Consider the following 113,233-nt stretch of genomic DNA (forward strand, 5'->3'; position numbering starts at 1 on the left):
TTGAAGGGCGCGCACGCCTGCACCACGGCCTCGGCGATCTCCACGGCCAGCGCCTCGTTCTGCATCAGGGCGGAGCCCGCCCACTTGTTGCAGACCTTCTTGGCCGGGCAACCCATGTTGATGTCGATGATCTGCGCGCCGCGCTCCACGTTGTAGACCGCGGCCTCGGCCATCATCGGCGCATCGGTGCCTGCGATCTGCACGGCGATGGGCCCGGGCTCCCCTTCATGGTTGGCCCGGCGCGAGGTCTTGAGGCTGTTCCACAAGTCCTTGCGCGAGGTCACCATCTCGCTCACCGCGTAGCCCGCGCCCAGCGCCTTGCACAGCTGGCGAAACGGCCGGTCCGTGACGCCCGCCATCGGGGCGACGAACAAGCGGTTCGCCAGAGGAATGTGGCCGATGTGCATGAAGGGGCGCGGTAGGTGCAGCAGCGAATGCTGAAAAAGGAGGCAGGATTGTACCTGCTCAAAATTTCAGCAAATGAAATGTTCCGCCCACTGAAATGACGCCCCTGTCCACCCCGATGCTCTCCGGCGCGGCGACGCACGGCCGCCACGGTCAGCGCGCGGCGAGGTCGGTTTCCGCCGTCGGTGCAGGAACCCGGGCACGTTGCGCAAAGCGCCACCAGGCATCGGCGGCATTGTCGAATTCATGGCGCGCCATCAGCGTGCGCAGCCACTGGCGGTTGTGCAGCACATCCGGCGAGAAGCCCCGCGCGGCCAGCTCCGCGCCCCCCTGCCTCACGCCGGCGGGCGTGCCCATGTCCACATCGTGACCATCGGCCAGGGGGCCGCGCACGACCTTGCTGGCCTTCATGCCGTCCACCACCCGAACCCGCACCACCCATTCGCCGGCGGCGACGGGGCAGGTGGCTTCAAGTGCCATGCCTTGCGCCTGCAGCTCCCGGGCCACGCCATCCAGCGCGGCGCGCCCACCGGGCATCTCGCTGCAGCCGCTACCGCTGCCGGCATGTGCGTGCGAAGCCGGCGGCAGTGAAGAAGACACAGGGGGCACCGCCGCCTGCGGGCTGTGCACGCAGGCGGCCAGCAGCAGCGCCAGGGCCGCTGACGACCAGCGGGTGCCCACCGGCACGGCGGCAGGTGCCGGGCGGGCGATGGCAGGGATTGCGAAACAATGCATGAAGCCTCCCGGGGTAAATTCATTCAGGGACGGTGTTGCTTCACGATACAAATAGGCGCCGCCCACGGCCATGCGCGGATGGCGCACCCCTGCGTAGGACAGCGCCCCCTGGCATGAAAGCGATGCCGCCGCCGCCCTACACTTCCTCCCATGGAAATCTGGATGCACCAGCTGCTGGAATGGCTTGCGCTGCCGCAGTTCGGCCTTAGCACGGTCTTTGTCGTTTCGTTCATCTCGGCCACGCTGCTACCCCTGGGCTCGGAGCCGGCGGTGTTCGGGCTGATCAAGATCAACCCCGAACTGTTCTGGCCCGCGATCCTGGTCGCCACGGTCGGCAACACGCTGGGCGGTGGGGTGAGCTGGTGGATGGGCCTGGGGGCTCACAAGGTCGTGGACAAGGCCCGTGGCAATGCCACCGACGTGCGCGCGCTGCACTGGCTCCAGCGCTTTGGCGCACGCGCCTGCCTGATGAGCTGGCTGCCCGTGGTGGGCGACCCGCTGTGCGCCGTGGCCGGATGGCTGAAACTGCCGTTCTGGCCCTGCCTGGCCTATATGGCCGTGGGCAAGTTCTTCCGCTATCTGCTGATGACGAGCGTGCTGCTGCACTTCATGCCGGGGCACCTGGCGCTGTGACTTCTCACCCGGTGTTTCGTTGAGGCCGCTTGGCGCCAGCAATGACAAGGGTGTGCAACTGCCGTCCCCAGGCGCCCCTCTCCCGCATGCCCACGTCTCACGACAGCGGTGCGTGTGCGCCGATGTCGGACAACAGCGAATCGCCACGGGCCACCGGCTCCTCGACCACCACCTGGTTGCGCCCGCCTTCCTTGGCCATGTACATCGCGGTGTCGGCCCGCGAGAAAAACTCCAGCACCGACTCTCCCAGCACGTACTGGGTCACGCCGATCGACACCGTCACCCGCCCCTTGAGAAGCCCGGCCCATGCATGGATCTCGACCTGGGCGCGGATGCGCTCGCAGGTATTGAGCGCAGGCAGCAGGGATGTGGCGGGAAAGATGAGCAGGAACTCCTCGCCCCCATAGCGCCCGAACACATCGCCTGCGCGCACCCCCTGCTGTGCCACGCGGGCGAACGTGCGCAGCACCTCGTCACCCCCCAGATGCCCCAATTCATCATTGATGCGCTTGAAATGGTCGATATCCACCACGGCGAGGCACAGGGGAATGCCGCTTTCATCCGCCAGCTGCTTTTGCTCCTCCAGCGCGGCCAGCACGTATCGGCGGTTGAAACATCCGACCAGGGGGTCGCGCTGGGCGTCTTCCTGGATGTTCTTGATCTTCCGGCTGGCGTGGTACAGGCTGCGGTAGAGGCGCTGGACCCTGCCCATCAGGAGGATGTAGGTGGGCAACGATAGCGCCAGGGCCAGCCAGTGCAGCGCTTCCAGGCGCAGCAGCGCGTCATTTTTCTGCTCCACGTAATGGAGCCCCACCACCACGGCGTACAGGCACAGCATGCAGGCCGCCAGCGCCAGCAGCGCGGGCCGCGGCACGGTGAAGATCCCGTAGGCCACCGCCACGAAGGTGAACGGAACCAGCAGGATCTGCGTGACCGGCGCCAGATAGAACACCCCGACCATGCAGGCCAATGCCGTGGCCACAATGGCCAGCTTCAGGTGCCTGTGCCGCACCTTCTTGTGCAGGCCCGAACTGAAAATCCCCCAGAAGGCCCCGCATCCCAGCACCGCCAGCACCACCAGGACGGCGAGCACCTGCACATCCACCATGCCCAGCGCATAGAACCCGGCCATCGCCAATACATACAGGCCGATCAGCCCCCCGGCCAGCCGCCATTTCTGCCCCGCGCTGCGCCCGCTTCGCGGCCCCAGGCCATCCATGGCCCTGCGCGCGGGACGCGCCATGGCCGACGATGAGTCATCGAATTCCATGACGGCGTCGGACAGCGGAAAGGCGTCCGTCGCCGAAAACGGATTCTTGCGGCCAAAGAACATGCGGAGGCAGGCGTGGGCCCGGGTTCGTTCGGGTGACAGGTTCACCGAAATACACAGTCCGCCAGCGCTGACGCCCGGCAGACGGGCCCGCGCATCTTACGCAGAACTGACACGGAAGCGCTCCGTGTTTTCCAGTAGCTCGCGCGCTGCAGCGCACCCTGCGGGCGGCGTTTGGCGCCGCGCACCCCGCCTTGCGGCCACTGTTTGCGCCCGGGAAAGATGCCTCCTCAGGCCGCCGCAACCTGCCGGCGTGTCCACCAGCCTTCCAGGCTGTAGACCAGCAGCGCAGTCCAGATCAACACAAACCCCACGAGGCGCGCAGGCTGGAAGGGTTCATGGAACAGCCACACGCCCAGCGCAAACTGCAGGCTCGGGGAGATGTACTGCAGGATGCCCAAGGTGGACATCGGGATCAGGCGGGCACCGGCGGCAAACAGCAGCAGCGGAACGGCCGTCATGGGGCCCGCGAGCAACAGCCATCCCACGGCAGCGGGCGGCCCCTGGACCAGTGCGCCCTCGCCCTGCCAGGCCCACCAGCCCAGCATGATGGCGGCCACCGGCGCGAGCACCAGGGTTTCCAGCGCCAGCCCCTCCAGCGCGCCCAGCACGGCAAGCTTGCGCAGCAACCCGTAGAAGCCAAAGCTCAGGGCCAGCACCAGCGCAATCCAGGGTAGGCGGCCCGCCTGCACCGCAAGCCACAGCACTCCCGCGGCAGCCACGGCCACCGCAAGCCACTGGCCCGGGCGAGGCCGCTCTTTCAGGAACACGAAGCCCAGCGCCACGTTCACCAGCGGCAAAATGAAATAGCCCAGGCTGGCATCCAGCACATGCTGGTTCTGCACCGCCCACACATAGGTGAGCCAGTTGCCCGACAGCAGCATCGCCGACAGCGCGAACGCGCCCAGCACACGGGGCTGGCGCAGCACGGCGCCCAGCCAGGACCATTGCCTGCGCACCATCAGCACGCCAAAGACAAACACCAGCGACCACACCGTGCGGTGCATCACCACCTCCAGCGAGGGCACATCCGCCACCTGCTTGAAATACAGCGGGAACAGGCCCCAGGCGGCATAAGCCAGCGCGGCGTAGAGGATTCCAGTGTTCATAGAAATCGGTGGTGCCAGGGGCGCGAAGGCCCCTTCGAACGGTCGAAAAAAATCCCTGCATGCCAGGGGCCGTGCAGGGATGCGATGCCATCGGGCCCATGGCCCGGCGGAGCTTTCAGCCTCCCAACCCCTAGACGTTGAACAGGAAGTTCAGCACGTCGCCATCCTTGACCACGTACTCCTTGCCTTCGGCGCGCATCTTGCCTGCGTCCTTGGCGCCCTGCTCGCCCTTGAGCGCGATGAAGTCCTCAAACGCAATGGTCTGTGCACGGATGAACCCGCGCTCGAAGTCGCCGTGGATCACGCCGGCCGCCTGGGGCGCCGTGTCGCCGATGTGGATGGTCCAGGCGCGCACTTCCTTCACGCCCGCGGTGAAGTAGGTCTGCAGGCCCAGCAGCTTGAAGGCGCCGCGGATCAGCCGGGCCAGGCCGGGCTCCGTCTGGCCCATCTCGGCCAGGAACATGTCGCGGTCCTCGTCGCTCATCTCGGCCATCTCGGCTTCCATCTTGGCGCAGATGGCCACCACGGGCGCGTTCTGGCTGGCGGCGTATTCCTTCAACCGGTCCAGGAAAGGGTTGTTCTCGAAGCCGTCCTCGCTCACGTTGCCCACGAACATCGCGGGCTTGGCGGTGATCAGGCACAGGGACTTGAGCAGGGGCTGCTCTTCCTTGGTGATCTCCACCGAGCGGGCGGGCTTGCCCTCGTTGAGCGCGGCCTGGATGCGCGTGAGCAGCGCCACCAGCTTGGCGGCATCCTTGTCGTTGCCCGACTTGGCGGCCTTGGTGTAGCGGTTGAGCGCCTTCTCGACGGTGCCCATGTCGGCCAGGCACAGCTCGGTCTGGATGACTTCGATGTCGGAGATCGGGTCCACGCGGCCGGCCACGTGGATCACGTTGTCATCCTCGAAGCAGCGCACCACGTTGACGATGGCGTCCGTCTCGCGGATGTGGGCCAGGAACTGGTTGCCCAGGCCTTCGCCCTGGCTGGCGCCCGCCACCAGGCCGGCGATGTCCACGAACTCGACGATCGCAGGCACGATGCGCTCGGGCGAGATGATGCTGGCCAGCTGCTGCAGGCGGGGGTCCGGCACCTCCACCACGCCCACATTGGGCTCAATGGTGCAGAAGGGATAGTTTTCGGCGGCGATGCCGGCCTTGGTCAGCGCGTTGAAAAGGGTGGACTTGCCGACGTTGGGCAGGCCCACGATGCCGCATTGGAGGCTCATGGCAGGGCTTTCTGGAATTCGGAGACAAACCGCCGATTTTACGGGCCCGCCGGCAACCGCCGTTCGGGGGCCGGTTCACGCCTCAATCGAAGCGCAGATCCGCCCCCACCCGCTGCCCCACGCGCAGCATCTGGCCCGCGCCCCGGGCCACGATGGCATTCATGCCGAAGGTGATCGCACCATCGAGGCGCTTGTCCTGGCGGTAGGTCCGCAGCATGTCGCCCACCGCGGGGGTGCTTTCGGCCGTGGCGGGGTCGATGTCGGGGATGGGGCATCGTGAACACGGCTTCACGGGCTGCAGGTGGATCCCGCCTTCCGGGGCCTCCACCCGAATCATGTCCACACGGTCTTCGTCATGGGCATCCACGCCGGCCAGCACCACATTGGGCCGGAACCGCTCCATCCCCACGGGGGCATGGCCTGCCGCCTGCAGCCGCGCATTCAGCTCCTGCATGGAAGCCTCGCTGGCCACCAGCACGGGAAACCCGTCGGCGAACTGATTGGGCGCCTCGATCCCACCCGTCCACTCCATGCTGGACAGGCGGCGGTGCTCAGGGTCGAAACGGACAAGCCGGCACGGCTGACCCAGGAAATCCGTGACCCACTGGGCGGCCACCGCGCCCATGTCCCAGGCGGGCACCGTATCCCGCCAGACGGTCACGGTGGCAGGCGCCTCGACCGCATCGATGGACACGTGCAGGGCCAGCATGCCGGGCGCGCGCAAAACCATTTCGTCGCTCTTGAGCTGCGGCCGGATGAGCGCCATGCGGGGCAGGACGCGCTGGGTCAGGAACATGCCCTTGGCATCCACCACCATCCAGGCGCGGTCCAGGTCCAGCCCGGTCTCCGTGAGCAGCGCCTCCTGCACTTCAATGCCGGCGCACGACTTGACGGGATAGACGAACAGCCGTGCGATGGTGCCCGACAGATCGGAATCAGGGTTGAAGCTCACGCCGGGGTACTCCTTGAAAAACGGGCGGGGATGCGGGCCCCGATTCTGCACTGCGCGCGCGGGCACAAGCCCCCTCCTACAATGCCGCCATGGCCCAAACCTTTGATATCTGTATTCGCGGCACCGGCATCGTGGGCAAGACCCTGGCGCTGCTGCTGGCCCGCGAACGGCTGAAAGTGGCCCTGCTGGCGGCCCCCGGCCCCAGAGGCGCCGCAGCCGCCGATGTGCGGGCCTACGCGCTGAATGCGGCCTCGCGCCATCTGCTCGAATCGCTGCGCAGCTGGCCGGACGAGGAACACGCCACGCCGGTGCGGACCATGCAGGTGCAGGGTGACCACGACGGCGCCGTCCATTTCGACGCGGCCACCCAGGGGGTGGATGCCCTGGCCTGGATCGTCGACGTGCCCGCCCTGGAAGCACGCCTCACGGAAGCCGTGCGCTACCAGCCGCAGATGGAATGGGTGGAGTCGCCCGTGCCCGCGGCGCTGACGGTGGTGTGCGAGGGCCGCGCCAGCAGCACGCGGCAAGAATTTGGCGTGGATTTTCAGGTGACGCCCTATCCCCAGCACGCCATCGCCACCCGCTTGGAGTGCGAACGTGCGCATGGACAGGTGGCGCGCCAGTGGTTCTTGCCCGACGGCATCCTGGCTTTTTTGCCCTTGGGCGGCCCCCAGGGGAACTCCGTGGCGGTTGTATGGTCCGTCTTGCAGGACCAGGTGGCGCCGCTGATGGCCTTGCCGCCTGAAGAATTCGCGAAAAAGCTCCAGGCGGCCAGCCAGGAGGTGCTGGGAAAGTTGGTGCTGAGTGCGGAGCGCGCAGCCTGGCCCCTTCAGCTTGCCAAGGCGGACCGCTGGTGCGGGGCCCTGCCCGCCAGCGGCAAGAACCCGCGCAGCTGGGTGCTGGCCGGCGATGCGGCGCACAACGTGCACCCGCTGGCGGGCCAGGGGCTGAACCTGGGCCTGGCCGATGCGCAGGCCCTGGCAGGCATGCTGCAGGGACGCGACTACTGGCGCAGCGTGGCGGATGTGCGGCTGCTTCGGCGCTATGAAAGGGAGCGCAAGGCCGCGCTCCTGCCGATGGGTTTGGCGACGGACGGGCTGCAGCAACTTTTCTCCCGCCACGAGGGCGCCCTGCAGGCATTGCGCAACTGGGGAATGAAGGGCTTTGAACTGAGCGGCCCCTTGAAGAACTTCGTGGCCCGCCAGGCCATGGGAATACATTGACCACATTGCGGCCTCCACCGGGAGGCCGACAGATCTCCGGAACAAGAACACCATGAAACTGATTCCCACCCTGCTCGCCGCAGCCGCCCTGGCTTCAGGCATTGCCGCCTCCGCGCAGGAGGCAGATATCCGCAAGGCCCTCGCCGAGCGCATTCCGCAAATGGACAAGATCGACGAAGTGCGCCCCACGCCCATGAAGGGCCTGTACGAAGTGCGCATCGGGACGGATCTGTTCTACACCGATGCCAAGGGCAACTATGTGATCCAGGGCGAGCTGATCGATGCGAAGGCGCGCCGCAACCTGACGGAAGACCGCATCGCCAAACTCACCGCGGTCGAGTTCTCCGCCCTGCCCCTCAAGGATGCCTTCACCATCGTGCGGGGCGACGGGAAACGCAAGGTGGCCGTTTTTGAAGACCCCAATTGCGGGTACTGCAAGCGCTTCGAACGCGACCTGCAGAACGTGGACAACGTGACGGTGTACCTGTTCCTGTACCCCATCCTCAGCCCAGACTCCGCCGAAAAATCGCGCAACATCTGGTGCGCCAAGGACCCTGTGACCGCCTGGCAGGACCTGATGGTGCGGGACAAGCCCGCGGCTGCGGCAAGCTGCGACACCAGTGCCTTGCAGCGCAATCTGGCCTTTGGGCGCAAGCACAAGATCACGGGCACCCCCACGCTGATCTTTGCCAACGGGGCCCGCGTGCCGGGCGCGATCGGTGCGAAGGAAGTGGAAAAGCGCCTGGCCGAGGCCAGCAGCGAACCCTCCGCAGCGAACTGACCCGCGTTTCGCCGCCGTTGACGCCCTCTCCCACGGGCTGTGCCATCTGCCCGCAAGCCTGAACCTGCAGCTGCCCATGCCCTCTTCCCGCACGCCAGAACCCGCCGCCATCCACTACCGCGTCGAGCCCTCGGACCTGTACGCCCATCTCTTTCGCGTGGCACTGACGATCACCCGTCCCCAGGCCCTGCAGGAGGTCTCGCTGCCGGTCTGGATTCCGGGGAGCTATCTGGTGCGCGAATTCTCCAAGAACCTGCAGGAGCTCAAGGCCCACCAGGGCAAGCGCGAGGTGGCGCTGATCCAGTTGGACAAGCACCGGTGGCAGGCGGACTGCAGCGTGGACAAACCCCTGGTGCTGACCTATTGCGTCTGCGCCTACGACACCTCCGTGCGCACGGCCTGGCTCGACACATCCCGGGGCTTTTTCAATGGCACCAGCCTGTGCCTGCGCGTGCATGGACAGGAAAAGCAACGCCACACCCTCGACATCGCCAGCACGCCCGCCACGGCCGGATGGTCGGTCGCCACCGGGCTTGCCGCGCTCAAGGCCGACAAAAAGGGCTTTGGCCTGTATGCCGCCCAAGAATACGACGAGCTGGTCGATTGCCCGGTGGAGATGGGCATGTTCTGGATCGGCCGGTTCACGGCCGGCGGCATTGCGCACCGCTTTGTGGTGGCCGGGGCGGCGCCATCGTTTGATGGCAAGCGCCTGCTGGCGGACACCCAGAAGATCTGCGAAACCGCGATCCGCTTCTGGCATGGCGATGGCAAGGCTCCCTTCAGGAGCTACCTGTTCATGCTCAATGCCGTGGGGGACGGCTACGGGGGACTGGAGCACCGCAACTCGACCGCGCTCATCTGCGGGCGCCGCGACCTGCCGCGGCTCGGGGAAACACGCGCCGCGGAAGGCTACACCACCCTGCTGGGCCTCATCAGCCATGAGTACTTCCACACCTGGAACGTCAAGCGGCTGCGCCCGTCCGAGTTCACCGAGCACGACTACTCGCGGGAGAACTACACGCAGCTGCTCTGGTTCTTCGAGGGCTTCACCAGCTACTACGATGACCTGCTGCTGCGCCGCGCGGGGCTGATCGATGAGTCCACATACCTGAAGCTCGTCACCAAGACCATCAACCAGGTACTGCAGACCCCCGGCAGGGCCGTACAGACGGTGGCACAGGCCAGCTTCGATGCCTGGGTCAAGTACTACCGCCAGGACGAGAATACGCCCAACGCGACCGTCAGCTACTACACAAAGGGCTCGCTGGTGGCCCTTTGCCTGGACCTCGCCCTGCGCCGCGAAAGCAAGACCAGCCTGGACGAGGTCATGCGCGCGCTCTGGACACGCTGCCATGGCGGCCCCATGGCCGAGGACGATCTGCGCACGGTATTGGAAGAGCTGGCCGGCCGATCCTTTGATGCCGAACTGGCGCAGTGGGTGCACGGCACCACGGAGCTTCCGCTGACGGAACTGCTAGCGGCCCACGGCGTGCACCTCAAGGCCGAAACACCCCAATGGGCCCAGCGGCTCGGGCTGCGGGTGGGAGAAAGCCACAGCGTGCACATCAAGACCGTATTGCGCGGCGGTGCCGCGGAAAAGGCGGGCATGACGCCAGGCGACGAATGGCTGGGCATCGAGGTGAACCAGCAGGGATGGCGCATCAGCAAGCTGGAGGACGTGGCGTTCTATGCAGGCACCGAGACGGCATTGACGGCCCTGGTGGCGCGCGATGGCCGCCTGCTGCGCCTGGCGCTGGAACTCCCGTCCCGGGGCCCGTCCTCCGCGCTCAGAAAAACCGCCCGCGGCCCCGTGCCAGCCCCTGCCGTTCCTGACACGATCAGCCTGTCGGTTGCCAACGCGGCCGCGGTGGGGCGCTGGCTGAACTGATTCCCGCTGCGCGGTACGGTGTTCTACCTACCTCCGCGCGCTGCAGCCTCGCTTGGGTATATTCGTTCACGCCGTCATAACCACCTATAAATCCAGGAGATTTCCATGTCCTACGAAACCATCGAGGTCCGCACCGAGGCGGACAAGGTTGGCATCATCACGCTCAACCGCCCCAAGCAGCTCAACGCGCTGAATGACCAGCTCATGAACGAACTGGGCACCGCGCTGAAGGCCTTCGACGCGGACGAGAAGATCGGCTGCATCATCGTCACGGGAAGCGAAAAGGCGTTCGCGGCGGGCGCGGACATTGGAGCGATGGCGAAGTACAGCTTTGCGGACACCTACAAGGGCGACTACATCACCCGCAACTGGGAGGCCATCCGGTCCATCCGCAAGCCCGTGATCGCCGCCGTCAGCGGCTTTGCATTGGGGGGCGGCTGCGAGCTGGCCATGATGTGCGACTTCATCATCGCCGCCGACAACGCCCGGTTCGGCCAGCCTGAAATCAAGCTGGGTGTGATCCCTGGCGCGGGTGGCACGCAGCGGCTGCCGCGCGCCGTCGGCAAGGCCAAGGCGATGGACATGGCCCTGACGGGCCGCATGATGGACGCCGCGGAAGCCGAGCGCGCCGGGCTGGTCAGCCGCGTGGTGTCCTACGACAAGCTCATGGACGAGGCGCTGGGCGCCGCGATCATCATTGCAGGCTTCTCGCAAATCGCCGTGATGGCGGCCAAGGAGTCCGTCAACCGCGCCTTCGAAGGCAGCCTGTCGGACGGCGTCATGTTCGAGCGCCGCCTCTTCCACGCCCTGTTCTCGACCCAGGACCAGAAGGAAGGCATGGACGCTTTCATGAACAAACGCACAGCGAACTTCACACACCAATAATTTTTGTTCTATAATCTGGGGCTACGGTCGTATAGCTCAGTTGGTTAGAGCGCAGCATTCATAATGCTGATGTCGGTGGTTCAAGTCCACCTACGACCACCACATCCAACCCACAGTGCGGCAACCCACTGTGGGTTTTTCTTTGGTGCCGGGCTTTCGTGTTGCCTGGGCTGGCCCTGACAATGCGCAGGCCCCTCCACAGCCGATGGGGTTATTTCCCGCCTCGGACGGTTTGCTGGCTCACGCACCCCCAACGGCAGGTCCGCCCTAGAATTCTCCCTTCAGCCCCTGGATGTAAACCATGAATCGCTGCACTGTTCCCCACCGCGTTCCCGCACGGAACCTACGCCACCACATCGTCGCCGGGCTCGCTTGCGCCCTCGTGTACGCCGCTCTGCCCGCCACCGCCCAGGTACAGCCTGGCCTCGGAGGCATGCGCACGTTCCCTGATGCGGCCCTGCGCGGCACCTTGACCCTCAATACGGTGTCGGAAGCCACGCTCAACGGCCGCACCATCCGCATGGCACCCGGCATGCGCCTGCTGAGCCCGCAGAACACGCTGGTGATGGCGCACACGGTGCTGGGCCAGAGCTACAAGGTGAACTACGTCATCGAAAACAGCACCGGCATGCTGATCACCGCCTGGATCCTGACCCAGGGTGAAGCCGAACAACCCCGCAAGGGCAGTGACACGGTCGAGCGCAACTACCGCGCGGAATCCGACCCCATCAAGAAGTAACACGGCGGCTGCGCCCTGCGCAACGGCGCAACGGCGCAGCCGAATGCATGCTTGCGGAGCGCCGGGCGCCCCGCCTTATCCCTTTCCCGATCGCGAGCCCGCCATGGCCAAAAAAGTCTTTATCAAAACCTTCGGCTGCCAGATGAACGAGTACGACTCGGACAAGATGGCCGACGTGCTCAATGCCGCCCAGGGCTACGAGCCCACGCAGAACGTGGACGAAGCCGACCTCATTCTGTTCAACACCTGCTCGGTGCGCGAGAAGGCGCAGGAGAAGGTGTTCAGCGACCTGGGCCGCATCAAGCACCTGAAGGCGCGCGGCGTGAAGATCGGCGTGGGCGGCTGCGTGGCCAGCCAGGAAGGCGCCGAGATCATCAAGCGCGCGCCCTATGTGGACGTGGTGTTCGGCCCGCAGACCCTGCACCGCCTGCCCGAGATGCTGAACCAGCGCGAACGCCTGGACAAGCCCCAGGTGGACATCAGCTTCCCCGAGATCGAGAAGTTCGACCACCTGCCCCCGGCGCGGGTCGAGGGCGCGAGCGCCTTTGTCTCCATCATGGAAGGCTGCAGCAAATACTGCAGCTACTGCGTGGTGCCCTACACGCGCGGCGAAGAGGTGAGCCGCCCGTTCGACGATGTGCTGGTGGAAGTGGCGGGCCTGGCCGACCAGGGCGTGAAGGAAATCACCCTGCTGGGCCAGAACGTGAACGCCTACCTGGGCAAGATGGGGGGCACGGCAGAGATCGCCGACTTCGCGCTGCTGCTCGAATACGTGTCCGACATCCCGGGCATCGAGCGCATCCGCTACACCACGAGCCACCCCAACGAATTCACGCCCCGCCTGATCGAGGCCTACGCCAGGCTGCCCAAGCTGGCCAGCCACCTGCACCTGCCCGTGCAGCATGGCAGCGACCGCATCCTGATGGCCATGAAGCGCGGCTACACCGCCATGGAATACAAGAGCACGGTGCGCAAGCTGCGCGCCATCCGCCCCGACCTGGCCATGAGCAGCGACTTCATCGTGGGCTTTCCCGGCGAGACGGAGGACGATTTCAACAAGATGATGAAGCTCATCGACGACATCCACTTCGACAACAGCTTCAGTTTCATCTTCAGCCCGCGCCCCGGCACGCCCGCCGCCGGCCTGCACGACGACACGCCGCACGACGTGAAACTGCGCCGCCTGCAACACCTGCAAGGCGTCATCAACGCCAACATCAAATCCATCAGCGAAAGCCGCGTGGGCTCGGTGCAGCGCATCCTGGTGGAAGGCGCCTCCAAGCGCGACGCCACCGAGCTCATGGGCCGCACCGAATGCAACCGCGTGGTCAACTTTGTGGGCCAGCCCCGCCTGGTGGGGCAGATGGTGGATGTAACGATCACCGAGGCCAAGGCCTATACGCTGCGCGGCGAAGTGCGCACCCACGAGGCGGCATACGCCGCCTGAGACGCAGCAGACACCCGTGGCAATGCCTGAACACCTGCCACACGCGGATTCGCAGAAGGTCGACGGCCCTCTGCACGGCCTCTCGTTTCAGCAACTGCTGCTCCTGGCGTTCCTGCTCATAGCGGGCCTGCTGGGCGTGAGCTCCCTGCGGGCGCTCTATACGCTGGAACAGCTCATGGTGCAAAGCCGCCACGGCGGCGCGGAGGCAACAGCCCTGAGCACGGCCGCCCAGGCGCTGAACCAGCGTGGGCAGGCGCTGGAGCGCGCGGCCCGCCAGTCCCTGGTGCTGCGGGATGCGCCACTGCGCCGCAGCTTCAACGAGATGTCCGTGGAGGCGCTGGCCGTTCTCGACCAACTGCACAAGGGTGGACTCCCCGAAGAGCAGTCCGCGCAATGGCTCAGGCATCTGGACGCCGTCAAGGATCTGCTCGATGCCCCGCCAGAGCGGGCGCTGGAGAACGAGCGGCTGGTGGCGGAAGAATTCGTCACGCTGGAGGCGCTGCACACCACCATTGCGCAATCGGTGCAGGACATCAATGCCCAGCGCAACCGTGAACTGCAGGACCGGGTCGAGGCGAGCCGCCGCAGCGTGACCCACCAGGTGGTGGGGGTGATCGTCCTGGCCCTGGTGCTGGCCCTGGCGCTGGGCATCTGGCTCGCCCGCCCCTTCAAGCGGCTCGAAGGCACGATCCGGCGACTGGGAGAGAACCAGCTCGAAGCGCCCGTGGTGATCTCGGGCCCCGACGACGTGCGCCGGGTCGGTCAGCAACTGGAATGGCTGCGGCTACGGCTGCTGGAGCTGGACGCCGACAAGGCCCGCTTTCTTCGCCATGTCTCGCACGAGCTCAAGACCCCCCTGGCCGCGCTGCGGGAAGGCGTGGCGCTGCTGCAGGACGGCGTGACCGGCGAGCTCAACGCCGGCCAGCGCGAAGTGACGCAGATCCTGCACCACAACACGCTGGTGCTGCAGGGGGAGATCGAAGCCTTGCTGCGCTTCAATGCCGCGGCGTTCGAGGCACGCCAGCTGCAGCGGCGCGACACCGATCTGCTTGCGCTGCTGGAGGCCCAGGTGGAGGCCCAGCGCCTGCAATGGCAGGCCCGTGGCCTGCGCGTGCTGGTGGAGGGACCGGCTGTGTCCCTGCAGATCGATGCCGACAAAATCGCCTCGGCCGTCAGCAACCTGCTGTCCAACGCCATCCGTTTCTCCCCCAAGGGCGGAACGGTGCGGCTGTCCCTCTCGCGCCACGCCGACCACGTGCGCGTGGATGTCTCCGACCAGGGGCCCGGGGTGGCCAGCGCCGACCGCGACCGCGTGTTTGAACCCTTTTACCGGGGCATACGCCAGCCCGACGATGCAGTGCGAGGCACCGGCATCGGGCTTTCCATCGTCCACGAGTACGTTGTTGCCCACGGTGGCCGCGTGCGGCTGGTGGAAGACGGCGTCCACTCCTTTTTTCGCATGGAACTACCACATGCCGCCTAGTTATGTCCCTTGCCGCCCTGCCGGCCAGCAAGCGCTGAATTCCCCTGCATGGATCTTGCCGCTGGCCGCAGCGCTCGTGCTGACGGGCTGCAATGCCACCTCGCCCAAGGCGGCAGCAGCGGCGGCAGGAGCGCCCGCCCCCGTCGTGGCGGTTGCCGCCCCGGCCCCGGACGCACCGGAGTCCCTCCCGGCGGGCGAGGCCGCGGCCGCTGGCACAACCCAGGCCGCCGAACCGGTGCTGCAGGTGCTGGCCCAGGCCGACCGGACGCTGCGCATGCCCGCAGCAGAACTGGCCAGGGAAATCGCCCGCCTCGGCGAGGCGGAAGACGCGACGGCGGAAACCCCGCTTCTCCTGGCTGTTGCGCTTGCGCAGACACGCCAGCCCGTCGATACGGCACGTGCCCTCGGGCTGGTGCAGCGCGTGATGGGCAACACCGCTGCCGCGGCGCAGCCCCTGCATCCCCTGGCGCGCCTCATGGAGGCACGGCTGCTGCAGCAACGCCGGCTTGAAGACCAGTTGGAGCGGCAGGCACAACAACTGCGCGATGCACAGCGCCGCAACGACCAGCTCAACGAACGGCTGGAGGCCGTGCGCGCCATCGAACGCAGCCTGACCACGCGCCCCGCCCCGCTTCCTGCCACACCGGCATCAACCCCGGGCAGCAGCCCGCAGCGCCCGGCCCCCTGAGCTTGCGAGACAACGACCATGGCAGCCACTCCCCGCCCCTCCCGCGCAACGCCCGCCGCCCGCATTCTTGTGGTGGACGATGACGCCGACATGCTGCGGCTGTTGTCCCTGCGGCTCCATGCCGCCGGATACGACGTGGTGGCCGTGGGCTCGGCCGAGGCCGCGCTGGCCCAGCTCGACATGGCGCGCCCCCAGCTCGTGCTGAGCGACGTGCGCCTGCCAGGGCGCGACGGACTCGCGCTGTTCGACGAAGTGCGTGCACGCCACCCCTCGCTGCCGGTCATCCTGCTCACCGCCCACGGCACCATTCCCGATGCGGTGGAAGCCACGTCGCGCGGGGTGTTCACCTACCTCACCAAGCCCTACGACGGCAAGGAGCTGCTCGAGAAAATCGCCCAGGCCCTGGCGCTCAGCGCCCCTGCGGTGGCACATGCCCATGCCAACGAGGCATGGCGCGCCGAGATCGTGAGCCGCTCCAACCGCATGACCGACCTGCTGGCCGAAGCCTACATGGTGGCCCAGTCGGATGCGAGCGTGCTGTTGCTGGGCGACAGCGGCTCGGGCAAGGAACTGCTGGCCCAGGCCATCCACCGCGCCAGCCCCCGTGCGAGCCATCCCTTTGTGGCGGTCAACTGCGGCGCCATCCCCGAGGCCCTGCTGGAGTCCGAACTGTTTGGCCACGTCAAGGGCGCCTTCACCGACGCGGTGAGCAACCACAAGGGGTTGTTCCAGGCCGCCGAAGGCGGCACCTTGCTGCTGGACGAGATCGGCGACATGCCCCCCGCACTGCAGGTCAAGCTGCTGCGGGTGCTGCAGGAGCGCGCGGTGCGCCCCGTGGGGGCCAGCCAGGCGATCCCGATCAACGTGCGCATCATCTCGGCCACGCACCGCGACCTGGAGGCAGCGATGGCCACGGCCCAGTTCCGTGAAGACCTGTACTACCGCCTGAACGTGGTCACGCTGATGCTGCCCACCCTCGCAGACCGGCGCGAGGACATCGCGCTGCTGGCCAACCACTTTCTGGACAAGCTGGCGCGCAAGTACGACAAGCGCCTGTCAGGCTTTGCGCCCGAGGCGCTCAAGGCCCTGACCCTGGCCGCCTGGCCCGGCAATGTGCGCCAGCTCTACAACGTTGTCGAGCAGGTGTGCGCGCTGTCCACCACCCCTCTGGTGCCCCTGACGCTGGTGCAGCGCGCGCTGCGCACGCCGTCCACCCAGGTGCTGAGCTTTGCCGAAGCCCGGCAACGCTTCGAGCGCGAGTATCTGGTGGGCCTGCTCAAGATGACGGACGGCAACGTGGCCGATGCGGCGCGCCTGGCGCAGCGCAACCGCACGGAGTTCTACCGGCTGCTGCAAAAACACGCGCTGACCCCCGGAAACTTCAAGAATGACGCCCCGGACAACGACGACGTCGCCGATGGGCGACACGACTAAGTATTTGATTTATCTGGGTTTTTTAGCAGCGATCCCATTCGCTGTCGCCAGATGGCGACAAAAAGACGGCATTTCGGCTCCCATGGCGGGGTTGCACATCTGCTTACATGCAGTTGATGGCCTAAGCATTTGATTTAGAACAGTTTTTTCAAGCTGGCACAGGGTTTGCCCTAGTTCCGGCATGCAAGCTGTTTTTTCTCTCCGTTCACGCGCCATCGGCCGCCTCCCGCGGGCCGTGATGGCGCTGGCCGCCGCCCTGCTCGCAGGCACTGCGCAGGCGCAAGGCTTCGATTTCGACAGCGTCACCCGCCTCGCCCGGGAGCGGGCACAGAAGCCGTATCGCGCATCCAGCGACAAGCTGCCCGCCGACCTCGCAAAACTCAACTACGACCAGGTGCGCGACATCCGCTGGCGCCCCGACCGCGCCCTGTGGCGCACCGAGAAGCTGCCGTTCGAGGCCATGTTCTTCCACCTGGGCCTGTACCAGAAAGAGCCGGTGCTGATCAACGAAGTCACGCCGCAGGGCGCGCGCCACATCGGCTACAGCCGTGCGGACTTCGACTATGGCAAGAACCAGGTGCGGCCTGAGGCCTGGGGAGACCTGGGCTTTGCAGGCTTTCGCCTGCACAACCACCTCAACTCCAGCGCCTACAAGGATGAGCTGGTGGTCTTCCAGGGCGCGAGCTACTTCCGCGCGCTGGGAAAGGGCCAGCAGTACGGCCTGTCGGCCCGGGGGCTGGCCATCGACACCGTGGGCGGCAGTGGCGAGGAGTTCTCGCGCTTCACCGAGTTCTGGCTGGTACGGCCCGACCCCTTGTCCACACAGGTCACGGTGTACGCGCTGCTGGATTCGCCCCGCGCCACCGGCGCCTACCGCTTCGACATCCAGCCCGGCGCGCAGACCACCACCACCGTGCGCAGCCGCATTTTTGTGCGGCCCGGCTCCGGCAAGCCCATCGCCACGCTCGGGGTCGCGCCGCTGACCAGCATGTTCTTCTTTGGCGAGAACCAGCCCCGCAAGGACGACTTCCGGCCCGAAGTGCATGACTCCGACGGCCTGATGATCGCCACCGGCGAGGGCGAATGGCTGTGGCGGCCGCTGCAGAACCCCAGGCAGACACTGGTCACATCGTTTGCCACCCAAAACCCCAAGGGCTTTGGCCTGATGCAGCGCGACCGCCAGTGGTCGAACTATGAGGACGTGGAAGCCCGGTATGAGCGCCGCCCCAGCGCCTGGGTGCGCCCCCTGCACGACTGGGGCGCTGGCCGCGTGGAACTGGTGCAGCTCCACACCCCCGACGAAACGCACGACAACATCGTGGCGTATTGGGTTCCGGCCCAGATGCCGGCCCCCGGCCAGCCCCTGGAATTTGCCTATGAGCTGAGCTGGCAGGGCGACGAGCAGCAGCGCCCCCCCGGGGCCTGGGCCACGCAATCGCGCCGGGGCATGGGCTACACCAAACAAACCGCCGAGGCCCTGCGCCAGCAGGCCCAGTACGTGGTCGATTTCGACGGCCCCGCCCTCAAGGCCCTGCCCGCCGACGCCACCGTGAAGGCCGTGGTGACCAGCGATGCCAACGGCAAGGTGCTTGAAAACATCGTCTACCGCAATCCCGCCACCGAGCAGTGGCGCATGACCGTTCGCGTACAGCGCCAAAAGGCCGATCGCCCGATCGAGCTGCGCGCTTTTCTTCAACACGACAACCACGCTGTGAGTGAAACATGGACGCACATCATTCTTCCCGAGTAAGCCCCCTACAGCAGCACCGGACTGTCGGCATCCCGCGCAGCACGCTGCGCGAGGAACGGCACCCCAATGCCGTGACCGCGCCCCCGGTCAACCGGGGCTCCATGGCACCGCTGCCCTGGCGCGGCTTCTGGAACAGCATGGGCACCGCCCTCCTGCTGCGCCTGACAGGCCGCAGCGCAGCGCCCCACCCGGCCCTGCCCGCGGCCCCCGCCGTGGCCCAGGCCTGGGAGGGCGCCGCGCAGCGCCGCCGCTGGACCTTTGCCGTGCTGACCGCGTTGACCACGGCCCTGGCCAGCTTTCTGTTTGCGGGCGTGCAGCCCGACTATGAAAACGCCTGGCTGGGGTACGGCCAGATCGCGCTGTTTGCGCTGCTCTCCGCCTGGGTGGTCACCGGTTTCCTGACCGGCCTGATGGGTTTCTGGGTGATGCTGCGCGGTGACCGGCACGCGCTGTCCGTGCGCAGCGTGCTGGAGCACGAACTGGCGCCCGACGCGCGCACGGCCATCATCATGCCGATCTGCAACGAAGATGTGGCCACGGTGTTTGCCGGGCTGCGGGCCACGTGCGAGTCGGTCGCATCCACCGGCCACGGTGCCACCTTCGACGTGTTCGTGCTGTCCGACAGCTACGACCCCGCCATCGCCCAGGCCGAGCGTGCCGCATGGGAGGCGCTGCGCGATGCCCTCGCCCAGCACGGCCAGCAGCCGCAAGTGCAGGTGTACTACCGCCTGCGCACCCGCCGCACGCACCGCAAGGCCGGCAATGTGGCCGACTTCTGCCGCCGCTGGGGCAAGGACTACCGCTACATGGTGGTGCTGGACGCCGACAGCGTGATGAGCGGCGACTGCATCGTCTCGATGGCCAAGCTGATGGAAGCCAACCCCAGCGCCGGCATCATCCAGACAGCCACGCAGGCCATCGGCCACGTCACGCTGCACGCCCGCGCACAGCAGTTCGCCTCGCGCGTCACAGGCCGCCTCTTCACCCTGGGCATGCAGTACTGGCAACTGGGCGAATCCCACTACTGGGGCCACAACGCCATCATCCGCGTAGCTCCTTTCATGGAGCATTGCGCACTCGCACCCATCAAGGGCAAGGGCGGTCTGGCGGGCGGCATCATGTCGCACGATTTCGTGGAAGCAGCCCTGATGCGCCGCGCGGGCTACCACGTGTGGCTGGTGGCCGACCTGGTCGGCAGCTACGAGCAACAGCCTCCCGACCTGCTGGCCGAACTGCAACGCGACCGCCGCTGGTGCCAGGGCAACCTGCAGAACGCTCGCCTCATGGCCGAGCCCGGCCTCCACGCCGTGCACCGCTCGATGTTCATCACGGGCGCCATGGCCTACCTCTCGGCCCCATTGTGGCTGGCCTTCCTCACCCTGGGCACGGCGCTGTGGCTCTCGGGCGCCAAGCTCGTGGCCGACTGGCACATCCTGCCGGCCGAACTGCTCTCGCTGTGGGCATGGACGCTGTGCATGCTATTCCTGCCTCGCATCCTGGGCCTGGCCGCGGTGTTCATGCGCCGCGAGCAAAAGGAGTACGGCGGCGCCTTCAGCCTGCTCAAGAGCGCCGCGCTCGAAAGCGTGCTGGCCATCCTGCAGGCCCCCATCCGCATGCTGGCGCATTCGCTGTTCGTACTGATAGCGCTCACGGGCCTGAAGCTGGAATGGAAATCGCCTCCGCGCGAGGCCCACGCCGTGCCCTGGCTCCATGCCGTGCGCCAGCTGGCCCCCATGAGCGTGGTGATCGGCCTGCTGGCGCTGGGTGTTGCGCTGATCGACAGCAGCGCCCTCCTGTGGCTGATGCCCGTGGGCCTGCCGCTGGCGCTGGCGATTCCGCTGGCCGTGCTCACCAGCCAGATCGCGCTGGGCAAGGCGATGCGCGCACAGCGCCTGCTGCTGATTCCCGAGGAGTCCTGGTCGCCCCCCGTGCTGCGCCGCGCATGGCTGCATGCCAGCCGCCTGGCACAGCCGATGCTGAAGGCAGCCTAGTCCGTCGCCTCCTCGCGATCACATCGCCCACAAAAAAAGCCGGCATGCATGCCGGCTTTTTATTTTGCTATATTTTTTATAGCTTTTCGCGCTTTATCCATCAGCGCCAGAGGCCGAAATGCCTCTATCTCAGAAGGGCATCTTGGGCATGCCGCCCCCGCCCAGGCCCTTCATGCCGCCCATCTTCTTCATCATCTTCATCAGGCCGCCGCCCTTCATCTTCTTCATCATGCCCTGCATCTGCTCGAACTCCTTGAGCAGGCGGTTGACTTCCTGCACATGCACGCCCGCGCCGTTGGCGATGCGTTTCTTGCGCGTGGCCTTGATGAGGTCGGGCTTGCGCCGCTCCAGCGGCGTCATGCTCTGGATGATGCCCTCCTTGCGCTTGATGTCCTTCTCGGCCTTGTCCATGTCCATGGCGCCGGCCTTGGCGGTGAGCTGGGACGGGAGCTTGTCCATGAGGCTGGAAAGCCCGCCCATCTGCTTCATCTGCTGGATCTGGGAAAGAAAGTCGTTCAGGTCGAAGCCGTCACCGCTCTTGACCTTGGCCGCCAGCTTTTGCGCCGCCTCCATGTCCACGCCCGCCGTGACCTGCTCCACCAGCGCCACGATGTCGCCCATGCCCAGGATGCGGCCCGCGTGGCGCTCGGCATCGAACACCTCCAGGCCGTCGAGCTTCTCGGACACGCCCGCGAACTTGATCGGCGCGCCCGTGATCTGCCGCACCGACAGCGCCGCACCGCCGCGCGAATCGCCATCGAGCTTGGTGAGCACGATGCCGGTGAGCGGCAGCGCCTCCTTGAAGGCCTTGGCCGTGTTGATCGCATCCTGGCCCTGCATGGCATCGACCACGAACAGGGTCTCGACCGGGTTCAGCGCCGCGTGCAGGTCCTTGATTTCCTTCATCAGGGCTTCATCGATGGCCAGGCGACCAGCGGTATCGACCAGCAGCACATCGAAGTAGTGCTTCTTGGCGTAGTCGAGCGCGGCGTGCGCGATATCGAGCGGCTTCTGGTCCGGCGTGCTCGGGAACCACTCGGCACCGGCCTGCTTCGTCACCGTCTTGAGCTGTTCGATGGCCGCCGGGCGGTACACGTCGCCCGAGACGGTGAGCACCTTCTTCTTGCGTTTTTCGATCAGGTGCTTGGCCAGCTTGGCCGTGGTGGTGGTCTTGCCCGCCCCCTGCAGGCCGGCCATCAGGATCACGGCCGGCGGCTGCGCAGCCAGGTTGATGTCGGCCACGCCTTCGCCCATGGTGGCGGCGAGTTCGCGGTTGACGATGCTCACCAGCGTCTGGCCCGGCTTGAGCGAGCCCAGCACCTCCTGGCCCAGTGCCTTTTCCTTGACGCGCGCGATGAAGTCGCGCACCACGGGCAGGGCCACGTCGGCCTCGAGCAGGGCCATGCGCACCTCGCGCAGCATGTCCGTGACGTTGGACTCGGTGATGCGGGCCTGGCCACGCATCTCCTTGACGAGGCGCGTGAGTTTGTCGGTAAGGGCGGAGGCCATAGGAGAAGTTCCGGTATTGCCTGCGCGCCATCAACGCTGTCGTTGTGCACGCGGGCCCGCCAGGGCGCTGGCGGTGGGGCGAAAGGCTAAACTGTACCCATGATTTTACCCAGTGCTTCCCCCGTCAGCTGGCTGCTGGCCCTGGCCGCGGCCCTGGCATACGCCGTGCCCGCCGCAGCCGCCTCGCGGCTGGGGGCCGCGGCAGCACGCAATGCGCTGCTGGTCGCCTGGATACTGCATGGCGCGGTGCTGGTGTGGGGGCTTTGGGGCGAGGCGCCCCGCTTTGGCTTTGCCCCGGCCCTGTCGATGACGGCCTGGCTCGTGCTCACGGTGTATGCGGTAGAACGGCAGCTGTTTCCGCAGATGCAGGCCCGGTGGATCCTGGCCGCGCTCGGCGCCATCGCCGTGGTGCTGGCCTTGGTTTTCCCTGGCCAGCCCCTGCATGTCGCGGCCTCCGCCTGGCTGCCACTGCACCTGGCGCTGGGCATCGCCTGCTACGGCCTCTTTGGCGCCGCCGTGGTGCATGCATGGCTCATGACCCGCGCCGAGCGCCATATCCGGCAGGCCGAAGACCCGCACAGCGGCATTCCGTTGCTGACCCTCGAACGCCTGACCTTTCGCTTCGTGACCGCGGGCTTCATCCTGCTGACCGCGACCCTGCTGGCGGGCTGGCTGTTTGGCGACACGCTGTATGGAAGGGCCTGGCGGTGGGACCACAAGGCCGTGTTCTCCCTGCTGTCCTGGCTCACGTTCGCCACCCTTCTGGTGGGGCGTGCGCGCTTTGGGTGGCGGGGCCGCAATGCGGTGCGCGTGCTGTACGCAGGCTCGGCGTTGCTGCTGCTGGCCTACGTGGGATCCCGCTTTGTCATGGAAGTCGTTCTGGGCCGCAACGCATGAAATACCTGGTCTTGCTGGTGGTGCTGGTCGTTGCCATCGGTATCTGGCGCGGACGCCGCGCGACCGGCGCGGAGTCTTCCAGCCCCCCGCCCCTGGCGCTTCCGCAAGACATGCTTGCCTGTGCCCACTGCGGCGTTCACGTTCCCCAGGCCGAAGCGCTGATGGTCGGCCCCCAGGCCTACTGCTGCGCCGAGCACCGGCGCTTGGGCCCGGCCTGAGACCGGCCATGCCAGCGCTGTCCGCCAGCACCTTCACATCCGTGGTCGAGGCGCCGTTCGTGCGGCTGTGGCGGGGATTCCTGACCGGCCGCGTCATGGTGGCACTGGCTCTCCTCGTGCTGCAAGGTGCGGGTCAGGCCATCAACCAGGCCACGGAGCCGACCGTGCTGGTGGTGTGTGCGCTGTATCTCGCGGCCACCACCTTGCTGCGCATCCTGGCAAGGCACCGCCCCCCGTCGTCGGGGGCCGGCCCGCAATGGCTGCCCTCCATCGGGGTGGACCTCGCCGCCATCGCCGCGCTGCAATTGCTGCATGCGGGCACCATGAACTACACCCCCCTGTTTGGCCTGCCCATCCTGATGGCGGCCGTGCTGGGGACCCTGACCCTGGCACTGGGCACCACGGCGGGCGTGACGCTGCTGCTGCTGGGCTGGGCCTGGTGGATGGGCTCCGGCACCGCGGGCGACGATGCGCCGCGCTACCTGCAAAGCGCGCTGACTGGCACGGGCTACTTCATCGTGAGCTACCTCGTGCACCAGCTCGCGACCCGCCTGGCCCGCGAGCAGGAAGTGGCGCAGCAAAGCCAGGTCGCCGCCCGGGTGCAGACCCAGGTCAGCGCGCTGGTCATCCAGAACCTCACCGACGGGGTCCTGGTGGTGGACGAAAGCGATGTGGTGCGCATTGCCAATCCCGCCGGGCTCCAGCTTCTCGGCGGCCCTGCCCTGCCCGAACTGCCCTTCATCCTGTCGTCCGAGACGCCCTGGAACCCGCTGGTCACCCTGGCACGGAGGACTTTCCGCCAGGAACACTCCCAGACCGCGGACGTGGACCTGCTCCATCCGGGACAGAGCCCCACCGGACTGCATGTGCGCACCTGGCTGACCTCGACGCGCGAAGCCGCGCGCCAGGCGCAGACCGAGCGCCTGTGCGTGATGTTCCTGCACGACCTGCGGGAGATGGAAGCCCGGCTGCGCACGGAAAAGCTCGCCGCCATGGGCCGCATGTCCGCCGCCGTGGCGCATGAGATCCGCAACCCGCTGGCCGCCATCGTGCAGGCCAACGCCCTGCTCGAGGAAGACCTGCACGACCCCGCCCAGAAACGGCTGGCGCGCATGGTGCAGCAGAATGCGGACCGCCTGGCCCGCATCGCCGAAGAGGTTCTGGACATCGCCCGCGTGCAGCACCAGATCAGCCACGCGCCGGCATCCACCTTACCGCTGGACGAAACCGTGGCGCTGGTCTGGAATGACTGGCAGGCGCAGGACCCCCTGCAGCGCCGCGCGGTGGTGATGCTCGAAGCGGGCAATACCCAGGTGGAGTTCGACACGGAGCATCTGCGCCGCGTGCTCGTGAACCTGCTGGACAATGCGCTGCGCTACATGGGCCAGGAGCCCGATTCGCTCACGGTGACCACCCGGGCCCTGCCGTCGGGACAGATCAGCCTGCAAGTCTGGAGCGACGGCGCCCCCATGGACAAATCGGTGGAGCGCCACCTGTTCGAGCCCTTCTTTTCATCCGAAAGCCGCTCCAGCGGCCTGGGCCTGTATATTTGCCGCGAGCTGTGCCAGCGCCATGGGGCGTCCATCAGCTACCAGCGGCTTACCCGCACCACCCTGCGGGGCGAGGTGGGAGGCAACGCCTTCACCGTGGGCTTTCGCCGCACCACACGCCCCACCGAAGCCGCCACGCTGTTTGACACCATCGTGGTCTGAAACGCATTGCCATGAACGCCCCTGCCGCCTCCATCCTCGTCGTGGACGACGAACCCGACCTGCGCACCTTGTACGAGCTGACGCTGCTGCGCGAAGGCTATCGTGTGGAGACTGCGTCCAGCGTGCAGGAGGCACGCGAGCAGCTCAAGGCCCACCGGTTCGATGCCGTCATCACCGACATGCGCCTGCCCGACGGGTTCGGCATGGAACTGCTGCAGGACCTGCGTGACCAGCAGCGCCGCGAACGCTGCGTGGTCATGACGGCCTACGGGTCGGCCGAGAACGCCGTGGAGGCCCTGCGCTCCGGCGCGTTCGACTACATGACCAAGCCGGTGGACCTCAAGCAGTTCCGGTCGGTTGTCGCCTCCGCGGTGCAGGGCACGGGTGGTGTCCCCGCGCCCCGGGCCGCGCGCAGCGGTGGAGTGCAAGGCCGGCCGGCGCCGGCCGGCGCGGATCCCCTGGCGGCGGGCACCGCCCTGGACCGGCTGGTGGGCACCTCCGAGGCGATCCGCAACGTCAAGCAGCGGGTGGCCAAGGTCGCGCGCGGCATGGCGCCCGTGCTGATTCACGGTGAATCAGGCACGGGCAAGGAACTGGTGGCGCAGGCCCTGCATGCCAGCAGCCAGCGCGCGGATGGCCCGCTGGTGGCCGTGAACTGTGGTGCCATTCCCGAGAACCTGCTCGAGGCGGAGTTCTTCGGCGCCCGCAAGGGCTCCTACACCGGCGCCGCCCAGGATCGCGACGGCTACTTTCAGGCGGCCCGTGGCGGCACGCTGTTTCTCGACGAGATCGGCGACCTGCCCCTGGCCATGCAGTCCAAATTGCTGCGTGCGATCCAGGAGCGCAGCGTGCGGCCCCTGGGCTCGACGCAGGAGGAGACGGTGGATGTGCGCATCGTCAGCGCCACGCACCGCGACCTGGCCGCCGATGTGCAATCGGGCCGCTTCCGGCAGGATCTGTACTACCGGCTCAACGTGATCGAGATCCTGATCCCCCCTCTGCGCGAGCGGCGCGAGGACCTGCCGGTGCTGTGCGCCGCGCTGCTCTCGCGCATCGCGCAGGAATCGGGCATGCCGGTCCCCCCGCTGACCGACAGCGCGCTCCACGCCATCGCCGCGCACCCGCTGACCGGCAACGTCCGGGAACTTGAAAACCTGCTGCACCGGGCCGTGGCGCTCAGCGATGGGGAAGAGCTGCATGTGGACGGGCCCTCGGGGGGGACCGCCGAGTCCCCGAGGACACGGGCGGCGCCAGCGCCCGCGATGCCGTCCCCCGCCGACCCGCAGAGCGCCTACCCGGCCGCGCCGCCGCCCGGCGCGGGCAGCCTGGTGACGCTGCCCAGCGATCTTCAGGCATGGCTTGACCAGCAGGAGCGCGACATCCTGATCCGCGCCCTGCGCGAGGCGGGCTTCAACCGGACCGCCACCGCCGCCCGGCTGGGCATCAGCCTGCGCCAGATACGCTACAGGATCGCCCGGCTGAACATCGCCGTGCCCAACGACCAGGACCCGCATGACGACGTGGGCTGAGGAGGCAGCGCCGGCGGACCCACCGCCGTGGGACGGCGGATGGCACCGCGCGGCCACGAGGCTCCCATCCCCCAACCATGGCACGCGCCCGGCACCGGCCAGGTCCGCCATCGACCTGATCGTGGTGCATTCCATCAGCCTGCCGCCGGGCGAGTACGGGGGGGGTGCAGTGCAACAGCTGTTCACCAACACCCTGGACTGGGATGCCCATCCCTACTACCAGAGCATCCGCGGACTGGCGGTGTCGTCGCATTTCTTCATCGAGCGCACCGGTGCGCTCTGGCAGTTCGTGGATTGCGATCTGCGGGCCTGGCACGCAGGCCAGTCGGCCTACCGCGGGCGCAGCCAGTGCAATGACGACTCGATCGGCATCGAGCTGGAGGGCCTGGAGGGCCTGGCGTTCGAACCCGCCCAGTACCGGACGCTGGCCACGCTCTGCCAGGACATCGCGCGGCGCTATCCCATCGCGCACATTGCGGGACATGAGCACATAGCGCCCGGGCGCAAGCAGGATCCCGGCCTCGGCTTCGACTGGGTAAAGGTACAAAAGGCGTTGCGCTGGCCGCCGCACCGTTTTCCCGCGGCGACCCGGCCCGCCATCCTGGCCGCCAGCTGAACGCGCTGTCGCAGCGCCGCGTCACAGCAACTTTTTCTTTGTGCAACCGCACAAAGCCGCATCGCCAAGCTCCACGCGGCCTCGCGAAGAAAAACCGCCCGAATCGCCCGCCGCGGCGCGGATTCGCTGCTGCTTTTTCGGTGGGACAAGGGATTCCAGCGGGGTCATCGCAAGAACTCGCAGCATTGAAAACATGCTGTTTCCCTTTTCCCAGGGGTTTGGGGCGGTACACTACCGGTAGTGTCTTGAATGCACCTGACACACCATATATAGTGTGCGGCAGACAGAAGTCCGGCCCATCACTCACACCTTGCGGCGGCTTCACGCCCCGCGCCACACATCCCAGACAGCCCACAGAAGAGGACACCCATGCAAGCTGCTTTGACTACGCCTTCCACCACCCACGCCAACCCAGCGCAAGCTCCGGCTTCGCAGCCCGCGCCAACGTCGGCGGCCAACTCGCTGGCGCATTACCAGATCATCCGCCGCAACGGGGCGGTGGTGCCGTTTGAGCCGCAAAAGATCGCGGTGGCGATGATGAAGGCCTTCCTGGCGGTGCATGGCACACAAGGCGCCGCGTCCGCCAGCGTGCGCGAAGTCGTGGACACCCTGACCCAGAATGTCACCCGCGCCCTGGTGCGGTCGCGCCCCGGAGGCGGCACCTTTCATATTGAAGATGTGCAGGACCAGGTGGAACTCGGACTGATGCGTGGCGGCCACCATGAGATTGCCCGCGCCTACGTGCTGTACCGCGAGCGCCGCACCCAGGAGCGTGCACGCCAGGTCGAGCAGCAGGCTCCGTCCGCCCCCGCTCCGCTGCTCCACGTGCTGGACGGCGGAGAACGCGTTGCCCTCGACCTCCACCGGCTGCAGGCATTGATCGAGTCGGCCTGCGTGAATCTTGGCGCGGACGTCAGCGCAGACCCCATCGTTGCCGAAACCATGCGCAACCTGTACGACGGCGTTCCCATGGACGAGGTCTACAAGGCCTCCATCCTGGCGGCCCGCACGCTCATCGAAAAAGACCCCGACTACACCTACGCCACCGCCCGCCTGCTGCTGCACACTATCGTGCGCGAAGTCCTGGGCCGCGAGGTGACCCAGAGCGCGATGGGACAAGCCTATATCGACTACTTCCCCGAATTCATCAAGAAGGGCGTGGAAAACGAGCTGCTGGACGAGCGCCTGTTGCAATATGACCTGCAGCGCCTGGGCGCCGCCCTGCAGGCGGACCGCGACCTGAAGTTCGACTACCTCGGACTGCAGACCCTGTACGACCGTTACTTCCTGCACGTCAAAAAGACGCGCATCGAGTTGCCCCAGGCTTTCTTCATGCGCGTGGCCATGGGCCTGGCCCTCAACGAAGTCGACCGCGAAGCCCGCGCCATCGAGTTCTATGAAGTGCTCTCGTCGTTCGACTTCATGTCCAGCACGCCCACGCTGTTCAACAGCGGCACGCTGCGCTCGCAGCTGTCTTCGTGCTACCTGACCACGGTGCCCGACGACCTGGACGGCATCTACGAGTCGATCAAGGAAAACGCCCTGCTGTCCAAGTTCGCGGGCGGCCTGGGCAACGACTGGACCCGGGTGCGCGCGCTGGGCAGCCACATCAAGGGCACCAACGGCGAATCGCAAGGCGTGGTGCCTTTCCTCAAGGTCGTCAACGACACGGCCGTGGCCGTGAACCAGGGCGGCAAGCGCAAGGGCGCTGTCTGCACCTACCTGGAATCCTGGCACCTCGACATCGAAGAATTCCTGGAGCTGCGCAAGAACACGGGCGACGACCGCCGCCGCACGCACGACATGAACACGGCGAACTGGATTCCCGACCTGTTCATGCGCCGCGTGATGGAAAAGGGCACCTGGACCCTGTTCTCCCCTTCCAACGTGCCCGACCTGCACGACCTCTTCGGCGCCGACTTCGAGAAAGCCTACGTGGCCTACGAGGAAAAGGCCGCGCGCGGCGAGATCAAGCCTTCCAAGACGGTGCAGGCCACCGACATGTGGCGCAAGATGCTGACCATGCTGTTCGAGACCGGCCACCCCTGGATCACGTTCAAGGACGCCTGCAACGTGCGCTCGCCCCAGCAGCACGCCGGCGTGGTGCACTCGTCCAACCTGTGCACCGAGATCACGCTGAACACCAGCGACACCGAGACCGCCGTGTGCAACCTCGGCTCGGTCAACCTGCTGCAGCATCTGAAGGACGGCCAGATCGACCACGACAAGCTCAAGAGGACCATCAAGGTCGCCATGCGCATGCTCGACAACGTGATCGACATCAACTACTACGCCGTCAAGAAGGCGCGCGACTCCAACCTGCGCCATCGCCCGGTGGGCCTGGGGGTGATGGCGTTCCAGGACAGCCTGTATGAGCTGCGCATTCCCTACGCGTCGCAAGAGGCCGTGGAGTTCGCCGACAAGTCGATGGAAGCCATCTGCTACTACGCCTACTGGGCCTCCACCGAACTGGCACGGGAACGCGGCCAGTACTCCAGCTACAAGGGCTCGCTGTGGGACCGCGGCATCCTCCCGTTCGACACGCTGGACATGCTGTCGGATGCCCGGGGCGGGTATGTGGAAGTGGACCGCTCTTCCACCCTGGACTGGGACGCCCTGCGCAAGAAGATCGCGCAGGACGGCATGCGCAACTCGAATTGCGTGGCCATCGCGCCCACCGCGACCATCTCCAACATCATCGGCGTGGATGCATCGATCGAGCCCTCGTTCGGCAACCTGTCCGTGAAGTCCAACCTGTCGGGCGAATTCACCGTCATCAACGGCGGCCTGGTGCGCGACCTCAAGCGCCTGGGACTGTGGGATGACGTGATGATCATGGATCTCAAGCATTTCAAGGGCTCCCTGCACCCCATCGATCGCGTGCCGCCAGACATCAAGGCGCTGTATTCGACCGCCTTCGAGGTGGAGCCCCACTGGCTGGTGGAGGCCGCATCGCGCCGCCAGAAATGGATCGACCAGGCGCAGAGCCTGAACATCTACATGGCTGGCGCATCGGGCAAGAAGCTTGACGACACCTACAAGCTGGCCTGGGTGCGCGGTCTGAAGACCACCTACTACCTGCGCACGCAGAGCGCCACGCACGTCGAGATGAGCACCGTGAACACGCGCCAGCTCAACGCGGTTTCGTCCGGCAACGACGGCGGTGCGCCACAGGCCTCCGCGTCCCCGCAGGCCAAGCCCAGCGCGCTGGAAGCCGCTGCGGCAGCGGCCGCCGCGCAGGCCGCCGCGCTGCCCGCCACGGACATCAAGTTCTGCGCAATCGACGATCCAACCTGCGAAGCCTGCCAATAAGGACTTCGCGCGCAACGCCTCGACACATCCGAGGCGTTGCGCATGTGCTGTGAAGCAACAAATCGTTGCCACACAACGCTTCAGTGCTTTTCTTTTCGCAGCACTGCTTTCATAATCCGAACACTGGAAAATCTATGTTGACCTGGGACGAAGAAGTCAAGCCCTCATCGCAAAATCAACTGGACGGCGGTCTGCAAAACAACCGCCCGGCGGGGCAACCGCCTCTGTCTTTTCAGTCCCCCTCGCTGCAACCCGTTGCTGCGACCGCAACGGCCGCAGCAGGCCCACAAGTGGCGGAGTCCACTGCAGTGCATCGGCGCGTCAATGCCGCCGACAAGCGCATCATCAACGGCCAGACCGACGTCAACCAGCTGGTCCCGTTCAAGTACAAGTGGGCGTGGGAAAAGTACCTCGCCACCTGCGCCAACCACTGGATGCCGCAGGAAGTGAACATGACGCGCGACATCGCGTTGTGGAAGGACCCGAACGGCCTGACCGATGACGAGCGCCGCATCATCAAGCGCAATCTCGGCTTCTTCGTGACCGCCGACTCGCTGGCCGCCAACAACATCGTGCTGGGCACCTACCGCCACATCACGGCGCCCGAGTGCCGCCAGTTCCTGCTGCGCCAGGCCTTTGAAGAAGCCATCCACACGCACGCCTACCAGTACATCGTGGAGTCGCTCGGACTGGACGAGTCCGAGATCTTCAACGCCTACAACGAAGTCCAGTCGATCCGTGACAAGGACCAGTTCCTGATCCCTTTCATCGAAGCGATCATGGACCCCAACTTCCACACCGGCACCCCCGAAAACGACCAGACGCTGCTCAAGTCGCTGATCGTTTTCGCCTGCCTGATGGAAGGCCTGTTCTTCTATGTCGGCTTCACGCAGATCCTGGCGCTGGGCCGGCAAAACAAGATGACCGGCGCTGCCGAGCAATACCAGTACATCCTGCGCGACGAGTCGATGCACTGCAACTTCGGCATCGACCTGATCAACCAGCTCAAGCTCGAGAACCCGCACCTCTGGACCGCCGAATTCAAGGCCGAGATCAAGGCGCTGTTCCTCAAGGCGGTCGAGCTGGAATACCGCTACGCCGAAGACACCATGCCCCGCGGCGTGCTGGGCATGAACGCGTCCATGTTCAAGGGCTACCTGCGCTACATCGCCAATCGCCGTGCCACGCAGATCGGACTGGAAACGCTGTTCCCCAACGAAGAGAACCCGTTCCCGTGGATGAGCGAGATGATTGACCTCAAGAAGGAACGCAACTTCTTCGAGACCCGGGTTATTGAATACCAGTCCGGTGGTGCGCTGTCCTGGGACTAGCGCCTTTCGCATCACACCACCATGGATTTTTACACCACGCCCCACACAGACAGCGCCGCAGAGCGTTGCAGTGCGGGGCGTTCCCGTGTTCATGGCGATGGGGGTTTTCTCCATCGCCATGGATCGCTTCGTGTCCACTGCAGACACGAAGTGCTCTTTGCAAATTGACCCAAGGAGAACATGATGGCAACTGCGAAAAAAACGGCCGCCAAGAAGGCAGCCCCAGCGAAAAAGGCCGCATCGGCAAAGCCCGTAGCGGCAAAGAAGGCTGCACCGGCCAAGAAGGCCGCTCCCGCCAAGAAGGCAGTAGCAGCGAAGAAGGCTGCACCTGCCAAGAAGGCAGCAGCGCCAGCCAAGAAGGCCGCTCCCGCCAAGAAGGCAGTAGCAGCGAAGAAGGCTGCGCCCGCCAAGAAGGCAGCAGCACCAGCCAAGAAGGCCGCTCCCGCCAAGAAGGCAGTAGCAGCGAAGAAGGCTGCACCTGCCAAGAAGGCAGCAGCACCAGCCAAGAAGGCCGCTCCCGCCAAGAAGGCAGTAGCAGCAAAGAAGGCTGCGCCTGCCAAGAAGGCAGCAGCACCAGCCAAGAAGGCCGCTCCCGCCAAGAAGGCAGCAGCAGCAAAGAAGGCTGCACCCGCCAAGGCCGCCCCCGCGAAGAAAGCTGCACCGGCCAAGAAGGCCCCCAAGGCGCCTGCCCCTGCGGCCGCTCCTGCAGCACAGACTACCCTGAACCCTCAGGCAGCCTGGCCCTTCCCTACGGGCAACAAGCCGTAATCAGCACGTATTACGCGCTCAACCCGGTGCCGTTGCACCGGGTTTTTTTATGCCCGCCGAGACACGCGCTTCGGGCAAAGCGGCACCTCGAACCGAAGCCGCCCCCACCCGCCTGCCCCGCAGGCACCGCACCCTCAACCCTCACGCGGGAGTGAAATCCAGCGTGTAGTTCTGCGGGCCGCGCTGCGCAATCTTGAGGGCCCCGACCCGGTTGCCCAATTCGGCGCAGCGGGCCAACGGCCAGCCCTTTTCCAGGCCGAACAACAGCGCGCCACGCCAGGCATCGCCACAACCCGTGGGCTCGACCACGGCGGCCGGCTTCGCGGCCGGCACATGCTCGCGCTCGCCGTCAATCCAGACTTCGCAGCCTTCCGCAGCCAGGGTCACGACCAGCCCGCGCACGCGCCGGGAGATGTCGGCCAGGCTCCAGCCCGTGCGCTGCGAGAGCATTTTCCCCTCGTAGTCGTTGACCACCACCCAGCTGGCAAGATCCACGAAATGCGCAAGCTCCTTGCCGTCGAACATGGGCAGGCCCTGGCCAGGATCGAACACAAAGGGAATATCCGCCGCCTTGAATTGCTCTGCATGCTGCAGCATCGCCTCACGCCCGTCGGGTGCGACGATGCCAAGGCGGATGTCTCCGCGCGCGGCAACGCGCGTGATGTGCGCCTGCTGCATCGCCCCGGGATGGAAAGCCGTGATCTGGTTGTTGTCACGGTCGTTCATGATCATGGCCTGGGCCGTGAAGCTGTCGTCCACTTGCCGCACAAATTCGGTGCTGATGCCCAGCGTTCGCAGCCGCTGCAAGTAGTCCGCTCCGTCGCTTCCCAATGTCGCCATGGGCAATGGTTCGCCGCCCAGCAGCTTGAGGCTGTACGCGATGTTGCCCGCGCACCCCCCGAAATCACGGCGCAACGAAGGCACCAGGAAAGAGACATTCAGGATGTGCAGCTGGTCCGGCAGTATCTGCTCGGCGAAGCGGCCCTCGAAGGTCATGATGGTGTCGAATGCCAGGGAACCGCAAATAAGGGCAGCCATATCAGAAAAGTAGGTTGGTAGAAATCAGTATCAGGGATAGAACGCCAGCAGCCGATAGCCGGCCACACGCGCCCCGCCAGTGGTCACGATCACCGACACCGAGGCGCTCCATTCACCGCGCGCCGGCAACTCCATCGGAGCTCCCAGATCGGCCGGCAGCAGGACACGCCGGAGAACGGGCTGGTCCTGCGCGTCCGTCAGGGTCAGCTCCACGGCGGGCATGGCCAGGGGTATCGAGGCCTTGCTCTTCATGGCCAGGGCCAGCTGATAGCTGTCACCCCGGGCCTTGTTGAAGGAGGAGCTGTCGATGACCACATCCGCAATCTGGCGCTGCGGTGCAATCTGGCATTGCAACGGAACGCACAACGCCATCAACCATGGTCTTGTGCGCGGATCCATCGCCGCCACGCGGTCACGCTCCTGAATGGCGACCTGCAGCGCGAGCGCCGCGACCGACAACAACAGCACGAGGGCAAGCCCCACGCGCACCATCGGCTTGCGCCAGAACGCCTTTCGCCGCGCCGCGACGACAAAGCTGACCTCCTGCCCGGCATCCACTCCCTCGTCCTCGTCGTCATCCAGGTCTGGCGCGTCCCGGGGCGAATTGCGCGAGGGCGCCAGCAAGACGGCTGCGGGAGAACGGTCCTCCACGAGCGCCAAGGCCTCCGGCCCGAGCACCACGGACTCCCGCACAAACTCCACTGGCGGCAGGGGCTCTGCGGCGCCGTCCGGCGCGGCGGGTGCCACCTCGACGCCACCGTCCTCCTCCGGCGCGGAGGCGGCCGCCGGTTTCACAGGCAACTCGAGCGCTGGATAGCCCATGTCGGTCAGGGCCGCTGGCGAAACCGGTTCAGGCTCCTCCTCGGGGTCTCGCAACGCGGCGTACGGCAATTCATACCCGCCCGGCACGGACTCAACGGCCACATCCGGCCGTGCGGCGGGCAAGGGATCCGAGACCACGGGGGAGGAAGGCGGCACCGGAGCCGGTGCCGCGCCATCGGGACTGCCAGGCGACGAAGAATCTTCCGGACGCCACGCAAATCGCGTCAGGCGCGCCATGCGGGCGTCCTCGCCGTCAGCCACGTCCCCGCTTGCCGCCGCAAGAAAGGCAGGCACCGCCGGCTGAGGGACATCCAGGACAGGGGTTGCGGGCAATTGCGGAAGCGCGGCCGGCGCGGGCCCGCTTGCCGGCGACACCGCCGGAGACGGTGAAGCAGGCGGTGGAGAGAAAGGCTCGCCCCATGCGCGCTCGGCATCCGCCCTGCGCGCCACGGGCACCGGCGGCGGACGCACGTCGGTCAAGGACACATCCGGCAAAAGCGCGGGAGGGGCCGCTGGCAGCAGATGCGCCGACGCATCGAAAACCTCTTTGCATTGGCCGCAGCGCACCCATCCTTCGGAGATGCGCAATTGGTCTGCCACCACCTTGAAGGAGGTAAGACAGGACGGGCAGCGAGTGATCTGGCTCATCAGCGATGGATTGTAGATAGCGGCGCACGCAACCCCGCCGGGCGTGTGGCTCTGCCTACGCCGCCTCGTCGCGCCGTGCGGTCATCAGGATCCAGCCGTCCTCCAGGTCGGCCACCTCGAGCCGAATCCAGGGTGCATAGGCTTCTTTCAGCTCATCGGCCTGGCGCTCCAGGATGCCCGCCAGCACCAGGTGCCCGCCCGGCATCACATGCCCGCATAGGAGGGGCGCGAGCACCCGCAAGGGGGTGGCAAGTATGTTCGCCAGCACGGTCTGGTATGCGCCCCGGGCCTTGTCGGGCAGGCCGGCATGCAGCTGCACCTCATTGGCTTGCGCATTCAGCGCCGTGGATTCCACGGCGGCAGGATCGATATCCACCGCATCAATGTCCGTGGCGCCAAACTTCGCCGCGCCAATCGCCAGGATGCCGGAGCCGCAGCCATAGTCCAGAACCCGGCCCAGCGGATTGCCCATGGACGACTCGGTGGCACCGTTGCGGGCAATCCAGCGCAGGCACATGCGTGTCGTGGGATGGGTGCCGGTGCCGAAGGCCAGGCCCGGGTCCAGCCGGATGCTGCGCTTCGCCTGCGCCGGCAGTTCATGCCAGGTGGGAACGATCCAGAAGTCCGGGGTGATGTCCACGGGTGCGAACTGCGATTGCGTCAGGCGCACCCAGTCCTGGTCGGCCACCTGGGACACACCCAGGACCTGGCAGCCGGCAAAGAAGTCCTGCACGGCCAGCAGCTGCTGCGCATCGCGCGCAGCCCCTTCGGAGGGGAAGAGCGCCGTCACCCGGCTGCGCTGCCAGCCATCCTTGGGCGGCGGCATGCCAGGCTCGCCGAACAGGGCCTGTTCGGCATCGGTCTGCGCATCGGCATCCTCCACCGACACGCTCAGTGCATCCAGTGCATCCAGGGCATCGCTGACCGCTTCGATCCGGTCCTCGGGGCACATCAGGCTCAGCTCAAACATAGGCGCCTCTCAGAAAAAATGAAATGCTGGCACCCGTCGCCAGGAGCCAGCATGCGAATGACCGTGCGCAGCCGCAATCTCAGCGCTTGTGCTGCGACAGCCACTCTTCCAGATAGTGGATGTTGGTGCCGCCGGCCATGAACTTGGCGTCCACCATCAGCTCGCGGTGCAGCGGCACGTTGGTGTTGATGCCTTCGATCACGGTCTCGTTCAGCGCCGTGCGCATGCGGGCCAGGGCCTGCTCGCGCGTGTCGCCGTGCACGATGATCTTGCCGATCATCGAGTCGTAGTTGGGCGGCACGAAGTAGTTGGTGTACGCATGTGAATCCACGCGCACGCCGGGGCCGCCCGGTGGGTGCCAGGTGGTGATGCGCCCGGGCGAGGGGATGAACTTGTAGGGGTCTTCCGCATTGATCCGGCACTCGATGGCATGGCCCCGGATCTCGATCTGGCGCTGGGTGAACGGCAGCTTCTCGCCCGCGGCGACCATGATCTGCGTCTTCACGATGTCCACGCCGGTGATCCACTCGGTCACGGGGTGCTCGACCTGCACGCGCGTGTTCATCTCGATGAAGTAGAACTCGCCGTTCTCGTACAGGAACTCGAACGTGCCCGCGCCGCGGTAGCCGATCTTCTTACAGGCCGCCACGCAGCGCTCGCCGATCTTTTCGATCAGCTTGCGGGGGATGCCGGGTGCCGGCGCCTCTTCGATGACCTTCTGGTGGCGGCGCTGCATGGAGCAATCGCGCTCGCCCAGGTAGACCGCGTTGCGGTGCTTGTCGGCCAGGATCTGGATCTCGATGTGGCGCGGGTTCTGGAGGAACTTCTCCATGTACACCGCAGGATTGCCGAAGGCGGCGCCCGCTTCGGCCTTGGTCATCTGCACGGCATTGACCAGGGCGGCCTCGGTGTGCACCACGCGCATGCCGCGGCCACCGCCGCCGCCGGCGGCCTTGATGATCACGGGGTAGCCCACGGCCTTGGCAATGCGGCGGATCTGCACCGGGTCATCGGGCAGCTCGCCCTCGGAGCCGGGCACGCAGGGCACGCCCGCGCGGATCATGGCCTGCTTGGCCGAGACCTTGTCGCCCATGATGCGGATGGACTCGGGCGTGGGGCCGATGAACTGGAACCCGCTCTTTTCCACGCGCTCGGCGAAGTCCGCGTTCTCGGACAGGAAGCCGTAGCCGGGGTGGATGGCCTCGGCATCGGTCACCTCGGCGGCGGAGATGATGGCGGGCATGTTGAGGTAGGACAGCGGGGACGGGGCGGGGCCGATGCACACCGCTTCTTCCGCCAGCTTGACGTACTTGGCGTCGCGGTCGGCCTCGGAGTAGACCATCACCGCCTTCACGCCCAGCTCATGGCAGGCGCGCTGGATGCGCAGCGCGATTTCGCCGCGATTGGCAACAAGAATCTTCTTGAACATGAGCGCCTTATTCGATCACGAACAGCGGCTGTCCGTATTCCACGGCCTGGCCGTTTTCGCCCAGGATGCGGGTGACCGTGCCCGATTTGTCGGCCTCGATCTCGTTGAGGATCTTCATCGCCTCGATGATGCAGATGGTCTCGCCTTCCTTGACCTGGCTGCCCACTTCGACAAAAGCCTTCGCGCCGGGGCTGGAGGAGCGGTAGAACGTACCGACCATGGGCGACTTGACGATGTGGCCCGCAGGGGCTGCGGGTGCGGAAGGCGCAGGCAGCTCGGCCACCTGCGCGGCGGCGGGTGCGGGGGCGGCAGGCGCCTGCACCGGGGCGGGCACATACTGCTGAACCACGCCCCCCACGCTCTTGACGATGCGGACTTTGCCCTCGGCCTCCGTGATTTCGAGTTCGGATACGTTCGACTCGGACACGAGATCGATGAGGGTTTTGAGTTTTCGCAGATCCATGGGAGCTCCAACGGCTATAAAACTGAATAGGGCGCGAATTTACTCCAATTTCGGCCTATCACCGTCTTCCACGGGTATTTTTCATGAACTACATCATGCCATAACCGCCGGATATCCCAGCGGAACCGCCAGACGGCCGGTGCGAGGGGTCAGCGCAAGGCAGCCCAGCGCTGCAGATCCTGCGGGGTGATCTGCCCCATTTTACGGTGCAGGACACGGCCGCTGCCGCCCAGGACCACGGTGAACGGCAAGCCTCCCGTGAGATTGCCCAGCGATCTGCCCAGGTCCGTGCCGCCCAGGCCGGCCAGCCCCACAGGGAATTCCAGCGGGATGCGCTGCAGGAATTTGCGCACGGCGGACGGCTGGTCGATGGCCAATCCAAGAACTTGCCATCCGTTCGCTCCATGTTCGCGGTAGAAGGCATTGAGCATGGGAAGCTCTTCCACGCAAGGCGGGCACCACGTCGCCCAGAAGTTCAGCAACAAGGGTTTGCCGGCCAGCGACTTGAGCGCCACCGAGCCGCCCTCCGGTTTTTCGAATTCCATGGTCCAGAGCGCTTGCTCGGCCCCCTGCTCCATCGCGTGGGGCTGGAATTTCCACCAGGCCAGGCCCGCGCCGCCCAGCGCGGCGGCGCCCGCCACGCCCGCATAGAGCAGGCGCCTGCGGGAGGCTGCGGGCGCAGTGCCAGAGACGGGGGCCGCAGAGGCAGGGTGATCGGAAGAAGGTGTCGTCATGGGGCTGGGGTTTCCTGGAGCAGGCGCCGTACGGCGGTCATGTCGCCCCGCGGCACACGTCCCTTCGCGTCCGGGCGCAAGGCGCCGCGCAGGTCGTCAAGGTCATAGATCAGCAGGTGCACCCCGATCATCTCATTGAGTTCGGGGGATTTGCTGCCCAGGCTCAATGCTTCGACCGACTCGCCATGGAAACCGGTCACCGTGCGCGGTTCATAGTCGACGTGGTGGTCGATCAGGGCTATTTCTGCCGATTTCGGGTCATCGCAGAACAATTGCAGATAAATATCGGACAACCGCGTGGCCGTTCCATGCCAGACCGCGCCCGCCAAGTGGGGGCGGAAGGCCGCCATGCGCTCCATCCACACCAGGGCGAGCTGGCGCAGCGCCCGCAACTCGCGCGGCTGGGTGTCGGCACAGAAAAGCTGGATGTACTCCCGCACCGCAGCCTCGACCTGGTCGTTGTCCGGCAGGGGGGTGCGGGCGGGCAGCCCCATCTGGCGCAGCGCCCGGCGCTTGGCCGGGCCCCATTCAAGCCCTTCCTCCACCACCAGCCGGGCCGTGGTGTGGGCGATTTCGTCGCTCAAAGGTGTGTGCATGGCAGTGGGAAGGCAGCAAGGAACGAAACCGCATTGTGGCCCGAACCGCCCACCAGGACTACGGGTTGACCCTAGTCCCCACTCCGGCCACACCCGCATTTACTATATTTTTCATAGCTTCTTGCGCTTGCCAGCCAAGCGCTGGAGCCCCGTTTTCTGTTGAACCTTAGAATCTGCGCCCATGCATATACACATACTGGGCATTTGCGGCACGTTCATGGGAGGCCTCGCCGCACTCGCACGCGAGGCGGGCCACAAGGTGACGGGCTGCGATGCGGGGGTCTATCCGCCGATGAGCGACCAGCTCCGCGCGCTGGGCATCGACCTGATCGAAGGGTTCGGCGCCGACCAGCTTGCCCTGCAGCCCGATGTATTTGTGGTCGGCAACGTGGTCAGCCGGGTTCGGCAGCCCGATGGATCGCCCAAGTTTCCCCTGATGGAAGCGATCCTGGACGCCGGCCTGCCCTACACCAGCGGCCCCCAGTGGCTGGCCGAACAGGTGCTGCAAGGCCGCCACGTGCTCGCGGTCGCGGGCACCCATGGCAAGACGACGACAACCTCGATGCTGGCCTGGATCCTGGAAAGCGCGGGCCAGCAGCCGGGCTTTCTGATTGGCGGCGTACCCCTCAATTTCGGGTTGTCGGCTCGGCTGGGCGCACCCCGGCGCCCGGTGCCCGCGCCCTCGCCACTCGGTGCGGCGCCGCTGTTCGTGATCGAGGCGGACGAATACGACACCGCGTTCTTCGACAAGCGCAGCAAATTCGTGCACTACCGGCCCCGCACCGCCGTGCTGAACAACCTGGAGTTCGACCACGCGGACATCTTTGACGACCTGGGAGCCATCGAGCGGCAGTTCCACCACCTCGTGCGCACCGTGCCCCCGTCGGGCCGGGTGGTCGTCAACGGCCTCGAGGAAAGCCTCGCCCGCGTGCTGCACACGGGTTGCTGGAGCGAGGTGGCCAGCTTTGGGGAGGCCGTCAGCGACTTTTCGGCCGAGGGCGATCCCCAGGCGTTTGATGTGCTGCACCAGGGGCGCAAGGTGGCCCGGGTGGAGTGGGCGCTGACCGGCGTGCACAACCAGCTCAACGCGCTGGCGGCCATTGCCGCCGCGCACCATGTGGGCGTCAGCCCCCAGCAGGCGGCCACGGCACTGGCGGCCTTCCAGAATGTGAAGCGGCGCATGGAGCTGCGCGGGACCGTGCACGGGATTGCCGTGTATGACGACTTCGCGCACCACCCCACCGCCCTGAGAACCACCCTGGACGGCCTGCGCCGCAGCCTGGGCCACGGCGTGCGCATTCTCGCGGTGTTCGAGCCCCGCAGCAACACCATGAAGCTGGGCGCGATGAAGGCGCAGTTGCCGTGGGCGCTGGAACCCGCCGATCTCGCGTTCTGCCACACGGCCGGGCTGGACTGGGATGCAGCCGAAGCCCTCGCCCCCCTGGGCGTGGGCCCGGGCCTGCGGGCACAGACTGCCGGCGACATCGCCACCCTGGTGCAGCAAGTCACCGCGGCAGCCCGCCCGGGTGACCACATCGTGTGCATGAGCAACGGCGGATTTGGCGGAATCCATGCGAAGCTGCTGGATTCGCTACAAAATAAATAGCTGTCTGCGCTTGTATGGCAAGCGCTAGGGCCCTATTTTATTCAAAAGGGTCAGAACGACACGGCCATGCCCGGCACATCCACGCGCACCACCGGCTTGGCCAGTGCGGCGCTGGCGGCCCGCGCAAAGTCGCGGGACCATGCCGGATCGGCCAGGAGCGAGGCCCCTGCCGCGCGTGCGACGGTAAGCACCTTGTCGGCCAGCAGCACCTTGCCGCTGGCGCGCAGGGGTTCGCAATCGAGCGCGGTGAACTGGTCGTCGAGCCAGCGCCTTCCGGCCTCATGGCCCATGGGCTCGGCGCCCTCCAGATCGAAACGGAATTCCTGGTTTCCGGCCAGATGGACCGACACTTCGCTGTGCATGATGGTTTGCCTTTCTTCTGAAGCCGTGGTGCTTCCCGTGCGTCATCGCACGGGCCGCCACAGGCTTGCAGTTTAGGGCCTCCCGCCTGCGGCGCGGACCATCGGCCCGTCCGCCGTCAACGCGCGCGGCGCGCCTTGACCGCGTCGGACAGCTCGGCGAGCGACACCAGCGAGTCATCCCACCCCAGGCAGGCGTCCGTGATGCTCTTGCCGTACTCCAGCGCGCCGGGCTGGTCCTTGCCGGGCGAGAACTTCTGGGCACCGGCGATGAGATGGCTTTCGATCATGAGACCGAACACGCTGCGCGATCCGCCGGCGAGCTGCGCCGCGATGTCGCGTGCCACGTCCAGCTGCTTTTCATGCTGCTTGCTGCTGTTGGCATGGCTGCAGTCCACCATCAGCGTGGCGGGCAGCTTGGCGGCCTCGAGGTCCTTGCAGGCAGCGGCCACGCTGGCGGCGTCATAGTTGGGAGCCTTGCCGCCCCGCAGGATCACATGGCAGTCCTTGTTGCCCTTGGTGTTGACGATGGCCACCTGGCCGTTCTTGTGCACCGACAGGAAGTGGTGGCCCCGGCTGGCCGACTGGATGGCATCGGTGGCGATGCGGATGTTGCCGTCCGTGCCGTTCTTGAAGCCAATGGGCGCCGAGATGCCGGACGCCAGTTCGCGGTGCACCTGGCTCTCGGTGGTGCGGGCACCGATCGCGCCCCAGCTGATGAGATCGCCGATGTACTGGGGCGAGATCACGTCCAGGAACTCGCTGCCCGCCGGCATGCCCAGTCGGTTGATGTCGATCAGCAACTGCCGCGCGATGCGCAGCCCTTCGTCGATGCGGTAGGTCTCGTCCAGGTAGGGATCGTTGATGAGGCCCTTCCACCCCACCGTGGTGCGCGGCTTCTCGAAGTACACGCGCATCACGATTTCCAGGGTGTCGGCGTACTGCGCGCGCACGGCCATCAGGCGGCGTGCATATTCCAGGGCAGCGGCCGGATCGTGGATGGAACACGGCCCGATGACGACCAGCAGGCGGTCGTCCTTGCCCGCCATGATGTTGTGGATGTTCTTGCGGGTCTGGGTGATCAGCGTCTCGACCGGCGTGCCGCGGATCGGGAAAAAGCGGATCAGGTGCTCTGGAGGAGGCAACACGGTGATGTCCTTGATACGTTCGTCGTCGGTCTGGCTGGTTTTCTCGACGCTGCGGTACCAGGCATCGCTGGTGGGGGTGGTAGGGGCCGTCATGGTTGCTTCCTCGTGGAGTCAGTTGAAGTGGATGGAAAAACGGGAGGGCGGAAAAACAAAAACCGCCGGGCTTTGCAGCGTCGGCGGTTGGTATGGGAAGGTTGTGTCAGCTTGCGCGTTTTCCTCTCATCCGCCGGGGACCGAGATAAAAAACCAAAAATAAAACGCGCTGCGAACTTGCATGGCGACCAATGTAGCACAGGAGTGCGGCAGTGCAGCAAGTTTGAAATGTTGTGAATTCACTACAAGCCAGCAGCATGGCCGCGGCCAAGCTTCCGGTTTACCGTCCCCAGCCACGAAGCCATTCGCGTGCGCGCTGCAAGGCGGACGGCTTGCGCCGTGGCGCGTCTGGCAGATCACTGAGGGGATCGCTTTGGTGTTCATACATATCGATGAGCAAAAGCGCCTCGCCCAGCGTGCGCCAGGCCAGGAGTTCGAAGTGATCGAAGCTAGCGCCTTCTTTGGCACTGCGTCGCTCCAACATCTGCTGCCAGGCTGCAATGGCGTTCCGCAATTCCCGCAACGCACGCTGATAGGCGCCAAACTCATACAGTGCGTGCCAGGCAGATCCCAGGCCGGTAAGAAGCAATTGGTGTTCGCGCAGCGCCCGAACCAGCGTGGCCACACACGAAAGAATCACCTGGGGGTCAGCGCCCCCCCGCCGGGCCCTGACGGCCTCGTCAATGAGTTGCGACATCAGCCCGAGACTTTCGCGCAGCTCCCGCGACTCCTCGTCAGCCACCCCCTCCCGCAAGAAGCGGCTGAGGTCACCGAACGACTGGCCCGAATACTGCGAGCCAAAACGCGTGGAAGTCATGGCCGTATTGTGCGCGAGCCGGGTCGTTTGATTGAATCTCGCAAGAAGCCCACCACTCTGGCCTCAGAACAAACAGACCTGCCCCATGCCGCGAAAACGCGATCAGGCAGAGGCTATGGCGCCCGCCGCACCGCACTCAACTTTTTGGACACTTCAGAAAAAATAGCTTTGGCGATCACGGCATTGCCCTTGTCTCCAAAATGAAACTGATCCAGGAACATGTCATCCTTCGCCGAGTACCGGTCGAAGATGCCGGACAAATCCACAAAAGTGAAATTATCCAATTTCAGGTTCGAGAGATTTGAAGACATGGCCTTATAGCAGTCAATGTAATAATCTTTCGAAGCCGAAATGAAGTCTCTTTCACGCTGGGTCAGATCCTTCTTCGTCACGGAAAGAGTGGGCTGCAGGAAAAATACCCAATCCACTTTGCCTTCCTGCAGTGCATACGCACCCAAGCGTGCATTCTTTTCAATCCGGCGGGCTACGATTTGCGGCGACACCGGCTGAGCGGCCGGACGCGCATTGACCAACTCGGGCAACTCCTGCCTTCCAGCCACCTTCAGGGCGATGTTCACCAGAGACCGGTAGTAGTCATCGGCGAATGCGCTGAACCACAACACATTTCGCCCCGCATCAGCCCAGAAAACATCGTTATTTCCCGAGAGTGAGATGACCAGATCTGGTTGAAGCTCGGAAAGATAGTTCTCAATGGCAATGCGCTCATGGGTAGAAGACCATGCGGGGTTCGCGAAGGTGAAAACCTCGAAGCGGGCCTTGTCCTTCTCCGTTGCATTCGCATTGAGAAGATCACCAAGAATACTGCCAATAGTCTGTTCCTGGCTCGGAGAACCAGAACCAAAAGCGGTTGACCCCCCCGTCAGGAAAATGCGATAGGACCCATTGGGCTTCGGATTCACCAGCTCCTGCTGGCTCCGCATCTGCCAGGAGTTGATATGGGCATTGTGGTGCTGCCCCGGTGCCGGGGCCGTCCCTACAAAAGGCGTGGGCTGATTAGGAACCGACCAGCTGATCTTGCCGGTATCGACAGACGGGTCGCTATAGGCATTGCGATAGTTGTTGCGTTGCTCGTCTGTCAGCTTGGTGGCAGACAACACGCCCGCCAAGGTTTCACCTTGTTCCACCCAGCGAATGGTTCGCTCGAATTTTCCCGCCGCGACATACCCTCCTGCCCAGTATCCGACAGCCACCAGCGAGCACAGCAGGAATGAAGGAAGGAAGAAATATAGAAATTTCTTCATCATTCAAAATAAAGTATAAATAAACGGAGCTATTACCGAGCCTTGACCGAACACGAGCAGAGCCCCCAGCAGCAACAGGACCGCCAGCACGGGAATCAACACATACCTCTTGTGCTCGCGGAAAAATAAAATAAGCTCCTTGATAAGTTCCAGCATCAGAATTGGCGCTCCATGTGTTCAGGTTTTCGGGGCATCTTGTTAATTCGATATGTCTGCAAATCGCCATTCCACTTCTTCTGCAGCGTATCCTTGCCAAGGATACGCATCAGAAAACCTAGCGGAGAAAATACTAAAATATAAACAATGCCCAGGATGATTCGGGTGTTGATCCAACCCAGCACTTCGCCGACGCGCATCCAGTATTTATAAACCAGGCGCAGCGCAACAGGAAAAACAGTAGCTACCAGGAAAAATATGCCCGCAACGATCCAGGGCCAGTGGGGCCATCTGGCCGACCACAACCAGGGAAGCAGCAAGCCGAAAATCAGGGCAACGAAGCCCCCCATGACATAGCCGAATTTGCGCAGCTCCTGCTTGCGCTCATTCATGCTTTTTTCCAGAGCTGGTTTCATCATATGAAGAATACTCAATCCAGGGCGAGCGCACCCTTGCGCTGACCTACCAACGCATTGTTCTGCGCATCCTTGGACAGCAGTACATTGCCCAATACGAGATAATCCATGTCCGTTCCCATAAAACAGCGATAGGCGTCCTCCGGCGTGCACACGATGGGCTCGCCCCGGACGTTGAAAGAGGTATTCACCAGAACCGAGCACCCCGTCTGTCGCTCAAAAGCGCTCAGAAGCTGGTAAAACTCTGGATTGCTCGTCCTGCTCACCGTCTGGACCCGCGCGGAATAATCCACATGGGTTACCGCAGGAATATCCGAACGCACCTGATGCAGCTGCGCCAGGCCTTGCAGGGATTGATCGGGTTTTCGTTGAATATCTTCATTCACCTGTGCAACAAGCAACATGTAGGGGCTGGGCCGGTCAAGATCAAAATATTTTTCTACATTTTCCTCTTTGACGGCAGGTGCAAACGGGCGAAATGATTCGCGGAATTTTATCTTCAGATTCAGTTGCGATTGCATCGCCGTCGAACGGGGGTCCGCCAATATGGATCTGGCGCCCAGCGCCCTTGGTCCAAATTCCATCCTGTTCTGGAACCAACCCACCACCTTTTCATCTGCGAGCAAGCCTGCAACCGTCTCGTACAGGCCCGTCTGATCCAAGACCGTGTAGCTTGCCCCCAGAGCATCCAGTTTTTCAACAATATCCAGCTGCGCGAACTTGGGCCCCAATAGAGACCCCTGCATCTGATCCACTCCGTTGAAATACTTCCGTTCTTCTTTTCTGAATTTGTGGAAGGCGGCATAAGCGGCACCCAGCGCTCCGCCGGCATCCCCTGCGGCTGGCTGAATCCAAATGTCCTTGAAAATACCTTCCCGCAGCAACCGCCCATTCGCAACACAGTTCAGCGCCACGCCCCCCGCCATGCACAAGTACTCCGCGCCGGTTTCTTTCTGCAGCTGCCTCGCCAACTTCAGTACAACCTCTTCCGTCACCACCTGTATGGACGCAGCTATATCCATGTCGCGCTGGGTCGGGGCTGTTTCGGCACCACGGGGCGGGCCACCAAACAAATCGGAGAATTTCCGATTGGTCATCTGCAGGCCCGTGCAGTAATCAAAATACTCCAGATTCAGGCGGAATGACCCATCTTCCTTGACATCGATCAGGTTATCAAAAATCAGATCGACATACGTTGGCTTGCCGTATGGCGCCAAACCCATCAGCTTGTATTCTCCAGAATTCACCTTGAACCCAAGGTAATAGGTGAACGCAGAATACAGCAATCCCAGGGAATGCGGGAAATTGATCTGCCACAAGGGAGTCAATTCTGGACCATCCCCCAGCCAGGCGGACGTCGTTGCCCACTCACCGACCCCATCCAGGCACAATACCGCAGCCTTCTTGTACGGACTCGGATAAAACGCAGAAGCCGCATGCGATTCATGATGCTCTGCAAACAGGATCGGCGGCAGGTCGGATTCCTTGCACGACAGCAGGCCGGCAAGCTCCCTCTTGAGAGTTTTCTTTAAATACAGCTTTTCTTTCAACCATATCGGCACCGCAGTGACAAATGATTGAAATCCACGGGGTGCATAGCTTAGATACGTATCCAGCAAGCGTTCGAATTTTAAAATAGGCTTATCGTAGAATACGATGGAATCCAGATCATGCGAGCGCACCCCTGCTTCTTGCAGGCAATATTCAATAGCATGCCTGGGAAACTGCGCATCATGCTTTTGCCGCGTGAACCGTTCTTCTTGCGCCGCAGCAATTATCCGACCAGACTGCAACAGCGCGGCGGCACTATCATGGTAGTATGATGATATACCCAATATATTCACAACGTACAAGCCTTTATATCAAAATACCAGAACAAGTGCCGCAAACATAAATAGTGTGCGCATTTTACACATGGCCTTTCAATAGGCTGGGGCACATGCGTAGCCTCGGCATGCCCCGCCATATCCGTATGTCCAGGGGAAGTACTTCTGAAGCTGCCGGTCGATCAAATCAGCAGGCTTGCAGCAATGTGGTCTCTCGAGCGTTTCCGCGATGGGGGTCAAGTTCTCGTGTTTGGATTTCGCTTTTTTCCACACCACACTCTGAAGGCTTCCTGTCGCAGCCCTGCCCACAAGCGCCTGATACGCTCTTGCACCCAGGTGAAATTGACCATATTCATTGAAGTGGACCCCTCCGGCCACAAGATGCTCCGCGAAATCGTCCGTGTCCACAATGCCCACTTGCGGCAAGCTCCGCGCCACATCCATCTGAGCGGATCTCACGTATTTTCTATATGTCCAGGCAGGATTGTCTTGGATTCTACCAATAATCACAGGAAATTCCATTTCATCGGAACATCCCATATCACTCACATCCCGCCTTATTCTTGTAATAAAGTTTTTTAGATTATTTTTATAATTTTTCGCCCATACCTCATTTAAAGCATCAGTTTCGCCTTGCATGAAAAAGAGCCCTCCCACCCTGAGCCGCACATTTGCCCGTTTGGAATTATAAGCATCTGCAATCACTGCCAGCAATTCATGATACAAGCGACCTCCGGGCATCCAGCTATCAGCAGATGCAGTGTAGTTCAACGATGTATTTGAAATCGCCAATTTGGCGATATAATGATCGCGTGGCGGCTTGTTGTTTAAGAAATGAGCAAGATATAATTCCGGGCCAAAAAAGTCCGTGGATTTTGTACCAAATGGGAATAATTGAGAATTGCCAGCCAGATTTTTATACCCAAAGCCTGGGCCTGCGACTCTCCATCTGGCAAAGTAACTCCAATTGATCGCCCGGGATCGCGCAGCGTCGTCATTCCCTGCCACCCCAGGAGGCGCACCATAAATTCCATAAATACTTACATTGGAATAAGTAGTATTCTCTTGGGCATACCTTTCCCCCCTGGAATCAATGTCCTTGACAGATGCCAATCCAACAGCATTCGACTGTCCAGCAACGACATATAGCTGCCTGGGTGGCGCGGACGGATTGGCAGTCTGCGTCATGCATGTTTGAGCATGCGCAGACATAGCGGGAAGGAGCAGCCCAAAAAGGCAAGCCAGGCGCCTCAGGAAATCAGCAGCCTTGCTACTATTCGCCCCCCCGGGTTTCATGCCTTCTTTTAAAAATGCAACGCGGCCGGATGCCGATATTGACCGATCAGGCAAGGCTACTCCAACCGCAAGCAAACCACTAAATTGCGCATGCATGAGCCGTGGCTACCAGGAATACTGCGGATGTCAGGCCGTGCCGCCCACCGTCAGCCCCTCGATGCGCAAGGTAGGCTGGCCGACGCCCACGGGTACGCTCTGGCCTTCCTTGCCGCAGGTGCCCACGCCGCTGTCCAGGCGCATGTCGTTGCCGATCATGGTCACCTTCTTGAGCGACTCGGGGCCGCTGCCGATGATGGTGGCGCCCTTCACGGGGTAGAGGATCTTGCCGTTCTCGACCCAGTAGGCCTCGCTGGCGGAGAACACGAACTTGCCCGAAGTGATGTCCACCTGGCCGCCGCCGAAGTTGCTCGCGAACAGGCCTTTCTTGATACTGGCCACGATCTCCTGGGGATCCTTGTCGCCGCCCAGCATGTAGGTGTTGGTCATGCGCGGCATGGGGATGTGGGCGTAGCTCTCGCGCCGTCCGTTGCCGGTGGGCGCCACGCCCATCAGGCGTGCGTTGAGGGAATCCTGGATGTAGCCCTTGAGGATGCCGTCCTCGATGAGCACGTTGCGCTGGCTGGCGTGGCCTTCGTCGTCCACGTTGAGCGAGCCGCGGCGGTCGGCGATGGTGCCGTCGTCCAGCACCGTGACGCCCTTGGCCGCCACGCGCTGGCCGATCCGCCCGCTGAATGCGCTGGAGCCCTTGCGGTTGAAGTCGCCTTCCAGCCCATGGCCGATGGCCTCGTGCAGCAGGATGCCAGGCCAGCCAGGGCCCAGCACCACGGTCATTTCGCCAGCAGGCGCGGGGCGGGACTCCAGGTTCACCAGCGCGGCATGGACCGCTTCGTCCACGTAGCGGCCCATCTGCTCGTCGTCGAAGTAGGCCAGGCCGAAGCGGCCACCGCCGCCGGCGGACCCCATCTCGCGGCGGCCGTTCTGCTCGGCGATCACCGTCACCGACAGGCGCACCAGGGGGCGCACATCGGCCGCCAGCGTACCGTCGGCCCGGGCCACCAGCACCACGTCGTACTCGCTGGCCAGGCCCGCCATCACCTGCGCCACGCGCGGGTCCTTCGCGCGCGCGCGCTGTTCCAGCTTCTCGAGCAGCGCCACCTTGGCGGTGCTGTCCAGGGAGGCGATCGGGTCCACGCCGGGGTACAGGCTGCGGCCAGCAGCTATCTTTTTAGTAGCTACCCGCGCTTTCCCCGCCTGCGCTGCAGACGAAATGGATCGCACCGTGCGGGCCGCATCCATCAAGGAAGCCTGCGAGATGTCGTCCGAGTAGGCAAAAGCCGTCTTTTCCCCGCTGACCGCCCGCACCCCCACCCCCTGGTCGATGCTGAAGGAGCCCGTCTTGACGATGCCCTCTTCCAGGCTCCAGCCCTCGCTGCGCGTGTACTGGAAGTACAGGTCCGCATCGTCCACCTGGTGGGTGCGGATCTCGGCCAATGCCCGTGCGAGATGGCTCTCATCGAGCCCGAAGGGGGTCAGCAGCAGTTCGCGAGCGACGTCGATGCGCTGGCTGGTGGCCGCGCGCTGGGGCGCGGCAGTGGTGGAGCGGGAAGTCATCGGGGCATTTTAGGCGCGCGGCCATGCCCGGCAGGGCACGAGGCGGTATGTCCCTATGCCGCATCACGCGGCCGCCCCGATGCTCAGGCTGCCGTCTGATCGTCCAGGCCGGCCTGCGGGGCGTGCGCCTGCACGGATTCGATGCCCGCATCCCGCGCCTTGGCGCCGGAGTACATCTGGCTTTGCCCGATGACCTGGCCATTGCCCGCCTTGAGCGTGAAGTAAGGGGATCCGTCCTTGGCGCTCAGGCGTCCGAACCGGCCGCCCTCGGGCGCGTTCTTGCGCACGGCCTCGATCCCGCCCAGCGCGCTGGCCCGGGATTCGTACAGCTCGCTGGTCAGGATCACCTGGCCGTTGGTGGCCAGCAGGTTGAAGACAAATTTATCGTTCTTCGACTTCTTCAGCTCGAACTTCGCCGCCATGGGGAATCCCTTCGGTTGCTCTGAGGCCAAGGCACAGTTGGCCTGCCGGTTTGTACCCTCTTGCGGCGGCCCACGCAACGCCCGGGCAGAGACCCTGGGCCTTGCCAAGATTCATCCGGGGCCACGCCGCCCCGGCGCGGTGCGCTACAGCGCGGGACGCGCGTCCTTGGGTTCCTGCTTCTGGGCGCGGGCGACCGACATCAGGATGCCCAGTGCCAGGCCCAGCGTGACCATGGCGGTGCCGCCATAGCTGATGAAGGGCAGTGGCACGCCCACCACGGGCAGTATTCCGCTGACCATGCCCATGTTCACGAAGGCGTAGGTGAAGAAGATCATGGAGACCGCCCCGGCCATGAGGCGCCCGAACAGGCTCGTGGCCCCCGCGGCGATCGACAGCCCGCGCCAGACCAGCATCAGGAAGCAGACCAGCAGGAAAAGGTTGCCCGCCAAGCCGAATTCCTCGGAAAACGCGGCAAAGATGAAGTCGGTGGTGCGCTCCGGGATGAACTCCAGGTGCGTCTGCGTGCCCGCCATGAAGCCCTTGCCCCACATGCCCCCGGAGCCGATGGCGATCATGCCCTGGATGATGTGGAATCCCTTGCCCAGCGGATCGCGCGTCGGGTCCAGCAGGGTGCAGATGCGCTGCTGCTGATAGTCATGCAGCACCGACCAGCGCACGCCGTCCGCGCACAGCTGGTCGCCCAGGAGCACCAGCGCCAGCACGCCAATGCCCCCCAGCAGCACCGGCGGAAGCACCAGTTTCCAGGACAGGCCCGCGAAGAAGATCACCGACAGCCCCGCCGCCAGCACCAGCAGCGAGGTGCCCAGGTCGGGCTGCTTCATGATCAGCCCCACCGGCAGGGCCAGCAGCAGCCCCGCGGCGGCAAAGTCGAGCGGGCGCAGGGTCCCTTCCCGCTTCTGGAACCACCACGCGAGCATCAGCGGCATGGCAATTTTCAGGATTTCGCTGGGCTGGATGACGATACCGACGTTGACCCAGCGCTGCGCGCCTTTTTTGGTGATGCCGAACAGCGCCACCGCCACGAGCAGCGCCACGCCCGCCGCATACAGCGGCACGGCGAACACCATGATCTTCTGCGGCGGCACCTGGGCCACCATGAACAGGATCGCCCCCGCGATGAGCATGTTGCGCCCATGGTCCATGAAGCGCGTGCCGTGGTCGTAGCCCGACGAATACATGGCCAGCAGCCCGGCGCATGCCAGCAGCACCACCACCAGGAGCAGCGGCAGGTCGAACCCGCGAAACAGGGGAAGAAAACGCTGGGCGAGCGTGGGTTTCTCAAAAACAACGGCCATCGCGGGATTATCGTGGCCCCGGGGCCCGCCCGCACCAGGCGGCGTTCACCCCGCCTGGCGAAAGGCCATCACCGCCTGGTTGCGCAGGGTGCGCAGCAGCCCGAGGGCCTTGTCGTCCACGACGATGCCCCCGGCCATGGACTGGTCGGCGTAGATGAGCGCGAAGGTCTGGCCCTTGATCTGCAGCGGAAGCAGCAGGAACGAGGGTGCGTTGAGCCCCGTGCGGTACCACTCGGGCAGGCGGGACTGCATCCTGGGCTCGGTCGCGTCGTTGATGAGCGTGTCGGCGCCGCGCAGGCAGACGGCGGCGAACAGGTCTCCCTGGGCCTTGAGCGGCACTTTCATGGCGCGCACGGCGGCCTCGCTGCCTTCGCCCAGGCCGAAGCGGCCGGTCAGCAGGTCGGTGCGCGCCTCGCGCAGGCAAAACACCATGCGCCGGAACCCCAGCGCGCGAAACATGGTCTCCAGGATCATGCGCAGCACGTCGTTGAGCTGAAAGCTCTCGACCATGGCGTTGGTGACATCCTGGATGCCCGCGGCCAGCACCTCGTTGACCTGCGCCACCGACACCGCGCCGCCGGCCTGGGACTCGAGCACCGCGGGCAGCGGCTGGGTTTCGCTGGCCCGCAGCTCGTGCGAGCCCAGGGGGTCGTCCTGCGGCATGGCGGCACCCGTCGGGGGCGGCAGCTTCAGCAGCCGCGCGGCGGGCGTGCCCGGGTCCACGCGCAGGTCCAGCGCCTCGGCCAGCGCCACCAGCTTGTGGCGGGCACGCAGGGTGGCATCGGAGATCGCGTCGGCGGACAACGCCAGCGTGCGCGAATAGCGCGTGCCGATCTGGCCAAGGCGCCCTTCCAGCGCGGCCGGCTCGCTCAGCAGCAGCGTGCTGGCCACCTCGTTGGCCGCCATGGCCACCCACCGCAGGCGCTCCACCCCCTGTTCCGGGGCGCGCTGCATCGGCGAGCCCAGGGGCTTTCGCATGCAGCGCTGCAGGCTCTCGGGCAGCCCCCAGACGCGGGCCACGCCCACGCCCAGGTCCTCGAACCCCAGGCCCAGCACCTGCAGCGCCGCGGCTTCTTCGCCGCCTTCCACGCGGCCCGATGCCAGCAGGCTGCGCACCTGCCGCGCCTCTTCCGGAAAATAGAACTCGCACAGCATGCGCCCCAGGTTCTGGAACATGGCCCCGATGAAAGCCTCCTCGGCCGCCTGGGCCGATGCGCACAGTTCGGCCGCCACCGAGCCGGCCATCATGGCGCGCAGGAACTCCTCGCGCATCTGGCTCGCATGGGCCTTGTCCTGCATGTGGTCCAGCAGCACCAGGCTGAGCGCCATGTTACGCACGGCGTTGAAACCCACCAGGCTCACCGCGCGCGACACGGTGCTGATCGTGCCGCGCCCCGCATGGGCGTAGTGCACGCTGTTGACCAGGCGCAGCAGCTTGTTGGTGAGCGCCACATCCTTCAGGATCTCGTGCGTGAGGTCGCTGATGCTGTCGTCCTCGGAGTTGGCGACGCGCTGGATGCGCGCCACCGAATCGGAGAGCGCCGGGAAATCGCTCTTGTGGCGCATGCGCCGCAGCAGGAAGTCGAGCGTGGCGTTGCTGGCCGCCGTGGGCGCGCTCGCGGGCGCGGCCCAGGCGCGCAGGGCATCGCGAAACTCCGCCGCCGAGGCGTAGCGCCCGCCCGGCTCGCGGGCCATGGCGCGCTGCAGGATGGCCCGCAGCCCGTCGTCCACGCCCGGGCCCAGGTCCTGCGGCAGCTGCAGGGCTTCATTGGCGATGTGGTACAGCGCCTGCCAGGTGTCCTTCTGGTGGACCAGCGGATGGCCGGTGAGCATTTCCACCAGCACCAGCGCCGCGGAATACACATCCATGGCGGGCGCGGGCGCCGCGCCCGCCGCGGCCTCGGGCGCCAGGTAGGCCGGGGTGCCGCTGGCCATCTGGGCATCCGGCGCGGCCTGCATGGGCGCCGCCATGCCGAAGTCCATGACCCGGGCGTGGCGCTGGGCGTCGATCATGATGTTGGACGGCTTGAGGTCGCGGTGCACGATGCCGGCCTGGTGCGCAGCCTGCAGGCCGTCGAGCACGTCCACCATCAGGGCCACGGCATCGTGGGGCGTGCAGCGCCCCTGCTGCGCCAAGTGTTCGGCCAGTGTCCTGCCCGGCACGTACTCGAAGACGATGTAGGGCTGGCGGCCCTGCACGTCCGCCTCGAACACCGGCACGATGAAGGGGTGCGCGAGGCGCCCCACGTGCCGGGCCTCGCGCAGCCAGTGTTCGAGCACCGACGGGTCCTGGTCCTGCACGGGGCGCATGAGCTTGATGGCCACCTCGCGCTGCAGGCGCGGGTCCAGCGCCAGCCACACCGTGGCCTGGGCGCCCCGGCCCAGAAGCCTTTTCAGCTCGAACCTCCCCAATGAAGCGGGCGGCTTCTCGGCGGATCCCAGGGCCCAGCGTTTGGCGGTGGAAAGCGGGGCAAAATCAGTCATGGTGGGGATCAAGGCTGCGGGCTCCACCGTGTGGCGCCCATGCCACGCATCTTATGTCTGGGCCACCGCCCTTTGCAGCAGTGATTCCCCTGCCTTGTCGTTTTCCCCCTCCATGACCACCACCCACCTCCTGTACCTGCACGGCTTTCGCTCCTCTCCCCAGTCCGCCAAGGCCCGGCAGATGGCGGCGTACGTGGCGCTGCACCATCCGGGCGTCACCTTCTGGTGCCCCCAGCTGCCGCCGTCGCCCCGGGCGGCGATGGCGCTGGTGGCGCAGGGCATCGCCCACTGGCCCGGCGCGGCCATGGCGGTGGTCGGCTCGTCGCTCGGCGGTTTCTATGCCAGCTGGGTGGCGCACCACAAGGGCTGCCCCAGCGTGATGCTCAACCCCGCCGTCCACCCGGCGCGCGACCTGGAGCGCCACATCGGCGAGCAGACCTCCTGGCACGACCCGGCACAGCGGTTCTACTTCCAGCCGGAGTACATCGGCGAGCTGCGGGCGCTGGACACTTCGGACCAGCCCCCCGCCGCCCCGGAGATGGCCATCATCGCCAAGGGCGACGAAGTGCTGGACTGGCGGGAAATGGCGGCGCGCTACACGCATGCGCGGCGGATCGTGCAGGAGGGGGGCGAACACGCCCTCGCCAATTTCAGCGACCACCTGCCCCAGGTGGCGCAGTTCCTGCGCTTGGCCTGACCACCAGCGCCACGCGGGCGCCTGTGCTCAGCGGGCGCGGGACGCCCCGGCGCCACCCGCCCCCATCCAGCGGGCATGGTCGTCCGGGTAGGCGATGCGGTAGCGCTTCATGTGGAACGCGGCTTCATCGTCCTTGCCCAGCATCACGGCGCTTTCGATCAGTGCCTCGATGACGCGGGGCTCGGGAGAGTAATGGAGCAGCTCGTGGGCCAGGGCATTCATCTGCTGCGCGTTGTCCCGCGAGAGCGCCATCGTGGTGAGGCGCGCGAAGTCCAGCTGGCTCGCAAACATCACGGAAGAGGACACCCGGCCCGGCAGGTCATCCCGGTACGCCGGGGCCCTTTGCGCGCTGGGCTTGTAGAACTGGCTCACGCGGTGGTAGTCCCAGGCGGCAACGCCGCACACGGCGAGGACCGCCACGGCCCCCACCAGCCCCGCAAGCCCCGCCCCCCGCGCGGGGCCGCCCGCCGCCCGCCGCGGCCAGGCCAGCAGCGCCACCGACAGCAGGGCCACCAGCTGAAAAGGCCCGTACCACAGCGGGTACTCCAGCATGCTGTGCAGCCCGATGATCGCCAGGGCACCCCAGGCCAGCTGGCGCGCGGGATCGGTCTCGCGCCACGGCCGGGCGTGCACGCACCAGGCCACGAACGCCCCGCACAGCGCCAGGGCCGCCGGCAGGCCCAGCTCCACGGCCAGGTGCAGGGGCAGGTTGTGCGCGTTGTCCAGCAGCACGCAAAAGCGCTCGCCGGGGAACAGCGTGATGTAGTGCGCATAGTCCAGCTCCCCCCAGCCCCAGCCCAGCCAGGGCTTTTGCGCGATCAGGGTGAACATGTTGGACCACAGCACCCGGCGGCTGGTGCACGCGTGCGCGCCATCGGTGAAGCGATGGAACAGCGCATCTGCACGGACGCCCTGGAACTGCCAGAGCAGCTCGGGCAGCAGCCATGCGGCCGCGAGAAAAATCGAAAGCCCGACCGCGCCCATGCGCAGCGCGCTGCCCCTGCCGGGCCCCCGCCACAGCACCAGCAGCCCCAGGATGAGCAGCCACTGCACGGCGACTGTCCGCGACGCCGTGGCGGCCTCGCCCACGGCGATCCCCGCCAGCGCTGCCGCAGCAAGCACGTTCGAGAGCGCGGTGGATGGCGGCCACCGCCCCGGGCCCGGCGCTTCCCCGCCGCGTTCCCCTGCGTGGGACGGCCGGGCATGCAGCGCCCACCACAGCCAGGCCCATGTGCCCAGGCTGAGCAAGGTCGCCTGCTGGTTGCGCTGGCGCAGATTGCCCACGGCCTGCCCGGGCACGGAGGCGTGGATCCAGGGGCCCAGGCCCACATCGCCCGCCACGTACTGGACAAGTCCGATGGCGCTGGCCACGACCGCGGCCGCGCCCAGCCCGCCCGCCAGCAGCATTCCCCACCAGGCGCGCCCTCCGCGCCGGGGTGCCTCCGCGTGCACCGACCAGGCCCCCAGCAGCAGGAGCACGGCCACGCACACCCACGACACCAGCACGGGCCAGAAATTGGAGATCGGGGAGTCGGTGAAGGCGAAGAGGAACGGCAAGACCACTGCGAGCAACGCCAGCGGTGCGGCAATGGCATCAAAAAGCATGTCGATAGAACCGTGCCATCATGAAGGACCCTGGATCATAGGGGCTGGTTTCGCACCCCGCACCCCGCGCGCCGCCGCCTGCCCGCACCTGCCCTGCCGTCCTCCCGCCTGGCGGGAGCTCCCGGGCCGCCGGTAACATCTCCACCAGGCAACTTCCTCGCACACCCCATGAGAATCGCCCTGCTTTCCGACCTGCACCTGTCCGTGCAGCCCCTGGCCCTTGCCGTGCCCGACGCCGACGTGGTGGTGCTGGCCGGAGACCTGCAGCGGCCCGCGCAGGCCATGGCGTGGGCACGGCAGCTGGGACTGCCCACGGTCTTCGTGGCGGGCAACCACGAGTTCTACGGCTCGGACCTCGTGACCACCATGGCGCAGCTGCGCGCGCATGCCGAGGGCAGCGGCGTGCGGGTGCTCGAACGTGGCGAGTGGCGCCACGGCGGCGTGCGTTTCCTGGGGTGCACGCTGTGGTCGGACTACCGGCTTTTTGACTCGCCGCAGCAACGCGACGAGACCCTGGCCAAGGCCGTGGAGCTGGTGCGCGACTTCACCCGCATCCGCGTGGCGCCCGAATTTCCCCAGCCGTTCACCCCCGCGGTGTCGCAGATGCTCTTCGACCAGTCCGTCGCCTGGCTGGAAGAGCGTTTTGCCGAGCCGTTTGACGGCCCCAGCGTGGTCGTCACGCACTTCGCGCCGGCGCGCGGCAGCATTGCCAGCCAGTTCGCCGGCTCGCCGCTCAATGCCTGCTTCGTCTCCGACCTGGAGGAGCGCATCCTGCGCTGGCAACCCCGCCTGTGGCTGCACGGCCACGTGCACGACAGCTTCGACTACACCATCGGCGCCACGCGCGTCGTCGCCAATCCACGGGGCTACGCGCCCCAGGGCGTGGTGGAAAACAAGGCGTTCGCTCCCGGACTGGTCCTGGAGATCTGACAATCGGCGCCCGGCGCCCATGGGAGAATGCCGGCCATGCATGCATTGTTTGAAGAAGCCGGCAAGTTCATGGCCGGCCGTATCCTGTCCGAAGCCGACACCTCCGCCCAGGTCGAGCTCGACTCGGGCAAACGGGTCAAGGTCAAGGCCGCCAACCTCCTCCTGAAATTCGAGAAACCTGCTCCCGCCGAGCTGGTCGCCCAGGCCCAGGCCGTGGCCGAGACCATCGAGCTGGACCTGGCCTGGGAATTCGCGCCCGAGGACGAATTCGGCTTTGCCGACCTGGCGCGCGACTATTTCTCCGACAACGCCACGCTGGCCCAGCAGGCCGGTGCGCTGTTCCGCCTGTACGACGCGCCCCACTATTTCCGCCGCGCGGGCAAGGGCCGGTTCAAGAAGGCCTCGGCCGAGATCCTGCAGCAGGCGCTGGCGGCCATCGAGAAGAAAAAGGCCGTCCTCGCGCAGATCGACGAATGGGCCGCAGCGCTCGGACGCGGCGAATGCCCGCAGCCGATCCGCGACCAGCTCTACAAGATCCTGTTCAAGCCCGACAAGAACGCGCCTGAATACAAGGCCGTGGTGGACGCCAGCCGCGCCACGCACACCGCGCCGCTCGACCTGCTGCAAAAGGCCGGCGCCATCGACTCGGCCTACCAGTTCCACTGGAAGCGCTTTCTGTTCGAGAACTTCCCCAAGGGCACGGGCTTTCCGGCCGTCACGGCGCCCGCCATTGCGGACGAGCTGCCGCTGTCGCCCGCGCAGGCGTATTCCATCGACGATTCGCAGACCACCGAAATCGACGATGCGCTGTCGGTGCAGGGCCTGGGTACGGGCACCGTGGTGCTGGGCATCCACATCGCGGCGCCCGGCCTGGCGATCCAGCCGGGCAGCGCCATCGACCAGCTCGGCCGCGCGCGCCTGTCCACGGTGTACATGCCGGGCTACAAGATCACCATGCTGCCCGACGACGTGGTGCAGACCTACACGCTGGACGAGGGCCGCGCCAACCCGGCCGTGTCGCTGTACGTGACCATCGACGAGGCCACGCTGGAGTTCAAGAGCTCCGAGACCAAGCTCGAGCGCGTGCACGTGGTCGCCAACCTGCGCCACGACCAGCTCGATGCGGTGGTGACCGAAGAATGGCTGTCCAACCCGGCGTTCGAGCATCAAAATGACCCCCAGCGCTTGTCCGAACTGCGCCCCCAGCTATCATTTTTGCACCGCCTGGCCAAGGACCTCAAGGCCCGCCGCGAAGTCGTGCGCGGCAAGCCCGAGAACTTCAACCGGCCGGACTACAACTTCCGCCTGGTCGGCAACAACGGCGCCGAGCCCACGGGTGATGAACAAGTGCAGATCAGCGTGCGCCAGCGCGGCGCGCCGCTCGACCTCATCGTGGCCGAGGCCATGATCGTGGCCAACAGCACCTGGGGCAGCTGGATGGCCGAGCTGGGCGTGCCCGGCATCTACCGCAGCCAGGCCAGCATGGCGCCGGGCGTGAAGGTGCGCATGGGCACCAAGGCACTGCCGCATGCGGGCATCGGCGTGAAGGCGTATTCATGGGCCACATCGCCCCTGCGCCGCTACACCGACCTGGTCAACCAGTGGCAGATCATTGCCTGCGCCCGCCACGGCAAGACCGCCGCGCTGGCCGCGCCCTTCAAGCCCAAGGACGCCGACCTGTTCTCCATCATCAGCAGCTTCGACGGCGCCTACAGCGCCTACAACGGCTACCAGGCCGGCATGGAACGCTTCTGGACGCTCAAATATGTAGAGCAGCACGGCATCACCGAACTGAACGCCACCGTCTTCAAGGAAGGCCCGGGCGGCAGCTTTTTGGTGCGGGCGGACGACATTCCGCTGGTCTTCCCGGTGCTGGGCGCGCAGAACCTGCCGCGCGGCGCGCGCCTCCTGGTGAAGCTGGGCGAGGTGGACGAGATCACCCTGGACATCCACGGCACCGTGATCGAGCGCCTGGACGACCCGGCCGATAGCAGCGACGACGGCCCGGTGGAGGACGCCGAGGAAGAAGACGACACCGTGGCGGGGCCCATCGCCATCGCCGTGGATGTGAACGAGGCCGAACCCGCCACCGCTGATAATCCCACCCCGTGAACATGGCCCCCACGCTCCCCGGCCCCGTCTGGCCGCGGCCCCCCGAGGGGGCCGCGTTGGATTCGGGGGCATCCCTGAAATGAAACTGCCCGCCTTCCTTCGCACCTTCAGCACGCTGCAGCTGGCGCTGGGCGTGTCCATCGCCGTGCACGCCGCGCTGATCTCGGTGCGCTTCATCGACCCCGAAGGTTTCAACCGCGTGTTCCAGGACACGCCGCTCGAAGTCATCCTGGTCAACGCCAAGTCCAACGAACGCCCCGACAAGGCCCAGGCCATCGCCCAGACCAACCTGGCGGGCGGCGGCGATGCCGACAAGGGCCGCGCCACCAGCCCCCTGCCGTATTCGGCGCTCACGGCCATTGGCGACGATTTCGAGGAAGCGCAGCGCAAGATGGATGCGATGCAGGAGCAGCAGGCGCAGCTGCTGGCCCAGCTGCGCAAGCAGCTGGCCACCCTGCCCGAGCCCGACCCGCGCAAGCCCAGCCAGAGCGCCGAGCAGGCCAACGAGCAGGAAAAGCGGCGCCAGCTCGTCAAGCTGCTGGCCGAGATCGAAAAGCGCATCAACGAAGAAAACTCGCGCCCCAAGAAGCGCTACATCAGCCCCGCCACGCGCGAGGAAGCCTACGCCGCCTACTACGACACGCTGCGCCGCAAGGTGGAAGACAAGGGCACCGAGAACTTCCCCGAACAGGGCGGGCGCAAGCTGTACGGCGAGCTCACGATGATCGTCACCGTCAACCACGACGGCCGCGTGCTGGAGACCGAGGTGGTGCAAGGCTCGGGCAACACCACACTCGACCGGCGCGCCGAGGCCATTGCCCGCGCCGCAGGGCCCTTTGGCGCCTTTGGCACCGACATGCGCAAGAAGGCCGACCAGATCGCCATGGTGGCGCGCTTCAAGTTCACGCGGGACCAAACCCTGGAAACCAGTGTTCGGTAACCCCCCTGAGTCGCCTGCGGCGCCTTCCCCCCAGGGCGACGCCGCCAGCCGCCTGGCAAAGCCAGTTCCGCGGCAGCCCCGGCCTGACCCCGCTCCCTGCATGCAGCCCTTGTTGTTCCCATGACACCTTCGCCTCTCGCCCCCGACCTGTACTGCGTGATGGGCAACCCGGTGGCGCACAGCCGCTCGCCCGCCATCCACGCCCGCTTCGCCGAACTGACGGGCGAGCACATCGCCTACGAGCGCCGCCTGGTGCCCATGGATGGTTTTGCGCAGGGCGTGCGCGACTTCGCGGCCCAGGGCGGGCGCGGCTGCAATGTCACCGTGCCTTTCAAGACCGAGGCGCCCGGTCTCGCCACCGAATGCAGCGAACGCGTGCAACTGGCCGGTGCGGCCAACACCCTGACCTTCCGCGCCGACGGCGGCATCTATGCCGACAACACCGACGGCCTGGGCCTGGTGGCCGACATCACGCGCAACGCGGGCATCTCGCTGGCGGGGCGCGATGTGCTGCTGGTGGGCGCCGGTGGCGCCGCTGCGGGCGTGCTGGGCCCACTGCTGCGGGCCGGTGCGCGCCACATCACCGTGGCCAACCGCACGCTGGCCAAGGCACAGGCCCTGGTGCAATCGCACAGCGCACTGGCCTCACTACAAAAATCGGAGCTGCTAGCGCTTATCCCACAAGCGCTAGATGCCAATTTTGATGTCATCATCAATGCCACGGCCAGCAGCCTTGCCGGTGCCGAGGTGCCGGTGCCCGCCCACGTGCTGCGCCCGGGCTGCCTGGCCTACGACATGATGTATGGCCCCGCAGCGCAGGGTTTTCTGGAATGGGCCCGGCGCCACGGCGCCGTGCCGCGCGACGGCCTGGGCATGCTGGTGGAGCAGGCCGCCGAAGCGTTCCTGCTGTGGCGCGGCGTGCGCCCGCCCTCGGCGCAGGTGCTGGCCGAACTCCAATCCGCCCTCTGACTGAACCCACGGAACAAGGACACGCTGCGATGAAAGCCGTGCTGCGCTGGCTGGGACTGGTGGTGCTCGCCTTCGTGGCGCTGCAGCTGTTCTTCGTGGTCCGCATCGCGGCCATGGTGGCCATCGACCCGGAATCCACCAGCTTCCAGCGCTCCGAGGCCTGGGCGCAGCTGTCCAGCACGGGCCAGGTGCGCTGGCGCCAGCAATGGGTGCCCTACGCGAGCATCTCGGACTCGCTCAAGCGCGCCGTGATCGCGTCGGAAGACGATGGCTTCGTGAGCCACGACGGCGTGGACTGGACGGCCATCGAGAAGGCCTGGGAGCGCAACGCCAAGGCCGAGGCCCAGGCCAGCAAGGCGCAGGCCCGCGCCCCCGACCGCCCCGTGCGCGCCCCGAAGATCCGGGGCGGCTCGACCATCACGCAGCAACTGGCCAAGAACCTGCTGCTCTCGGGCGAGCGCACGCTGCTGCGCAAGGGCCAGGAGTTCGTGCTGACGCTGCTGCTGGAGCAACTGCTCTCCAAGCAGCGCATCCTGGAGATCTACCTCAACAGCGTGGAGTGGGGCGAAGGCGTGTTCGGCGCCGAGGCGGCCGCGCAGCACTACTTTCGCAAGAGCGCCAGCAAACTCACCGCCGGCGAGGCCGCGCGCCTGGCGGTGATGCTCCCGGCCCCCAAGCGCTTCGAGAAAACACCCGGGTCCGCGTATCTGGCGGGCCGGTCGCGGACGATTCTGGCGCGCATGGGCAGCGCGGAGCTGCCGTGACGGGGCGGGCCCTGCGCCACCGCAGGGCCTGGGGGCACCTGGCCCTGCACCCGACCGGGCGGCGCGCCTAGCGCCGCCGCGCCAGCCGCACCATCACCGGCCCGTCAGGCCGCAAGGTCACGTGCAGCCTCGGCGCGCACGCGGGCGCCCCACCCGGCAACCGCAGCTGATAGCGCTGCAGCAGCATGGCCGCGAGCAGCGTCATCTCCAGCATCGCGAAGTGCTGGCCAATGCACGCGCGCGGGCCCACGCCGAACGGTATCCATGCACCCTTGGGGATGGCCGGGGCATCGTCCAGAAAACGCTCGGGCACGAACCGGTCGGCCTGGGCAAACCAGCGTTCATCCCGGTGCAGCACCCAGGGGGTGATGCGCAGCATGGCGCCCTGGGGCACGGCCACGCCCCCCAGCGTGATGGGCGCGGTGGTGCGCCGGGTCATCAGCGCGGCAATCGGCGGGTACAGGCGCAGCGCCTCCTTGAGCGTGGCGGCCAGAAAGGGCAGCCGGGCCAGGTGCTCGGGGCCGGGCGTCTGGCCCGGGGGCAGCACGCTGTCCACCTCGGCCTGCGCGCGCTGCGCGGCCTCGGGGTGTTCGGTCATCAGGCGGCTCCACCACAGCAGCGTGGTGGCGCTGGTTTCGTGCCCGGCCTGGAAGCTGACCATGCACTGGTCGAAGACCTCCTGCGGCGACAGCGGCTCGCCCGTGGATTCGTCGCGCAGCGCCAGCAGCATGTGCAGCAGGTCGGTGCGCGGCGGAGCGCCCGCCGGGCCGCCCTCTTCCCGCCTGCGCGCATCGATGTGGCGCTGCACCAGCCCCCGGAGCGCCTTGAGCGCGCGCCGCTTGGCGGACTTGCCGGGCAGGGGCAGCCAGTCGGGCAGCGTGAAGGGCATGAACATTTCGCGGAACGCCGTCTCCGACAGCGTCTGCGTGGCCCAGGCGGCGTCGCGCGCATCGGCCTTTGCCGACTCGCTGAACAGCGTGCGCAGGATCACGTCCATCGCCACGCCGGTCCACAGTGTGTCCATGGGCACCAGCGCCTCGGTCTGGCCGGCGGGCACGGCCGCATCAAGCGCGCTGCGGGCGGCATCGGTCATCAGTTGCGCGTAGCCCGCCACGCGCCTGGGGCTGAACGCGGGCATCAGCATGCGGCGCTGGCGCTGCCAGGTGTCGCCCTCGGTGACCAGCACGCTCTGGCCAAACACCTGCTCGAACACGGCAATGCCGCGCTCCCAGCGGATCAGTTGGTCGGCATGGGTGACCAGCGCCTCGCGCACCAGCTCGGGCGACATGAGGTCCCATGCATCCTCATGAACCAGGCGCATGCGGGTGAGGTCGCCATGGCGGCGCTGCAGCCGCACGACAAAGCCCAGGTAGTCGGCGCGCATGTCGCGCAGCAGGGGCAGCCCCCACCAGCGGCGGGCAGGGCCGCCAGGCCGTGCGGCCTGGGCGGTGGCGGGGGGTATCGGAGCGGTCGCGGCGGGAGTGGTGGTCGTGGTGTTCATGCCGTGCATGGTGCAATGCAGCAGCCGCCGGGTATTGAACGAATTCGACATCGCCCCTGGCCTACACTCGCGCCCCATGGCAACCCTGGTCCCACCTTCCGCACGGCATCCACAGGGGCTGATCCCCTCGGGCCAGCTGTGGCTGCCGCGCGCCAGCCTGTCGGCCTGCCTGCGCGGTGCCATGGTGCGCAGCACGCTGGGCTACGCGCTCCGTGACGAGCAACGCATCAACCGCTTTCCGGCCACGCCCCTGTGCAGCCTGAGCTGGTGGTTTGAGGGTCGCAGCGAATGCCTGGTGCCCGAGCGCCCCGACACCATGCCCGGCCTGCACAGCCCGCGCGAGGCCTACCCCGGTCGCTGGGTGCTGACGGGCCCGCACACTCGGCCCAGCACCAGCTATTGCGCCCATCCCACCCACGCCATGATGGTGATGTTCATGCCCGATGCGCTGCACCAGCTCATCGGCCTGGAGCCCGAGACGCTGACCGACCGCATGGTGGACGCGCAAACCGTGCTGCCGCCCGACTGGATCGCGATGTGCGAAGCCGTGCAGCACCAGCCCGACGACGCGGCCCGCATGGCGTGCCTGGAAGCATTTCTGGAGCCCCGCTGGCAAGCCTGCCGCCCCGCGCAAGCGCTGCAGGCGCAGCGCTATGGCGACTGGGCCATGCACCTCGCGCAACGCGCCGCCGTGTCCGCCCCAGGCCGCAGCCTGCGCCAGCTGGAGCGCCGCATCAAGCGCTGGGCAGGGCTGCCGCTGCGCGAGCTGCGCGGCTTCGGCAAGGCCGAGCAGGCGTTCTTCGACACCATCGCGGCCGAGGCTGTCCACGGCACGGTGAAATGGGCCGATGTGGCGGCGGGCGCTGGTTTCTCGGACCAGTCGCACCTGTGCCGCGTCACCCGGCGCGTCACCGGCTACGCACCGCAGGCACTGTATGACGGCATCTACGGCGACGAAGCGTTCTGGGCGTACCGCATCTGGGTGTAGGTGCAGCGGGGGGGGCCGCCCGCCCGCAGTCCGCCACGGCGGCGCACGCCGCAGGGCGCACGCCACGTATCATCCCCGCCATGCTTGCCAAGTTGATGAGTCTTTTTCTGCTGGGGATCGTGCGGTTTCTCACCGGCTCCCAGGCCCGCTGGTATGGCTGCCCGCCCAAGGCCGAACAGCGTATCTACTTCGCCAACCACCAGAGCCATGCCGACATGGTGCTGATCTGGGCCGCGCTGCCCGAGGAGCTGCGCAGCATCACCCGCCCCATCGCGGCCAAGGACTACTGGACCAAGACGCCCTTGCGGCAATGGATCACCACGGCCGTGTTCAACGCCGTCTATGTGGACCGGCAGGCCACGCCCGCGCGGCCGACCGCGGCCGTGGCGGCGGAGCCCGGGGGCGCGCCCGCGGCCGCGGCCCCGGCCGATGCCGACACCGCCATGGCCGGCGGCCCCGACCCCTCGCCCGAAGCCCCGCCCCGCCCGCCCAGCCCCGAGGCGCTGCGCGCCGCGCTGCCCGAGTCGGACCCGCTGGCGCCGCTGGTGCGCGCGCTGGAGAGCGGCGACTCCATCGTGATCTTCCCCGAGGGCACGCGCGGCCATGGCGACGAGCCGCAGCCGTTCAAGTCGGGCCTGTTCAAGCTGGCGCAGATGTTCCCGCAGGTGGTGCTGGTGCCCGCCTGGATCAACAACGTGCAGCGCGTGATGCCCAAGGGCGAAGTGGTGCCCGTGCCCATCCTGTGTTCCGTGACCTTTGGCGCACCCGTCCAGCTCGAAGCGGGTGAAGAACGCCGTCCGTTCCTGGACCGCGCACGCCGCGCCGTGATCGCGCTGCGGGAAGTCTGACCATGACGATCCCCAAGCCCCTGCCCTCGCCTATCGCCGCGCCCCCGGGGGCGGCACGGACATGAACAACTTCCTGCGCAACCTCACCGCCACCCAGCAGATCGGGGCCCTGTTCCTGGTCGTGTTCGGCATCCTGTCCATCGTCACCGTCTGGGCCTTCGTGCGCAACCTGCGCGAGCACGCGGGCGACGATCCCGAATCCGAGGCGCGCGCGCTGGAGGCCAAGCGCTTCTGGGGCCTGCTCAAGACCTCGTGGATGATGGCCACCGTGTTCTGGGTGGGCTGGGTGCTGGGCGACACCGTGGCCACCGTGCTCTTCGCGATCGTGGGTTTTTTCGCGCTGCGCGAGTTCATCACGCTCTCGCCCACGCGCCGGGGCGACCACCGCAGCCTGGTGCTGGCCTTCTTCGTGGTGCTGCCGCTGCAGTTCTGGATCGTGGGCAGCAAGCACTTCGACCTGTTCACGGTGTTCATCCCCGTCTACGTGTTCCTGGCCCTGCCCGTGGTGAGCGCGCTGGCCAACGACCCGCAGCGCTTCCTGGAGCGCAACGCCAAGCTGCAGTGGGGCATCATGGTCTGCGTGTACGGCATGAGCCATGTGCCCGCGCTGCTGCTGCTCGACTTTCCGGGCTACCGCGACAAGGGCGCTTTCCTGGTGTTCTTCCTCGTCTTCGTGGTGCAGACCTGCATGGTGGTGCAGCATCTCCTGGGCCGGCGCTTTCCGCACAAGCCCGTGGCGCCGCAGGTCAGCCAGAGCTTCCAGTGGGCGAGCTGGCTGGCGGGCGTGGGCGTGGGCGGGCTGGTGGGCACGCTGCTCACCTTCATCACGCCCTTCAAGCCCGGGCAGGCGCTGGGCATGGCGCTGCTGGCCTGCGTGGCGGGCAGCCTGGGGCACCTGGTGATGAAGGCGCTCAAGCGCGACCGTGGCATCACGAGCTGGGGCATGCAGGGCATGTCCGTCACCGGCGCGGGCGGCCTGCTCGACCGGGTGGACGCCCTGTGCTTCGCAGCGCCGGTGTTCTTCCATTCGGTGCGCTGGTACTTCGGCCTCTGACAATAAAATCGGCCACCAGCGCTTTACCGACAAGCGCTGGTAGCTATCAAATAAATAGCAAATGCGCATTCTCGGCATCGACCCCGGCCTGCAGACCACCGGCTTCGGCGTGGTGGACATGGACGGCCACCAGCTCAGCTACGTGGCCAGCGGCACCATCCGCACCACCACGCTGGCGCTGGGTGACCTGCCCGGGCGCCTGAAGATCCTGTTCGACGGCATCACCGAAGTGGCCGCGCGCTACGAGCCCGATGTGGCCTCGGTCGAAATCGTGTTCGTCAACGTCAATCCGCAGTCCACCCTGCTGCTGGGCCAGGCGCGCGGCGCCTGCATCACGGCCCTGGTGGCCAGCAACCTGCCCGTGGCCGAATACACCGCGCTGCAGATGAAGAAGGCCGTGGTCGGCCATGGCCGCGCGGCCAAGAGCCAGGTGCAGGAGATGGTGCGCCGCCTGCTGCGCCTGCCCGGCCTGCCGGGCACCGATGCGGCCGACGGCCTGGGCATGGCCATCACCCACGCGCATGCCGGTGCGGCCATGGGGCGGCTGGGGGAAGCGGCCACGCTCAACCGGCGCCAGCATGCGATGTACAAGGGCGGGCGCAGCTACTGACCCCGGGCGCCCGCAAGACAACGCCCCGCTGCGGCTTCGCCCGGCCACCCGCCGGAATGCCGGCGTGCCACAGGCAAAAAAATACCGCGCCCGAAGGCGCGGTACAGCCCCACCAGGGTTTCTGCGGCAATGACAGGGTCAGGCCACCTGCGTCTTGAGCCGGTCGGCACGCTCCTTGGGCGAGGGGTGCGTGGACAGGAAGCTGGTGGAATCCCCGCCCGACATGGCGGCGAGCTTTTCCAGGGCCGTCACGCAGGCCGCGGGCTGGTAGCGCTTGGCCTTCATGAAGCCCATGGCGTAGTCATCGGCCTCGCGCTCATTGCCTTGCGAGTGCTGGGCGCGTACCACCTTCTCGAACAGGTCACCCAGCTGCGAGCTGGCGATGGCACCGGCCTTGCCGTTGCTCGACGCCACGGCGTTGCGCAGCGCGCTGGTGCGCAGGGCGGTCTGGATGCGGGCCTTGGTGTGGCCGGCCTTGACGTGGCCGATCTCGTGGCCGATCACGTAGCGCACCTCGTCGTCGGTGAACTTGTCCATGAGGCCCGAATACACGCGGATCGTGCCGTTGGCCATGGCAAAGGCGTTGATCTCGGGCGTGAGGTAGACCTTGAAATTCATCTTGAGGCCGTCGTGCGTGCCCAGGCCCGAGGTGAGTTTGGTGAGGCGGGTCGCGTAGGGGTTGCCTGCCGGGGCCACCTTGTTCTGGCGGTCCATCTCGGCGGACATCTGGTCGAACGTGCTCTTGAGTTCCTCGTCCGACAGGCTTTCGGACTTGGCCAGGTCCTTGCCCGCGTCCAGCATCTTGCCCAGGTCGAACTGCGCCCACACGGGCGATACGGCGCTCACGCCGGAAGCCAGGGTCACGAGCGTCAACAATTTACGGCGGTCCATCGGGGTTCCCTCTCTGACGTCAGTCAGTTGATTGATCTTGGTCTGATTGTTTTTTTGCGCAACCAACCGCAAGCAGTGGTGGGCGCGCGCCGAAGGATAGCCACGCCAGTGCCGTTTCCGGCCCCTGGTGATGTCTGCAGATGTAAGAACTGTGTGCCGATGCTGGCGGCGGGCGCGGCGGCGCTGATGGCCGCAGCCATTGCCGTGCCAGAACAGCCGGGAATGTGAAAAAAACGCTCCAGGCGCTTACTGGTCAATCACATCACGCTGCACAAAACATAGCATTCGACGGTATTGGTCAGCCGCTGTGCCGCGCCCAGTCATGCGGCTGCCCCCGGGATTCAGCGCCCCAGGCCCCGCTTGAGCTCCTTGAGCAGCAGCAGCACCTGGTTGGATGCGTGGCGGCAGCTTCCGTTGAGCAGCTGCACGGCCTTTTGCTGCTCCCCCGCCTGGAACAGGGTCACGACATCGGCCGCCTGCTGGTGGAAGTACTTGTGCCGCGCCACCAGCATGTCGAACGCCGGAAAGTGCCCCAACCGCACGCGCCCCGTGCCGTAGAGCCAGCGGCCCAGGTCGCAGCGGTCGTCCTGGCAGATGCGGTCGGGCCGCATGACCTCCTGCGAGCGGCCATTGACCATGTCCTGCAGCTGCAGGCGCCAGCGCTCGTGGCTGGCGATGGCCGCGTCGATGTCGATCTCGGTCATCAGCATGGAGGCGTATTCGGCGTCCAGCACCAGCTCGCTGCCGTTGTCTTCCATGGCCCAGGTGGTGTCGGGGCTGGCAGGGTCTTGCTCCCGGATCTTGAACAGGCGGCTGAAAAAACCCATGCTTGGTCCCAGTAAAGGCCTCGTGCGGGAAACCGGAAATCGTCCCGGCAGAAATGCCTTGAAACATTTTGTGGGTGCGGCGCATTTTTGGCTACCAAAAAATCGCCTCTCCGCGCACGCGGCCCAGGGCAACCCTTCAGCCGCTGCCAGCTCTGGCACCCGGCCTGCACGAATGTGGTGGCCGCCGGACAATGCACCCATGACTTCCACCGCCACCCGCCCCGCCCTGTCCATGCTCGACCTGGTCGCCGTCCGCGAAGGCGGCACCGTCGCCGACGCGCTGCAGATTGCCCTGCGCACCGCGCAGCACGCCGAAAAACTGGGCTTTGCCCGCTACTGGCTGGCGGAGCACCACAACATGGCGGGCATCGCCAGCTCGGCCACCGCCGTGCTGGTGGGGCACATCGCGGGGGGCACCTCGCGCATCCGCGTGGGCTCGGGCGGCGTCATGCTGCCCAACCACGCGCCGCTGGTGGTGGCCGAGGCCTTCGGCACCCTGGCCGAGCTGTACCCCGGCCGCATCGACCTGGGCCTGGGCCGCGCGCCGGGCACCGACCCCACCACCATGCGCGCATTGCGCCGCAGCCGGGTGGAGACGGCCGACGACTTTCCGCAGGACGTGGCCGAGCTGCAGCGCCTGCTGGCACCGGCAGAACCCAACCAGCGCCTGATCGCGATGCCCGGCGCAGGCACCAATGTGCCCATCTGGCTGCTGGGCTCCAGCCTGTTCTCGGCGCAACTGGCGGCGGAGCGCGGCCTGCCCTATGCCTTTGCCTCGCACTTCGCGCCGCGCCTGCTGCACCAGGCCATCGACCTGTACCGCAACCTGTACCGCCCGTCCGCCGCCTGGCCCAAGCCCTATGTGGCGATCGGGGTGCCCCTGATTGCAGCGCCCACGGACGAGGAAGCGGAGTTCCTGGCCAGCAGCACCTACCAGCGGGTGCTGGGCATCCTGACGGGCGACCGCCGCCGCCTGCTGCCACCCATCGAAAACTACGCCGCGCGCCTGCAGCCGCAGGAACGTGCGGCCATCGGAGACTTTCTGGCCGCCGCCGTCATCGGCGGGCCGGACACCGTGCGAGCAGGCCTGGAGCAACTGAGCGAGGCCACGGGCGCCGATGAGCTCATGCTGGTGAGCGACGTGTACGACCCGGCGCTGCGGCTGCGCTCGCTGGACATCGCGGCGCAGGCCCACGGCACTCTTCGGGCCACAGGCCTGCCTCTGCCAGCCTGAATCACCACACACCCCCCTGTCGCCCAGGCTTCACCGCGCCAGATATCCGCCATCCACCGGGTAATACGCCCCGGTCACAAATGACGCCTTGGCGGACGCCAGCCAAGCCACCAGCTCGGCCACCTCTTCGGGCTGCCCCAGGCGGCCGATGGGGTGCGCGCCCACCAGCATGGCATTGACGCCGGCGTCCTGCTCCAGACCGCTGATCATCGGCGTGTGGATAAAGGCGGGCCCCACGGCATTGATGCGCACGCCATGGGCCCCGTATTCAATGGCTGCCGCCTTGGTCAACCCCACCACACCGTGTTTGGCGGCCGTATAGGCCGGCGCCGTGGCAAACCCCACGGAGCCCAGGATAGACGCCATGTTGATGATGGCGCCACCGCCGTTCTTGAGCATGGCCGCGATCTGGTACTTCATGCCGTAGAACACGCCCGACAGGTTGATGTTGATGACCTGCGTCCAGCCCTCCAGCGGATAGTCGGCCGTGGGCGCCTGCGGGCCGCCGATGCCAGCGTTGTTGCAGGCAACGTCCAGACGGCCATAGTGGGCAACCGTGCGGTTGACCAGCGTTTCGCAGTCTGCGGGCTTGCCTACGTCGGCGGCCACAAAAATGGCGTCGCCGCCCGCCGCACGCACCAGCGCAGCCGTTTCCTCGCCCGCTGGCACGTTCACATCCGACACCACGACCTTGGCGCCTTCGCGCGCCCACACGAGCGCAATGGCACGCCCGATGCCCGACGATGCCCCCGTGACCAACGCCACCTTGTTCTTCAGCATGAAAGACTCCTGGTTCATTCAGAACACCTGCAACCCGATGCCACAGGTCCGTTTTTTTCATTCTGCGCGCCCGGGGTGCCGGCGCCTTGACCTGGATCACGCCTCCGACAGCGGGACCCACGGCGCGGCAAGTGGCCTCGGGTAGCGGCTACCATCTCGGACTGCAGGGCATTTCTGCCTCCACCCACCGTTGTGTGATTTCCTGACGCCCACGCCTTACCACCCACGCCCGCATGCCCGCTTTTTCCTTTGAAGCCCTGGACGCCCAGGGCCAGACCCGCAAGGGCCTCATGGAGGCCGACACCGCCAAGGCGGCGCGCAGCCTGCTGCGGGCCCAGGCCCTGGTGCCGCTGGCCGTGGAACTGGTGCAGACCGGACAGTCGCTGGACGGGAGCGCCGCCAGCCTCGGCCAGCGGCTGTTCACCCGGCCGGTGTTCGGTGCCACCGCGCTGGCCATCTGGACGCGCCAGATCGCCGGGCTGGTGTCGTCCGGGCTGCCGCTCGAACGCGCCCTCACCGCCTTGTCGGAAGAGGCCGACGACGAGCGCCAGCGCCACCTGGTGGCCGCGCTGCGCGCCGAGGTGAATGCCGGCGCCACGTTCGCCCGCGCGCTGTCGCAGCACCCGCGCGAGTTCTCGGACATCTACTGCGCCGTGATCGGCGCGGGCGAACACAGCGGCAACCTGGGCCTGGTGCTGGAGCGCCTGGCCGACGACCTGGAAGAGCGCCAGGCGCTCAAGGCCAAGCTGGTGGGCGCTGCGCTGTACCCGGCCATCGTGACCATCGTGGCCATCGTGATCGTGCTCTTCCTCGTCGGCTACGTGGTGCCCCAGGTGGCCAGCGTGTTCGCGGGCACCAAGCGGGCGCTGCCGTTCCTCACGGTGGCCATGCTGGGTATCAGCGCTTTTGTGCGCAGCTATGGCTTGATGGTGCTGATTGCTTTTGTCTTGATGGTTTTTGGCGCACGCTGGGCACTGACCATTGGGCATATCCGTGAAAAATTCGATGCCGCCTGGCTCAACCTGCCCCTCGTGGGCAAGCTGGCGCGCGGCTACAACGCGGCGCGCTTTGCCGGCACGCTGGCCATGCTGGCGGGCGCGGGCGTGCCCATCCTGAAAGCCCTGCAGGCCGCCGCCGAAACCCTGAACAACCGCGCGCTGCGCGCCGACGCGCTGGACGCGCTGGTGCTGGTGCGCGAAGGCGCGCCCCTGGCCTCGGCGCTGGCACAGAAAAAGCGTTTTCCCGGCCTGCTGTCGATGTTCGCGCGCCTGGGCGAGCAGACCGGGCAGTTACCGGTGATGCTGCAGCGCGCCGCACGGCAGCTTTCCACCGAGGTGCAGCGCCGCGCGATGGCGCTGGCCACCATCCTGGAGCCTTTGCTCATCGTCGGCATGGGCATGATCGTGATGCTGATCGTGCTGGCCGTGTTGCTGCCCATCATCCAGCTGAATCAGTTTGTGAAGTGACTTTATGGCCGTGACCCTGGACGACAAGCTGGTGGTGGCGATCTCCTCGCGCGCGCTGTTCAACTTCGAGGAAGAAAACCGCGTCTTCGAACACGAGAGCGATGACCGCGCCTACGTGGAGCTGCAGCGCCAGCGCCTGGATGTGCCCGCCGCGCCCGGCGTGGCGTTTTCCCTGGTGCGCAAGCTGCTCGCGTTCAACACCTCCGAGCACCAGCGGGTGGAGGTGGTGCTGCTCTCGCGCAATGACCCGGTCAGTGGCATGCGCGTGTTCCGCTCATGCAATGCCCATGGCCTGCCGACCATCCAGCGCGGCGTGTTCACCCAGGGGCGCGACCCGTTCCGCTACCTGCGGCCGCTGGGCGCGCACCTGTTCCTGTCGGCGAATGAGGCCGATGTGCGCGAGGCCCTGCACCTGGGCTACCCCGCCGCGCGGGTGATCACCGAGTCGGTGCGGGCCGGCGACGCGAACCCGCAGGAAGTGCGCATTGCCTTTGACGGCGACGCCGTGCTGTTCTCCGACGAGGCCGAGCGGGTGTACCAGGCCGAGGGCCTGGCGGCGTTCCAGCAGCACGAGACCGACAAGGCGGCCCTGCCCCTGCCCGACGGCCCCTTCAAGCCCCTGCTCGCGGCGCTGCACCGGCTGCAATCCGCCGGAGAATCCGGCGGCGCCACCGGCATGCGCATCCGCACGGCCCTGGTCACGGCGCGCAGCGCACCCGCGCACGAACGCGCGATCCGCACGCTGATGGACTGGAACATCGACGTGGACGAAGCCATGTTCCTGGGCGGCCTGCCCAAGGGCGAGTTCCTGCGCGAGTTCGAGCCGGACTTCTTCTTCGACGACCAGACGGGCCACGTGACGTCGGCAGCGCGCCATGTGCCCGCGGGACATGTGAACAGCGGCATCTCCAACCCCCTGCATGCCGGGGGCGGCTGAGTCAGGGGGTGGCGATGGTCCGGGCCCTTGCCGCGAAAAGTTCTGCAAAGTCCTGCAACGCCGGGGGAAAGCCTGCAAAGCCCCGGTTGCAATCCGCCGGCGGCCCACCAACTGTGCCAACATCGTCCCCCGAACCCCACTGAAGGAAGATGTGTTGCGCAAGAGAATTTCCCTGGCCGCCTGCCTGATGGGCGCCGTGCTGGCCACCATGGGCTCCGCCGCGCTGGCCCAGGCCCCTGCCGCACCGCCGCCAGAGCCTGCGGCGAGCGCGCCCGCCGAGCCCGGCACGGGGCAGACCAAGGGCGAGATCAAGGCCATGCGCGATTTCAAGATGCTGGACTTCAACGGCGACGGCAAGCTCAGCCGCACCGAGGTCAAGCTCTTTCCCCGCCTGGCGGCCGCGTTTGACGAGGCGGACACGGACGGCGACGGCTATGTGTCGTACGAAGAGGTTCGCGTCTTCGCCGCCAGATACCGCGCGGAGCGGGACCGCAACAAGGCAGCCCAGGCCGCCCGCCAGCCCGCCTCCGGCAGCCAGCCCTGAGCCCGCCCGGGTGGACGGCTGCCCATCCCCTCCCGCAGGCAAGCGCGCCGCGCGGGCAGCCAGATCCTGGTTAAAAAAGGTGTTTTAGGCTTATTGGATAAGCACCTTCAGCTATATTTTCAGGAGCATCACCCCGCAGGCGCCGCTGGGGATGGGAAGCCGATCCGCACAAGGGACGGGCTGCGGGCGGCAGCATTGCGCGCCACCGGCCAAAAAATGCAAAAGAAGCAAGGACCAGCCACTGCGGGCAGCGCGGTACCGGTGCCACCGGCCCAGCACGCAGCGCAGGCGGCGGCGGGCTAGAGGCCGCCCGTGCGCTTGATCTTGGGGTCCGAGTACGTCAGCGGCTCGTTCTTGACCTGCTGGGCCAGGCGCTCCTGCAAGGTCATCCGGTTGATGTCCTGCGCCACTTCCACCGCACTGCCGCTGGCCCGCCACATCGACTGGATGAGCTCCAGCAGCTGCTTGTAGATTGGCTCCTTGGGCGGCTCTGGCGGTTCTTCCACGGTGTCCTTTTTTTTCACCTCGGTCCAGTCCCGGTTCGCCACGTCGGGCGCCGACGGCTTGTCGGGCTCGCGCACGATCGCGCCCTCGCCCATCCGGTCCATGGACTCGACGGGGTTGGATGCGTTGATGGGACGCACCGGTGGCGCGCCAGAGGCGCCAGTGGAATACAAATCAGCGCCCTGAGGACGCCAACTCGGCGATCGATCGACAGGTGGCATTTGCATGGCAATGGCCCGTAGTTGAGATGAATGACAGAGGGTCTTTTGGCCTCTTCGTACATTCATTACGGCAAAAAGAAGGGGAAATTTAGGTCTTTTTCACCGATTGCCCAAAATTAAGGGTTTTCACCTACCTTTGTCGCGATTTTCAGGCCGCCAAAGGGCCTGATGAATGGCCGGACGCGCGGATTGAACACGCACGCGGTGGCAACCACGCGGGTTGCGTGTTGCTTTTTGGGGTGGAATGCCGCCGGCAGCCGCCAGCGGCGGGCCCGAAACGCCCACCATGGGCTACCGGCGATCCTGTGCGGGAAGGGCCCCGGCATGGCGGGGCTGGCGCGTCAGAGGAAGCGTTCGAGCAGCCGGCGCGAATGCCGGTCCAGCGCGGTGGTGTCCTGGACCCGGAACTGGACCCCGTCCCCGCCCGCGATCAGCAGCCGGGTGCGCCCCCCCAGCCTGCGGATGTCTTCCTCGGCCTTGAGCACCAGCTTGGCGGGTCCGCGATCGGTCTCCACATCCCAGGTGCTGGGGGTCGAAAAGCTCGACACGGCAACGATTTTTTCAATAGTGGGCACAAACTCGCGCACTTCCAGCTCTTCTTCGATGAGCTGGCGCGCGGTGGCCTCCAGCTGGTCGAGCCGGTCGATCCACAGCAGCTCGTGGCCATCCGAACCGATCAAGGAGAGCCCGTGCGCCGGCGCGGCAATGGGGAAGGCCCGCACGGGCGTGATGCCTTCGTGGACGGTGCCATCGGGCAGGGTCAGGACCAGCCGGCCGTGCGGGTTGCGGGCCAGGGTGAATTCAGGCTGCGACACCAGGGTGAAGGTGGTTGTGTTCATGGCGGTTCCCACGGTGGCGGTCACGAATTGCCGGCCGGGTGGGCCGGGTGCAGCAGGCTGCTGTCGATGATGACGCCGGCGGCCTGCGCGTCTTCCTCGGCGCGGCGGGCCTGGGCTTCGTACAGCCGCCAGTAGGCGCCCTGTTTCTCCATGAGTTCGTCGTGGGGGCCCACTTCCACCACCTCGCCGCGGTCCATCACCACCAGGCGGTCGGCCTTGCGCAGGGTGGACAGGCGGTGGGCGATGGCGATGGTGGTGCGGCCCTGCACCAGGTTGTCCAGTGCCTTCTGGATTTCCTTCTCGGTCTCGGTGTCCACGGCCGAGGTGGCCTCGTCGAGGATCAGGATGCGCGGGTCGATCAGCAGCGCACGCGCGATGCTGATGCGCTGGCGCTCACCGCCCGACAGGCCCTGGCCGCGCTCGCCCACCAGCGAGTCGTAGCCGTGCGGCAGGCGCAGGATGAACTCGTGCGCGTGGGCCGCGCGGGCGGCCGCCACGATCTCCTCGCGCGTGGCCTCGGGCTTGCCGTAGGCGATGTTCTCGGCGATGGTGCCGAAGAAAAGGAAGGGCTCCTGCAACACCAGGCCGATGTGGCGCCGGTAGTCGGCCACGGCGAAGCGGCGGATGTCCACGCCATCGACCTGGATGGAGCCGTCGCTCACGTCGTAGAAGCGGCTGATCAGGTTCACCAGGGTGCTCTTGCCCGAACCGCTGTGTCCCACCAGGCCGATCATCTCGCCGGGGCGGATGTCCAGGTCCAGCCCCTTGATCACCGCGCGGCTGCCGTAGCGGAAGCCCACGTTGCGCATGGCGATGGCGCCCTGCACCTTGTCCACCTTCACCGGCTGGGCCGGGTCGGGCACGTTGCTCACGTGGTCCAGGATGTCGAAGATGCGCTTGGCACCGGCCGCCGCCTTCTGCGTGACCGAGACGATGCGGCTCATGGAGTCGAGCCGGCTGTAGAAGCGCCCGATGTAGGCGATGAAGGCCGTGAGCACGCCCACCGTGATCTGGTTGCGCGACACCAGCCAGATGCCGAAGGCCCAGACCACGAGCAGGCCGATTTCGGTGAGCAGCGACACCGTGGGGGTGAACAGCGACCAGGTCTTGTTGAGCTTGTCGTTGACCTCCAGGTTGTGCTGGTTGGCGTCGCGAAAGCGCTGGGCCTCGCGCTTTTCCTGGGCGAAGGCCTTGACCACGCGGATGCCGGGGATGGTGTCGGCCAGCACGTTGGTGACCTCGGACCAGACCCGGTCGATCTTCTCGAAACCGGTGCGCAGGCGGTCGCGCACGGTATGGATCATCCAGGCGATGAAGGGCAGCGGCACCAGGGTGACCAGCGCCAGCCAGGGGTTGATGGAGAACAGGATGGCCGCCGTCATCATGATCATGAGCACATCGGTCACGAAATCCAGGGCATGCAAGGAAAGGAAAACGTTGATGCGGTCTGTCTCCGAGCCGATGCGCGCCATCAGGTCACCGGTGCGCTTGCCCCCGAAATAGTCGAGCGACAGGCGCAGCAGGTGCTCGTAGGTGGTGGTGCGCAGGTCAGCGCCGATGCGCTCGGACACCAGCGCCAGGATGTAGGTGCGCGCCCAGGACAGGCCCCAGGCCGCCAGGGCGGACAGCAGCAGGCCGCTCAGGTACAGCAGCACCAGGCCCGGTTCGATCTGCTTGCCGTTCTGGAACGGGATGAGGATGTCATCCATCAGCGGGATGGTGAGGTACGGCGGCACCAGGGTGGCGGCGGTGGAGGCCAGCGTCAGCCCGAAGCCGGCCGCCAGCTGCTTGCGGTAGGGCCGGGCAAAGCGCCACAGGCGCAGCAGCACCCAGGTGGAGGTCTGGGGCGGCTGGGCGCGGGCACAGGCCGGGCACTCCTCCGTATCGGGGGGCAGCGGCGTGTGGCAGGTGGGACAGGTGGGCTCGTCGGCCTCCTCGGCGGCGTCCGCCTCGCCCCGCGCGCTTTGCTGCTCGAAACGCTGCACCAGGCGCAGTGCCTGGGCATGCTGTGACAGGGTGAAGCGCCACAGGGCCAGGCGCGCCCGCGCATCGTGCAGTTCCAGCGAACCCACGCCCCCGTGGTCCTGCAGGCGCAGGGCCAGGCCGTCGCCCAGGGGCCAGCCGCGCCAGGCGGTGGTACCCGGATCGCAGGCCAGCAGGCGCTCGGACGTCACCACCACCCAGCCCGCCGCGAAACGCAGGGCCGTGCTCAGGTCAACCTGGAGCGCTGCCAGTACGTTCTCTTTGGGAGCGAGCATGGCCCGCAAATCGGCCCCCACGGGGCCGGAAAAGACACCCGAGGCGTCCACAGAATGGTGATGTTGCATTTTTGGTTGGTATTTCCGCCCCCGGCAGCCTGCGGTGACCGATCTCGCGAAAGCGCGAATTCTCCCCCATACTGCGCCCCACGGCGCGGCGGCGTCCCGCTGTAACGTGTGCGGCAGTCATCTGGCTGACACCGCATCCCGGCTCCAGTCTGGCGCACAATCATCGTCCACAAAGTCACCTTTTCCCAGCAAGGCCCGCAAAAGGCCGGAAACACACCCGCTGCAATCCATGGCGAAACTCAACGATATCCAACTGCTTCGCATCAACTACCTGCGCGGCCCCAATATCTGGACCTACCGGCCCGTGCTGGAGGTCTGGCTGGACCTGGGGGAACTGGAGGACCATCCCTCCAACCTCCTCCCCGGCTTCAACGAGCGCCTCACCGCCTGGCTGCCCGCGCTGATCGAGCACCACTGCGGCGTGGGCGAGCGCGGCGGGTTCCTGCAGCGCCTGCAGGAAGGCACCTGGTGCGGCCACGTGCTGGAGCACATCGTGATCGAGCTGCTGAACCTGGCGGGCATGCCTACCGGCTTCGGCCAGACCCGCAGCACCTCGCAGCGCGGCGTGTACCGCATGGTGTTCCGCGCCCGCGACGAGCAGGTGGCGCGCATGGCCCTGGCCCAGGGCCATGGCCTGATCATGGCGGCGATCAACGACGAGCCCTTTGACGTGCAGGCCGCCGTGGCCCGCGTGCGCACCGAGGTCGATGACCAGTACCTGGGCCCCAGCACCGCCTGCATCGTGACGGCCGCCACCGACCGGGGCATCCCGCACATCCGCCTGAACGACGGCAACCTCGTGCAGCTGGGCTATGGCGCCAGCCAGCGCCGAATCTGGACGGCCGAGACCGAATTCACCAGCGCCATCGCCGAGGGCATCGCGAGCGACAAGGACCTGACCAAGAGCCTGCTCAAGTCCTGCGGCGTGCCCATTCCCGAAGGCCGCGTGGTCAACAGCCCCGAGGAAGCCTGGGAAGCGGCCGAGGACATCGGCCTGCCCGTGGTGGTCAAGCCCTCCGACGGCAACCACGGCCGGGGCGTGACGCTGGACCTGCGCAAGAAGGAAGACATCGAGGCGGCCTACCACGTGGCCTACCCCGAGGGCAGCGACGTGATGGTCGAGAGCTTCATCCCCGGCGACGAGCACCGCCTGCTGGTGGTGGGCGGCAAGGTGGTGGCCGCGGCGCGCGGCGAGGTGGTCAGCATCACCGGCAACGGGCGCTCCACCGTCAAGGAACTGATCGACACCCAGCTCAACTCCGACCCGCGCCGGGGCTATGAGGAAGAGTACCCGCTCGAAATCATCGACCTGGCGACCGACACCAAGGTGCAGCTCGAGCTCAAGCGCCAGGACCTCGACGCCAGCTCCGTGCCCGCCGCCGGCCGCCAGGTGGTGGTGCAGCGCAACGGCAACGTGGCCGTGGACTGCACCGACGACGTGCACCCCGAGGTGGCCTACATCGCCCAGCTGGCCGCCAAGGTGGTGGGCCTCGACATCGCCGGCATCGACATGGTGGCCAGGGACATTTCCAAGCCCCTGCATGCCCAGGGCGGCGCCATTGTCGAGGTCAATGCGGGCCCGGGCCTGCTGATGCACCTCAAGCCCGCCGTGGGCGCGCCGCGCCCGGTGGGGCAGGCGATCGCGGAACACCTGTTCCCGTCCGAGGACGGCGATGGCCAGGCCGGCCGCATTCCGGTGGTGGGCGTGGCCGGCACGCGCAGCACCTCGACCATCGCACGCGTGGTGGCGTGGCTGCTGCACCTGGGTGGGCACCACACGGGCCTGGCCTGCCGCGAAGGCCTGTTCCTGGACCGCCGCTGCGTCGAGACCACGGACTGCGCCCACTGGGAAGCCGCCCACCGCCTGCTCATGAACCAGATGGTGCAGGCCGCCGTGATCGAAAGCGACGCGCGCACCATCCTGCGCGACGGCCTCGCCTACGACCGCTGCCAGGTGGGCGTGGTCACCGACATGGACGGCGTGGAAACGCTGGCCGAATTCGACGTGCACGAGCAGGACCAGATGACCAAGGTGATGCGCACCCAGGTCGACGTGGTGCTGGCCGAGGGCGCCGCCGTGCTGAACGCGGCCATCCCCCAGGTGGCAGACCTCGCCCCGCTGTCGGATGGCGCCGTGGTGCTGTACGCCCAGGACGCCACGCTGCCCGTGATCGTGGAGCACCGCGCCACGGACAACGGCCGCGCCGTGGTCGTGAAGAATGGCCGCGTGGTGCTGGCCACCGGCAGCGCCGAGCACGTGCTGGGCTCGCTGTCGGACCTCACCTTCGGGCGCAACGCCGTGGTGCCGGACACCGATGCCCTGCTGGCCGCCATCGGCGCGGCGTGGGCGCTCAACATCGCCCCCGACCTGATCGGCGCGGGCATCAAGACCTTCGAGCCCGACCTGCCGGCGCCAGTGGGCCTGCCTTCCTGATCCGCCCGTAGAGAACCGAACGCCCGCGACTTGAACGGGGCCCGCGAGCCCCGAACGATTACTGAAAGAGACCCCATGGATGTATCCCGCACCCGGGCCCTGCGCGGCCCCAACCTCTGGAGCCGCCACATGGCCATCGAGGCCGTGGTTGCCTGCACCGAAGCCGAACGCGCCGTTGGCCAGATGCCCGGATTCGAAGCGCGGCTGCGGGCGCTGTTCCCCGCCATCGGCGTCCTTCATGCCGAAGGGAGCACCGACATTTCCCTGGCGCACGTGCTGCAGACGGCCGCGCTGAACCTGCAGGCCCAGGCCGGCTGCCCCGTGACCTTCGCGCGCACCACCGCCACCACCGACGCGGGCGTGTACCAGGTCGTGGTCGAGTACAGCGAAGAGGCCGTGGGCCGCCAGGCGTTCGAAGACGCCCAGCAGCTCATCCAGGCCGCGCTCGGCCACGGCGGCTTCGATGCCGACGCGGTGATCGCCAAGCTGCGCGAGCTCGACGAAGACGAGCGCCTGGGCCCGAGCACCGGCTCCATCGTGGATGCGGCCGTGGCGCGCGGCATCCCCTACCGGCGCCTCACGCGCGGCAGCCTGGTGCAGTTCGGCTGGGGCTCCAAGCAGCGCCGCATCCAGGCCGCCGAGGTCGACTCGACCAGCGCCGTGGCCGAATCCATCGGCCAGGACAAGGACCTGACCAAGCGCCTGCTGCATGCGGCCGGCGTGCCGGTGCCGCTGGGCAAGCCGGTCGAGACGCTCGACGAGGCCTGGGAAGTGGCCCAGAAGGTGGGCCTGCCCGTGGTCGTGAAGCCGCAGGACGGCAACCAGGGCAAGGGCGTGACGGTGAACATCACCGACCGCGCGCAGCTCGAGGAAGCCTTCCGCACCGCAGCCGAATACGGCACGGTGATGGTCGAGCGCTTCCTGCCAGGCCACGATTTCCGCCTGCTCGTGGTGGGCGACCAGCTCGTGGCCGCCGCGCGCCGCGAGCCGCCCCAGGTGCTGGGCGACGGCCAGCACACGGTGCGCGAACTGGTCCACCAGGTCAACCTGGACCCGCGCCGTGGCGAAGGCCACGCGACCTCGCTCACCAAGATCCGCCTGGATGACATCGCCGTGGCCCGCCTGGCCATGCAGGGCCTGACGCCCGACTCGGTGCCGCCCAAGGGCCAGCGCGTCATCCTGCGCAACAACGCCAACCTGTCCACCGGCGGCACCGCCACCGACGTGACCGACGACGTGCACCCCGAGGTCGCCGCGCGCGCCGTGGCCGCGGCGCAGATGGTGGGCCTGCACATCTGCGGCGTCGACATGGTGGCCGAAACCGTGCTGCGCCCACTGGAAGAGCAAGGCGGCGGTTTCGTCGAGGTGAATGCCGCCCCCGGCCTGCGCATGCACCTGGCACCCAGCTACGGCAAGCCGCGCAACGTGGGCCAGGCCATGGTGGACAAGCTGTACGCCCATGGCGACGACGGCCGCATTCCGGTCGTGGCGGTCACGGGCACCAATGGCAAGACCACCACGGCGCGCCTGATCGCCCACCTGTTCACGGCCCAGGGCCTGCGCGTGGGCATGACCAACACCGACGGCGTGTACGTGAACGGCCGCCAGATCGACAGCGGCGACTGCAGCGGCCCCAAGAGCGCGCGCAACGTGCTGCTGCACCCCGAGGTGGACGCGGCCGTGTTCGAGACGGCGCGCGGCGGCATCCTGCGCGAAGGCCTGGGCTTCGACCGCTGCCAGGTGGCCGTGGTCACCAACATCGGCGCGGGCGACCACCTGGGCCTGAACTACATCACCACGGTGGAAGACCTCGCCGTGCTCAAGCGCGTGATCGTGCAGAACGTGGCCACCACGGGCTATGGCGTGCTCAACGCCGCCGACCCCATCGTGGCGGCCATGGCGCCCGCCTGCCCCGGCAAGATCATCTTCTTTGCGAGCGACCGCCACCACCCCGTGATGGCCACGCACCGCGCGCAGGGGCACCGCACCGTGTACGTGGACGGCGACTCCATCGTGGCCTCGGAAGGCTCGTGGCGCGAGACCATCCACCTGCGCGACGTGCCCATCACGCGCAACGGCAAGATCGGCTTCCAGGTCGAGAACGTCATGGCCTCCGTGGCCGCCGCCTGGGGCGTGGGCATGCCCTGGCAGACCATCCGCCGCGGCCTGTCGGGCTTTGTGAACGACAGTGACAACGCGCCCGGCCGCTTCAACATCATGGACTACCGGGGTGCCACCGTGATCGCCGACTACGGCCACAACCCCGACGCCATGCGCGCCCTGGTGGGTGCCGTGGACGCGCTGCCCGCCAAGCGCCGCAGCGTGGTCATCAGCGGCGCGGGCGACCGCCGCGACGAGGACATCCGCGACCAGACCGTGATCCTGGGTGCCGCGTTCGACGACGTGATCCTGTACCAGGACGCCGCGCAGCGCGGCCGTGCCGACGGCGAAGTGATGGCCCTGCTGCGCGAAGGCCTGGTGGGCGCATCGCGCACCACGCACGTGGAAGAGATCCGCGGCGAATTCATTGCCATCGACGCCGCCCTGGCGCGCCTGCAGCCCGGCGACCTGTGCCTGGTGCTGGTGGACCAGGTGGAGGAAGCGCTGGCCCATCTGGCACAGCGCTGCGCCGACGCCGGGGCCACGGCGTGACGAAATCATCCACCGCCACCGCCACCGGCCTGCGCCGTGCCCGCCGCTGGGCCATGGCGGCGGCGTGCGCACTGGCCGTGGTGCTGCCGGCGCTGGCGGCCACGGGCGAGAAGATCGGCACGGTGGACACCGCCTTCCAGTGGCTGGGCCGCGACCACGACATCATCGTGGAGGCCTACGACGACCCCGGCGTGCAGGGCGTGACCTGCTACGTCTCGCGCGCGCGCACCGGCGGCATCAAGGGATCGCTGGGCCTGGCCGAGGACCGGGCCGAGGCCTCCATCGCCTGCCGCCAGGTCGGGCCCATCAGCTTCCCCGAGCCGCTCAAGAAGCAGGAAGAAGTCTTCAGCGAACGCATGTCCATCCTGTTCAAGCGCCTGCGCATCGTGCGCATGGTGGACGCCCCGCGCAACACGCTGGTGTACCTGACGTATTCAGAAAAGCTGGTGGACGGCTCCCCTCAGAACAGCGTGACCGCCGTGCCCGTGGACCGCGCCACGGCCATCCCGCTGCGCAAGTGACAAGCGGTCGTCGTCCGTCGCCGTAGCGGGACGTACGTCACCACCAACAGAAAAGGGGCCTTGAGCCCCTTTTCTTTTGATAAAAACAGCCTCTACCGCTTGACTGGTAATCGTTAGAAGCTATTAATTCAATAGCATCCCCTCATCCAGCCTGCTGCGCCGCAATCTGCCGCAGCGCCTGCTCGAACACCTCCACCGGCTGCCCACCCTGGATCAGGTGCCGCTCATTAATGATGATCGCCGGCACGGAATTAATGCCGCTTTGCAGATACAACTGCTCCCGCTCGCGCACCTCGTCCGTGAAGCGGTCCGACGCCAGCAGCGCACGCGCCTCGGCCACATCCAGCCCCACCTCGCCCGCCACCCGCGCCAGCACCTCGTGGTTGCTCGGGTCTTGCCCATCGGTGAAATAGGCCTTGAACAGTGCCTTCTTCAGCGCGGGCTGCACGCCCTGCTCTTCGGCCCAATGCAGCAGCCGGTGCGCATCGAAGGTGTTGTAGATGCGGCTGCGTTTGTCCATGCTGAAGGTAAAGCCCAGCTCCGCGCCGCGCGCCGCGATGGCCTCGCGGTTTTTCTGGCTCTGCGCAGGCGTCGCGCCGTACTTTTCTTGCAGGTGCTCGCCGATGTCCTGCCCCTCGGGGCCCATCTGCGGGTTCAGCTCGAATGGCTGAAAGTGCAGGTCCAGCGCCACCTCGTCCTTGAGGCGGTCCGCCGCCTGCTCCAGCGACCGCAGGCCGATGATGCACCAGGGGCAGGAGACATCGGAGACGAAATCGATCTTGAGGGTGGTGGGGTTGGGCATGGGAGGGCCTTGGGAAGGGAAGAAGGACGGGATGGTAGGCGGGGTGGGATAACCGTGGTGGGAGGGGGTTTACTGAGCAGGTCGGCGCCGCCGACTGCGAAGCGGCCAGTGATGTCGGCCCCCTGAGCTCACGGTCCAGGTCACGCAGCGGTCATGCATGCACCAGTGACTTCTCGGACCCAGCGGCCGGTTGCAAAGGGCTGCAGGCCCTGCCATCCAGCCGGTACGTTCACCACGCCTGAACGTCCGCTGACCCGGGCCAATCCGGCGTGAACCTGCATGCGGCCTATTGAACCCGCAGCACCTCAAACTGCTGTCGGATTGGAGCGACCTGTATCGACACCTCATCCCCCTCGCATTTGCCCAGCATGGCCCTGCCCAGTGGCGCTTCGCTGCTGATGACCTGAACGGGCTGGGCGCAGTTGACCAGCTTCATGCTGCCCCCATCCGGACCGAGAAAGAGCTGCTGCCGCTTGTCGTCGGAATCGACCAGGCAAACCAGTGCGCCGAGCTGTATACCTTTGCTGGCGTCGTAGGGTCGCGGGCGGAATTGGCGCCAATTGGCCATCGCCTGGCGGATGGCTTCGGCGCGCCGGGCTTGGCCGGTGGCCAGGTAGGCGGCTTCGAGTCCCAATGTGTCGTATTTGTTTTCGGCGATGTTTTCTTCGTGGGTCGCCGTTTCATGGGCCGCACGCACTGCCTGTTCGGCTTGCAGCAGGTCTTCGGCGAGCCGTTCCAGCACCTGCTGCCGCAGCAAGAATTTATCCATGATGAAGGGTCGGCATCTCGACAAGCGGGGGTGGGTCTTGATTGCGAAGGGCTCCGGGCTCCACCAGCCTTGGACGCTTCTGTCGGCTGCGGGTTGACGTCAGCCCTGGGCACTGTCCTGTCGTCCATTTCGGTGCATCGAACGGCAGGAACTGGCCGATGGTACCCATTCGCGAACGCGGGGCGCATGCCCGCAACCCGCCTGAAGCTGCGGCCCGCCAAAGCCGAGCGATCTCTAGGCGCGTCCCCTCAACTCCGTCTTCAACACCTTCCCATAACTATTCTTGGGCAACCCCTCCACCCACCGATACACCTTCGGCCGCTTGAACCGCGCGATGTGCGCCCCGCACAGCGCGTCCAGCACCGCATCCCCCACCGGCCCACCCTCGCCCGCCACCAGGTAGGCCACCACCACCTCGCCCCACTCGGCATCGCGCTGGCCCACCACGGCCACCTCGCGGACCTGGGGGTGCAGCAGCAAAACCTCTTCCACCTCGCGCGGGTAGATGTTGCTGCCGCCGGAGATGATCACGTCCTTCGACCGGTCCTTCAGCGTCAGGAAGCCATCCGCATCCAGCGCGCCCAGGTCGCCGGTGTGCAGCCAGCCGCCCTGCAGCGTGCGCGCGGTGGCGTCGGGGTTGTTCCAGTAGCCGGGCATGACGGTGTCGCCGCGCACCAGCACCTCGCCGGTCTCGCCCGTGGGCAGGGGCTGGCCTTGGGCGTCGGCCACGCGCACCTCCACCAGCGACTGCGCCACGCCGACCGAGGCCATGCGCTCAGGCCAGCGGGGGTGGGTGGTGTCGGCCAGGTGCGCGCGTGACAGCGCGGTGATGGTCATGGGGCTTTCGCCCTGGCCATAGATCTGCACGAAGCGGTCGTTGCCCATCACCGCCATGGCGGTGCGCAGGTCATCGGCGTACATGGGGCCACCGCCGTAGACGATCGTCTTGAACCCCTGCACGTCGGCGCCCGTGGCGCGCACATGCTCCACCAGGCGGTGCACCATGGTGGGCGCGGCAAACAGGGTGAGCTGGCCCACGGATGCAGCCAACTGCACCAGCTCGGCGGGGTCGAAGCCGCCAGACGCCGGCACCACGTGCCGCCCGCCGCGCAGCACCTGGGCGTAGTTGTACAGGCCCGCGCCGTGCGACATGGGCGCGGCGTAGACCATGGCGTCGCCGGGCAGCACGTCGTCCACGTCGGTGAAGTAGCAGGCCGTCGTGGCCAGCAGGTTGCGGTGCGTCTGCATCACGCCCTTGGGCCGGCCGGTGGTGCCGGATGTGTAGAACAGCGATGCGATGTCGTCCGGGGCACGGTCGTGCACGGGCATGGGCGCATCATGCTGTTGCACGGCCTGCTGGTAGTCGGCAGAGCCCAGCAGCAGGGTGGCTGCAGGGTCTGCGCCGGCCTCGCGCGCGGCGGGGTGCAGGGCCTCGGACACCAGCGCCACGCGCGCACCGGAGTCGGCCAGCACGTAGGCCAGCTCCTTGGCGTGCAGCTTGTAGTTGACGGGCACGGACACGGCGCCGGCCCACACGATGGCGTGCAGCGCCTCCAGGTACTCGGGCGCGTTGACGGCGTAGATGGCCACGCGGTCGCCGGGCAACACGCCGTAGCGTGTACGCAGGCTGGCGGCCAGCGCGGCGGTGCGTGCGCCCAGCGTTTGGTAGTCGAAGAGCACTTGGTCGCCCTGCAGCACGGCGGGCTGGTGGGCATGCAGTTGCGCGCTGCGGCGCAGCAGGTGGGCGATATTCATCGGGCGCCCCGCGCGCCGAGGATGGTGGTGCCTGCCCTGCTGGTACTGCTTGTATTGCTTGCCCTGCTGGTCGTCGCCGCTTGCCGCATGCCTTGCCTCCTTGCCATGAGACAGCCACTGTACGCAAGAGAGGCCCGGGCGCACAGTCGCTCCACTACGCAAGGGGAAACCCGGGTGGGCCGCAGGGCTGGCAGCCGGCGCCGCGATGCACCTGGTTACCAGATGCCCGCAATTCCCCACAAGCCGTGGCGTTGAAAGCGCGCACCCTAGACTGCACCTGACACCGCACGCCGCCCCACCGCCTTCTGGCACGGGCAGCGTGACAGCCCCCTCCATTTCACGGCCTTGCAGGCCCGCACCGCATGACTCCAGAACAGCAAAAATCCATTCTCACCATCGCCTTGCTGGCCGCGTTTGCGGACGGCACCAAGGACGACGCCGAGCGTGAAGAGATCCGCCGCATCGCCCAGTCGCTGGCGGGCGACAGCGGCATGGCCGACCTGCCGCGCATTTACCAGGACGTGCTGCTCAAGCGCACCACGGTGCAGGCCGCAGCCGCCGCGCTGACCGACCCCGGCCACCGCCAGCTGGCCTACGAGATGGCGGTGTGCGTGTGTGACGTGGACGGCCGGCAGACGCCGGCGGAGGCGCAGTTCCTGGCCACGCTCAAGTCCGCGCTGCAGCTGGGCGCGCAGCAGACCGCCGCCTTCGAGCACGAGGCCGATGCGCTGGTGGATGTGGCCGAGAAGGCGCCGCCCTCGGCCGTGCCCTGGGGGGTGGCGGGTGCTGCCACCGGTGCTGCGGCCTATGCAGCAGCGGCCGCGTCGGCGCCTTCTTCTTCGTCGTCTGCATCCGTGCCGGTGCCCGCACCCGCAGGCCCGGGCGATGCCGAGCTGGACAAGTCCATCCTGAACTACGCGATGCTCAACGGCGCTCTGGAGCTGCTGCCGCAGTCGTGGGCGTCGATGGCCATCATCCCGATGCAGGTGAAGATGGTCTACGGCATCGGCAAGGCGCACGGCGTGGAGCTGGACCAGGGCCACATCAAGGAGTTCATCGCCGCGGCGGGCGTGGGCATGACGTCGCAGTACCTGGAGCAGTTTGGCCGCAAGCTGCTCGGCGGCCTGCTGAGCAAGGTGGCGGGCCGCACCATTGGAGGCGTAGGCAGCGCGGCCACCGGCATGGCGTTTTCGTTTGCCACCACGTATGCGCTGGGCCAGGTGGCCAAGCGCTACTACGCGGGCGGCCGGGTGATGAGCACCGCCATGCTGCGCGACAGCTTTCAGAACCTGCTGGGTCCGGCCAAGCAGATGCAGTCGCAGTACCTGCCGCAGATCCAGCAGAAGGCCGCCACGCTGGATGCGGGCAAGATCATGGCCATGGTGCGCGGCGCCTGACCCACGGGGCCCGGCAAGATTGCTATATTTTTAATAGCTTCTAGCGCTTGACAGACAGGCGCTAGCGGCTCATTCAAGGCCCGATCCCGGGGCCCGCCGCATGCGCGCAGGGGCGCCGGCGCGCGGCGCGGGCCCGGCGGCGCTGCAGCCGCGCCACGCGCGCACAGGCCCTGTGGCGCCAACACCGGCCCATGACAGAATCGGCCCATGCTCGACCACACGGATCCTGTCGCCTCCATCATCCCGGCCATGTCGCTCGATTCACCGTCCGACAACGCCATGACGGCGCTCTCCCGGCTGGCGCTGGGGCCCGTGAACACCGCGTACTACCTGGCCGTCTTCGAGCGCTTTGACAACACCGGCCGCACCACCACCACCTGGAACTGGGCCGCGTGCCTGGCCACGCTCAACTGGATGCTGTTTCGCCAGTTGTGGAGCGCCGCGCTGGTCTACGTGGCGGCCGCCGAGGGGCTGGCGCTGATCGTGTTCGGCGTCGGCCGCTCCTTCCTGCAGTGGCCGCCGGGGGTGGAACTGGGGGTGCTGGGCGCCTTCGCCGTCCTGGCCTTCGCGGTGCCCGGCCTGTATGGCAACGCCATCCTGTATGCCGACATCCGCAAGCGGGTGGCGCGCGCCCTGGCCGCCTCCCGCACCCTGCCCGAGGCCAGCGCGCTGCTGGAGAAGCAGGCCAGCTCGCGCAAGCGGCTGCAGGCGCTGGTGCTGGCCAACCTGGTGCTGGTGGCCGCGGCGGCGCTGGCCTACCTGGCCTGGGCCCCTTCGGCCACCAGGCCCTTGGCACTGGAACCGGCGGTGACCGTCGCCCAGGCCACCGCGACAGCCGCGTCCAGGCCCGGCGCGGCGGCGTCTTCTGCACCAGCACCAGCACCAGCGCCCGCCCCCGCACCGGCACCGGTACCTGCATCCACGCCCGCTGCCTCGGCCCCCATGCCGAGCACCTCCGCCGCCGCGGCGACGGCGGCGCCCCCCGCCACCGGTGCCGCGTCCACGGCGGCGGCACCGCCCGGGGCACCAGCGGCCGCGCCGGCAGGCAAAACCCCGCCACCGGCCACCCAGGCAGCGCCCGCCACCGCGAGCCCTTCCGTACCCACGGCCCCCACGGCGGCGCCGGCCGCCAGCGCGCCAGTCTCCGTGCCGGCCACCAAGGCCACCTCCAAATCCCCGGCCAAGGCAGCACCCGGCGCGGCCAGCAAACCAGCGCCCGCCGCCGAGCCAGCAAGCCGCGCGGCCTCCACCGCGAAGCCTTCCAAGGCGGCCAAGGCACCACCCGCCCCAGCCGCTGCTCCAGCGGCCTCCACCACCCAGCCCACCGTGGGCACCGCGGCGGGCTACTACATCAACGTGGGGCTCTTTGCCGACGAAGCCAACGCCCGCAAGGCCCAGGCCCGGCTGCTCAACGAAGGGCTGCCTGCCTTCCGCCAGGAGCTGAACAGCGCCAAGGGCCGCCGCATCCGTGTCCGCGTGGGGCCCTACGAAAGCCGCGCGCAGGCCGACGCGGCGGCCGGGTCGATCCGGGCGATGGCGCTGGAAGCCGTGGTCTTCAGGCAATAGACAAATAAATAGGCGCGGGCCCGCGCGCAGCGGCCCACCCGGGCGCCGGGCGCGCCGTCCTACGCCCCGGGCGCGCTGGCGCCGACGCCCGCACCCCAGGCGCGCCGGTAGGCTGCATGCACCACACCGCCGCCGCCATGAACCGCACGCCCCGCCCTGCCCTGCATCTCTCCACGCGCCGCCTGGCCACCATCGCGGCCGTGGCCGCGGGCGCGTTGCTGGCCACCGCCTGTGCGCCATGGCGCATCTGGACGGTGGCGGAGCTGGCCCGTGGCGCGCGGCCCTTCACCGCACACCCCGCCCAGCCGGACAAACGCCTGCTGGTCGTGGGCGACAGCACCGCCGTCGGCACCGGGGCCAGCACGCCCGCGCAAAGCCTGCCGGGCCTGATCGGCCAGCAGCACCCGCGGTGGCGCATCGACAACCTGGCGGCCAATGGCGCACGGTTTGCCGACGTGGCCGCGCAGCTGGAGCGCGCGGACGGTGGCTACGACATGGTGCTCGTGCTCGCGGGCGGGAACGACGTGATCCGCTTCACGCCCGCGGACACGCTGCGCGCCGAGCTGCAAAGGACCATGTCGCTGGCCCTGCAGAAAGGGCGCCGCGTGGTGCTCATGCCCTGCGGCGACGTGGGCCATGCACCGTTCTTCGCGCCGCCGCTGTCCTGGGTCATGTCGCGCCGTTCGAAGCGCCTGCACGCCCTGGCGCAGGACGCCGCCGCGGACCACGGCGCGCACTACGTGCGCCTGCTCAGGCCCCGGGACCAGGACCCCTTCGTGTCCCGGCGGGACACCTTGAATGCCGCCGACGGACTGCACCCCAGCAGCGCGGGGTACCAGGAGTGGTACCGCGCGCTGGTGGCCCAGGGCGGACTGCCCGCGCCCTGACGGCACGCGCGGGCGCCGCGCGCACCGGATGCAGGCCGCGCCCGCCGGGGCGGCCCGCGTCAGCGCGCCCCGTCGATTTCCGCCAGCCAGTCCTGGACCTGCCGGATGACCCAGCGCGGGTCGTCCAGCGGCAGATCGTGCCCTGCGCGGGGGTGCAGCACCACGGGCACCCGCCACGCGCTGGCCACGGCCTGCGAGCACTGGCTGCGCACCAGGCCGTCCCCGTGGCTCGCCAGCAGCAGGATGCGCGCCACGGGCCCCACCCGGGGCGCACGGTAGCGGGCCGCCGCCACCAGCTGGCGCAGCGCATTGGCGGCCTGCACCGGGCGGCGCGCGCGCACGGCGGCCCAGTCCCGCACCACCTGCTGGCGCTCAGGCGCGCTGTTGCTGGTCAGGCGCAAGACCACCTGCTCGATCTGTTGCGGCGCGCCGCCCCACAGCGCCAGGCGCAGCAGCGCCGCGTAGTTGCGCGGCCGCAGGCGGTGATAGAAGGGGCTGAAAGGGCGAAAGCTCGTGTTGATCAGCACGCAGCCCGCCACCTCCGCGGGGGCCACCCGCGCCCATTCGGTCGCCACCATGGCTCCCAGCGACACGGCCAGCAGGTGGTAGGGCGGCGCGATGCCGCTCCCGGCCAGCGCCTCGCGGCATGCCCGCACCATGGCGGGCACCGACAGCGGCGAAGGCTGGCGGTGGAGCTGGCCGTTGCCGGGCAGGTCGAGCGGCTGCACCCGGTCCCGGGGCAAGGCACGCTCGAAATCCGCCAGGAAGTCCCCCCAGTGGGCGGACTCCCGCGCCAGGCCCCTGAGCAAGATCCACTGGCGCATGGGCGCAGGCCTTCAGTACCACGCGGCCAGGGCGTCCGCCCTGCGCTGCGCGCGCTGCCCCGGTGCGGGCACCCAGCGCCCGTGGCTGCAGGCCGCGCGGGCCAGGAAATCGAGCAGCGACAGATGACGCCGCAGCACGCGCTGCTGCCGGTGGTCGATGAGCGGGTTGAAGATGCCATTGCGCGAGAACAGCTGGCGCGGGTTCTTCTTGATCCACAGCCAGGAGCCCATCTCCAGCGTCAGCGGCAGGAACGTGTGCGCGGGCACATCGCGGCAGGCCTGCAGGTACAGGTGGTCCCACAGGTCGCCGTGCGCCAGGTACTGCGCGCTCTGCGGCTCGATGACGTACGGGTGGTGGCTGTGGGCCTGCAGGAAGATCTCTTGCAGCGCGTGCAGCTCGGCCAGGTGCGCGATGGGCTTGCGCGTGTGGGCAAACGGGAACCACAGGCGGTCCCGGGCGCCAAATCCCGAATGGCAGTCGATGGCGATGCTGAAAGGCCGCGCCAGCAGCTCCTCGGACGCCACCTCGCACAGGGCCTGGCTTTCCGGCTCCATGGCATCGCCCGCGCGCCCCCGGTACCAGGGAAGCCCCGCGCTCACCCGCTGCCCGCCGATCCACGGCGGTACCCGGTCGGTGGCGTCCACCGGCGCGTTGCGCATCAGGTCCACGCCGCGCGGATTGGCGCGCGTGGCGGCCCACATGCCGCCCGGATTGACGATGGGCATGAAGACCATGCGCATGTGCTCGAGCTGGCGGTGCAGCGTGGTGTCCCACTGCAGCCGCATCACCACGTTCTGCAGGTAGGCCAGGACCACCTCGGCGCCGATGCGCTCCAGGCCATGCACGCCACCGAAGAACCCGACCGCCGGAACGTCCGGCGCCGGATTGCCCAGGCTAATGGCATGGATCGGAAAGCAGTGGCCCGAGGCCGTCTGCACCTGCCGCACCACCCGCACCTGCAAGTGGGACGCACCGAGTTCGATGATCTTTTCGAGCGCCAGCAACTCGGGCAGCGTGTTCATGGTGGGTGGCAAGGGTGGCGCGAAACCGGGCGGCAGGGCGGCAGTACAACGAAGAGCGAGCATATGCCCGGCCCGCAGGCACCGGCAACGCCATCGCGCGCCCTGTATGAATTCAGCGAAACGACGCGGAACTGTCACACAAGCGCGTTAACTTGCCCGCAGACAACCTGTTCAAAGAGGCACACGATCATGCTCTGGAGATGGCTCGGACTGCAGCGGCTGCTGGATGAACTCTTCGATGCCCCCGGCTGGCCGAGCTTCGACCTGCCCCGCACCGATGGATGGGCGCATGAAGACGCAGCAGCCACGGCGCAGGACTGAAGTGCGCCGCCTGGCCGTGCTGTGCGGCACCCTCGGCTGCGCGCTGGCCTGGGGCCTGGTGGAGCTGCTGGCGCTCCAGCGCCAGCGCTACCACCAGTGGCGCCAGCGCCACCAGACGCCGGCACACCGCTGACGGCGGCCCGCGGCAGCGCCCGCACGCGGCGGCGGCGGGCATGCGGCCGGCCCCACCGGCACCGCTTCGGGCATGCCTTTCACCCGCTGTTTCAGAAGCCTCTGGCGCAGGCGGGTCTTCACATTTGCGGGGTGTGCCGCAGTCGCACCTAAAATTGCGCACCTTCCCTTCAATGGGGGGAGGCACACTGCAACTCTGAAGCAAAGAAGAATCATCATCATGGCAACTGCAAAGAAAACCCCAGCGCCCGCAAAGAAGACCGTCAAGGCGGCAGCTCCAGCTGCTGCGAAGAAGGCAGCACCCGCCGCCAAGAAGGCAGCGGCACCCGCGAAGAAAGCCGCCGCTCCAGCAGCGAAGAAGGCCGCCGCCCCCGTGGCCAAGCCGGTCGCCGTGGGCATCAAGCCGATCAAGACGGCCTTCAACAAGACCACGCTGATCGCCCACCTGGCCGAGCAGGCTGGCGTGGAACCCAAGGCCACCAAGGCCGTGCTGGCCGCGCTGGAAGCGACCATCCTGGGCTCCGTGCACAAGAAGGGTTCCGGCGAATTCACGCTGCCCGGCCTCATGAAGATCGGCCTGCAGCAGATTCCCGCCAAGAAGAAGCGCTTCGGCAAGGACCCTTTCACCGGTGAAGAGCGCTGGTTCCCCGCCAAGCCCGCCGCGGTGAAGATCAAGACCCGCGCGCTGAAGAAGCTCAAGGACGCAACGGCCTGATAAATCAGCCCGCGCTCCCCAGCGACAAGGACCAGATGCCTCCGGGCGTCTGGTCCTTTTTCTTTGGGCGGCTCAATTGCGCTCCGGTGGACTCAGTTGGGCTGGCAGTGCCCCGTGGCGCCGTCGCAGCCCAGGCAGTCCACCTGCAGCACCAGGCCCGCCACCAGCGGCCGCAGGCCCACCTCGGCCGCGCGCAGCTCCAGCTCGTTGCGCAGCTGTGCGCCGGGCAGCGTGGCCGAGCGCTCGCACCGGCGGCAGGCAATGCGCACGTCGGCCGACGGCGGCGGTGCAAAGGGCCGCAGGCGATACACCGTGTGGCGCCGGTCGCTGCGGTCGTGCAGCAGCACGCCCAGGGCCTGCAGCTCGTGGATGATGCGGTACACCGTGCTGGTGCTCACGTGCGTGCCGCGCAGCAGCATCTGGTGAAAAGCCTCGTCCGCACCCATGCCCGCGCTGCCCGCGGAGTGGATCACCTGCAGCACGCCGATGCGCGCCGTGGTGGGGCGCAGGCCCGCCGTGCGCAGGCGCTGCAGCATGGTCACGGGCTCATTGATGCTTGCGTTCATGGCTGCGCCATGACGGCCACGCGGCGCACGCCAGCGTCGGCATCGGGCTGCCAGCCCCCGCCCAGCGCGCGGTACAGCGCCACCTGCGCCTGCCATTCGGCCTGGTGCAGCTGGGCCGCCATGTCCTGCGCGGCATACAGGGTGCGCTGCGCATCCACCAGCGTGAGCAGCGTCTCGGCCCCGGCGCGGTAGCGCGACTGCGCCAGGGTAGCCGCCTGCTGCGCCTGCTGCACCACCTGTGCCTGCGCCATGCGCTGGGCCTGCGTGCCCGCCACGGCCTGCAGGGCTTGCTCCACGTCGCTCACGGCCGCCACGATGCTGGCGCGGTACTGCGCCAGCAGCTCGGCCTGCCGTGCCTGGGCCGCATCGCGGTCGGCGGCCAGGCGCCCGCCGTTGAAGATGGGCGCCGCCAACGCGGCGGCCAGGCTGTAGAGCGGGTTGTCGAACACGCGCGGCAGGTTGCTGCCCCCGGTGCCCAGGCTGGCGCTCAGGCTGATGCGCGGCAGCAGCGCCGCGCGGGCTGCGGCCACGTCGGCGTGGGCGGCCTGAAGCCGCGCCTCGGCCCGCGCGATGTCGGGCCGCCGCACCAGCAGGTCGGCGGGCGACCCGACAGCGGGCGCCAGCGTCTGCGTGGCGGGCAGCGCGCTGGCCTGCACCACCGGCCACTGCGCCTGGCCCAGCAGCGCGGCCAGCGCCGTGTGTGCGCCCGACACCTGCTGGCGGCGTGCCTCCAGCACCTGCCGCTGCGTGGCCACCAGGCCGCGCTGCTGCGCCTGCTCGAGCTGCGTGGCGGCCCCGGCGCGCGCGCGCGACGCGACCACGGCCAGCACGCGCTCGGCGCTGTGCAGGTTCAGCTCGGCAATCGCCAGGCGCTCGCGCCCGCCCACCAGCTGCAGCCAGGCCTGCGCCACCGCCGCCGTCAGCGTGATCTGCACCGCGCCCCGGTCGTGCACGCTGGCCGTGCGCAGGGCCTGGGCACTGGCGCGCTCAGCACCCAGACGGCCCCAGGCATCGAGCTCGTAGCTTGCGACCAGCGCGGCACCGATCTGGTTGCCGGCCACCTCGGCCTGCCCGCCGGCACGGGCTTGGCGGCGGGCGTCGAGCGTGCCGGTCACGGCGGGCAGCAGGCTGGCGCCGGCGGCCCGCGCCACGGCATCGGCCTGCTGCACCCGCGCGATGGCGGCGGCGAGGTCCGGGCTCTGCGCGTGGGCGGCGTGGATGAGCGCGTCGAGCTCTGCGACGCCGAGCACGGAGACACCCGTCGCCACCCCCTGCGCGGGCGGCACCGGGCTGGCCCACTGCACGGGCAAGGTGGGTGCGGCAGCGGCGTCTTCGGGCAGCGGCTGCACCGCGGCGCAGCCACTGAGCAGCAGCACACCGGCGGCAAGACAGGACACAGAGGCAATACAAGTGCGCATACCAACCATCACAATCATTCGGAAGCCAGGGCCACCACGGGGTCGAGCCCGGCGGCGCGGCGGGCGGGCATGTAGCCGAACACCAGGCCCGTGGCCACGGCGCAGGCAAAGGCACCGCCCATGGCGGTGAGCGAGAAGATCACGGGCACGCCCGACACGATGAGCACCGCGCCCACGGCCAGGCCGATGGCCAGGCCCGCCGCGCCGCCCACCAGCGTGACGAGCACGGCCTCGGTGAGGAACTGGCGCAGGATGTCGCCCTGCCGCGCGCCGGTGGCCATGCGGATGCCGATCTCGCGCGTGCGCTCGCGCACCGTCATCAGCATCACGTTCATCACGCCGATGCCGCCCACCACCAGCGACACGGCCGCGATCAGGCCCAGCATCATGGTCATGGCGTTGCGTGTCTGCGCCTCGGCCTGCAGCTTGGCCGCCGCGTTGCCGATGCGAAAGTCCTCGCGCCCGTGGCGCGACAGCAGCAGGGCGTGCATGGCCTTCTCGGCCGCCTGCACCTGCTCCACCGACGCAGCAGCGACCACGGTGTAGTCGGGCTGGGTCTGCACGCGGTACACGCGCGCGCGGCCCGACTGGTAGGGGATGAACACCATGTCGTCGTAGTTCTGCGCGCCCGAGTCGGCGCCGCGCTCGGCCATCACGCCGATCACCTCGAACGGTGCGTTGCCGATCAGCAGGTGGCGGCCCAGCGGGTTCGGATGGTCCGGAAAGAACTGCGCGCTGGCCTTGTGCCCCAGCACCACCAGCGGCGCCAGGTCGCGGTCTTCGACCGCGCTGTAGTAGCGGCCCTGGGCCACCTTCCAGTGGTGCACGCGGGGCATGTCCTCGCTGGCGGCGAACACGTAGATCTGCCGCTCGACGTTGCCATGGCGCACGGGGATGGGGTCGCCGATGACGGGCATCACGTGGCCGATCTCGGGCAGGCGGGCGATGGCCTCCAGGTCCTCTGCGGTGATCTCGCCCTGCGGCCCGCCCTCGCGCGGGTGGCTGGCGCCCAGGTACATGATGGTCGTGCCCATGGAGCCCATCTGCTCCACCACGCGCTGCTTGGCGCCCTCGCCCACGCCCATCATCACGATGACCGACGCCACGCCGATCACGATGCCCAGCAGCGTGAGCCCGGTGCGCGCGCGGTTGATGCGCATGCCGCGCCAAGCCGAGCGGGCGGCCTCGGCCAATTCGGCCCAGAAGGCGCGGCCGGAACGCTTGCTACTATTTTTATAGCATCTTGCGCTTGCTGGTTGAGCGGTAGAGGCATTTTTTTCTTCCAACGTGCCTGCCACGGCCGCACCGCTGTCCGCCACGATCTCGCCGTCGCGGATCTCGATCACGCGGCGCGCCTGGGCGGCCACTTCGCGGTCGTGGGTGATGAGCACGATGGTGTGGCCCGCATCGGCCAGCTCGTGCAGCAGCGCCATCACCTCGGCGCCGCTGTGGGTGTCCAGCGCGCCGGTGGGCTCGTCGGCCAGGATGATGCGGCCGCCGTTCATCAGCGCCCGCGCAATCGACACGCGCTGCTGCTGCCCGCCCGACAGCTGCGTGGGCCGGTGGTGCAGCTTGTCGGCCAGGCCCAGGCGCGACAGCAGTGCGGCTGCGCGGCGGGTGCGCTCCTCGCGCGGGGTGCCGGCGTAGATGGCGGGCACCTCGACGTTCTCGCACGCCGACTCGGCGCGGATCAGGTGGTAGCCCTGAAAGACGAAGCCGAAGGCCTCGCGCCGCAGCCACGCCAGCTGGTCGGCGTCGAAGCCCGCCACGTCTTCGCCCTGGAAGCGGTAGCTGCCGCTGCTGGGCTTGTCCAGGCAGCCGAGCAGGTTCATGAGCGTGGACTTGCCCGAGCCCGACGCGCCCACGATGGCGACGAACTCGCCCGCGTGGATGGACAGCGAGATGCCACGCAGCACCTCCACCTCGGGCTGCTCGCCACCGCCGTAGCGGCGGCGCACGCCGCGCAGCTCGATCAGCGGCACACCCGGGGCGTCATGCAAGATGCCGTGCAGGGTGTCGTGTTGGGTGCCGGTGCCTGCGGTCACAGCTTGAACCTTTGCGGGCCGCTGCGCGCGGGGCGCTCGCCGGTCACCAGCTGCTCGCCCTCCAGAAGGCCCGAGCGCACCTCGGCCAGGTGGCGGCTTTTCACGGCGACGACGACGGCGCGCTGCTCCACCACGCCATCGGCGCGCAGCACGCGGGCGCTGTGGGTGGCTGCTGCGGCCTTCGCGCCAGCGCCGGCACCAGCGCTGTCACCGTCACCCTCCGCATCAGCTGCCTTGCCACCCGCCGCCTGGCCGCTGGCCGGTCTGGCAGGGCTGGTCGGACTGGTCAGTGCCGACAGCGGCACGGCGATCACGCCCTGCGCCTGCGCGGTGACGAAGCTCGTCTGCGCGGTCATCTGCGGCATCAGCTCGCCGTCCGCGTTGTCGACGTCGAACAGCACGGTGTACGACACGGCCTTGCTCGCGGCGGCCTGTGCGTTGGCGCCGCCCGCGGCCTTGGCCTCGGGCGTGGGCGGCGCGGGCAGCACCTGGCGCACGGTGCTGCGCCAGCGGCGCGCGGCGGCGTCGGCCTGCCCGCCCAGCGTGGTGAAGTACACCGGCAGGCCCGCCTGCACGCGGCGGATGTCAGCCTCGGAGACTTCGGTCCACACGGTCATGGTCGACAGGTCGGCCACGCGCAGGATGTTGGGCGTCTGGTAGGTGGCGTTCAGGGTCTGGCCCTCGCGCGCCTCCAGCGCCACCACGGTGCCGGCCATGGGCGCGTAGATGCGGGTGTAACCAAGGCGCGCCTCATCGGCCTTCAGGCTCGCCTGGGTCTGGTCGATCTGCGCCTTCAGGTGGTCGATGCGCGCTGCGGCCGATGCGAGCGCGGCCTCGGCCGTCTGTAAATCTTCCAGCCGCGTGGCGCCTTCGCGCTCCATCTGCTGCTGGCGCGCCTGCTGCTGCTGGGCCAGGCGGTGCTGGGCCTGCTGCTCGGCCAGCTGCGCCCGCAGGCCGGCGAGTGCGGCGCGCGCGCCGTCCACCGTGGCCTGCTGCACGCTGGGGTCTATCTCCACCAGCAGCTGGCCCTTCTTGACCTCGGTGCCGGGCTGCACGTGCAGGCGTGTTATCTGCCCCGACACCTGCGCGCCCACGTCCACATAGCGGCGCGGCTGCAGCGTGCCGATGGCGCTGACCGTGGCCTCGATGTCGCCGCGCGCCACGGGCACGGTGTCGTAGACCATGGCGGGCGGCCGCGTCCACCACCAGGCGCCGGCGGCGATGGCACCCGCCAGCACCACCAGGGCGCCCACGCGGAGGAACGTGCGTGCAGTGCGTGCGGTGCGTGTATGGGGTGGGGTCGGGGCCATCAGCGGGGCACCTCGAAGCTGAGCGTGGCGGTGTGGCGCACGTCGTCATATTTCTTGCCGTCCACGGTGACGGAGCCGTTGACCTTGGCGCTGACCTCCAGCACGTAGAGGCCGGGGAATGGCGTCTCCAGCTGCACCGTGCCGTCGGCCGCCGAGGCCAGCGTGCGGCGCCAGCCGGCGCTGGTGTCCACGTTCACTTGTGATGCCGCCACGGTCTGCCCCTTCCACACCAGCTTGAAGGTGTTGCCGCCCGGCGTGGTGGGCACCAGCTCCAGGTCGTTGGCGGCGCGGGTCTCGGTGCGGCCGCTGCGGGCCTGGTAGTAGGTGACCGCGCCGTGGCCGGTGATGTGCAAGGTGCTCAGGCGCAGGTCGTCCCCGCCCGGCACGGTGATGTCGATGTGGCCGGCCTGCGGCGCCACGGGCAGGTCCTTGCTGTCGGCCAGGTAGGCGCGCGGCGCCTGGAGGGGGGGCAGCGCCGCGCTGCGGCGGGGCAGCTCGCCGGCGTAGGCGCGGGCCTGGGCCCCGTCGCGCTGCAGCCACACATAGTCGGCATGGGCGTGGCCCGCCCAGGCGCAGGCGGCCAGCGCAAGCAAGGCACCGGCGGCGGCGGAAGGTGAGGCAAAGAGTGAAGACATGGCTGGGTCGAAAAACGAAGATGAAAAAAACGCAGGCCGCCAACGGCGCAGGCTGCAGGGCCCGCGCACTGCACTGCTGCCTATGACCAACGAGACGGAAAAAAGGGCACGCTGTTCGGGACTTTTTTTGCCAACGCCCCCAAAAACGGTGCCGCCGGTGCCTACAGCCCGCCAGCGGACCCCACAAGGCACACGCCCGCCACCAGCACCGTGGCCGCCGACACCCGCACCGCCAGGTGCGGCGCGTAGGTCAGCAGCACACCCACCAGCAGGCCGCCCGCCGTGAGGAGGCCGCACCAGGCGGTCAGCCCCACGGTGGCGCCCCAGGCCCCGATGCAGGCGGCCAGGGACAGCGCCAGCAGCAGGCTGCCCGCCCAGCGCAGCACCCGGCGCCGCGTGCGCGGCACCTCGCTGCGGCCGGTGAGCTGTTCGTGGTGGCGGTCCATGGCCAGTGCCAGGCCCGCCATGCCGCTGAACGACAGCGTGAGCGCGGCCAGCGGTGCCGCCCAGAGCGTCGCCGTCATGCGCCCGCCTTCAGCGCCCAGAGCGCAGCGGCCAGCACGGCCGACGGCACGGCGATCCCGGCCCAGGCGCGCAGCGCGCTGCGTGCGCTGAAGGCCCAGATCACCGCCGCCGCATACACCGCAACGCTGAGCAGGGTGGCCGTGAGCAGCGCGCTGGCGCGGCTGGTGTCCGACACGCGGGGCAGCCCCACGGCCAGCACCGCGGTGAACAGCGACGCCAGCGCATAGCCGCCCAGGGCCGCCGCCAGGGCGCGGCTGGCCACCATGCAGCGGTAGCGCGCGGCAGAGCCTGCGTGTGCGGTGGCCATGGCGGCTTACTGCGCGACGAAGGTCAGCGTGGTGGTGTAGCCCAGCTTGGCCACCTTCTGGCCGGCAATGACCACATCGCCCACGGCAGGTGCCTCGTGGGTGCTGACGAGCACGTAGCGGCCCTTGCCGTTGACCGGCACGTCGACGCGGCCGGACGCATCGGTCTTGAAGCCCTTGGTCCACTTGTCGGGCGTGATCACCGTGACGGTCTTGTTCGCCATGGGCTGGCCCTTGAACACCAGCGTGAAGGTGTTGCCACCCGCCGTGACGGGCACCAGTTCGTAGTCGAGCACGGCCTGCGTCTCGCTGCGGCCGGCGCGCGCGTTGAACACGGCGGCCTGGAAGCTGCCGTCCTTGGCCTTCCAGGGCTTCCAGACCTGGTCGTTGGACAGGCGCACGTCGCCGGCAGCGGCCACGTCCGCCTCCAGGAATTCCTCCTTGGCGGTGAGTTTGGCGGTTTGCCGGCGGTCGGTGGTGAAGACCTGGGTGGTGGCGGCCAGCTTGGCCACTTCGGCGCCCTTGTCGTGCTCGCTGTCGGCATCGCCCACGTACACACGCACCGGGCCGGTGGCATCACGCTCCAGCCACAGCTGGTGGGCAGTGGCGGACAGGGCGATGCCGGACAGGGCGACGGCGAGCAGGGTTTTCTTGAACATGGAGACTCCTTTGAAAATCGAGAAGAAGAAAGAAAAAAACGGGAAAGAAGCACTGCGGCGCGCTAGAGGGCGGCACCGGCGACCACGGCACCACGGGCGCGCGCGGGCGCCACCGCAGCGCGCTGCCGGCGGTGCACGCGGCGGGCCGCGACCGCAAGGCAGGCGCCCAGCGCCAGCATGGTCAGGTCGAACCCGGCCAGCACCCAGTCGCCCGCAGGCAGGGTGACGCCCAGGTGGCGGTCGGTGGTCAGTGCGTTGAGCAAGGGCAGCAGCGCGAAGGCGGCGGCGGCCAGCCACAGCGATTCGAGCCACGCGCGCAGCGGCGTGCGCAAGGCCGGGTACAGCAGCAGCACGCCCCAGGTGATGAAGAGCACGTGTGCCTCCCACTCGCGGCGGGTGGCGAAGTCCGCCGGGATCAGGCGGTTGGCCCAGAAGTACGCGGCCACGGCCACGGGCAGGCCGGCCACGGTGCCGATGTTCAGGCACTCCACCAGCCGAAAGCCGAACTCGGGCTTGTGGCCCGCCTTGGCCCGCTTGTCCTGTTGGGCGCGGCGCTTGGCCGTCCAGAGCACGAGGCCGGTGGCGATCATCGCGCAGCCCAAGAGGCCACTCGCAAAGTACAGCCAGCGCAGCACGGGCCCTGCAAAGCGGCCTTCGTGCAGGGCCAGCAGGACGTCTTGCGTCTCGCGGGCCGCGCCGTCCTCGGCCTTGGGCGGCAGGGCCTCGCCCGTGCGGGCATGAAAGCGCAGCCGGTCGCTGCCGGCAATCTGCCCGCCCGCCACGCGCACCAGCTGCACATCGGCATCGGCGCGCCCGGGCTGCTGCACACCCACGCGCGCCACCTGGCCCGCGCCCCACTGCGCCTCGGCCCGGGCCACCAGCGGCGCCAAAGCGGTGAGCGGCTGCGCGGAAACAGTGGCATCCACAGCGGCCGGTCGCTGCAGCAGGTCGTCGTAGAACACCTGCGCGTTCCCCGCATAGTGGCTGGCCGCCAGGCCCGCCGGCATGTACTGGAACAGGAAGAACACCAGCCCGCTGTACGTGATCATCAGAAAGAACGGCAGCGCCGTCACGCTGATGATGTTGTGCGCGTCCAGCCACGAGCGCTGCCCCTTGCCCGGCCGGAAGGTGAAGAAGTCCACGAAGATCTTCTTGTGCGTGATGACCCCTGTCACCACGGCCATGAGCATCAGCATGGTGCACACGCCCACCAGGCGGATCGCCACGTCGTACGGCACGTAGTGCAGCATGTAGTGCATGCGGTACAGCAGGTGGCCGCCGCCGGTCTTGCGCACTACGGGCTCTGCGGCTGCCTGGCCGGTTGCCGGGTCGAGCGTTCGGCGCACGAAGCGGCCGCGCGCGCCGGGCTTGCCGTCTGCGGGCGGCTCGCGCCAGCTCACGCTCAGTGCGCTGCTGCCGCGCTGGCCAGGCAGCTGCACCGACCAGTCCTGCGACTGTGGCGGCGCGTTGGCCTGCAGGTAGGCCTGCGCCAGCGCGACCGCCCGGTGCGGGTCCACTGTCGCGGCAGCGGTGTCCAAGGGCAGCTCGGGGCGCATCCACCGGTCGATCTCGTGCGCGAAGTAGCCGGCCGTGCCCGTCACGAACACGAAGAACAGCACCCAGCCGACCACCAGCCCGACCCAGGTGTGCAGCCAGGCCATGCACTGGCGAAAGCCTTCTTTCATGGCAGATCACTCCGGTTGCAGAGATGCGATGGCATGCATCACTCCCTGCCGGTAAAACTGGCGCAACACAGGCCAGGGCTCCCGCGCAAGGGCCGCCCCGCCGCGCTGGGAGCGGCCCCCTTCCAGGGGGACGGCGCAAAGCGACTCAGGGGGTGCATCAGAACCGCACGTCCAGCGCCACCTGCAGGCTGCGCGGCGCACCGTAGTACGAGTTGCCGACCGAGGTGTAGTACACCTTGTCGAGGGCGTTGCGCAGGTTGGCCGTGACGGCCACCGTGTCGGTGATGGCGTAGCGAACCATGAGGTCGACCACCGCATACGCGGGCTGCGTGAACCGCACGCGCGCGGCGCCCTGGTTGTCGCGGTAGATCTGGTTCTGCCAGCGCAGGCCGCCGCCCACGGTCAGGCCCTTGCCGATGCCCGCGATGCGGTAGCTGGTGAACAGCTTGGCCGTGTTCTGCGGCACGTCGGTGAGCAGGCGGGTGCGCAGGCGGTCCTGCGTGAGGTTGCGCGAGAAGCCCGCCGCGACCTGCCAGCCCGGGCGCACCTCGCCCGTGGCCTCCACCTCGAAGCCGCGCGTGCTGGTGCCCGAGACGGCCTCGTAAGCCTGGCTGCCGTCCGGGGCGAACACGTTGGGAATGGCCACGCCCAGGTTGTCCTGCCGCGCCTTGTAGATGGCGCCCGAGACGTTGAGGCGGTCGTTCAGGAACGCGCCCTTCACGCCCAGCTCGAAGCTGTCGCCCGTCTGCGGGTCCATGTAGTCGCCGTTGGCCAGGCGCAGGCTCTGCGGCGTGAAGATGGTGGTGAAGCTGGTGTAGGCCGACCAGTTGCGGTCGATGTCGTAGACCAGGCCCAGGTACGGGGTGACCTCGCCGCTTTCGTAGCGGTTGTTGGCGGTGGTGGCGCCGGTGGAAAAGCGGGTGCTGGTCTGCGCGCGGCTCCAGTCCACCACGCGCGCGCCGGCCAGCACGGCCAGCGCATCCGTGGGCTTGAAGCGCACGGTGGCGTAGGCGCTGTTCAGGCGTTCGTCCGACGTGTTGCGGCCGATGCTGGGGTTGGCCGGCGCGGCGGGCGAGGTGCCGTCCCAGGTGAAGATGTTGCCGATGGCGCTGCTCCAGCCCGCGTGCGTCCAGTTGGTGTACGACGGCGCGTCGTAGCTGGTGCGCGACATCTGCGCGCCGAAGGCCACGTCGTGCTTGCGGCCCAGCAGGTCGAAGCGGCCCGTGGTCTGCACATCCAGGCTGTCCTGGCGCGGCGTGGCGCTCCAGCGGCCGGCCCACAGCGTGACACCCGCGCCCGTCTCGCGCACCGGCGCGCCGCCGCTGGCGTAGCCGATCAGCTCGTCGTAGAAGTTATTGGTGCGGGTGGCCGTGGCCTTGACCTTCCAGTCGTCGCTGAAGCGGTGCTCCAGCGCCGCGAACACGGAGGTGTAGTGGCGCTTGGAATACGCCCAGGGCGGCGCGGCCGAAGCCGAGCGGCTCCACTGCGTGCGCGTGCCGTCGGAGTAATAGGCCGGCAGGCCGCCGCGCGCGTGGCCCGTGGCGTCGTGGTGCTGCACCGACGCGCCGGCGAACAGCTGCGTCTGCGCCGTGAGGTCGGCCTCGACCGCGCCGTAGAGCAGCTTCTTGCGCTCTTTCAGGCGGTCGATGTAGGAGTCGTTGTCCTGCGCGGCGGCCACCAGGCGGCCCCGCACGCTGCCCGACGCGTTGATGGGCCCGGCGATGTCCGCCTCGGTCCGCACATGGTTCCACGAGCCCGCCTCGGCCCGCACCGAGGCCTGGAAGTCGGCGGTGGGCCGCTTGCGGATCATGTTGATCGCCGCGCCCGGCGTGCCGATGCCGTTCATGAGGCCGGAGGCGCCGCGCACCACTTCCACGCGGTCGAACATCGCCATGTCGTTGGTCTGGAAGATGCTCGAATAGTTGGAGTCCGTCTGGCGGACGCCGTCGATCATGTAGGTATTGACCGAGAAGCCGCGCGAGTAGATGGGCGAGGTGTCCGAGCCCTGGTTGCCGCTCTGGCTGAAGACCAGCCCGGGCGTCTGCGCGACCACGTCGGACAGCTGGGTCAGCCCCTGGTCTTCCATGCGCTGGCGCGTGATGACGCTGACCGACTGGGGCGTCTCGCGCAGCGACAGGCCCAGCGGCGTGGACGTGCCCGCCTGGCGCGTGGTGTAGGAGCCGCTGTGCTCGGTGAGCGCGCTGGGCTCGGCCTGGGCCTGCACCCGCACTTCGGCCAGGCTGGTCTCGCCCGCTGCACCCGCAGCACCCGATGACGCCGCCGCGGGCGGCCTGCGCACCAGGATGCTGGTGCCTTCGATCACGCTCACCAGGCCCGAGCCCGCGAGCAGCCGGTCCAGCGCCTCGCGCACCGTGAGCGACCCGTTCACGGCCTGGGCCGAGCGCCCCGCCACCAGCGCGGGCTGGACCATGAGCTCCATGCGCGACTGGCGCGCCAGATCGTTGAGCGCCTGGGCCAGTGGCTGCGCGGCAATGCTGAGCGCCACGGCGGGCTGCCCGGCGGCGGGCGCCACCTGGGCGCTGGCGCCCATGGCCGCCAGGCTGAGTGCGGCGGCCAGGGCCAGCGGGGGGGGCCGGAATCGGGTGCGGGGCATGTGAGAGATCTCCCTGGAAACGGATGTTGGAATGGATTTTTGAATAAGACGCCTTCTCATGTAGACGCAGGCCGAAGCCATCCCCCTAGGTCGGTGGGCCAAGTTTTTTGAAAAAAGATGCGGGGCCCTGTGCAGGGCAGGCGGGGCGCGCGGGGCCCACAGGCGCGCAGACCCATCCGCCGGCGGCGGACGGCCAGCAACGGCCTGCTGCCGGCCGCTACCGGGGGTGGCTACTGAGGCTGAGGGTGGGGAGCAGCCACGATCTCGGTGACCGCGCCGTGCGCGCGCAGTTGCACAGGCAGCACGCTGGGCAGGGACCGGGTGAAGTTATCGAGCCGCCGCGGGTCGAACGTGCCGGTCAGGCGCAGCGCGCCCACGCCGGGGTCGCGCACCACCAGCTGCGTGGAGCCGTACCGGGCGAACTCGGCCAGCGCCTGCGACAAAGGCGTGTCGTCGAAGCTCACCCGCCCATCGCGCCAGGGTGCAATGCCCGCAGCGGGCACGGCGGCGATGGCGGTCAGGCGGCCATCCGCAGCGCTGCGCACCTGCTGGCCTGCGGTCAACTCCACCACCTCGGGCCCGGCGTCGGGAGCGCGGGCCACGCGCACGCGGCCCTCTTCCACCGCCACGCGCACACCGGCGTCGCCCGGCACGCCGGGCGTGTAGCGCACCGAAAACCGGGTGCCCACCACCGTGATGCGCAGGGGCCCCGCCAGCACGTCGAACGGCCGCGCGGCATCGCCCTGCACCTTGAACACGGCCTGGCCTTCGGGCAGTACCACCTCGCGGCGCTGGCGGCGAAAGGTGACCTCCAGGCGGGTGTTCGTGTCCAGGCGCACGGTGCTGCCGTCGGGCAGGTGCACCTCGGACTGCTGGCCCAGGCCGGTCGCCAGGGCCTGCTCATACACGGGCTGTTGCTGCCAGTGGTGGTAGCCCATGGCAGTGGCAGCAGCCACCAGGCAGACCGATGCGGCCGTGGCGGCGCCCTGCCCCCAACCCCAGCTCCAACTCCAACCTCGCGCGCGTGGGCGGTCCGGTGCGCCGGCACGATCCTTGTCCTGCAGCAAGCCGGCCCGCAGGTGCTGGACCGCCGTTGCGGGCAGTGCATCGAGCGCACGCCACTCCTGCTGCCAGCGCGCCAGCGCCGCCGCATGCCGCGGGTCGGCGTCGCGCCACGCCCGCAGGGCCTGCAGCGTGGCGGCATCCGGTGCGCCCTGGCTGCGCACGAGCCAGTCCAATGCTTCACTGTCGATGCGGTCGATAGAGTCGTCCGGCAGGGGCATGGGAGGCTGCGCGCTCATGGCTGGTCCTCCCCCTGCGCGGTGGCGCGGCACGCGCGGCAGGCCACCATGGCGCGCTGGATGTGCTGCTCCACCATCTTGCGCGAGATGCCCATCTGCGCGGCCACCTCGGCCTGCGACAGCCCGTCGAATTTGTGCAGGATGAACGCCTCGCGGCAACGCAGCGGCAGCGATTCGATGGTGGCGATCATCGAAGCCACACCTTGCGCGGAGATGAAAGCAGCCTCGGGTTCGCACACGGCGGGCGCGGGCAATTCGGACACATCGGGCAGGCTGTCGTCGGCCTCCGAAGGCACCGTGCCCCGCACCACATGGCGGCGGTGCTGGTCAATGAGCAGGTTGCGCGCGGTGCGGTACAGCAGCGCGCGGGGCTGAGCGACGGCGTCGCCGCTGCGCTGCAGCGCCAGCACGCGCGCGTAGGCCTCGTGCACCAGGTCTGCCGCCGAGTCGCGGCTGCGCACCATGCGGGCAAAGTAGTTCAGCAGTTCTTGGTAATAGTGGGCAACCACGGCGCACGCAGCCTGACAAAGGACGGCCCGAACGCGGCAGGTTCGGGACCGGGATGGCTGAGGGCGCAGTGGGGACAGGCCCGTGGCTAATAAGAATGATTCTCATATTGTAAGGACTTGAACCTGCCCTGGTTCGTAAAGCCCTAGGCGGTGATGACCTGCTCGTCCATGGGGCTGGCCTGCAGCCGCGCCACATCGGCGGCCCGGCGCGTCAGCACCGCGCCCTGGTTGATGTAGCCCTTGTCGGTGATCTCGCCGCTGTCCGCATCGGGCGGCTGCGCCAGCACCAGGGCGCGTGTGGGGCACTGCGATGAGCCCGCGCCAGCGTCGCGCCGGGCCCGTATCACGCCCTGCAGGGCGGCGGTGAGCTTCGCGGGGTCGGCCGCGCCCGCTGCCGACGGGAACACCAGCATGCCCACTTCGTCGTGGTTGTGGCCGGTGAGCACGATGTCCTGCACCAGCGGCGCGAGCTGCGAGATCAGCTCCACGCGCAGCGTGCCCACCGACACCCAGCTGCCGCTGGAGAGCTTGAAGTCTTCGGCCACGCGCCCGTTGAAGACCACGCCCCGCTCGGGCCGCTCCGGGTCCACCAGGTAGCCGGCGTCACCGATGCGGTAGAAGCCCTCGCTGTCGAACGCGGCCGCCGTCTCCGCCGGTGCGTTGCGGTAGCCCGGAAACACCGACACGCCCTTGACCCGCATCTCCAGCTTGCTGCCATTGGGCACGAGCTTGAGCGCGAGCCCGGGCAGCGGCGCGCCGATGCAGCCGGCCTTGTCCAGCCGCCAGTGCGCGCTGGTGACGGCGGGCGACGTCTCGGTGGAGCCCCACGATGTCGTCAGCCACAGCGGCTGCGCGGGCCGCACGCGCAGGGCCAGCGCTTCGAGCCGCTGCCAGGTGGAAGGCGCGAGCGCCGCCGCCGCATAGAACGCCAGCCGCATGCGCGACAGGACCTCGGCGGCCATCTGCTCATCCGCCTCGAGGAAGGGCAGCAGCATGTCGAAGCCGCGCGGCACGTTGAACAGCATCGTGGGCTTCACGTCGCGCAGGTTGCGCACCGTTTTCTCGATGAGCCCGGGCACGGGCCGCCCTTCGTCGATGTAGAGCGTGCCGCCGTGGCACAGCACCATGTTCAGGTTGTGGTTGCCGCCGAAAGTGTGGCTCCACGGCAGCCAGTCCACCAGCACGGGTTTTTCGCGGGTCAGGAAGGGCCAGGTCTGGGCCATCATCTGCTGGTTGGCGCAGAGCATGCGGTGGGTGTTGATGACCACCTTGGGCCGCCCGGTGGAGCCCGAGGTCAGCAGGTACTTGGCATGGCTGTCGGGCGCGATGGCGTCGAACGCCTGGCGCACGGCCGGGGTCTCCACCCCCTGCAGCAGCCGCGCAAAGGGCAGTGCGCCCGGCACCTCGTCGGCGTGGCGGCTGAACACCTGCAGCGCGTCCGATGCGTACCCCGCCAGGGCCGGCGCGTACGCCCGGGCGTCGGACGCGTAGACCAGCGACGGCCCGAGGGCCGCGAGCATGCTGTGCAGCCGCGCCGGGTCCCTGGAGCGCGCGTAGGCGCTGGACAGCGAGCACGAGGCCAGGCCCACATGCATGGCCGCGAGCATGAGCACCGCATGGTCCACCGCGTTGTCCGACAGGATCGCCACGGGGCGGTCGGCCGGCAGCTTCAGGTCCAGCAGCGACTGCGCCAAGACGCCCACGGCACGGCGCAACTCGCCGTAAGTCAGGCGGCGCCAGTGCTCACCCGTGTCATCGCGCTCGGCCAGGGCCGGCGCGTCGGGCGTCTCGCGCGCCCAGTGCTCCAGCCACTCGCCGATGCAGCGCGCATACGCGCCCAGCGGCACGGGGGACTGCAGCGTGATCGAACCGTCGTCCGCACGGGTCTGGGTGGTCAATGCCAGCGCGATCTGGGTGTCGTCGTCAAGGAATCCGGGGTGCATGGCGTGGTGTCTCTCTTGCGGTGTCTGGGTGAGGCAGGTGGTGGGAGCGCCGGGCCCATCAGGTCGGCGTGTCCAGCCCGGGGGATGCGCTCTTGGCACGCAGCAGGCCGATGAGCAGGGCATCGCGCGCCTGCGCCAGCTCTGCCTGGGTGCGCCCGCCGAGCGCCTGGTCCACGCCCTCGACCACGCGGCGCTGCAGTTCGGGCGTCATGCGCGGCGCGCCCAGGTCGTCCCACCAGCCTTCGATGGGGCCGCCCAGGTGGGCCAGCAGATGGGCCATGCCGCCGTCGCCGCCGGACAGGTGCAGGTTCATGAACGGCCCCATCAGAGCCCACCGCAGGCCGGGGCCCTGGGCGATGGCGGTGTCGATGTCGGCCACGCTGGCCACGCCTTCGTTCACCAGGTGGAACGCCTCGCGCCACAGTGCGGCCTGCAGGCGGTTGGCGATGTGGCCCTGGATCTCGCGGCGCACATGGATGGGGCGCTTGCCGATGGCGGTGTAGAAGGCCATCGCGGCGGCGATGGCCTCGGGTGACGTCTTCTCGCCCCCGCCCACCTCGACCAGCGGGATCATGTGCGGCGGGTTGAACGGGTGCCCGAGCACGATGCGTTCCGGCCGGGCGCACCGGGCCTGCATGGCCGATACCGACAGTCCCGACGAGCTGGAGGCCACGATGGCGTGCGCCGGAGCGGCAGCGTCGATGCGGCGCATCAGGTCGGCCTTGGAGTCCACCCGCTCCGGCCCGTTCTCCTGCACGAAGTCCGCCTGCGCCAGCGCATCTTCCAGCCGCGGGTGAAAGCGCAGCCGCTCCAGGCTGGCACCGGGTGCCAGACCCTGCTGCTCCAGAGCGGGCCAGTGCCGGGCCACCGCATCGCGCAGCCGCTGCTCGGCGCTCTCCGCGGGGTCGGTGGCATCCACATCCAGCCCCCGCGCCAGAAAGTAGGCAGCCCAGCTCGCGCCGATGACGCCGGTCGCCACCACCGCCACACGCTTCACAGTCGAATCCATCGAAGAATTTCCTTGTGGTTATTGCAAAAATCATGCACCGCACGCGGCTGCCGATACCGGCGCGCCGCAGGGCCAGCGCCCCCGCGCAAGGGCCGTCAAGCTGAACAGGCAGCGCTTCGCTCGCGTGCGCTGTGGGCAGGGGAAGACGCGCAGCGGCTCATGGGAAAGTCAAGACCCGTTCAAGACTCCGCGGTGAACCCGATCTTCTTGACCAGCGGGCCCCAGCGCTCGAATTCCGCCTGCTGCGATGCCGCCATCTCGGCCTGCGTCGACCCCTTGGCGATCAGGCCCACGACGGCCAGGCTGTCGATCACGGCCTTTTCCTTGATGGCCTGGTTGATGGCCGCATTGGCCGCAGCCACCACGCTGGCGGGCGTGCGGGCGGGGGCGTAGAAGCCGAACCATTCCTCGGTCGTGAGTTCCGGGAAGCCCTGCTCCGCAAAGGTCGCCACCTCGGGCGAGAACGGCGAGCGCGCCTGGCCGGATGTGGCGATGAGCCGCAGCTTGCCGGCCTTATGGTTGGGGATGAAGTCGCCGCTCGGAGTAACCATGGACGCGATCTGCCCACCCACCACATCGGTCACGCCGGGGATGGACCCACGGTACGGCACGTGTTTCAGGTCCACCCCGTGGTTCAGGCCCAGCAGCGCGCCGATGAAGTGCGGCGTGGAGCCCGCCGCCGGCGAGCCATAGTTGGCCTGGCCCGGGTTGGCCTTGGCCCAGGCCAGGAAGTCCTTCACGTTCTTCACGGACGCGGGCACCATCGGCCCCACGGCCAGCCCGTGGTGCATCACGGCGCCGATGGACACCGGCACGAAATCCTTGACGGGGTCGTAGCTGAGCTTGCTGTAGATGTGCGGATAGATCGACGTGCACGAGAACGGCGACAGCGTGAGCACGCTGCCATCCGCGGGCGCGCCCTTGAGCGACTCCAGCGCGATGCGGCCCCCCGCGCCAGGCTTGTTCTCCACCACGGCCGGATTGCGTGTGTAGGCCGAGCCCGCCAGCTTCTCGCCCACGCGCCGCGCGACGCTGTCGCCCGCGCTGCCGGCCGGAAAGCCGTAGAAAATCTTCACCTGCTCGATCGTCTGCGCCAGGGCGCTCCAGGGCGCCAGGGCCCCGAGCGCGGTGGCAGCGCCCACGTGGTGCATGAATTGGCGGCGTGTTGGCATCATCATTTCTTGTCTCCTTTTTCTTTCTGGTTGCATGAACAGGGCTGTGGCGGAACGTATGCAGTGGCTCAGTGCGGCGCGAACTCGGGGCGGGGACCGCCCACGCGCGGCAGGCCCATCAGCGCGCGGGCCTCGGCGGGCGTGGCGGGCTCCATGTCCAGCTCGCGGATCACGCGCACGATGCGCTCGGTGAGCTGCACGTTGGTGGCCAGCTCGCCGTGGCGGTAGTACAGGTTGTCCTCCAGCCCCACGCGCGCATGGCCGCCCAGCAGCAGCGCCGCGACATTGGCTTCGAGCTGCGAGGGGCCGATGCCGCTCACGCAGAACAGGCTGTTTTTGGGCAGCGTGTCCACCATCATCTGCAGGTGGCGCGGCGAGTACGGCATGGCGTTCTGGAAGGCGCGGTGCACGTTCATCACCAGGTTGATGAAATGCGGGCCGTCGTCGTGCCCCTCTTCGATGAGGGTGGTGGTGTCCTGCAGGATGTGGGTGGGGCTGAAGACCTCCCACTCGGGCTTGATGCCGCGCGCCTTCATGCCGGCGGCGAGCTCGCGGCCGCGGGTGATGGGCGTGTCCATCAGGATCTGCCTGCCCTCGAAGCTCAGGTTGAGCGTGGTCGCGTCGAGCGTGCACATCTCGGCGCCCGCGTCCATGCCCTTGATGCGCTCTTCCCAGGCGATCTCCCAGCGGTTGCCGGGCAGCGGCTTGACCATGTCGCCGTGCACGCCGCCGCCGGTGGAGTTGTTGATGACGATGTCGCAGCCCTTGGCGCGGATGCGGGTGTTGATGTCGCGGTAGATGTCGGCGTTGCAGGTGGCGCCGTCATCGGGCCTGCGCGCATGGATGGCCACCACGCTGGCCCCGGCGTTCCAGCAGCGCTGCACGTCGTCGGCGATCTCGGCCGGCTGGGTGGGCAGGTGCGGGTTCTGAGACTTGTGCGCCATGCCCCCCGTGGGGGCGATGGTGACGATGACTTTGCGCTTTGTCATGGCGTGGACTGGTGGAAAATGCTAGTGCACGCATTATTTTTTTGGGCGCTTGCATACTCAGTCATTGCGATGACATTTGGACTCAGGGTATACGAGGAACCGTGCGGCCCTGCCCGTTGGAGAACGCTTCACCATGCTGGTCAAAAAGGCGCCGCCCACGGTGGCCGACCTCCTCGCCGACTCGGCCTGGTTCCCGGTGCTGGACGCCCCGGCCCAGCAGCGCGTGCTCGATGAACTGCGCGAAGTGGATGTGCCGCAAGGCAGCGCGCTGTGCCGGCGCGGCGACGTGCCCCGGCACTGGTACGGCGCGATCGAAGGTTTGCTCAAGTGGACGGTCACGTCCGACAACGGCCGCTCCGTCACGCTGGGCGGGCTGTCGGCGGGCAGCTGGTTTGGCGAGGGCACGCTGCTGCGCGGCGTGGCGCGCACGGCAGACATCATTGCGCTGCGCCCCAGCCGCGTGGCGCTGCTGCCGGTGGAGACCTTCGAATGGCTGCACGCCACACAGCGCAGCTTCGACCACTTCCTGCTGCGCCAGATCAACGAGCGCATGCACTGGTTTCTGGGCAACTTCACGGCCCACCACCTCATGGACACCGACAGCCAGGTGGCACGCGCTCTGGCCGGGCTGTTCCACCCTTTTCTGCACCCCGGCAGCGACCCGCACCTGCAGGTCTCGCAGGAGGAGATCGCCAACCTGTCGGGCGTGTCGCGCCAGCGCTGCAACGCCGCCCTGAAGCGCCTGGAGGCCGAGGGCGTGCTGCAGATCGAATACGGCGGCATCACCGTGGTGGACCTCGGCAGCCTGCGCCGGCGGCTCGACTAGCCGTCCGCGCGCATCACACGCCCAGCAGCTGCTCCAGCGCCGCGGGCGCTGCCCGCAGGTCAGGCGACGGCGCGGCCAGCACGATGTGGCCCTTCTCCATCACCAGGGCCTGGTCGGTGTGCGAGAGCACCCGCCGCCAGTCGCGGTCCACGATCAGCGTGGCGATGCCGGTGGCCCGGATCTCGGAGATCACGCGCCAGATCTCGGCCACGATGAGCGGGGCCAGGCCCTCG

102 protein-coding genes and 1 tRNA gene (2 of these 103 running past the window's edge) are annotated in these 113,233 nt (G+C 67.6%); 46 read left to right on the plus strand and 57 right to left on the minus strand.

Annotated elements, in window-relative coordinates; genetic code table 11:
* Together dusB and KW843_RS15435 are read right to left on the minus strand one after the other, a co-directional pair.
* Positions 1-407: the start of a tRNA dihydrouridine synthase DusB gene (gene dusB / locus KW843_RS15430; protein ID WP_218296034.1), read on the minus strand. 640 nt of this gene lie to the left of the window's left edge; 407 of the gene's 1,047 nt are visible here — the first part of the coding sequence; the start codon lies at positions 405-407; the stop codon falls past the left edge of the window.
* Positions 408-558: 151 nt separating this feature from the next.
* Positions 559-1,140 carry a D-Ala-D-Ala dipeptidase gene (locus tag KW843_RS15435; protein WP_218296035.1) on the minus strand — a complete coding sequence of 194 codons (582 nt, stop codon included), beginning with the start codon at positions 1,138-1,140 and terminating at the stop codon, positions 559-561.
* Positions 1,141-1,290: 150 nt separating this feature from the next.
* Here KW843_RS15435 and KW843_RS15440 point away from each other — a divergent pair, with 150 nt between their 5' ends.
* Positions 1,291-1,773 (plus strand): YqaA family protein, encoded by a 483-nt coding sequence (locus tag KW843_RS15440; protein ID WP_255591034.1) that lies wholly within the window; start codon positions 1,291-1,293, stop codon positions 1,771-1,773.
* 97 nt (positions 1,774-1,870) lie between these two features.
* Here KW843_RS15440 and KW843_RS15445 read toward each other — a convergent pair whose 3' ends face one another.
* The 4 genes from KW843_RS15445 to KW843_RS15460 all read right to left on the minus strand — a co-directional run bounded on the left by KW843_RS15445 (position 1,871) and on the right by KW843_RS15460 (position 6,389).
* Positions 1,871-3,106, minus strand: coding sequence for a diguanylate cyclase (locus KW843_RS15445; RefSeq protein ID WP_218296036.1), 1,236 nt, complete (start codon positions 3,104-3,106; stop codon positions 1,871-1,873).
* Positions 3,107-3,333: 227 nt separating this feature from the next.
* Entirely contained in the window at positions 3,334-4,212 is an 879-nt protein-coding gene (rarD, locus tag KW843_RS15450) for an EamA family transporter RarD (protein WP_218296037.1), read from the minus strand.
* 130 nt (positions 4,213-4,342) lie between these two features.
* On the minus strand, positions 4,343-5,437 hold the full coding sequence (ychF, locus tag KW843_RS15455; RefSeq protein WP_218296038.1) for a redox-regulated ATPase YchF: 1,095 nt from the start codon (positions 5,435-5,437) through the stop codon (positions 4,343-4,345).
* A gap of 82 nt (positions 5,438-5,519) precedes the next feature.
* Entirely contained in the window at positions 5,520-6,389 is an 870-nt protein-coding gene (locus tag KW843_RS15460; RefSeq protein ID WP_218296039.1) for an MOSC N-terminal beta barrel domain-containing protein, read from the minus strand.
* A gap of 89 nt (positions 6,390-6,478) precedes the next feature.
* Here KW843_RS15460 and KW843_RS15465 point away from each other — a divergent pair, with 89 nt between their 5' ends.
* The 12 genes from KW843_RS15465 (at position 6,479) to mdoH (ending at position 20,698) form a co-directional block, all read left to right on the plus strand.
* Entirely contained in the window at positions 6,479-7,612 is a 1,134-nt protein-coding gene (locus KW843_RS15465) for an FAD-dependent monooxygenase (RefSeq protein ID WP_218296040.1), read from the plus strand.
* 52 nt (positions 7,613-7,664) lie between these two features.
* On the plus strand, positions 7,665-8,393 hold the full coding sequence (locus tag KW843_RS15470; RefSeq protein WP_218296041.1) for a DsbC family protein: 729 nt from the start codon (positions 7,665-7,667) through the stop codon (positions 8,391-8,393).
* 76 nt (positions 8,394-8,469) lie between these two features.
* Positions 8,470-10,281, plus strand: a complete 1,812-nt coding sequence (locus KW843_RS15475; protein WP_218296042.1) for a M61 family metallopeptidase — start codon at positions 8,470-8,472, stop codon at positions 10,279-10,281.
* A gap of 105 nt (positions 10,282-10,386) precedes the next feature.
* Positions 10,387-11,166: an enoyl-CoA hydratase gene (locus tag KW843_RS15480; RefSeq protein WP_218296043.1), complete on the plus strand. Its 780-nt coding sequence runs from the start codon at positions 10,387-10,389 to the stop codon at positions 11,164-11,166.
* Positions 11,167-11,191: 25 nt separating this feature from the next.
* Positions 11,192-11,268, plus strand: a tRNA-Met gene (locus KW843_RS15485).
* 199 nt (positions 11,269-11,467) lie between these two features.
* Positions 11,468-11,905 (plus strand): hypothetical protein, encoded by a 438-nt coding sequence (locus KW843_RS15490; RefSeq protein WP_218296044.1) that lies wholly within the window; start codon positions 11,468-11,470, stop codon positions 11,903-11,905.
* Between the two features lie 103 nt (positions 11,906-12,008).
* The gene (miaB, locus tag KW843_RS15495) at positions 12,009-13,352 is read left to right on the plus strand and encodes a tRNA (N6-isopentenyl adenosine(37)-C2)-methylthiotransferase MiaB (RefSeq protein ID WP_218296045.1); all 1,344 of its coding nucleotides are present in this window, start codon (positions 12,009-12,011) and stop codon (positions 13,350-13,352) included.
* Positions 13,353-13,374: 22 nt separating this feature from the next.
* A complete protein-coding gene (locus tag KW843_RS15500; RefSeq protein WP_218296310.1) occupies positions 13,375-14,835 on the plus strand; it encodes a sensor histidine kinase KdpD in 1,461 nt (486 codons plus the stop codon).
* 55 nt (positions 14,836-14,890) lie between these two features.
* Complete coding sequence (locus KW843_RS15505) at positions 14,891-15,523, plus strand: hypothetical protein (RefSeq protein ID WP_218296046.1); 633 nt, start codon at positions 14,891-14,893, stop codon at positions 15,521-15,523.
* A gap of 18 nt (positions 15,524-15,541) precedes the next feature.
* The gene (locus tag KW843_RS15510; RefSeq protein WP_218296047.1) at positions 15,542-16,957 is read left to right on the plus strand and encodes a sigma 54-interacting transcriptional regulator; all 1,416 of its coding nucleotides are present in this window, start codon (positions 15,542-15,544) and stop codon (positions 16,955-16,957) included.
* A 238-nt stretch (positions 16,958-17,195) separates the two neighbouring features.
* Positions 17,196-18,707, plus strand: coding sequence for a glucan biosynthesis protein G (locus tag KW843_RS15515; protein ID WP_218296312.1), 1,512 nt, complete (start codon positions 17,196-17,198; stop codon positions 18,705-18,707).
* Positions 18,680-20,698, plus strand: a complete 2,019-nt coding sequence (gene mdoH, locus KW843_RS15520) for a glucans biosynthesis glucosyltransferase MdoH (protein WP_255594766.1) — start codon at positions 18,680-18,682, stop codon at positions 20,696-20,698. Before KW843_RS15515 ends, mdoH begins: the two co-directional genes overlap by 28 nt.
* A 129-nt stretch (positions 20,699-20,827) precedes the next feature.
* On the opposite strand, the gene ffh is transcribed toward mdoH, so the two are convergent.
* Complete coding sequence (gene ffh, locus KW843_RS15525; RefSeq protein WP_218296048.1) at positions 20,828-22,207, minus strand: signal recognition particle protein; 1,380 nt, start codon at positions 22,205-22,207, stop codon at positions 20,828-20,830.
* A gap of 99 nt (positions 22,208-22,306) precedes the next feature.
* Between ffh and KW843_RS15530 the strand changes: the two genes are divergently transcribed.
* The 5 genes from KW843_RS15530 to ampD are packed head-to-tail and all read left to right on the plus strand — an operon-like array spanning position 22,307 to position 27,179.
* Positions 22,307-23,104 (plus strand): inner membrane protein YpjD, encoded by a 798-nt coding sequence (locus tag KW843_RS15530; protein WP_218296049.1) that lies wholly within the window; start codon positions 22,307-22,309, stop codon positions 23,102-23,104.
* Positions 23,101-23,322 (plus strand): PP0621 family protein, encoded by a 222-nt coding sequence (locus KW843_RS15535; protein ID WP_218296050.1) that lies wholly within the window; start codon positions 23,101-23,103, stop codon positions 23,320-23,322. Before KW843_RS15530 ends, KW843_RS15535 begins: the two co-directional genes overlap by 4 nt.
* An 8-nt stretch (positions 23,323-23,330) precedes the next feature.
* Positions 23,331-25,034, plus strand: coding sequence for a nitrogen regulation protein NR(II) (locus KW843_RS15540; RefSeq protein ID WP_218296051.1), 1,704 nt, complete (start codon positions 23,331-23,333; stop codon positions 25,032-25,034).
* An 11-nt stretch (positions 25,035-25,045) separates the two neighbouring features.
* On the plus strand, positions 25,046-26,563 hold the full coding sequence (locus tag KW843_RS15545; RefSeq protein WP_218296052.1) for a sigma-54 dependent transcriptional regulator: 1,518 nt from the start codon (positions 25,046-25,048) through the stop codon (positions 26,561-26,563).
* Entirely contained in the window at positions 26,547-27,179 is a 633-nt protein-coding gene (gene ampD / locus KW843_RS15550; RefSeq protein WP_218296053.1) for a 1,6-anhydro-N-acetylmuramyl-L-alanine amidase AmpD, read from the plus strand. The genes KW843_RS15545 and ampD overlap by 17 nt, the downstream gene beginning before the upstream one ends.
* Before the next feature lie 21 nt (positions 27,180-27,200).
* Here ampD and KW843_RS15555 read toward each other — a convergent pair whose 3' ends face one another.
* A complete protein-coding gene (locus KW843_RS15555) occupies positions 27,201-27,374 on the minus strand; it encodes a hypothetical protein (RefSeq protein WP_218296054.1) in 174 nt (57 codons plus the stop codon).
* A gap of 174 nt (positions 27,375-27,548) precedes the next feature.
* Here KW843_RS15555 and KW843_RS15560 point away from each other — a divergent pair, with 174 nt between their 5' ends.
* The 3 genes from KW843_RS15560 to KW843_RS15570 all read left to right on the plus strand — a co-directional run bounded on the left by KW843_RS15560 (position 27,549) and on the right by KW843_RS15570 (position 32,590).
* Positions 27,549-30,491: a ribonucleoside-diphosphate reductase subunit alpha gene (locus tag KW843_RS15560; RefSeq protein WP_218296055.1), complete on the plus strand. Its 2,943-nt coding sequence runs from the start codon at positions 27,549-27,551 to the stop codon at positions 30,489-30,491.
* Positions 30,492-30,625: 134 nt separating this feature from the next.
* On the plus strand, positions 30,626-31,822 hold the full coding sequence (locus tag KW843_RS15565) for a ribonucleotide-diphosphate reductase subunit beta (protein ID WP_218296056.1): 1,197 nt from the start codon (positions 30,626-30,628) through the stop codon (positions 31,820-31,822).
* Between the two features lie 183 nt (positions 31,823-32,005).
* Positions 32,006-32,590 carry a histone gene (locus tag KW843_RS15570; RefSeq protein ID WP_218296057.1) on the plus strand — a complete coding sequence of 195 codons (585 nt, stop codon included), beginning with the start codon at positions 32,006-32,008 and terminating at the stop codon, positions 32,588-32,590.
* Positions 32,591-32,731: 141 nt separating this feature from the next.
* On the opposite strand, the gene KW843_RS15575 is transcribed toward KW843_RS15570, so the two are convergent.
* The 7 genes from KW843_RS15575 to KW843_RS15605 all read right to left on the minus strand — a co-directional run bounded on the left by KW843_RS15575 (position 32,732) and on the right by KW843_RS15605 (position 39,290).
* A complete protein-coding gene (locus tag KW843_RS15575; RefSeq protein ID WP_218296058.1) occupies positions 32,732-33,628 on the minus strand; it encodes a carbohydrate kinase family protein in 897 nt (298 codons plus the stop codon).
* Between the two features lie 30 nt (positions 33,629-33,658).
* Positions 33,659-35,098 carry a zinc-ribbon and DUF3426 domain-containing protein gene (locus KW843_RS15580; RefSeq protein WP_218296059.1) on the minus strand — a complete coding sequence of 480 codons (1,440 nt, stop codon included), beginning with the start codon at positions 35,096-35,098 and terminating at the stop codon, positions 33,659-33,661.
* A gap of 55 nt (positions 35,099-35,153) precedes the next feature.
* Positions 35,154-36,068: a 50S ribosomal protein L11 methyltransferase gene (prmA, locus tag KW843_RS15585; RefSeq protein WP_218296060.1), complete on the minus strand. Its 915-nt coding sequence runs from the start codon at positions 36,066-36,068 to the stop codon at positions 35,154-35,156.
* 79 nt (positions 36,069-36,147) lie between these two features.
* Complete coding sequence (gene accC / locus KW843_RS15590) at positions 36,148-37,497, minus strand: acetyl-CoA carboxylase biotin carboxylase subunit (protein WP_218296061.1); 1,350 nt, start codon at positions 37,495-37,497, stop codon at positions 36,148-36,150.
* A gap of 7 nt (positions 37,498-37,504) precedes the next feature.
* Positions 37,505-37,960, minus strand: coding sequence for an acetyl-CoA carboxylase biotin carboxyl carrier protein (gene accB, locus KW843_RS15595; RefSeq protein ID WP_218296062.1), 456 nt, complete (start codon positions 37,958-37,960; stop codon positions 37,505-37,507).
* A 149-nt stretch (positions 37,961-38,109) separates the two neighbouring features.
* A complete protein-coding gene (locus tag KW843_RS15600) occupies positions 38,110-38,694 on the minus strand; it encodes a TlpA disulfide reductase family protein (RefSeq protein ID WP_218296063.1) in 585 nt (194 codons plus the stop codon).
* A complete protein-coding gene (locus KW843_RS15605) occupies positions 38,691-39,290 on the minus strand; it encodes a hypothetical protein (RefSeq protein WP_218296064.1) in 600 nt (199 codons plus the stop codon). The genes KW843_RS15600 and KW843_RS15605 overlap by 4 nt, the downstream gene beginning before the upstream one ends.
* 181 nt (positions 39,291-39,471) lie before the next feature.
* Between KW843_RS15605 and mpl the strand changes: the two genes are divergently transcribed.
* Positions 39,472-40,896: a UDP-N-acetylmuramate:L-alanyl-gamma-D-glutamyl-meso-diaminopimelate ligase gene (gene mpl, locus KW843_RS15610; protein ID WP_218296065.1), complete on the plus strand. Its 1,425-nt coding sequence runs from the start codon at positions 39,472-39,474 to the stop codon at positions 40,894-40,896.
* 50 nt (positions 40,897-40,946) lie between these two features.
* Here the strand turns inward: mpl and KW843_RS15615 are convergent, their stop codons facing one another.
* From KW843_RS15615 to KW843_RS15670, 12 genes are all read right to left on the minus strand, one after another.
* Entirely contained in the window at positions 40,947-41,258 is a 312-nt protein-coding gene (locus KW843_RS15615) for a hypothetical protein (protein ID WP_218296066.1), read from the minus strand.
* Positions 41,259-41,374: 116 nt separating this feature from the next.
* Positions 41,375-42,496 carry a 3-deoxy-7-phosphoheptulonate synthase gene (locus tag KW843_RS15620; protein ID WP_218296067.1) on the minus strand — a complete coding sequence of 374 codons (1,122 nt, stop codon included), beginning with the start codon at positions 42,494-42,496 and terminating at the stop codon, positions 41,375-41,377.
* A gap of 280 nt (positions 42,497-42,776) precedes the next feature.
* Positions 42,777-43,313: a hypothetical protein gene (locus KW843_RS15625; RefSeq protein ID WP_218296068.1), complete on the minus strand. Its 537-nt coding sequence runs from the start codon at positions 43,311-43,313 to the stop codon at positions 42,777-42,779.
* A gap of 113 nt (positions 43,314-43,426) precedes the next feature.
* Complete coding sequence (locus KW843_RS15630; protein ID WP_218296069.1) at positions 43,427-44,578, minus strand: SGNH/GDSL hydrolase family protein; 1,152 nt, start codon at positions 44,576-44,578, stop codon at positions 43,427-43,429.
* Positions 44,579-44,731 (minus strand): DUF5989 family protein, encoded by a 153-nt coding sequence (locus tag KW843_RS15635; RefSeq protein ID WP_218296070.1) that lies wholly within the window; start codon positions 44,729-44,731, stop codon positions 44,579-44,581.
* The gene (locus KW843_RS15640) at positions 44,731-45,123 is read right to left on the minus strand and encodes an SxtJ family membrane protein (protein WP_218296071.1); all 393 of its coding nucleotides are present in this window, start codon (positions 45,121-45,123) and stop codon (positions 44,731-44,733) included. Before KW843_RS15640 ends, KW843_RS15635 begins: the two co-directional genes overlap by 1 nt.
* Before the next feature lie 38 nt (positions 45,124-45,161).
* The gene (locus KW843_RS15645) at positions 45,162-46,991 is read right to left on the minus strand and encodes a carbamoyltransferase (protein WP_370627782.1); all 1,830 of its coding nucleotides are present in this window, start codon (positions 46,989-46,991) and stop codon (positions 45,162-45,164) included.
* A 78-nt stretch (positions 46,992-47,069) separates the two neighbouring features.
* The gene (locus KW843_RS15650) at positions 47,070-48,365 is read right to left on the minus strand and encodes a sialate O-acetylesterase (protein ID WP_218296073.1); all 1,296 of its coding nucleotides are present in this window, start codon (positions 48,363-48,365) and stop codon (positions 47,070-47,072) included.
* 30 nt (positions 48,366-48,395) lie between these two features.
* Positions 48,396-49,880 (minus strand): metalloprotease TldD, encoded by a 1,485-nt coding sequence (gene tldD / locus KW843_RS15655; RefSeq protein WP_218296074.1) that lies wholly within the window; start codon positions 49,878-49,880, stop codon positions 48,396-48,398.
* Between the two features lie 83 nt (positions 49,881-49,963).
* On the minus strand, positions 49,964-50,302 hold the full coding sequence (locus tag KW843_RS15660) for a YegP family protein (RefSeq protein WP_218296075.1): 339 nt from the start codon (positions 50,300-50,302) through the stop codon (positions 49,964-49,966).
* A 144-nt stretch (positions 50,303-50,446) separates the two neighbouring features.
* Positions 50,447-51,619, minus strand: a complete 1,173-nt coding sequence (gene rodA / locus KW843_RS15665) for a rod shape-determining protein RodA (RefSeq protein WP_218296076.1) — start codon at positions 51,617-51,619, stop codon at positions 50,447-50,449.
* Between the two features lie 45 nt (positions 51,620-51,664).
* Positions 51,665-54,103, minus strand: coding sequence for a serine/threonine protein kinase (locus tag KW843_RS15670; RefSeq protein ID WP_218296077.1), 2,439 nt, complete (start codon positions 54,101-54,103; stop codon positions 51,665-51,667).
* A 112-nt stretch (positions 54,104-54,215) separates the two neighbouring features.
* Here KW843_RS15670 and KW843_RS15675 point away from each other — a divergent pair, with 112 nt between their 5' ends.
* Entirely contained in the window at positions 54,216-54,800 is a 585-nt protein-coding gene (locus tag KW843_RS15675) for a YqiA/YcfP family alpha/beta fold hydrolase (protein WP_218296078.1), read from the plus strand.
* Positions 54,801-54,827: 27 nt separating this feature from the next.
* Here the strand turns inward: KW843_RS15675 and KW843_RS15680 are convergent, their stop codons facing one another.
* A complete protein-coding gene (locus KW843_RS15680) occupies positions 54,828-56,405 on the minus strand; it encodes a Wzy polymerase domain-containing protein (protein ID WP_218296079.1) in 1,578 nt (525 codons plus the stop codon).
* Between the two features lie 168 nt (positions 56,406-56,573).
* Between KW843_RS15680 and KW843_RS15685 the strand changes: the two genes are divergently transcribed.
* The 5 genes from KW843_RS15685 to mtgA all read left to right on the plus strand — a co-directional run bounded on the left by KW843_RS15685 (position 56,574) and on the right by mtgA (position 62,120).
* Complete coding sequence (locus KW843_RS15685) at positions 56,574-57,335, plus strand: metallophosphoesterase (protein ID WP_218296080.1); 762 nt, start codon at positions 56,574-56,576, stop codon at positions 57,333-57,335.
* Between the two features lie 36 nt (positions 57,336-57,371).
* A complete protein-coding gene (locus KW843_RS15690) occupies positions 57,372-59,447 on the plus strand; it encodes a ribonuclease catalytic domain-containing protein (protein ID WP_218296081.1) in 2,076 nt (691 codons plus the stop codon).
* 79 nt (positions 59,448-59,526) lie between these two features.
* Positions 59,527-60,387 carry a TonB family protein gene (locus tag KW843_RS15695; protein ID WP_218296082.1) on the plus strand — a complete coding sequence of 287 codons (861 nt, stop codon included), beginning with the start codon at positions 59,527-59,529 and terminating at the stop codon, positions 60,385-60,387.
* 120 nt (positions 60,388-60,507) lie between these two features.
* Positions 60,508-61,356 (plus strand): shikimate dehydrogenase, encoded by an 849-nt coding sequence (gene aroE / locus KW843_RS15700; protein WP_218296083.1) that lies wholly within the window; start codon positions 60,508-60,510, stop codon positions 61,354-61,356.
* Between the two features lie 29 nt (positions 61,357-61,385).
* Positions 61,386-62,120 carry a monofunctional biosynthetic peptidoglycan transglycosylase gene (mtgA, locus tag KW843_RS15705; protein WP_218296084.1) on the plus strand — a complete coding sequence of 245 codons (735 nt, stop codon included), beginning with the start codon at positions 61,386-61,388 and terminating at the stop codon, positions 62,118-62,120.
* Between the two features lie 67 nt (positions 62,121-62,187).
* On the opposite strand, the gene KW843_RS15710 is transcribed toward mtgA, so the two are convergent.
* On the minus strand, positions 62,188-63,621 hold the full coding sequence (locus KW843_RS15710) for a cytochrome P450 (protein ID WP_255594767.1): 1,434 nt from the start codon (positions 63,619-63,621) through the stop codon (positions 62,188-62,190).
* A 76-nt stretch (positions 63,622-63,697) separates the two neighbouring features.
* Here KW843_RS15710 and KW843_RS15715 point away from each other — a divergent pair, with 76 nt between their 5' ends.
* From KW843_RS15715 to ruvC, 4 genes are all read left to right on the plus strand, one after another.
* Positions 63,698-64,609, plus strand: a complete 912-nt coding sequence (locus KW843_RS15715) for an AraC family transcriptional regulator (RefSeq protein ID WP_255594768.1) — start codon at positions 63,698-63,700, stop codon at positions 64,607-64,609.
* An 80-nt stretch (positions 64,610-64,689) separates the two neighbouring features.
* Entirely contained in the window at positions 64,690-65,457 is a 768-nt protein-coding gene (locus tag KW843_RS15720; protein WP_218296087.1) for a 1-acyl-sn-glycerol-3-phosphate acyltransferase, read from the plus strand.
* A 61-nt stretch (positions 65,458-65,518) separates the two neighbouring features.
* Positions 65,519-66,511, plus strand: coding sequence for a phosphatidate cytidylyltransferase (locus KW843_RS15725; protein WP_218296088.1), 993 nt, complete (start codon positions 65,519-65,521; stop codon positions 66,509-66,511).
* A 61-nt stretch (positions 66,512-66,572) separates the two neighbouring features.
* A complete protein-coding gene (ruvC, locus tag KW843_RS15730; RefSeq protein WP_218296089.1) occupies positions 66,573-67,121 on the plus strand; it encodes a crossover junction endodeoxyribonuclease RuvC in 549 nt (182 codons plus the stop codon).
* A gap of 138 nt (positions 67,122-67,259) precedes the next feature.
* Here the strand turns inward: ruvC and KW843_RS15735 are convergent, their stop codons facing one another.
* Together KW843_RS15735 and KW843_RS15740 are read right to left on the minus strand one after the other, a co-directional pair.
* Positions 67,260-68,012, minus strand: a complete 753-nt coding sequence (locus KW843_RS15735) for a M48 family metallopeptidase (protein WP_218296090.1) — start codon at positions 68,010-68,012, stop codon at positions 67,260-67,262.
* A 341-nt stretch (positions 68,013-68,353) separates the two neighbouring features.
* Positions 68,354-68,839, minus strand: a complete 486-nt coding sequence (locus KW843_RS15740; RefSeq protein ID WP_218296091.1) for a CZB domain-containing protein — start codon at positions 68,837-68,839, stop codon at positions 68,354-68,356.
* A gap of 199 nt (positions 68,840-69,038) precedes the next feature.
* Here KW843_RS15740 and KW843_RS15745 point away from each other — a divergent pair, with 199 nt between their 5' ends.
* Entirely contained in the window at positions 69,039-70,073 is a 1,035-nt protein-coding gene (locus tag KW843_RS15745; RefSeq protein ID WP_218296092.1) for an LLM class flavin-dependent oxidoreductase, read from the plus strand.
* A gap of 30 nt (positions 70,074-70,103) precedes the next feature.
* On the opposite strand, the gene KW843_RS15750 is transcribed toward KW843_RS15745, so the two are convergent.
* Positions 70,104-70,853 carry an SDR family NAD(P)-dependent oxidoreductase gene (locus tag KW843_RS15750; RefSeq protein ID WP_218296093.1) on the minus strand — a complete coding sequence of 250 codons (750 nt, stop codon included), beginning with the start codon at positions 70,851-70,853 and terminating at the stop codon, positions 70,104-70,106.
* Positions 70,854-71,086: 233 nt separating this feature from the next.
* Between KW843_RS15750 and gspF the strand changes: the two genes are divergently transcribed.
* The 3 genes from gspF to KW843_RS15765 all read left to right on the plus strand — a co-directional run bounded on the left by gspF (position 71,087) and on the right by KW843_RS15765 (position 73,800).
* Positions 71,087-72,319: a type II secretion system inner membrane protein GspF gene (gene gspF / locus KW843_RS15755; RefSeq protein ID WP_218296094.1), complete on the plus strand. Its 1,233-nt coding sequence runs from the start codon at positions 71,087-71,089 to the stop codon at positions 72,317-72,319.
* A 4-nt stretch (positions 72,320-72,323) separates the two neighbouring features.
* Entirely contained in the window at positions 72,324-73,256 is a 933-nt protein-coding gene (locus tag KW843_RS15760; RefSeq protein ID WP_218296095.1) for a 5'-nucleotidase, read from the plus strand.
* Positions 73,257-73,407: 151 nt separating this feature from the next.
* On the plus strand, positions 73,408-73,800 hold the full coding sequence (locus tag KW843_RS15765; protein ID WP_370627773.1) for an EF-hand domain-containing protein: 393 nt from the start codon (positions 73,408-73,410) through the stop codon (positions 73,798-73,800).
* A gap of 299 nt (positions 73,801-74,099) precedes the next feature.
* Here KW843_RS15765 and KW843_RS15770 read toward each other — a convergent pair whose 3' ends face one another.
* The 3 genes from KW843_RS15770 to KW843_RS15780 form a co-directional block, all read right to left on the minus strand.
* Positions 74,100-74,531: a hypothetical protein gene (locus KW843_RS15770; RefSeq protein WP_218296096.1), complete on the minus strand. Its 432-nt coding sequence runs from the start codon at positions 74,529-74,531 to the stop codon at positions 74,100-74,102.
* Between the two features lie 335 nt (positions 74,532-74,866).
* A complete protein-coding gene (locus tag KW843_RS15775) occupies positions 74,867-75,364 on the minus strand; it encodes a DUF1854 domain-containing protein (protein ID WP_218296097.1) in 498 nt (165 codons plus the stop codon).
* A gap of 20 nt (positions 75,365-75,384) precedes the next feature.
* A complete protein-coding gene (locus tag KW843_RS15780; protein ID WP_218296098.1) occupies positions 75,385-77,691 on the minus strand; it encodes an ABC transporter ATP-binding protein in 2,307 nt (768 codons plus the stop codon).
* A 229-nt stretch (positions 77,692-77,920) separates the two neighbouring features.
* On the opposite strand from KW843_RS15780, the gene cphA (KW843_RS15785) reads away from it, so the two are divergent.
* From cphA (KW843_RS15785) to KW843_RS15795, 3 genes are all read left to right on the plus strand, one after another.
* Positions 77,921-80,125 carry a cyanophycin synthetase gene (gene cphA / locus KW843_RS15785; RefSeq protein ID WP_218296099.1) on the plus strand — a complete coding sequence of 735 codons (2,205 nt, stop codon included), beginning with the start codon at positions 77,921-77,923 and terminating at the stop codon, positions 80,123-80,125.
* A gap of 75 nt (positions 80,126-80,200) precedes the next feature.
* The gene (gene cphA / locus KW843_RS15790; RefSeq protein ID WP_218296100.1) at positions 80,201-82,777 is read left to right on the plus strand and encodes a cyanophycin synthetase; all 2,577 of its coding nucleotides are present in this window, start codon (positions 80,201-80,203) and stop codon (positions 82,775-82,777) included.
* A gap of 53 nt (positions 82,778-82,830) precedes the next feature.
* The gene (locus KW843_RS15795; protein ID WP_255594789.1) at positions 82,831-83,298 is read left to right on the plus strand and encodes a CreA family protein; all 468 of its coding nucleotides are present in this window, start codon (positions 82,831-82,833) and stop codon (positions 83,296-83,298) included.
* Positions 83,299-83,440: 142 nt separating this feature from the next.
* On the opposite strand, the gene KW843_RS15800 is transcribed toward KW843_RS15795, so the two are convergent.
* The 3 genes from KW843_RS15800 to KW843_RS15810 all read right to left on the minus strand — a co-directional run bounded on the left by KW843_RS15800 (position 83,441) and on the right by KW843_RS15810 (position 86,624).
* Positions 83,441-84,100 (minus strand): DsbA family oxidoreductase, encoded by a 660-nt coding sequence (locus tag KW843_RS15800; RefSeq protein WP_218296101.1) that lies wholly within the window; start codon positions 84,098-84,100, stop codon positions 83,441-83,443.
* A gap of 286 nt (positions 84,101-84,386) precedes the next feature.
* Positions 84,387-84,869 (minus strand): GreA/GreB family elongation factor, encoded by a 483-nt coding sequence (locus KW843_RS15805; RefSeq protein ID WP_218296102.1) that lies wholly within the window; start codon positions 84,867-84,869, stop codon positions 84,387-84,389.
* A 234-nt stretch (positions 84,870-85,103) separates the two neighbouring features.
* Complete coding sequence (locus KW843_RS15810; RefSeq protein WP_218296103.1) at positions 85,104-86,624, minus strand: AMP-binding protein; 1,521 nt, start codon at positions 86,622-86,624, stop codon at positions 85,104-85,106.
* 362 nt (positions 86,625-86,986) lie between these two features.
* Between KW843_RS15810 and KW843_RS15815 the strand changes: the two genes are divergently transcribed.
* The 3 genes from KW843_RS15815 (at position 86,987) to KW843_RS15825 (ending at position 90,474) form a co-directional block, all read left to right on the plus strand.
* Positions 86,987-88,021 carry a YcjF family protein gene (locus KW843_RS15815; RefSeq protein ID WP_218296104.1) on the plus strand — a complete coding sequence of 345 codons (1,035 nt, stop codon included), beginning with the start codon at positions 86,987-86,989 and terminating at the stop codon, positions 88,019-88,021.
* Between the two features lie 207 nt (positions 88,022-88,228).
* A complete protein-coding gene (locus KW843_RS15820) occupies positions 88,229-89,587 on the plus strand; it encodes an SPOR domain-containing protein (RefSeq protein WP_218296105.1) in 1,359 nt (452 codons plus the stop codon).
* Positions 89,588-89,724: 137 nt separating this feature from the next.
* A complete protein-coding gene (locus KW843_RS15825; RefSeq protein WP_218296106.1) occupies positions 89,725-90,474 on the plus strand; it encodes an SGNH/GDSL hydrolase family protein in 750 nt (249 codons plus the stop codon).
* Between the two features lie 59 nt (positions 90,475-90,533).
* Here the strand turns inward: KW843_RS15825 and KW843_RS15830 are convergent, their stop codons facing one another.
* Together KW843_RS15830 and KW843_RS15835 are read right to left on the minus strand one after the other, a co-directional pair.
* Positions 90,534-91,298, minus strand: coding sequence for an alpha/beta fold hydrolase (locus KW843_RS15830; RefSeq protein WP_218296107.1), 765 nt, complete (start codon positions 91,296-91,298; stop codon positions 90,534-90,536).
* 12 nt (positions 91,299-91,310) lie between these two features.
* On the minus strand, positions 91,311-92,321 hold the full coding sequence (locus tag KW843_RS15835; protein ID WP_218296108.1) for a M14 family zinc carboxypeptidase: 1,011 nt from the start codon (positions 92,319-92,321) through the stop codon (positions 91,311-91,313).
* Positions 92,322-92,510: 189 nt separating this feature from the next.
* On the opposite strand from KW843_RS15835, the gene KW843_RS26795 reads away from it, so the two are divergent.
* From KW843_RS26795 to KW843_RS15845, 3 genes are all read left to right on the plus strand, one after another.
* Positions 92,511-92,642: a hypothetical protein gene (locus KW843_RS26795; protein ID WP_255591040.1), complete on the plus strand. Its 132-nt coding sequence runs from the start codon at positions 92,511-92,513 to the stop codon at positions 92,640-92,642.
* The gene (locus KW843_RS15840) at positions 92,611-92,775 is read left to right on the plus strand and encodes a hypothetical protein (RefSeq protein WP_218296109.1); all 165 of its coding nucleotides are present in this window, start codon (positions 92,611-92,613) and stop codon (positions 92,773-92,775) included. The genes KW843_RS26795 and KW843_RS15840 overlap by 32 nt, the downstream gene beginning before the upstream one ends.
* Before the next feature lie 219 nt (positions 92,776-92,994).
* On the plus strand, positions 92,995-93,489 hold the full coding sequence (locus KW843_RS15845) for an HU family DNA-binding protein (RefSeq protein WP_218296110.1): 495 nt from the start codon (positions 92,995-92,997) through the stop codon (positions 93,487-93,489).
* Between the two features lie 92 nt (positions 93,490-93,581).
* On the opposite strand, the gene KW843_RS15850 is transcribed toward KW843_RS15845, so the two are convergent.
* From KW843_RS15850 to KW843_RS15925, 16 genes are all read right to left on the minus strand, one after another.
* Positions 93,582-94,055 carry a transcriptional repressor gene (locus KW843_RS15850; protein WP_218296111.1) on the minus strand — a complete coding sequence of 158 codons (474 nt, stop codon included), beginning with the start codon at positions 94,053-94,055 and terminating at the stop codon, positions 93,582-93,584.
* Positions 94,052-95,452, minus strand: a complete 1,401-nt coding sequence (locus KW843_RS15855; protein WP_370628505.1) for an efflux transporter outer membrane subunit — start codon at positions 95,450-95,452, stop codon at positions 94,052-94,054. The genes KW843_RS15850 and KW843_RS15855 overlap by 4 nt, the downstream gene beginning before the upstream one ends.
* A gap of 35 nt (positions 95,453-95,487) precedes the next feature.
* A complete protein-coding gene (locus KW843_RS15860; RefSeq protein WP_370628511.1) occupies positions 95,488-97,476 on the minus strand; it encodes a MacB family efflux pump subunit in 1,989 nt (662 codons plus the stop codon).
* A 38-nt stretch (positions 97,477-97,514) separates the two neighbouring features.
* Complete coding sequence (locus KW843_RS15865; RefSeq protein WP_218296113.1) at positions 97,515-98,828, minus strand: efflux RND transporter periplasmic adaptor subunit; 1,314 nt, start codon at positions 98,826-98,828, stop codon at positions 97,515-97,517.
* Entirely contained in the window at positions 98,828-99,463 is a 636-nt protein-coding gene (locus tag KW843_RS15870; RefSeq protein WP_218296114.1) for a hypothetical protein, read from the minus strand. The genes KW843_RS15865 and KW843_RS15870 overlap by 1 nt, the downstream gene beginning before the upstream one ends.
* Positions 99,464-99,624: 161 nt before the next feature.
* The gene (locus KW843_RS15875) at positions 99,625-99,987 is read right to left on the minus strand and encodes a DUF3325 domain-containing protein (RefSeq protein WP_218296115.1); all 363 of its coding nucleotides are present in this window, start codon (positions 99,985-99,987) and stop codon (positions 99,625-99,627) included.
* The gene (locus tag KW843_RS15880) at positions 99,984-100,295 is read right to left on the minus strand and encodes a DUF3649 domain-containing protein (protein WP_218296116.1); all 312 of its coding nucleotides are present in this window, start codon (positions 100,293-100,295) and stop codon (positions 99,984-99,986) included. Before KW843_RS15880 ends, KW843_RS15875 begins: the two co-directional genes overlap by 4 nt.
* A gap of 6 nt (positions 100,296-100,301) precedes the next feature.
* The gene (locus tag KW843_RS15885) at positions 100,302-100,952 is read right to left on the minus strand and encodes a DUF4198 domain-containing protein (RefSeq protein ID WP_218296117.1); all 651 of its coding nucleotides are present in this window, start codon (positions 100,950-100,952) and stop codon (positions 100,302-100,304) included.
* Between the two features lie 62 nt (positions 100,953-101,014).
* Complete coding sequence (locus tag KW843_RS15890) at positions 101,015-102,637, minus strand: PepSY domain-containing protein (protein WP_218296118.1); 1,623 nt, start codon at positions 102,635-102,637, stop codon at positions 101,015-101,017.
* Between the two features lie 157 nt (positions 102,638-102,794).
* Positions 102,795-105,251 carry a TonB-dependent receptor gene (locus tag KW843_RS15895; protein ID WP_218296119.1) on the minus strand — a complete coding sequence of 819 codons (2,457 nt, stop codon included), beginning with the start codon at positions 105,249-105,251 and terminating at the stop codon, positions 102,795-102,797.
* 230 nt (positions 105,252-105,481) lie between these two features.
* Positions 105,482-106,552, minus strand: a complete 1,071-nt coding sequence (locus KW843_RS15900) for a FecR domain-containing protein (protein ID WP_255594769.1) — start codon at positions 106,550-106,552, stop codon at positions 105,482-105,484.
* A complete protein-coding gene (locus KW843_RS15905) occupies positions 106,549-107,061 on the minus strand; it encodes a sigma-70 family RNA polymerase sigma factor (RefSeq protein ID WP_218296120.1) in 513 nt (170 codons plus the stop codon). Before KW843_RS15905 ends, KW843_RS15900 begins: the two co-directional genes overlap by 4 nt.
* A gap of 143 nt (positions 107,062-107,204) precedes the next feature.
* Positions 107,205-109,004, minus strand: a complete 1,800-nt coding sequence (locus KW843_RS15910; protein WP_218296121.1) for a feruloyl-CoA synthase — start codon at positions 109,002-109,004, stop codon at positions 107,205-107,207.
* A 58-nt stretch (positions 109,005-109,062) separates the two neighbouring features.
* Entirely contained in the window at positions 109,063-110,013 is a 951-nt protein-coding gene (locus KW843_RS15915) for a 3-hydroxyacyl-CoA dehydrogenase NAD-binding domain-containing protein (protein ID WP_218296122.1), read from the minus strand.
* Between the two features lie 179 nt (positions 110,014-110,192).
* Positions 110,193-111,185, minus strand: a complete 993-nt coding sequence (locus KW843_RS15920) for a Bug family tripartite tricarboxylate transporter substrate binding protein (RefSeq protein WP_218296317.1) — start codon at positions 111,183-111,185, stop codon at positions 110,193-110,195.
* 68 nt (positions 111,186-111,253) lie between these two features.
* Complete coding sequence (locus tag KW843_RS15925; protein WP_218296123.1) at positions 111,254-112,174, minus strand: 3-keto-5-aminohexanoate cleavage protein; 921 nt, start codon at positions 112,172-112,174, stop codon at positions 111,254-111,256.
* 133 nt (positions 112,175-112,307) lie between these two features.
* Here KW843_RS15925 and KW843_RS15930 point away from each other — a divergent pair, with 133 nt between their 5' ends.
* On the plus strand, positions 112,308-113,000 hold the full coding sequence (locus tag KW843_RS15930; RefSeq protein WP_218296124.1) for a Crp/Fnr family transcriptional regulator: 693 nt from the start codon (positions 112,308-112,310) through the stop codon (positions 112,998-113,000).
* Positions 113,001-113,013: 13 nt separating this feature from the next.
* Here KW843_RS15930 and KW843_RS15935 read toward each other — a convergent pair whose 3' ends face one another.
* Positions 113,014-113,233: the final stretch of an ABC transporter ATP-binding protein gene (locus tag KW843_RS15935; protein WP_218296125.1), read on the minus strand. The gene runs 482 nt beyond the window's last position; only the last 220 of its 702 coding nucleotides appear in the window; the start codon falls outside the window, past its right edge — the gene reads right to left on this strand; the stop codon is at positions 113,014-113,016.

Source organism: Acidovorax sp. sif1233 (assembly GCF_019218755.1).
Lineage (GTDB): Bacteria > Pseudomonadota > Gammaproteobacteria > Burkholderiales > Burkholderiaceae_C > Acidovorax.

Bases quoted from the DNA above. Each gene is read 5' to 3' on its own strand.
- KW843_RS15515 (WP_218296312.1), top strand. From the start codon at position 17,196: ATGGCGCTGGCCGCCGCCCTGCTCGCAGGCACTGCGCAGGCGCAAGGC.
- KW843_RS26795 (WP_255591040.1), top strand. From the start codon at position 92,511: ATGCTCTGGAGATGGCTCGGACTGCAGCGGCTGCTGGATGAACTCTTC.
- KW843_RS15740 (WP_218296091.1), bottom strand. From the start codon at position 68,839: ATGGGTTTTTTCAGCCGCCTGTTCAAGATCCGGGAGCAAGACCCTGCC.
- KW843_RS15630 (WP_218296069.1), bottom strand. From the start codon at position 44,578: ATGATGAAGAAATTTCTATATTTCTTCCTTCCTTCATTCCTGCTGTGC.
- KW843_RS15680 (WP_218296079.1), bottom strand. From the start codon at position 56,405: ATGCTTTTTGATGCCATTGCCGCACCGCTGGCGTTGCTCGCAGTGGTC.
- KW843_RS15660 (WP_218296075.1), bottom strand. From the start codon at position 50,302: ATGGCGGCGAAGTTCGAGCTGAAGAAGTCGAAGAACGATAAATTTGTC.
- KW843_RS15640 (WP_218296071.1), bottom strand. From the start codon at position 45,123: ATGAATGAGCGCAAGCAGGAGCTGCGCAAATTCGGCTATGTCATGGGG.
- ffh (WP_218296048.1), bottom strand. From the start codon at position 22,207: ATGGCCTCCGCCCTTACCGACAAACTCACGCGCCTCGTCAAGGAGATG.
- KW843_RS15535 (WP_218296050.1), top strand. From the start codon at position 23,101: ATGAAATACCTGGTCTTGCTGGTGGTGCTGGTCGTTGCCATCGGTATC.
- KW843_RS15470 (WP_218296041.1), top strand. From the start codon at position 7,665: ATGAAACTGATTCCCACCCTGCTCGCCGCAGCCGCCCTGGCTTCAGGC.
- rarD (WP_218296037.1), bottom strand. From the start codon at position 4,212: ATGAACACTGGAATCCTCTACGCCGCGCTGGCTTATGCCGCCTGGGGC.
- KW843_RS15925 (WP_218296123.1), bottom strand. From the start codon at position 112,174: ATGACAAAGCGCAAAGTCATCGTCACCATCGCCCCCACGGGGGGCATG.
- KW843_RS15540 (WP_218296051.1), top strand. From the start codon at position 23,331: ATGCCAGCGCTGTCCGCCAGCACCTTCACATCCGTGGTCGAGGCGCCG.
- KW843_RS15810 (WP_218296103.1), bottom strand. From the start codon at position 86,624: ATGAATATCGCCCACCTGCTGCGCCGCAGCGCGCAACTGCATGCCCAC.
- rodA (WP_218296076.1), bottom strand. From the start codon at position 51,619: ATGGCCGTTGTTTTTGAGAAACCCACGCTCGCCCAGCGTTTTCTTCCC.
- KW843_RS15805 (WP_218296102.1), bottom strand. From the start codon at position 84,869: ATGGATAAATTCTTGCTGCGGCAGCAGGTGCTGGAACGGCTCGCCGAA.
- KW843_RS15880 (WP_218296116.1), bottom strand. From the start codon at position 100,295: ATGGCCACCGCACACGCAGGCTCTGCCGCGCGCTACCGCTGCATGGTG.
- KW843_RS15435 (WP_218296035.1), bottom strand. From the start codon at position 1,140: ATGCATTGTTTCGCAATCCCTGCCATCGCCCGCCCGGCACCTGCCGCC.
- miaB (WP_218296045.1), top strand. From the start codon at position 12,009: ATGGCCAAAAAAGTCTTTATCAAAACCTTCGGCTGCCAGATGAACGAG.
- KW843_RS15710 (WP_255594767.1), bottom strand. From the start codon at position 63,621: ATGAACACCACGACCACCACTCCCGCCGCGACCGCTCCGATACCCCCC.
- ruvC (WP_218296089.1), top strand. From the start codon at position 66,573: ATGCGCATTCTCGGCATCGACCCCGGCCTGCAGACCACCGGCTTCGGC.
- mtgA (WP_218296084.1), top strand. From the start codon at position 61,386: ATGAAAGCCGTGCTGCGCTGGCTGGGACTGGTGGTGCTCGCCTTCGTG.
- KW843_RS15670 (WP_218296077.1), bottom strand. From the start codon at position 54,103: ATGACTGATTTTGCCCCGCTTTCCACCGCCAAACGCTGGGCCCTGGGA.
- KW843_RS15625 (WP_218296068.1), bottom strand. From the start codon at position 43,313: ATGACTTCCACGCGTTTTGGCTCGCAGTATTCGGGCCAGTCGTTCGGT.
- KW843_RS15560 (WP_218296055.1), top strand. From the start codon at position 27,549: ATGCAAGCTGCTTTGACTACGCCTTCCACCACCCACGCCAACCCAGCG.
- KW843_RS15885 (WP_218296117.1), bottom strand. From the start codon at position 100,952: ATGTTCAAGAAAACCCTGCTCGCCGTCGCCCTGTCCGGCATCGCCCTG.
- KW843_RS15475 (WP_218296042.1), top strand. From the start codon at position 8,470: ATGCCCTCTTCCCGCACGCCAGAACCCGCCGCCATCCACTACCGCGTC.
- KW843_RS15840 (WP_218296109.1), top strand. From the start codon at position 92,611: ATGAAGACGCAGCAGCCACGGCGCAGGACTGAAGTGCGCCGCCTGGCC.
- KW843_RS15570 (WP_218296057.1), top strand. From the start codon at position 32,006: ATGGCAACTGCGAAAAAAACGGCCGCCAAGAAGGCAGCCCCAGCGAAA.
- KW843_RS15615 (WP_218296066.1), bottom strand. From the start codon at position 41,258: ATGCACAGCGAAGTGTCGGTCCATCTGGCCGGAAACCAGGAATTCCGT.
- KW843_RS15620 (WP_218296067.1), bottom strand. From the start codon at position 42,496: ATGACGGCCCCTACCACCCCCACCAGCGATGCCTGGTACCGCAGCGTC.
- KW843_RS15760 (WP_218296095.1), top strand. From the start codon at position 72,324: ATGGCCGTGACCCTGGACGACAAGCTGGTGGTGGCGATCTCCTCGCGC.
- KW843_RS15500 (WP_218296310.1), top strand. From the start codon at position 13,375: ATGCCTGAACACCTGCCACACGCGGATTCGCAGAAGGTCGACGGCCCT.
- KW843_RS15865 (WP_218296113.1), bottom strand. From the start codon at position 98,828: ATGGCCCCGACCCCACCCCATACACGCACCGCACGCACTGCACGCACG.
- KW843_RS15635 (WP_218296070.1), bottom strand. From the start codon at position 44,731: ATGCTGGAACTTATCAAGGAGCTTATTTTATTTTTCCGCGAGCACAAG.
- KW843_RS15830 (WP_218296107.1), bottom strand. From the start codon at position 91,298: ATGCGCCAGTGGATCTTGCTCAGGGGCCTGGCGCGGGAGTCCGCCCAC.
- KW843_RS15690 (WP_218296081.1), top strand. From the start codon at position 57,372: ATGCATGCATTGTTTGAAGAAGCCGGCAAGTTCATGGCCGGCCGTATC.
- KW843_RS15465 (WP_218296040.1), top strand. From the start codon at position 6,479: ATGGCCCAAACCTTTGATATCTGTATTCGCGGCACCGGCATCGTGGGC.
- KW843_RS15725 (WP_218296088.1), top strand. From the start codon at position 65,519: ATGAACAACTTCCTGCGCAACCTCACCGCCACCCAGCAGATCGGGGCC.
- gspF (WP_218296094.1), top strand. From the start codon at position 71,087: ATGCCCGCTTTTTCCTTTGAAGCCCTGGACGCCCAGGGCCAGACCCGC.
- prmA (WP_218296060.1), bottom strand. From the start codon at position 36,068: ATGTTTGAGCTGAGCCTGATGTGCCCCGAGGACCGGATCGAAGCGGTC.
- KW843_RS15510 (WP_218296047.1), top strand. From the start codon at position 15,542: ATGGCAGCCACTCCCCGCCCCTCCCGCGCAACGCCCGCCGCCCGCATT.
- KW843_RS15605 (WP_218296064.1), bottom strand. From the start codon at position 39,290: ATGCACACACCTTTGAGCGACGAAATCGCCCACACCACGGCCCGGCTG.
- KW843_RS15530 (WP_218296049.1), top strand. From the start codon at position 22,307: ATGATTTTACCCAGTGCTTCCCCCGTCAGCTGGCTGCTGGCCCTGGCC.
- KW843_RS15800 (WP_218296101.1), bottom strand. From the start codon at position 84,100: ATGCCCAACCCCACCACCCTCAAGATCGATTTCGTCTCCGATGTCTCC.
- ychF (WP_218296038.1), bottom strand. From the start codon at position 5,437: ATGAGCCTCCAATGCGGCATCGTGGGCCTGCCCAACGTCGGCAAGTCC.
- KW843_RS15775 (WP_218296097.1), bottom strand. From the start codon at position 75,364: ATGAACACAACCACCTTCACCCTGGTGTCGCAGCCTGAATTCACCCTG.
- cphA (WP_218296100.1), top strand. From the start codon at position 80,201: ATGGATGTATCCCGCACCCGGGCCCTGCGCGGCCCCAACCTCTGGAGC.
- KW843_RS15490 (WP_218296044.1), top strand. From the start codon at position 11,468: ATGAATCGCTGCACTGTTCCCCACCGCGTTCCCGCACGGAACCTACGC.
- KW843_RS15815 (WP_218296104.1), top strand. From the start codon at position 86,987: ATGACTCCAGAACAGCAAAAATCCATTCTCACCATCGCCTTGCTGGCC.
- aroE (WP_218296083.1), top strand. From the start codon at position 60,508: ATGACACCTTCGCCTCTCGCCCCCGACCTGTACTGCGTGATGGGCAAC.
- KW843_RS15650 (WP_218296073.1), bottom strand. From the start codon at position 48,365: ATGCATGCGCAATTTAGTGGTTTGCTTGCGGTTGGAGTAGCCTTGCCT.
- KW843_RS15555 (WP_218296054.1), bottom strand. From the start codon at position 27,374: ATGTTTTCAATGCTGCGAGTTCTTGCGATGACCCCGCTGGAATCCCTT.
- KW843_RS15675 (WP_218296078.1), top strand. From the start codon at position 54,216: ATGACCACCACCCACCTCCTGTACCTGCACGGCTTTCGCTCCTCTCCC.
- KW843_RS15695 (WP_218296082.1), top strand. From the start codon at position 59,527: ATGAAACTGCCCGCCTTCCTTCGCACCTTCAGCACGCTGCAGCTGGCG.
- KW843_RS15445 (WP_218296036.1), bottom strand. From the start codon at position 3,106: ATGTTCTTTGGCCGCAAGAATCCGTTTTCGGCGACGGACGCCTTTCCG.
- KW843_RS15895 (WP_218296119.1), bottom strand. From the start codon at position 105,251: ATGCCCCGCACCCGATTCCGGCCCCCCCCGCTGGCCCTGGCCGCCGCA.
- KW843_RS15920 (WP_218296317.1), bottom strand. From the start codon at position 111,185: ATGCCAACACGCCGCCAATTCATGCACCACGTGGGCGCTGCCACCGCG.
- KW843_RS15875 (WP_218296115.1), bottom strand. From the start codon at position 99,987: ATGACGGCGACGCTCTGGGCGGCACCGCTGGCCGCGCTCACGCTGTCG.
- KW843_RS15480 (WP_218296043.1), top strand. From the start codon at position 10,387: ATGTCCTACGAAACCATCGAGGTCCGCACCGAGGCGGACAAGGTTGGC.
- KW843_RS15770 (WP_218296096.1), bottom strand. From the start codon at position 74,531: ATGCAAATGCCACCTGTCGATCGATCGCCGAGTTGGCGTCCTCAGGGC.
- KW843_RS15915 (WP_218296122.1), bottom strand. From the start codon at position 110,013: ATGGATTCGACTGTGAAGCGTGTGGCGGTGGTGGCGACCGGCGTCATC.
- KW843_RS15850 (WP_218296111.1), bottom strand. From the start codon at position 94,055: ATGAACGCAAGCATCAATGAGCCCGTGACCATGCTGCAGCGCCTGCGC.
- KW843_RS15735 (WP_218296090.1), bottom strand. From the start codon at position 68,012: ATGGACCGCCGTAAATTGTTGACGCTCGTGACCCTGGCTTCCGGCGTG.
- mpl (WP_218296065.1), top strand. From the start codon at position 39,472: ATGCATATACACATACTGGGCATTTGCGGCACGTTCATGGGAGGCCTC.
- KW843_RS15870 (WP_218296114.1), bottom strand. From the start codon at position 99,463: ATGTCTTCACTCTTTGCCTCACCTTCCGCCGCCGCCGGTGCCTTGCTT.
- KW843_RS15580 (WP_218296059.1), bottom strand. From the start codon at position 35,098: ATGAGCCAGATCACTCGCTGCCCGTCCTGTCTTACCTCCTTCAAGGTG.
- KW843_RS15835 (WP_218296108.1), bottom strand. From the start codon at position 92,321: ATGAACACGCTGCCCGAGTTGCTGGCGCTCGAAAAGATCATCGAACTC.
- KW843_RS15685 (WP_218296080.1), top strand. From the start codon at position 56,574: ATGAGAATCGCCCTGCTTTCCGACCTGCACCTGTCCGTGCAGCCCCTG.
- KW843_RS15575 (WP_218296058.1), bottom strand. From the start codon at position 33,628: ATGGCTGCCCTTATTTGCGGTTCCCTGGCATTCGACACCATCATGACC.
- accB (WP_218296062.1), bottom strand. From the start codon at position 37,960: ATGGATCTGCGAAAACTCAAAACCCTCATCGATCTCGTGTCCGAGTCG.
- tldD (WP_218296074.1), bottom strand. From the start codon at position 49,880: ATGACTTCCCGCTCCACCACTGCCGCGCCCCAGCGCGCGGCCACCAGC.
- KW843_RS15820 (WP_218296105.1), top strand. From the start codon at position 88,229: ATGCTCGACCACACGGATCCTGTCGCCTCCATCATCCCGGCCATGTCG.
- cphA (WP_218296099.1), top strand. From the start codon at position 77,921: ATGGCGAAACTCAACGATATCCAACTGCTTCGCATCAACTACCTGCGC.
- KW843_RS15780 (WP_218296098.1), bottom strand. From the start codon at position 77,691: ATGCAACATCACCATTCTGTGGACGCCTCGGGTGTCTTTTCCGGCCCC.
- KW843_RS15910 (WP_218296121.1), bottom strand. From the start codon at position 109,004: ATGCACCCCGGATTCCTTGACGACGACACCCAGATCGCGCTGGCATTG.
- ampD (WP_218296053.1), top strand. From the start codon at position 26,547: ATGACGACGTGGGCTGAGGAGGCAGCGCCGGCGGACCCACCGCCGTGG.
- KW843_RS15845 (WP_218296110.1), top strand. From the start codon at position 92,995: ATGGCAACTGCAAAGAAAACCCCAGCGCCCGCAAAGAAGACCGTCAAG.
- KW843_RS15545 (WP_218296052.1), top strand. From the start codon at position 25,046: ATGAACGCCCCTGCCGCCTCCATCCTCGTCGTGGACGACGAACCCGAC.
- KW843_RS15440 (WP_255591034.1), top strand. From the start codon at position 1,291: ATGGAAATCTGGATGCACCAGCTGCTGGAATGGCTTGCGCTGCCGCAG.
- accC (WP_218296061.1), bottom strand. From the start codon at position 37,497: ATGTTCAAGAAGATTCTTGTTGCCAATCGCGGCGAAATCGCGCTGCGC.
- KW843_RS15900 (WP_255594769.1), bottom strand. From the start codon at position 106,552: ATGAGCGCGCAGCCTCCCATGCCCCTGCCGGACGACTCTATCGACCGC.
- KW843_RS15825 (WP_218296106.1), top strand. From the start codon at position 89,725: ATGAACCGCACGCCCCGCCCTGCCCTGCATCTCTCCACGCGCCGCCTG.
- KW843_RS15745 (WP_218296092.1), top strand. From the start codon at position 69,039: ATGACTTCCACCGCCACCCGCCCCGCCCTGTCCATGCTCGACCTGGTC.
- KW843_RS15750 (WP_218296093.1), bottom strand. From the start codon at position 70,853: ATGCTGAAGAACAAGGTGGCGTTGGTCACGGGGGCATCGTCGGGCATC.
- mdoH (WP_255594766.1), top strand. From the start codon at position 18,680: ATGGACGCACATCATTCTTCCCGAGTAAGCCCCCTACAGCAGCACCGG.
- KW843_RS15890 (WP_218296118.1), bottom strand. From the start codon at position 102,637: ATGAAAGAAGGCTTTCGCCAGTGCATGGCCTGGCTGCACACCTGGGTC.
- KW843_RS15720 (WP_218296087.1), top strand. From the start codon at position 64,690: ATGCTTGCCAAGTTGATGAGTCTTTTTCTGCTGGGGATCGTGCGGTTT.
- KW843_RS15565 (WP_218296056.1), top strand. From the start codon at position 30,626: ATGTTGACCTGGGACGAAGAAGTCAAGCCCTCATCGCAAAATCAACTG.
- KW843_RS15795 (WP_255594789.1), top strand. From the start codon at position 82,831: ATGGCGGCGGCGTGCGCACTGGCCGTGGTGCTGCCGGCGCTGGCGGCC.
- KW843_RS15930 (WP_218296124.1), top strand. From the start codon at position 112,308: ATGCTGGTCAAAAAGGCGCCGCCCACGGTGGCCGACCTCCTCGCCGAC.
- KW843_RS15600 (WP_218296063.1), bottom strand. From the start codon at position 38,694: ATGACGACACCTTCTTCCGATCACCCTGCCTCTGCGGCCCCCGTCTCT.
- KW843_RS15715 (WP_255594768.1), top strand. From the start codon at position 63,698: ATGGCAACCCTGGTCCCACCTTCCGCACGGCATCCACAGGGGCTGATC.